This window comes from Streptomyces sp. MspMP-M5 (assembly GCF_000373585.1).
Lineage (GTDB): Bacteria > Actinomycetota > Actinomycetes > Streptomycetales > Streptomycetaceae > Streptomyces.
This window is the reverse complement of the sequence record NZ_KB891885.1, coordinates 229,769-341,576: the sequence shown is the minus strand read 5'-3', so window position 1 is coordinate 341,576 and position 111,808 is coordinate 229,769. Positions and strand designations below refer to the sequence as shown.

The window sequence follows — 111,808 nt, the reverse complement described above, 5'->3', positions numbered from 1 at the left end:
GCCCGGCTGTGGGCGCCTGGGGCTCGCGGGGGGTGGCCCGATCGCTGCCCTGAACTGCACGTTCACCCCGATGCCCCCCGTGGCCCCCCGTGCGGAACCGAGCCCGTCACCCCGCCCCGCCTCCACCCGCTTCCACGCCCGCCAAGAACTCGCCAGGGCCGCCCCGTCAAGAACTCGTCAGGGCCGGTCGACCACGCGTCAGGGCGGTGTCAACAGAAACGGAACAGTGGATTCAGCCCGGCAGGATCTTGGTTGCGGGGACGGCCGTCGCCCGGCTGCTCACGATGCGTTACGCGCCGATCGTCACGACGCGTTACGTGCCGCTCGACCACCCGGAATGTCAGAGGGGGGCATGACGGCCGTCCCCGACCAAAGACCTGCCCCGACCAAAGACCTGCCCCGGCAAAGACGTGCCCCGGTTTCGCCGAGGTCGGGCCCGCGCTCGACGGGCCGCCCGCGTCTGGCGAGGCGTCCCGCCCCACGCCGGCCCCAGACCGCGGCGCACACCGGCCCCAGGCTCCGTCCCACTTGGCTTGGGTTGGCCGGGTCGGCCGGGGCCTGGGGCCGGCGGCCGGGTCGGTCGGGTTGGCTTGGGTCGGCCGGGGCTTGGGGCCGGTGCCCGGTGCCTGGCTTCGGTGGTGCACGGTGGACAATGGCCCGGTGACCCGAGCATCCCTGGACAAGCAGCCGAACGAAGTCGCCGCGATGTTCGACGACGTGGCGGCGCGGTACGACCTCACCAACGACGTGCTCTCCCTGGGCCAGGCGCGGCTCTGGCGCAAGGCGGTGGATCGTGCGGTGGCCGCGCGGCCCGCCGAGCGGGTGCTCGACCTTGCGGCCGGGACGGGCACGTCGTCGCTGCCGTTCGCGCGGACCGGGGCGTACGTCGTGCCGTGCGACTTCTCGGTCGGGATGCTGCAGGAGGGCAAGAAGCGGCGCCCGTGGCTGCCGTTCGCGGCGGGGGACGGGATGCGGCTGCCGTTCGCGGACGGGGTGTTCGACGCCGTCACCATCTCCTTCGGGCTGCGGAACATCCAGGACACCGATGTCGCGCTGGCCGAGTTGTACCGCGTCACCAAGCCCGGTGGGCGGGTGGTGATCTGCGAGTTCAGCGAGCCGACCTGGGAGCCGTTCCGGACCGTCTACGCCGAGTACCTGATGCGGGCGCTGCCGCCGGTCGCGCGTGCGGTCAGCAGCAACCCGGAGGCGTACGTCTACCTCGCGGAGTCCATCCGCACCTGGCCCAACCAGCCTGAGCTGGCCGCCCGGCTCCAGGGCGCGGGCTGGACCGAGGTCGCCTGGCGCAACCTGTCCGGTGGGGTCGTGGCGCTGCACCGGGGCACCAAGCCGGTCGAGGGCTGATCAGGGGCTGGAGCCGGGACGGGGGGGGCAGGGGCCGGAGCCCCGGCTGTAGGTGAAGGGCCCGCCCCCGACGGCAAAAACCGTCGGGGGCGGGCCCTTCACCTGTTGCCGCTTCACCTGTTGCCGGATGCCGCAGTGGACCGATGGTGGCCCGGTGGCGGGGCCCGTTCACTGAGCCCGTTCACTGAGCCAGTTCACTGAGCCCGTTCACCGGGCGCTGGTCGTTGACGGCTTGCCCGCGTTGCTTCCTGCTTGCCCCGGTTACTTCTTGAAGGCGTAGTCCAGCAGCTTTTTGGCGTCCGCGGTGCGGTTGTCCAGGGACGAGGAGGCCAGGACCGTGCCGATGACGGTCTTGCCGCCGCGGGTGGCGGCGAAGACCAGGCAGTACTTGGCCTCCGGGCCCGAGCCGGTCTTCACGCCGATGGTGCCCTGGTAGCTGCCGAGCAGGTTGTTGGTGTTGGTCCACGACATGTAGCGGTAGCCGCCGTTCTGCGTGGTGACCTTCTGCTTGGTGGACTTCGTCCCCACCACCGTGCGGAAGGTGGAGAACTTCATCGCGTTGCTGGCGAGCTTGGTCAGGTCGCGCGGGGTCGAGTAGTTCGTACCACGCCCTATTCCGTCGAACGAGTCGAAGTGGGTGTTCTTCATGCCCAGGTTCTTGGCGGTGGCGTTCATCTGGCCGATGAACGACTTCACCCGGGCGTCGCGGGTCGAGCCGCTGCCGAAGGTGTCGGCCAGCGCGTAGGCCGCGTCGCAGCCGGACGGGAGCATCAGCCCGTAGAGCAGCTGACGGACCGTCACCTTGTCGCCGACGATCAAGTGGGCCGACGAGGCCCAGTTGTTGTTGACGATGTAGTCGCTGTACGCCTTCTGGATCGTGACCTTGGAATCCAGGTTGAGGTTCTTCTGGGCCAGCACCACCCGGGCCGTCATGATCTTGGTGGTGGAGCCGGTGGACCGGCGGGTGTCGGCGGCCTTGCCGTAGAGCGTCGCGCCGCTGCCGTTGTTCATCACGAAACCGCCGGCGGCGGTGATGCTGGGCGTCGGGAGGCCGGCGGCCTGCGCCTGGGAGCCGAACGCCCCGGCGGTCAGGACGGCGCCGGTGGTGAGGGCCACGGCGGATGCGCGCCGCATGCCCTTGATGCCCTTGATGCGCCTGATGCCTTTGATGCCAATGTTCAAGTGGATGCTCCAAATACCCCTGCAGTGCGGTCACATGCAGTTGCGGACACCTGAGAGTGCCGCTGCCCCTTGAGACATCCGGGGCGCGGCAATGGATGCGCGGGAGGCGCTCTTCTTTCGGTCAAATCCGGGGAGTGGGGGCCGGGCACCGCAGCGATCCGGTCCCAGGTGTCGAGGACGCCAAGAAGGCCGAGAACCGTGCCCAGGCCCAGGCGCCGAGAACGGTGCCCGGTCCAGGCGTCCACATCCCCCACGCCCCCACCGCCCCGCGACCCCGCCTCACAGATCCAGGCGATGGCAGTGCGCCGTCCGCCTGCCGTCCGGTGTGGGGACGGTCTCGGCCGGGCGCATGCCCAGGCGGCGGGCGACCGCGATCGAGCGTGCGTTGCGGGAGTCGATCATCGACACCACGTGCCGGACGCCGGCCGCCCGTACGGCGTGCAGCGCACGTTGCGCGGCCGTCGTGGCGTACCCCTTGCCCCAGTACGCCCGGCCCAGTCTCCACCCGATCTCGATCTCGCCGGCCGGGCCCCACTCCTGCGGCCAGGGCTGGGCGCCGGTGAAGCCGATGACCGCGCCGTCCGCCGGGTCCAGCAGGGTGTAGAGGCAGAAGCCGCGTTCGGCGTGGTGACGGCGCTGGAGTGGGGCCTCCCCTGCTCGAACGAAGCTGAGAGCTTGGGGAAAGTGAGCTCCTCGTAGACCGAGAGTTCGGCGGGGGTGCCGCCGTGGAACTCCATCACCTCGGGGTCGTCGAAGACCCGGTGCCAGTGCCATGCGTCCTCTTCGGTGGGGACCCGCAGTTCGACGGCGGGGAGGGGGCGTGCGGACCCCGGGGCGGGCACAGACGTCATGGGACAACCCTTCAGTTTCCGATCATCACGGCCCCCATAGACTGCACCTGCCCAGTGCCGGTCGGCACCCAGATATCCACAGCGGATATCCCGTTATCGACTTCCGGGAGACAATGCCGTGACCGAGTCCGCGTCCGTGACTGAGCCCGTGACCGAGCCCGCGACCGCGCCCCGATCGGAGCGCAGCGCGGATGTGATCGTCGTCGGTGCCGGACCGGCCGGCGCGACCACCGCGTACCACCTCGCCAAGTCCGGTCTGGACGTGCTGCTCCTGGAGAAGACCGCGTTCCCGCGCGAGAAGGTCTGCGGCGACGGGCTCACCCCGCGGGCCGTCAAGCAGCTGGTGGCGATGGGCATCGACATCTCCGAGGAGGCCGGCTGGCTGCGCAACAAGGGCCTGCGCATCATCGGCGGCGGCTCCCGGCTCCAGCTGGACTGGCCGGATCTCGCCTCCTTCCCGGACTACGGGCTGGTCCGCAAGCGCGACGACTTCGACGAGCAGCTGGCCCGCCAGGCGCAGAAGGCGGGCGCCCGGCTCCACGAGCGGTGCAACGTGGGCGCCCCGATCGTGAACGAGCTGACCGGGCACATCACCGGCGTGCACGCCAAGCTCGGCGACGAGAAGACGCCGGTGACCTTCCACGCCCCGGTCGTGGTGGCCGCCGACGGCAACTCCACCCGGCTGTCGCTGGCGATGGGGCTGCACCGGCGCGAGGACCGGCCGATGGGTGTCGCGGTGCGGACGTACTTCACCTCGCCGCGGCACGACGACGACTACCTGGAGTCCTGGCTGGAGTTGTGGGACCGCCGGGGCGCGCAGGACCGGCTGCTGCCGGGCTACGGCTGGATCTTCGGCATGGGCGACGGTACGAGCAACGTCGGTCTGGGGATCCTCAATTCCAGCTCCGCCTTCCGGGAGCTGGACTGGCGGGAGATCCTCAAGGCGTGGTGCGCGTCCATGCCGGAGGACTGGGGCTACACCCCGGAGAACATGACGGGTCCGATCCGCGGCGCGGCCCTGCCGATGGCGTTCAACCGCCAGCCGCACTACACCAAGGGCCTCCTCCTGGTCGGTGACGCGGGCGGGCTGGTGAACCCGTTCAACGGCGAGGGCATCGCCTATGCGATGGAGTCCGGCGCGATCGCGGCCGAGGTGATCGTCCAGGCGCACGCGCGCGCCACGTACGCCCAGCGCGAGCTGGCGCTGCACCGCTACCCGAAGGTCCTCAAGGACACCTACGGCGGCTACTACTCCCTGGGCCGGGCGTTCGTGAAGCTCATCGGCAACCCCCAGGTGATGCGGATCGCCACTCAGCGCGGGCTGACCCACCCGCTGCTGATGCGCTTCACGCTCAAGATGCTCGCCAACCTCACCGATCCGACGGGCGGCGACGCGATGGACCGGATCATCAACGGTCTGAGCAAGGTCGCGCCGAAGGCGTGAGCCTCGTCGGCGGGCCGGCCCCGGAAAACGGGGGCCGGCCCGCTGTCACATTCTCCGCGCGGGATCCGTCGGTGCAGTGACGGCGCCGAACCGAGGCGCCGGCCGGGACACCGGACGAGAGGCGAGGAGAGCAGTGATGGACGCACGAGTGACGGAAGCACGTATGCAGAACCCTGCGGTGGTCATCCCGGAGGCCATGCAGCCGCTGCTGGCCGTGGCCAAGGCGACCCGCACGGGCGGGGTGTCGGAGGAGACGCTGGAGCTGGTGCACCTGCGGGCCAGCCAGATCAACGGGTGCAGCTACTGCGTGGACGGCGGGGTCAAGAACGCCCGCAAGGCGGGGGTCGACGACCTGAAGCTGTTCGCGGTGGCGGCCTGGCGGGAGGCGCCGTACTTCAGCGACGAGGAGCGGGCCGCGCTGGCCCTCACCGAGGCCGCGACCCGGCTCGCGGACAGCTCCGACCCGGTGCCGGACGCGGTCTGGGACGCCGCCGCCGACCACTTCGACGAGAAGCAGCTGGCGGCGATCGTCCTGACGATCGGGCTGACCAACCTCTTCAACCGGCTCAACGCCACCACCCGGCAGCCGGCGGGCGCGGGCTGGTGAGCCGCCGGCCGCGGCCGGGGACCGTCCGCCCGGCCGCGGCCGGTTTCCGGCCACCGGCCACCGGCCGACGCCGACCGGCGGCCCGCCCCAACTCCCATGACCACCGAGGTAATTGAGCCACCCTTCCCGGCCCGGCATCGTGGTGCCCGTCGCGGCGAACGCAGCGAACGCGGCGCAACACGGTGAACGCAGCGAAACGCGGCGGAAAGCGCCACAACGGGAGGAAACGCCATGTTCTTCGAGGGCCACGACGGGACCCGCCTCTGGTACGAGGAGTACGGCCGGGGCGAGCCGCTGGTGTTCGTGTCGAGCGCGATGATGCCCACCGACATGTGGGAGTACCAGATCCCCTACTTCGTGGAGCGGGGCCACCGCTGCCTCACGTTCGACCGGCGCGGGCACGGCCGCTCGGACCGGCCGGCCGGCGGCTACGACACCGACTCGACCTCGGACGACCTGGCCGCCCTGCTGGACCATCTCGACCTGACCGGGGCGACCCTGGTCGGGCACTCGCTGGGCGGTGCGGAGGTCGCCCGCTATCTGGCCCGGCACGGTTCCGGGCGGGTCCGCCGGGCCGCGTTCGTCGCGGCGACCCTGCCGTTCATGAAGCAGACGGCCGACAACCCCGAGGGGCTGCCGGAGGCCGCGTTCGAGCAGTCGACGGCGCTGCTGCGGAGCGACCGGCCGCGGTGGATGGCCCAGCAGGCGCAGGTCTTCTTCGCCACCCACCTGGGCACCGACACCCACCCCCTCATGGTCGACCTCACCCTCCGGCAGGCGCTGTCGTGCGCGCCGTACGCCACGCTCCAGGTGCAGCACGCGGTCTTCCACACCGACCACCGGGCGGGGCTGCGCGGGATCGACATCCCGGCGCTGGTGGTGCACGGCACGGCCGACTTCTCGGCGCCGGTCGACGGCACCGGGCGGCGGACCGCGGAGCTGATCCCGGGCGCCGTCTACAAGGAGTACCCGGACGCCGGCCACGGCCTCTACGCCAGCCACCACGCCCGTCTCAACGAGGACCTGCTGGAGTTCCTCAAGGGCTGACGGGGCCCGACGGGGACCGGGAAATGCGGAACCGCCCCTTCCGAGCGGGGGAGGGGCGGTTCCGTCGTGCGGTCGGGGGTGCGCCGGTCGTCAGAGGACGCGCACCGCGCCGGTGGGCATGTCGTAGCTGAGGGGGCGCTCGACGATGCCGGTGCTCGGGTTCTGGGCGCCGATGAAGTTGCCGTTCCCGACGTAGACGGCGACGTGGTAGGCGCTGCCCGCGCTGCCCCAGTAGAGGATGTCGCCGACCTGGAGGTTGCCGAGGCCGACCTGGGTGCCGGCGGTCGACTGGCTCTGCGAGACGCGCGGCAGGTCGATGCCGATCTGCGAGAACGCGGCCTGGGTGAGGCCGGAGCAGTCGTACGAGGACGGGCCGCTGGAGCCGAGCACGTACGCCTTGCCGAGCTGCGCCTTGAGGAAGGAGACGAGGCCGGCGACGCTGCCGCTGCCGGTGGAGGGGGCGTCGGAGACGGCGGAGAGGGTGGTGCGGGCGTCGGAGCGGGAGGCGCGGGTCTGCGCGGCTTCCTTGGCCTGGCGGGCCTCTTCGGCGGCCTTCTTCGCCTCGGCCTCGGCCTTGGCCTTCTTCTCGGCGGCTTCCTTGGCCTTGTCCGCGGCCTGGTCGGCCTTGGCGGCCGCCGCGTCCTGGAGCGCCTGCCGCTCGTAGTTGAACGCGGCCTGCTGAGCGGCGTCGGCGCTCTTGGCGGCGCTGGTGGCCAGCGCCGTGGTGATGGTGGGCATCTCCTGGGTTTCGGAGACGGGCTTCTCGACGGCGTTGGCCGGCACGGTCGCGCCGGTCACCGCGAGGGTGAGGAAGCCACCGGTCACGCCCGCACGCAGGGCCCGCGAGGACGCGGAGCGGCGGGGCTTCCGGTGGCTGGGTATGAGTGCGTTCGGGGACATGGCACCACGGCTATCAGGAGCCGCAGGTTGCTGCCAACAAAGGTGGGGTGCGCCACACTTGACGTGTACGCGACGAATAAAACGGACTTTTCGTCTGGCGAAGGCGCCCTGACGGGATGTCCGAATTTCGCGATCATGTTCCTACGCACGGCATTTGATGGCCGGCGCGGCCTCCGGGCGCGCTTACCACTTCTTGATCCGCCACGCCAAGGCTTCCCGGGCGTCAAGGTCTCATGACTGCAAATCGCGTGGGATAGGTCACTCGTGAGTGTCCGTTATGTTCCCGTGACCGATCGTCGGCCGCCGACCGGCCGCGTGCCGCCCCGGAGTTCCGCGGCGCATCGCCCCAGAGCTTCGCCCGTCCCCCCTCCGCTCGTGAACGGGAGCACGTACCGACGATCACGGCGGGGTCACGAGCGCATCACGTCTACGGCCGTCGCGCCTATAGCAGTTGAGGTGTACCCGGCGCCAATTTGCCTGCGGCGCCTGCTTCTTGATATGGAAACAACCGCGCTGACCAGCGGTAACCCCGACGAATATCACCTCTCGTGATCACTCGCGTGCTTCGTGTGCAGAGATCACCGGTCATCCGGCTTCATGATCCTTCGTCAGGTGGTGAAGATCACAAAGTCGTTGTCCGGACCCGTGTCGCAGATCACAGACCGACGGGCATAAGATGCGGGCATCGGGCTTGTGAACTGCCTCACATGTGCACGATCGCCGTGGGGCGGCCGACGGGCCCGAGCGGACCGCCATCCAGTCATCGTCGACTGAAGGGAGCGAGGACGGTGAACGCCTATGCGCCCATCCTCGTACTGGGAGCCCTCGGGGCAGGCTTTGCGATCTTCTCCGTGGTCATGGCCACGCTCGTCGGCCCCAGGCGCTACAACCGGGCCAAGCTCGAAGCGTACGAATGCGGAATCGAGCCGACGCCACACCCGTCCGGTGGCGGTCGCTTCCCGATCAAGTACTACCTGACGGCGATGCTCTTCATCGTCTTCGACATCGAGATCGTCTTCCTCTATCCCTGGGCGGTCAGCTTCGACGCCCTGGGACTGTTCGGGCTCGTCGAGATGCTCCTCTTCGCGCTCACCGTCTTCGTCGCCTACGCCTACGTCTGGCGTCGCGGCGGCCTGGAATGGGACTAGGGGTCACCCATGGGACTGGAAGAGAAGCTGCCCAGCGGCTTTCTGCTGACCACTGTCGAGCAGGCCGCGGGCTGGGTGCGCAAGTCATCGGTCTTCCCGGCGACCTTCGGGCTGGCCTGCTGCGCCATCGAGATGATGACCACCGGCGCCGGGCGCTACGACCTGGCCCGCTTCGGCATGGAGGTCTTCCGCGGTTCCCCGCGGCAGGCCGACCTGATGATCGTGGCCGGCCGGGTCAGCCAGAAGATGGCGCCGGTGCTGCGGCAGGTCTACGACCAGATGCCGAGCCCGAAGTGGGTGATCTCCATGGGGGTTTGCGCCTCCTCGGGCGGCATGTTCAACAACTACGCGATCGTGCAGGGCGTCGACCACATCGTCCCCGTCGACATCTACCTGCCGGGCTGCCCGCCCCGCCCCGAGATGCTCATGGACGCCATCCTCAAGCTCCACCAGAAGATCCAGGGCGGCAAGCTCGGGGTCAACGCGGTGCGGGCGGCCCACGAGGAGGAGGCCGCGGCGCTCCGGGCGCTCCCGCTGATCGAGATGGACCGGTCCACCGAGAAACCCCACTTGGCAGAGAGGAAGGGGCTGTCGCGGTGAGCGAGCCGACCGACCCCAACGGCCCGGACGCCCCCGAGGAGGCCGTCCCGGCGCAGCGCGCGGACACCGGCGAGGTGATCGGCACCCGCCGCGGCATGTTCGGCGCCAACAACGGCGGCGACACCTCCGGTTACGGCGGACTGGTCCGCACCGTCCGGCTGCCCGGCGCCGGCACCCGCCCCTACGGCGGGCCCGCCGGCACCGAGGGCCCCGGCGTCTTCGACGAGATCGCCGACGAGCTGGAGGGCGCCCTCGACGAACAGGGCCTGGTGCCGGAGAACGTCATCGACAAGACCGTCGTGGACCGCGGCGAACTCACCTTCCACGTCCAGCGCGAGTACCTGCCGGTGGTCGCCCGGACGCTGCGCGACGACCCCGCGCTCCGCTTCGAGCTGTGCACCGGCGTCAGCGGCGTCCACTACCCGGGCGAGACCGGCCGCGAGCTGCACGCCGTCTACCACCTGCGGTCGATCACCCACAACCGGCTCATCCGGCTGGAGGTCGCCGTCCCCGACGCCGACCCGCACGTGCCGTCGATCGTGGACGTCTACCCGACCAACGACTGGCACGAGCGCGAGACCTACGACTTCTTCGGCCTGATCTTCGACGGGCACCCGGCGCTCACGCGGATCATGATGCCCGACGACTGGCAGGGCTTCCCCCAGCGCAAGGACTACCCCCTGGGCGGCATTCCCGTCGAGTACAAGGGCGCGCAGATCCCGGCTCCCGACCAGCGGAGGTCGTACACCTGATGAGCACTCCCAGCGAGGCGTCCCGCGCAACTCCCCGCGAGACCACCGAGGGCCCCGTCTACACCGTCACCGGTGGCGACTGGGACGAGATCGCCGCGGCCGCCGCCAAGTCCGACGACGAGCGGATCATCGTCAACATGGGGCCGCAGCACCCCTCCACGCACGGCGTGCTGCGGCTGATCCTGGAGATCGACGGCGAGACCGTCACCGAGGCCCGCTGCGGCATCGGCTACCTCCACACCGGCATCGAGAAGAACCTCGAATACCGGACGTGGACGCAGGGCACGACGTTCGTGACGCGGATGGACTACCTCACGCCGTTCTTCAACGAGACGGCGTACTGCCTGGCCGTGGAGAAGCTGCTCGGCATCACCGACGACGTCCCGGACCGCGCCACCGTCATCCGGGTGCTGCTGATGGAGCTCAACCGGCTCTCCTCGCACCTGGTGTGCATCGCCACCGGCGGCATGGAGCTGGGCGCCACCACGATCATGATCTACGGCTTCCGCGACCGCGAGCTGATCCTGGACATCTACGAGCTGATCACCGGCCTGCGGATGAACCACGCCTACATCCGCCCCGGCGGCCTGGCCCAGGACCTGCCGCCCGGCGCCGTCGACCAGATCCGCGCCTTCGTCAAGAAGATGCAGAAGAACATGGTCGAGTACGACAAGCTCGCCACCGGCAACCCGGTCTTCAAGGGGCGCATGGAGGGCATCGGCTACCTCGACCTGGCCGGCTGCATGGCCACCGGGGCCACCGGGCCGATCGTCCGCTCCGCCGGACTGCCCCACGACCTGCGCAAGGCGCAGCCGTACTGTGGATACGAGACCTACGACTTCGAGGTGCCGACGGCCGACACCTGCGACGCCTACGGCCGGTTCCTGATCCGGCTGGAGGAGATGCGCCAGTCGCTGCGGATCGTCGAGCAGTGCCTGGACCGGCTGGAGCCGGGGCCGGTGATGGTCGCCGACAAGAAGGTCGCCTGGCCCGCCCAGCTCGCCCTCGGCCCGGACGGCCTCGGCAACTCCCTCGACCACATCAAGAAGATCATGGGCACCTCGATGGAGGCCCTGATCCACCACTTCAAGCTGGTGACGGAGGGCTTCCGGGTCCCGCCGGGACAGGCGTACGCGGCTGTCGAGTCGCCCAAGGGCGAACTGGGCGTGCACGTGGTCAGCGACGGCGGCACCCGGCCCTACCGGGTGCACTTCCGCGACCCCTCCTTCACCAACCTGCAGGCCATGGCAGCGATGTGTGAAGGCGGCCAGGTCGCCGACGTCATCGTCGCCGTCGCGTCCATCGACCCCGTGATGGGAGGCGTCGACCGGTGAACGCCACTCCGGCACCCAAGGACGTCCCGCTGGGCATGCCCCGGCTACCGGCCCCCGACTACCCGGCCGACGTCAAGGCCCGGCTCGCCGCGGACGCCGAGGAGGTGATCGCCCGCTACCCCGACTCGCGTTCGGCGCTGCTGCCGCTGCTCCACCTCGTCCAGGCCGAGGAGGGCCACGTCAGCCGCACCGGCATCCGCTTCTGCGCCGAGCAGCTCGGACTGACCACCGCGGAGGTCACCGCCGTTGCGACCTTCTACTCCATGTACCGCCGGCGGGCCGGCGGGGACTACCAGGTCGGGGTGTGCACCAACACCCTGTGCGCGGTGATGGGCGGCGACGCCATCTTCGAGGACCTCAAGGAGCACCTCGGCGTCGGCAACGGCGAGACCACCGAGGACGGCGCGATCACCCTCGAACACATCGAGTGCAACGCCGCCTGCGACTTCGCCCCCGTGGTGATGGTCAACTGGGAGTTCTTCGACAACCAGACGCCCCGCTCCGCCCGGCAGCTCGTCGACGACCTGCGGGCCGGCCGGACCGTCCGGCCCACCCGCGGCGCCCCGCTCTGCTCCTTCAAGGAGACCGCGCGGATCCTCGCCGGCTTCCCCGACGGCCGGCCCGGCGCCGTCGAGGCGACCGGCGGCGCCGGTCCCGCCTCCCTGGCCGGACTGCGGCTGGCCAGGGGCGAGGCGCCCGGCGCCACCACGGACCACGTGATCGCCCCGCGGGCCGCCGCCCCCGCCGAGGAACCGCCCGGCGGCCGCCCCGGCGAGCAGGCGCCGCCGGGACACCCCAGTTCGCACGACGCCCCGCACGAGACCTCGGCCTCCGACGAAGCCTTCCCGGCCGGGCCCACCGCAGAGGAGGGGGAGTGATGACCGTGGCAGCCGAATTCGGCGGTGCCTCCCGGCCGCGCGCCGGCGGGACCAGCCCGGAGAAGGTCCTCGCCCCCGTGCTCTCCGCCTTCTGGGACGCCCCCGAGTCCTGGACGCTGGAGACCTATCTGCGCCACGACGGCTACGAAGGCGCCCGCAGAGCCCTCGCCATGGACCCGGACGACGTCATCGCCTACGTCAAGGACTCCGGGCTCCGCGGCCGCGGTGGCGCCGGCTTCCCGACCGGGATGAAGTGGCAGTTCATCCCGCAGGGCGACGGCAAACCGCACTACCTCGTCGTCAACGCCGACGAGTCGGAGCCCGGGACCTGCAAGGACATCCCGCTGCTCTTCGCCAATCCGCACTCCCTCATCGAGGGGATCGTGATCGCCTGTCACGCGATCCGCTCGCACCGCGCCTTCATCTACCTGCGCGGCGAGGTCGTGCCCGTGCTGCGCCGGCTGCACGAGGCCGTGCGGGAGGCGTACGCGGCGGGCTACCTCGGCAAGGGCGTCCTCGGCTCGGGCCTCGACCTGGACGTCACGGTGCACGCCGGCGCCGGCGCGTACATCTGCGGTGAGGAGACCGCGCTGCTGGACTCCCTGGAGGGCCGTCGCGGACAACCCCGGCTGCGTCCCCCCTTCCCGGCCGTGGCCGGCCTCTACGCCTGCCCCACTGTGGTGAACAACGTCGAATCCATCGCTTCGGTTCCCGCGATCCTGCACAAGGGCAAGGAGTGGTTCAGGTCGATGGGCAGCGAGAAGTCCCCGGGCTTCACGCTCTACTCGCTCAGCGGCCACGTCGCCAACCCCGGCCAGTACGAGGGCCCGTTGGGCATCACGCTGCGCCAACTCCTCGGCGTCAGCGGCGGGATGCGCCCCGGCCACCGGCTGAAGTTCTGGACGCCGGGCGGCTCCTCGACGCCGATGTTCACCCAGGAGCACCTCGACGTGCCGCTCGACTACGAGAACGTCGGCGCGGCCGGCTCGATGCTCGGCACCAAGGCGCTGCAGTGCTTCGACGAGACCACCTGCGTGGTGCGGGCAGTGACCCGCTGGACGGAGTTCTACGCCCACGAGTCCTGCGGCAAGTGCACCCCGTGCCGTGAAGGGACGTACTGGCTGGTGCAGTTGCTGCGCGACATCGAGGCCGGGAAGGGCCGGCCCGAGGACCTCGACAAGCTCGGCGACATCGCCGACAACATCAACGGCAAGTCCTTCTGCGCCCTCGGCGACGGCGCCGCCTCGCCGATCTTCTCCTCGCTCCAGTACTTCCGCGCGGAGTACGAGGAGCACCTCGCCGGCAGGGGCTGCCCCTTCGACCCCGCCAAGTCGACCCTCTGGGCCGACGACGACGCTCACCTGGGGGTGAACGCATGACCGTCACCACAACGGGGTCGAGCAGTGGCTCCGCTGCGGTGCCACCGGAGGACCTCGTCACCCTGACGATCGACGGCATCGAGATCTCCGTCCCCAAGGGGACGCTGGTCATCCGGGCCGCCGAACTCCTCGGCATCGAGATCCCGCGCTTCTGCGACCACCCGCTGCTGGACCCGGCGGGCGCCTGCCGGCAGTGCATCGTCGAAGTCGAGGGCCAGCGCAAGCCGATGGCCTCCTGCACCATCACCTGCACCGACGGGATGGTGGTCCGCACCCAGCTGACGTCCCCGGTGGCGGAGAAGGCGCAGCGCGGCGTGATGGAGCTGCTGCTGATCAACCACCCGCTCGACTGCCCGGTGTGCGACAAGGGCGGCGAGTGTCCGCTGCAGAACCAGGCGATGCAGGTCGGCGACCCCGACACCCGCTTCGAAGGAAAGAAGCGTACGTTCCCCAAGCCGGTGCCGATCTCCACCCAGGTGCTGCTGGACCGCGAGCGATGCGTGCTGTGCGCGCGGTGCACCCGCTTCAGCAACCAGATCGCCGGCGACCCGATGATCGAGCTGGTCGAGCGGGGCGCCCTGCAGCAGGTCGGCATCGGCGCGGGCGAGTCGTTCGCGTCGTACTTCTCCGGGAACACCATCCAGATCTGCCCGGTGGGCGCGCTCACTTCGGCCGCGTACCGCTTCCGGTCCCGCCCCTTCGACCTGGTCTCCTCGCCGTCGGTGTGCGAGCACTGCGCGGGCGGCTGCGCGACCCGCACCGACCACCGCCGGGGCAAGGTCCTGCGGCGGCTGGCGGCGGACGACCCCGAGGTCAACGAGGAGTGGATCTGCGACAAGGGGCGGTTCGCCTTCCGGTACGCGCAGGCCCGGGACCGGCTGGAGCACCCGCTGGTGCGCAACGCCGAGTCCGGTGAGCTGGAGCCGGTGAGCTGGCCGGCCGCGCTGGACGCCGCGGCCCGCGGACTGGTCGCCGCCCGGGGCCGGGCCGGTGTGCTGACCGGCGGCCGGCTGACCGTCGAGGACGCCTACGCCTACGCCAAGTTCGCCCGGGTCGCGCTGCACACCAACGACATCGACTTCCGGGCCCGGCCGCACAGCGCCGAGGAGGCCGACTTCCTGGCCGCCCAGGTCGCCGGCCGCGGCCGCGACCTGGCCGGGGACGGCGTCACGTACACCGCGCTGGAGCAGGCACCGGCGGTCCTGCTGGCCGGGATCGAGGCGGAGGAGGAGGCGCCCGGCGTCTTCCTGCGGCTGCGCAAGGCGCACCGCAAGCGCGGCCAGCGCACCTGGGGGCTGGCCAGTCACGCCACCCGCGGGCTGATCAAGGCCGGCGGGCGGCTGCTGCCGGCGGCGCCCGGCACCGAGACCGAGTGGCTGACAGCTCTCTCTCAGGCGGGGCCGGCGGGCGGGGTCGGCCTGGACGGCGAGGGGCGGGCCGCCGCGGAGGCGCTGCGCGCGGGCGGCGCGGTGATCGTCGTCGGCGAGCGGCTGGCGACGGTCCCCGGGGCGCTGACCGCGGCGCTCCGCACGGCCGCCGCGACCGGTGCTCGGCTGGTGTGGATGCCGCGCCGGGCGGGCGAGCGGGGCGCGGTGGAGGCCGGGGCGCTGCCGGGGCTGCTGCCCGGTGGCCGGCCGGCGACCGACCCGGTGGCGCGGGACGAGGTCGCCGCCGCCTGGGGCGTGGCCGCGCTGCCGCACCGGCACGGCCGGGACACCGGCCAGATGATCGAGGCCGCGGCCACCGGTGAGCTGGCCGCCCTGCTGGTGGCGGGCGTGGAGGTGGCCGATCTGCCGGATCCCGCACGGGCGTTGACCGCTCTGGACGAGGTCGGTTTCCTGGTCAGCCTGGAGCTGCGGCCGTCCGCGGTCACCGAGCGGGCGGATGTGGTCCTGCCGGTGGCGGCGGTGGTCGAGAAGGCCGGGACGTTCCTCAACTGGGAGGGCCGGGCCCGGTCGTTCGAGGCCGCGCTCAAGCCGGACCAGATGACCCGGCGGCAGCTGCTGCCGGACGCGCGGGTCCTGCAGATGCTCGCCGACGCCATGGCGGAGACCGACGGCGGTTCCGCCGTGGGGGCCCTGGACCTGCCGGACGTGCACGCCGTGCGCCGGGAGCTGGACCGGCTCGGCGGCTGGCGCGGCCCGTATGCCGGGGAGCCGCGGGAGACGGGGCGGTCGCTGCCCCGTCCGGGCGTCGGCGAGGCCGTGCTGGCCGGGCATCGGCTGCTGCTGGACCAGGGGGTGCTGCAGGAGGGCGACGACGCGCTGGCCGGCACCCGGCACGCCGCGGTGGCCCGTCTGTCGGCGACCACTGCCCGGGAGGCGGGGGTCGAGGAGGGCGGGCAGCTGGAGGTCACCGGGCCGGCCGGTTCGGTGCGGCTGCCGCTCCAGATCACGCCGATGCCCGACCGGGTGGTGTGGCTGCCGCTGAACTCCGTGGGCGGTGGCGTCGCCGCCGACACCGGGGCGCACCCCGGTGAGCTGGTGAAGGTCTCCGCCGTCCCGAGTGCGCCGGCGCCGGCCAAGGAGGTGGACGCATGATGCACCATCCCGGTTTTCCGGTGGCCGCGCTGGCCGCCCAGGAGGACCTGTCGATGTTCGGGCGGGACCCGTGGTGGCTGGTCGTCATCAAGGCGGTGTTCTGCTTCGCGTTCCTGATGCTGACGGTGCTGTTCTCCATCGTCTGGGAGCGCAAGGTCGTCGCCTGGATGCAGCTGCGGATCGGGCCCAACCGGCACGGGCCGTGGGGGATGCTCCAGTCCCTGGCCGACGGCGTGAAGCTGATGCTGAAGGAGGACCTGGTCGTCCGGCGCGCCGACAAGGCGGTGTACGTCCTCGCGCCGATCGTGGCGGCGATCCCGGCCTTCATGGCGATCGCGGTGATCCCCTTCGGCCCGGCGGGCAACGAGATCTCGATCTTCGGGCACCGCACCCCGATGCAGCTCACCGACCTCCCGATCGGCGTCCTCTACATCCTCGCCACGGCCTCGGTGGGCATCTACGGCATCGTGCTGGCGGGCTGGTCGTCCGGTTCGACGTATCCGCTGCTGGGCGGTCTGCGGTCGTGCGCGCAGATGATCTCGTACGAGATCGCGATGGGCGCGGCGTTCGCGTCGGTGTTCCTCTACTCCGGGTCGATGTCGACGTCGACCATCGTGGAGTCGCAGCAGAACAAGTGGTACGTGCTGCTGCTGCCGGTGTCGTTCCTCCTCTACATCGTGACGATGGTGGGGGAGACCAACCGTGCGCCGTTCGACATGCCGGAGTCCGAGGGCGATCTCGTCGGCGGCTTCAACACCGAGTACTCGTCGATCAAGTTCGCGATGTTCATGCTCGCCGAGTACGTCAACATGGTCACCGTCTCGTCGGTGGCGGTCACCCTCTTCCTGGGCGGCTGGCGGGCGCCCTGGCCGGTCTCGACGTTCTGGGAGGGCGCGAACCACGGCTGGTGGCCGCTGCTCTGGTTCACCGTCAAGGTGCAGCTGCTGCTGTTCTTCTTCATCTGGCTGCGCGGCACTCTTCCCCGGGTCCGCTACGACCAGTTGATGCGGCTGGGCTGGAAGGTCCTCATCCCGGTGTCGATGGTGTGGCTGCTGCTCGTCGCCACCGTCCGGGCGCTGAAGAACGAGGGCTACGACTTCTCGCAGATCGTGCTGTACGTGGGCGGCGGTGCGGTGGCGCTGCTGCTGATCTCGCTGGTCGTGGACTTCTTCCGGCGGGTGGAGCCGGAGGGCGGTGACGGCGAGGCCGCGTTCGATCCGATGGCCGGCGGGTTCCCCGTCCCGCCGCTGCCCGGGCAGACCCTGCCGCCGGTGCCGCGCCGACGTCCGCGCCGTGACGGGGAGTTGATTGTCAGTGGCCGGGTGGACACTGTGAGTGACGGAAATGAGAGCGACGGAAAGGGGGGCGACGGTGCCTGAGTTCCAGAACCCGGTGGCCGGCTTCGGCGTGACCTTCAAGGCCATGTTCAAGAAGCGGCTGACCGAGCAGTACCCCGAGGAGAAGAAGCCGACGGCGCCGCGTTTCCACGGCCGGCATCAGCTCAACCGCCATCCGGACGGGCTGGAGAAATGCGTCGGCTGCGAGCTGTGCGCCTGGGCCTGCCCGGCGGACGCGATCTATGTCGAGGGCGCCGACAACACCGACGAGGAGCGCTACTCCCCGGGCGAGCGGTACGGCGCGGTCTACCAGATCAACTACCTCCGCTGCATCCTGTGCGGCCTGTGCGTGGAGGCGTGCCCAACCCGCGCGCTCACCATGACCAACGAGTACGAACTCGCCGACCGCTCCCGCACCTCGCTCATCTACACCAAGGAAGAGCTGCTGGTGGGCCTGTCGGAGGGGATGGTCGACTCCCCGCACGCGATCCACCCGGGCATGACCGAACGGGACTACTACAACGGGCGGGTGACCCAGGCCGCGCCGGGCACGGTCCGGCAGGTCGCGCTCTCCAAGGGCGAGCGGCCGGCGGACGCCGGGGCCGCGCAGCAGGACACCCCGGGCGAGGAGGCGCACGCATGACGGGTCTCGCCGCCGCGGCCTCCTCGGGGGAGGCCGTGCAGTTCTGGCTCCTGGGCATCGTCGCCGTCGCCGGCGCGCTGTGCACGATCCTGATGAAGCGGGCCGTGCACAGCGCCCTCTCGCTCGCCGGGACCATGATCGTCCTGGCGGTCTTCTATCTGGCCAACGGTGCGTACTTCCTCGGCATCGTGCAGATCGTGGTCTACACCGGCGCGATCATGATGCTGTTCCTCTTCGTCGTGATGCTGGTCGGCGTCACCGCGGCGGACTCCCTCAAGGAGACCCTCAAGGGGCAGCGCTGGCTCGCCGCCGGTCTCGGTCTCGGCTTCGGCATCCTGCTGATCGCCGGCATCGGCAACGCCTCGCTCAAGGAGTTCAACGGCCTGGGCGACGCCAACGCCGGCGGCAACGTCCAGGGCCTGGCCGCGCTCATCTTCACCAAGTACGTCTTCGCCTTCGAGCTCACCGGCGCGCTGCTGATCACCGCGGTGGTCGGCGCGATGGTGCTCACCCACCGGGAGCGCACCGAGCGCGCCCGGACCCAGCGGGAGCGCTCTGAGGCCCGCATTCGCGAAGGCAAGCAAGTGACGCCGCTGCCCGCACCGGGTGTCTACGCCCGGCACAACGCCGTCGACATCCCCGGCCTGCTGCCGGACGGCACCGCCTCCGAGCTGACGGTCAGTCCGACATTGCGCGAGCGCGGCCAGGTGCGGGACGTCTCCGGCCAGTCGCTGGCCGAACTCAAGGCGCTGGAGCAGCAGTCCGAGGAGTGGCTGGGGCGGGCGCCCGGCCGGTCCGGGAAGAACGGGAAGAAGCGTTCCGGCCCCGCGGCGCCGAAGGAGGGGGCCCAGAAATGAATCCGGTCTACTACCTCTACCTCGCCGCCCTGCTGTTCACCATCGGCGCGGCGGGCGTGCTGATCAGGCGGAACGCCATCGTGGTGTTCATGTGCATCGAACTGATGCTGAACGCCGCCAACCTCGCCTTTGTCACCTTCTCGCGGATGCACGGGAATCTCGACGGCCAGATCATCGCCTTCTTCACGATGGTCGTCGCCGCGGCGGAGGTCGTGGTCGGCCTGGCCATCATCGTGTCGATCTTCCGCACCCGTCATTCGGCCTCGGTCGACGACGCCAGCCTGATGAAGCTGTAAGGGGTCGCCCAAAGTGGAGAACTTGATCGCGCTGCTCATCGCGCCACCGCTGGTCGGTGCGGCCCTGCTGCTGTGCGGCGGCAAACGCCTGGACCGCGCCGGCCACTGGATCGGCTCGCTGCTGGCGGTGGCCTCGTTCGCCGTCGGGGCGGTGCTCTTCGCCGACATGCTCGGCCGGAGCCCCGAGCACCGGATGCTGCACCAGCACCTGTTCAGCTGGATCCCGGTCGGCGGCTTCCGGGCCGATGTCGCCTTCCAGCTCGACCAGTTGTCGATGACCTTCGTCCTGCTGATCACGGGTGTCGGCTCACTGATCCACATCTACTCGATCGGCTACATGGCGCACGACGAGCGGCGCCGCCGCTTCTTCGGCTATCTCAACCTCTTCCTGGCGGCGATGCTGCTGCTCGTCCTCGCGGACAACTACCTCCTGCTGTACGTCGGTTGGGAGGGTGTGGGCCTGGCGTCGTACCTGCTCATCGGGTTCTGGCAGCACAAGCCCAGTGCGGCCACCGCCGCGAAGAAGGCGTTCCTGGTCAACCGCGTCGGCGACATGGGCCTGTCCATCGCGGTCATGCTGATGTTCACGACGTTCGGCACGTTCGCCTTCGGGCCGGTGCTCTCCTCGACCGGCGGCACGTCCGAGGGGAGGCTGACCGCCCTCGGGCTGCTGCTGTTGCTGGCCGCCTGCGGCAAGTCGGCGCAGGTGCCGCTCCAGTCCTGGCTGGGCGACGCCATGGAGGGCCCGACCCCGGTCTCGGCCCTGATCCACGCCGCCACCATGGTCACCGCCGGGGTGTATCTGATCACCCGCTCCGGCGCGATCTTCAACGCCGCGCCGGACGCCCAGACCGCCGTGGTCGCGGTCGGCGCGGTCACGCTCCTGTTCGGTGCGATCGTCGGTTGCGCCAAGGACGACATCAAGAAGGCGCTGGCCGGTTCGACGATGTCGCAGATCGGCTACATGGTGCTGGCCGCCGGCCTGGGCCCGATCGGCTACGCCTTCGCGATCATGCACCTGGTCACCCACGGCTTCTTCAAGGCGGGCCTCTTCCTCGGCGCCGGTTCCGTGATGCACGGGATGAACGACGAGGTGGACATGCGCCGTTACGGCGGTCTGCGCACGCACATGCCGGTCACCTTCGTCACCTTCGGGCTCGGCTATCTGGCCATCATCGGCTTCCCCGGCCTGTCCGGCTTCTTCTCCAAGGACAAGATCATCGAGGCGGCGTTCGCCCGTGGCGGCACCGAGGGCTGGATCCTCGGCGGCGCGGCCCTGCTGGGCGCCGCGATCACCGCGTTCTACATGACGCGGGTGATGCTGATGACGTTCTTCGGCGAGAAGCGCTGGGACCCACAGGAGTTCCGTCCGCACGAGTCGCCGAAGGTGATGACGATCCCGATGGTCCTGCTGGCGGTCGGCTCGGTCTTCGCGGGCGGGCTGTTCAGCGTGGGCGACGCCTTCGTCGGCTGGCTGGAGCCGGTCACCTCCTTCGCGCACGGCCACTCCCCGGTGGGCGCCGGTGTGGTCACCGCCGCCACGATGGTGGTGCTGGTCGTCGGCGTCGGCATCGCCTGGCTGATGTACGGCCGCCGGGCGGTCCCGGCCACCGCCCCGCGCGGTTCGCTGCTGACCCGGGCCGCCCGCCGCGATCTGCTCCAGGACGACTTCAACCACGTCGTCCTGGTGCGCGGCGGCGAGCACCTGACCCGCACGCTGGTCTATCTCGACCACTCCCTGGTGGACGGCGCGGTCAACGGCACGGCGGCCGCGATGGGCGGACTCTCCGGCCGGCTGCGCCGGTTGCAGACCGGCTTCGTCCGCTCGTACGCGGTCCAGATGCTGGGCGGGGCCGCCGTTCTCGTCGCCGCGACCCTGCTGATGAGGGGTGTCTGAGCCATGTCGTTTCCCCTTTTGACGGTCACCGCCGCGGTGCCGGCGGTCGGCGCGGTCGCCACCGCCGCGGTGCCCGCCGCCAGGCGCACCGCCGCCAAGTGGCTGGCGCTGCTGTTCTCGCTGGCCACCCTGGCGCTGGCGCTGCTGGTCGCGGTGCGCTTCGACCCGGGTGCCCGGGGACCGTTCCAGCTCACCGAATCCCACGACTGGATCCGGGACTTCGGCGTCCGCTACGACCTCGGCGTGGACGGCATCGCGGTCGCGCTGATCGCCCTGACCGCGCTGCTGATCCCGTTCGTCATCCTGGCGGGCTGGCACGACGCCGACCCCCCACAGGGCACGGCCGCGTCCGACGGCGGCTCCGCCGCGGGCCACCGCCGCTACAGCTGGCGCCCCACCCAGGGCTTCTTCGCGCTGATCCTGGCGGTCGAGGCGATGGTGGTGCTCTCCTTCGAGGCCACCGACGTCTTCCTCTTCTACCTCTTCTTCGAAGCCATGCTGATCCCGATGTACTTCCTCATCGGCGGCTTCGGGGACCGCGCCGGCGGCCGCGGTGCGCAGCAGGACGCCGCCCAGCGGTCGTACGCCGCGGTGAAGTTCCTGCTCTACAACCTCGTCGGCGGCCTGATCATGCTGGCCGCGGTGATCGGGCTGTACGCCGCCACCGCGCACCAGCTGGGCACCGGCACCTTCTCGCTGACGAAGATCGTCGAGGCCCGGGCGTCCGGCGCGCTGAGCCTGGACACCGGCACCGAGCGGCTGCTCTTCCTCGGCTTCTTCTTCGCCTTCGCGGTGAAGGCGCCGCTGTGGCCGCTGCACACCTGGCTGCCCAACGCCATGGGCGAGGCGACCTCCCCGGTCGCGGTGCTGATCACCGCGGTCGTCGACAAGGTCGGCACCTTCGCGATGCTGCGCTTCTGCCTCCAGCTCTTCCCGGAGGCCAGCAGCTGGGCCACCCCGGTCATCCTGGTGCTGGCGCTGATCAGCATCGTCTACGGCGCGCTGCTCGCCGTCGGCCAGCGGGACATCAAGCGGCTGATCGCCTACGCCTCGATCTCCCACTTCGGCTTCATCATCCTGGGCATCTTCGCGATGACGTCCCAGGGCCAGGGCGGCGCGACGCTCTACATGGTCAACCACGGCCTCTCCACCGCCGCGCTGATGCTGGTGGCCGGCTTCCTGATCAGCCGCCGCGGCTCGCGCCTGATCGCGGACTTCGGCGGGGTGCAGAAGGTCGCCCCGGTCCTCGCCGGCGCCTTCCTCGTCGGCGGCCTGGCCACCCTGTCGCTGCCCGGCCTGGCCCCCTTCGTCAGTGAATTCCTGGTCCTGGTCGGCACGTTCAGCCGCTATCCGGTGATCGGGATCATCGGCACCGTCGGCATCGTGCTGGCCGCGCTCTACGTCCTCGTCCTCTACCAGCGGACGATGACCGGTCCGGTCAAGGCGGAGGTCGACGGGATGCCCGACCTCAGGGCGCGGGAGCTGGTGGTGGTCGTGCCGCTGGTCGCGCTGCTGCTCTTCCTCGGGGTGTATCCCAAGCCGCTCACCGACATCGTCAACCCGGCGGTCCGGCACACCCTGTCCGTCGTGGACAAGAAGGATCCCAAGCCCACCGTGCGGGTGGACGCCGTGCCCGGCACAGACCGGCCCGGCCGGACCGCGCAGACCCAAGACGGGGAGGCCGCGAAGTGAGTTCCGTGGCAAGTGTCCACAGCCTGTGGACGGCGGCGGCCGGGACGCCGGGCAGAATCCCGGCCCCGAAGATCGAGTACGTCCAGCTGTCGCCGACGCTCATCGTCCTCGGTGCCGCGGTCCTCGGCATCGTGATCGAGGCGTTCCTGCCGCGCCGCGGCCGCTACTACGCCCAGGTGCTGCTGACGGTGGTGGCGCTGGCCGCCGCGTTCGCCGCGGTGATCGGCCTGGCGGCGGGCGGCTTCGGCTCGTCCAAGGCCCATGTGGCCGCGATGGGCGCGATCGCGGTGGACGGTCCGGCGCTGTTCCTCCAGGGCACCATCCTGCTGGTGTCGCTGATCGCGGTCTTCACCTTCGCCGAGCGCCGGCTGGACCCGGCGGCTCACGGCAGGCCGGTGGACTCCTTCGCCGCGCAGCCCGCGGCCGTCCCCGGTGGCGAGGCCGAACAGGCCGCGGTCAAGGCCGGGTTCACCACCACCGAGGTCTTCCCGTTGCTGCTCTTCGCGGTCGGCGGCATGCTGGTCTTCCCGGCCGCCGACGACCTGCTGACGCTCTTCATCGCGCTGGAGGTCTTCTCCCTCCCGCTGTACCTCCTGTGCGCGCTGGCCCGCCGCCAGCGGCTGCTCTCGCAGGAGTCCGCGGTGAAGTACTTCCTCCTCGGCGCCTTCTCCTCGGCCTTCCTGCTGTTCGGCGTGGCCCTGCTCTACGGCTACGCCGGCACCGTCAGCTACGCCGGGATCGCCGAGGTGGTCTCGGACGGCGCCCGGCAGATCGACCCGGCGCTGGCCGGCACGATGGGCAACGACGCGCTGCTGCTGATCGGCGGGGCGCTGGTGCTGATGGGCCTGCTGTTCAAGGTCGGTGCGGTGCCCTTCCACATGTGGACGCCGGACGTCTACCAGGGCGCCCCGACGCCGGTGACGGGCTTCATGGCGGCCGCCACCAAGGTCGCCGCGTTCGGCGCGCTGCTGCGGCTGCTGTACGTCGTCCTGCCGGGGATGCGCTGGGACTGGCGGCCGGTGATGTGGGGCGTGGCGATCGTGACGATGCTGGGCGGCGCGGTGCTGGCCATCACCCAGACCGACATCAAGCGGCTGCTGGCGTACTCCTCGATCGCGCACGCCGGTTTCCTCCTCGCCGGTGTCATCGCCACCAGTGAGGACGGCATCTCCTCGGTGCTCTTCTATCTGGCGGCGTACTCCTTCGTCACGCTCGGCGCGTTCGCCGTGGTGACGCTGGTCCGGGACGCCGGCGGCGAGGCCACCCACCTGTCCAAGTGGGCCGGGCTCGGGCGGCGTTCGCCCCTGGTGGCGGCGGTCTTCGCGGTGTTCCTGCTGGCCTTCGCGGGCATTCCGCTGACGTCCGGGTTCGCCGGGAAGTTCGCGGTGTTCAAGGCGGCGGCGGAGAGCGGCGCGGGCTGGCTGGTGGTGGTCGGTGTGATCGCCTCGGCGATCGCGGCGTTCTTCTACATCCGGGTGATCGTGCTGATGTTCTTCAGCGAACCGAAGGCGGACGGCCCGACGGTCGCGGTGCCCAGCGTCCTGACGTCCACCGCCATCGCCGTCGGCGTCGCGGCCACGCTGGTGCTGGGCGTGGCACCGCAGTACTTCCTCGATCTGGCCGGGCACGCGGGGATCTTCGTCCGCTGACCCGACCGCCACGTACGGCCGCCGCCCGGCGCCCCCGAGGGGGAGCCGGGCGGCGGCCGTCGTGCGTTCCGCGGCGCGCGGTCAGCTCTTGGGCAGGTCCGGCAGCTTGGGCAGATCCGGGATCTTGATGCTGCCGTCGTCGGTCCTGGTGTACTTCTCGGTCGGGCCGTTCTTCCAGTCGACGGTCAGCGTCCGGCCGTCCGCACCGGGCTTGAGGGTGCCCATGGTGCGGGTGGTGTCGCCGTCGGTGCACTTGAGGACGGCCATGGTCATGCCGGCCATCTTCTCGACCTTGCCCATGCAGGCGGATCGGTGCCCGTTGCTGAAGGCGACGGTGCCCTTGGCGACCACCAGGACCAGCGGGGCGGCCGTCGTGCCGCCCTTCCAGGCGCCCTCGACGGCGGTGGGGTTCGCGGCCTTGCCGTCGCCGCCCGCGGTGGACGGGGCGGCCTCCGGCGCCTTGCTCGGGGTGCTCGCGTCCTTGCCGCCGTCGCCGCTGCTTCCGCAGCCGCTGAGCAGCAGCGCGGCGACGGCGGCCGCCCCGGCGAACTGCACTGCCTTGCGCACGTGCGTCTCCTCCGTTGTGGGACAGGTGACGCGAGGCTAGCAGCGGGCCGCGGCGGACGGCGGGCTCGGCCGCCCGCCGCGGAACGGGTCATACCGGGGCGCCGTCGGGCAGTGCCGCGGCGGGCAGCACCCGGCCGACGACCTCGCCGAGGCCGATCCGGGCGCCGTCCGGGCCGGGCGCCCAGGCGGTGAGGGCGACCTCGTCGCCGTCCTGGAGGTAGGGGCCCTTGCCCTGGGTGAGCTCCAGGAGGCAGCCGAGCTGGTCGGGTTCGGGGCCGGAGACGGTGCCGGAGGCGTAGAGGTCGCCGGTGCGCAGCGAGGCGCCGTTGACGGTCATGTGGGCCAGCTGCTGGGCGGCCGTCCAGTACATCGCGGCGAACGGCGGGCGGGAGATCACCTCGCCGTTGAGCCGCACCTCGATCCGCAGGTCGAGGCCGCCCGGCTCGGCGGCGCTGTCGTCGAGGTACGGCAGCGGCGGCACGTCCCGGGCGGGCGGCGCCGTCCGGGCGGCGTCGAAGGCGTCCAGCGGGGTGACCCAGGCCGAGACGGAGGTCGCGAAGGACTTGCCGAGGAACGGGCCGAGCGGCAGGTACTCCCACGCCTGGATGTCGCGCGCCGACCAGTCGTTGACCAGGCAGACGCCGAAGACGTGCTCCCGGAACGCGGACAGGCCGACCGGCGCGTGCAGCGCGGAGGGGGTGCCGACGACGAAGCCGACCTCCGCCTCGATGTCCAGGCGGGTGGACGGGCCGAAGACCGGCGCGGGATCGGCCGGGGTCTTGCGCTGGCCGTGCGGCCGCACCACGGGGGTGCCGGAGACCACGACGGTGCCGGCCCGGCCGTGGTAACCGATCGGCAGGTGCTTCCAGTTGGGCGGCAGGGCGGCGCCGTCGGGGCGGAAGATCCGGCCGACGTTGGTGGCGTGGTGCTCGCTGGAGTAGAAGTCGACGTAGTCGGCGACCTCGAAGGGCAGATGCAGGGTGACGTCGTCCAGCGGGCGCAGCAGGGGGGCCACCGCGGTGCGGTGCGCGGGGTCGGTCAGCGCGCTGCGGACGGCCGCGCGGACCTGCTGCCAGACGGGGCGGCCGGCGGCCAGCAGGGGGTTGAGGGTGGTGGCGGTGAGCAGTGCGGCGTGTGGCGCGGCGGCGGGCAGGGCGTCCGGCAGGGCGGCCAGGTCGAGGACGTGGCGGCCGTAGCGGACACCGAGCCGGCGCAGGCCGGGTGCGTCGGCGGTGCTGAAGACGCCGTAGGGGAGGGTGTGCGGGCCGAAGGGGTCGCCTTCTGCCAGGTCGAACGGGCTGTGCTCGGGCATGGACACTGCTCCTCGCGTTCGTCGTCGCCGGTGGGCGGCCGGCCACGGGGGCGCCGCTGCTCGGACCGGGTGGAGAGCGGTGCGGTGCCGTGGGCCGGTGGGTCCGTCGATCAGGGTACGACCGCCGGTGATCACGCGGGGAAGGTGCCCGGCCGGGAACGGGCGGCCCCGGGCCGGGACGTCGCCGCGCGGGGCGGCGGCGTGCGGCGCACCGGCCGGTGCATACGGTAAATGCCTTGCCGTAACGCGTAATTCGGTCCCTGTGGGTGCGGCGTGCGGCGGGCGGCGCGGCCGGACGGTGCGGTGCCCGCGCGTCCACCGGAGAGAGTGAACGGTCCCGTGAACGGCACCGCCCCGTCGACGGAACCCGGCGGTCCCCGCCGGGCGCACGGCGCGCCGGTCACCTCTGTGACACCGGTGGCCTTTTGAGGTATCTCACGTCCCTGCCGTCCCACCGCTTCCACGGAAAGCCCCGCCCGGCGGCGATCGGGAACCTACCCTCGGGACGGGTTCTGTGCTGGCCGAGTGGTTCGGGGGGCGGGCGCTCGTGGTGATCCAACCGTGACCGGATACGCTGGCCAATGGTGGAGACAGCGACAGATCGACATTCGGTTTGATCGTCAGCAGACAGGAGTACCCCTCGTGACCGTCGTCGGGCCCCTTGGGCTGAGCGTGCGGGACAAGGCTCTCGAAGCCGATGTCCAGGCCGGATTGGCGGCTGTCGAGGAGGGCCTGCTGGAGGCCACCAAGAGTGACGTGCCGTTCATCACCGAGGCCGCGCAGCACCTGGTGCGCGCCGGGGGCAAGCGGTTCCGCCCGCTGCTGGTGATGCTGGCCGCCCAGTTCGGCGACCCCTACAGTCCGGGCGTGGTGCCCTCGGCCGTCGTCGTGGAGCTCACACACCTGGCGACGCTCTACCACGACGACGTGATGGACGAGGCCGGCGTGCGCCGCGGGGTGTCCAGCGCCAACGCCCGCTGGGGCAACTCCGTCGCGGTGCTGACCGGCGACTTCCTCTTCGCCCGCGCCTCGCACATCCTCGCCGACCTCGGGCCGGAGGCCGTCCGCATCCAGGCCGAGGCGTTCGAGCGCCTGGTGACCGGCCAGATCCTGGAGACCGCCGGACCGCGCGACGGCCGCGACCCCGTCGACCACTACCTCGACGTCCTCGCGGGCAAGACCGGTTCGCTGGTGGCCGTCGCCTGCCGCTTCGGCGCGATGATGTCCGGCGCCGACGAGACCACCGTCAACACCCTCACCCAGTACGGCGAGCGGCTGGGCACCGCCTTCCAGCTGGCCGACGACGTCCTGGACATCGCCAGCGACTCGCACGAGTCCGGCAAGACGCCCGGCACGGACCTGCGCGAGGGCGTCGCGACGCTGCCCGTGCTGCGGCTGCGCGCGCTCGCCGAGAGCAGCGCCGGCACCGCCGAGGACCGCGCCCTGTGCGAGCTGCTGGCCGGCGACCTCACCGACGACGCCCGGCACGCCGAGGCGCTCGCCGGGCTGCGCGCCCACCCGGCGCTGGAGCAGGCCCGCCAGGACACCGTGCGCTACGCCGAGGACGCCCGCGCGACGCTGGCGCCGCTGCCGGAGTGCATGGCGAAGACGGCTCTGGAAGAGCTGTGCGACGCGGTGGTGCACCGGGCACGCTGAGCGGGGTCCGACGGGCGGGGGCCGGCCGAGCTACGGGCCCGGGCCGGGGTTTCCCCCATGACTCCCCGACGTCCCCTAGGGATTCCCCTCGGGGCGGTGCGACCGGCGGAGTACGGGTTCCGCCACTCCGCGACGGGGTGTCATCCCTCAGCAGTACGCGGAGTTGGCCCTGCGGGTTGACGCCGGAGTCCGCGGTTTTTGGTGAGATGGAAAGCACCACGAAGCGGCGGGGCGGGCCATGATGGCCCGGCGGGTGGGCAGGTGCACGACGCAGGACCGCCGCACACGACGGAGGTAGGCCAGATGCCACGGAACGAACCGACCGAGGTCACCGAGGAATGGGACGGGGGGCGCTCCGCACGGCGCCGTAAGGCGGTGCGGTACGCCGTGCCGGTCGCGGTGGCGGGGGTGACGGCCGCGACGATCGGGCTGGTCCCGGCGTTCGCCGGCTCCGGTTCTCCCGACCTGCCGAAGATCTCCGCCCAGGACCTGATAGCGAAGATCGCCAAGTCCGACGTCCAGCAGCTGTCCGGCACGGTCCAGGTCACCACGGACCTCGGCCTGCCCGCGCTGCCGGGCGGTGCGGGCGCCGGCGCCCTCGGCGGCGGGAAGGGCGGGGACGGCGCGGGCGCCGCCGCCTCGCCGCAGAGCAAGCTGACCGAGCTGGCGTCCGGCACGCACACCCTGCGGGTCGCCGCCGACGGCCCCGACAAGCAGCGGGTGTCGATCGTCGGCAAGTCCGCCGACTACACCCTCGTCCACAACGGCGCGGACGTCTGGTCGTACGACAGCGGCAGCAACAGCGCCGTGCACCACACCGCCCCCAAGGACGCCCGCCGCGGTGCGCATCGCGGCGCGCCCGAGGGTCTTCCCGACGGCCTGCAGAACGCCACCCCGCAGGAGCTCGCCAAGGAGGTCCTGAAGGCGGCCGGGGACACCACCTCGGTGACCGTCGGCGACACCGCCAGGGTCGCCGGACGGGACGCGTACCAGCTCGTCATCAAGCCCAAGCAGGCCGCCTCCACGGTCGGCTCGATCCGGGTCGCGGTGGACGCCGCCAACGGCGTCCCGCTGAAGTTCACCCTCACCCCGAAGAGCGGCGGCCCGGCCGCGGTCGACGTCGGCTACACCCGCGTCGACTTCGCCCGCCCGGCCGCGGACACCTTCGCCTTCACCCCGCCCAAGGGCGCCAAGGTCGTCAACGGCGACCGGGCCGCCCACGGCAAGGGCGAGGGCGGCGAGGGCCTCGGCGGCTTCGGTGGTTTCGGCGGCTTCAAGGGCCACCAGGGCCCGAAGGGCGCCGGCGGGTTCGAGGTCCTCGGCAAGGGCTGGACGTCCATCGCCGCCCTCAAGGCCCCCGGCGGTCCCGGCGGTTCCGGCGGCAAGGACCAGCTCGCCAAGGGCGACGCCGGAAAGTTCCTGGACAGCCTGGGCAGCAAGGTGTCCGGCACGTTCGGCTCCGGCCACGTCTTCAGCACCCGCCTGGTCAACGCCCTGATCACCGACGACGGCAGGGTCTATGTCGGCGCCGTCGACCAGCAGGCCCTGATAGCCGCGGCCGACGCCGCGAAGAAGTAGCAGAACCAAGGGGTCACGGCCGGGGCGGTCGGGCCGCGTCGCACCTCCGCCGGGGGAGCGGCGCGGCAGGCCCGCGGTCCGCGTGCCCGGTCGTACGGCCCCGACAGGCCGGTGTACGCCATGAGTTGGGGGGAGAGCGTGTCACCACCGTCACCACCACCCGCCGCGGACGAGCGGCGCGCGGCGGCCGCCGGCGAGCACCGGGTGATCGAGACCCGGGGGCTGACCAAGGCGTACCGCGGCGGCCGCCCCGCCGTCGACGGGCTCGATCTGGCGGTGCCGCGCGGCAGCGTCTTCGGTTTCCTCGGCCCCAACGGCTCCGGCAAGACCACCACCATCCGGATGCTGATGGGTCTGATCGAGCCGACCGCCGGCACGGCGCGGGTGCTGGGCCGGCCGATGCCCGGCGGCGCCCGCCAGGTGCTCCCCAGGGTCGGCGCGCTCATCGAGGGCCCGGCGCTCTACGGCTTCCTCAGCGGGCGGGACAACCTCCGGCGGTTCGACGCCGCCGACCCGACCGCCGAGCCCCGCACCCGCACCGAGCGGGTCGGCCGGGCGCTGGAGCGGGTGGGCCTGGCCGCCGCGGCCGGCAAGAAGGCGCGCACCTACTCCCTCGGCATGAAGCAGCGGCTGGGGCTGGCCGCCGCCCTGCTGAGGCCCCGCGAGCTGCTGGTGCTGGACGAGCCGACCAACGGCCTGGACCCGCAGGGCATGCGGGAGATCCGCACCCTGGTGCGGGAGCTGGCGGCGGACGGCACCACCGTCTTCCTCTCCTCCCATCTCCTCGACGAGATCGAGCAGGTCTGCACGCACGCCGCGGTGATGGCCCGGGGCCGGCTGGTCACCCAGGGGCCGGTCGCCGGCCTCACCGCCGCGGTCCTCGGCCCGGGCGGCCACGGCCGGCTGGCGGTGACCACGCCAGATCCGGCCGACGCGGTGCGGGTCCTGAAGGAGCACGGTCTGACCGGCCTGCGGGCCGACGGCGACCGGGTCACCGGCGAGCTGCCCGCGGACTCGCCGGACGGCCCGCCGCCGGACCCGGCGGAGCTGAACGCCGCACTGGTCCGCGCCGGCGTCCGGGTCCGGGCCCTGGGCACCGAACGGCCGTCGCTGGAGGACGTCTTCGTCCGGCTCACCGGGGAGGGATTCGATGTCGCGGGCTGAGCGCCGGCCGCCGGCCGAAGCGGCACCCGAGGACCCCCGGGCACCCCAGGCACCTCAGGCGCCCGAGGCGCCCCCTCGGGTCCGCGCGTCCCGTTCCTGGGTGTCGCGGTGGTCGCCGGGCCTGCTGCGCAGCGAGATCGTCACGACCTTCCGGCGCTGGCGCACCCTGGTGCTGCTGGCCGTGCTCGCGGGCGTCCCGGTGCTGGTCGGTGTCGCCGTCCGGATCCAGACCGGGCAGCACGGCGGCGCGGACGGCGACGGCCGCGGCCCGGCGTTCCTCGCCGGGATCGCGGGCAACGGCCTCTTCCTGGTCTTCACCGCCCTCGCGGTGACGCTGCCGGTGTTCCTGCCGATGGCCGTCGGGGTGATCGCCGGCGACGCCCTCGCCGGCGAGGCGCACACCGGGACGCTGCGCTACCTCCTTGTCGCCCCCGCCGGCCGGGCCCGCCTGCTGCGCGCCAAGTTCGCCACGGTCGTGGTGTTCTGCCTGGCGGGCACGCTCGTCGTGGCGCTCTCCGCGCTGGTCACCGGCGCGCTGCTGTTCCCGCTGGGCAGGGTGACGCTGCTGTCGGGGACGTCCATATCCTTCGGCGAGGGGCTGCTGCGGGCGCTGGCCGTGGCGGGCGTGGTGGCGTTCTCCCTGCTCGGGGTGGCGGCCCTCGGCCTGTTCGTCTCCACGCTCACCGACAGCGGTGTCGCCGCGATGGCCGGCACCGTCGGGCTGGTGCTGACCGCCCAGATCCTGGACGGCATACCGCAGCTCCAGGCCGTCCAGCCGTATCTCTTCCCGCACTACTGGCTGTCCTTCGCGGACCTGCTCCGCGACCCCGTCTACGTCGACGGGATCCTGCGGAACCTCGGCCTCCAGGCGCTCTATGCGGCGGTGTTCGGGTCGGCGGCCTGGGCGCGGTTCACCACCCGGGACATCACGGCCTGACGGGCCCCCGGGTGGTCTCGGGGCCCGCCTGCGGGGCGGCCCCCTCGGCCCTGTCCGCGGCTGCCGCCGCTGCCGCCCCGGCCGCTGCCGCCTCGCCGGCCCGCGCCCCCGCGGCGGCCAGCTCATGCGCCGCCCGCCGGGCGGTCCGCAGCGCGTCCCAGGTCAGCACGGCCAGCGCCGCCCACACCAGCGCGAAGCCCGCCCAGCGCTCCGGCGGCATCGTCTCGTGGAAGGCGGTCAGGCCCAGCAGGAACTGGAAGGTCGGCGCCAGGTACTGCAGCATCCCGAGGGTGGTCAGCGGCAGTCGTACCGCCGAGGCGCCGAAGCAGATCAGCGGCACCGCGGTCGCGATGCCGCAGGCCGCGAGCAGCAGCGCCTGCCCCGTCCCTCCGCTGACGAAGGCGGACCGCCCGTGCAGCCCGAGGTAGACGAGAAAGCCGAGCGCCGGCAGCGCCTGCAGCGCGGTCTCGGCGCTGAAGCCCTCGATGCCGTCGAGCCTGATGCCCTTCTTCACCAGCCCGTAGGTGGCGAACGACAGGGCCAGTCCGAGGGCGATCCAGGGCATCCGGCCGTAGGCGACGGTCATCACGACGACGGCCAGGGTGCCGATGCCCACCGCGGCCCACTGCAGCGGCCGCAGCCGCTCGCGCAGCACCAGCACCCCGAAGGCGATGCTCACCAGGGGGTTGATGAAGTAGCCGAGCGAGGCTTCGAGGACGTGCCCGGCGTTGACCGCCCAGATGTAGAGGAACCAGTTCAGCGAGATCACCACGGCACAGACCAGGACCAGCCCGAGCCTCCTGGGCTGCCGCAGCAGCGGGGGTATCCAGGACCAGCGGCGCAGCGCGGCCAGGATGACCAGGGCGACCGGCAGCGACCACAGCATGCGGTGGGCCAGGATCTCGGACGGTGCGGCGGCGTCGAGCAGATGCCAGTACAGCGGCAGCAGGCCCCACATGGTGTAGGCGGCGACGCCGTACGCGAGGCCGGCGCGCTGGTCGGTTCGAGACGGCAAGGGGCCCTCCTGGTCGCGCGTGGTCGGTGCTGTTGCAAGGTAGCGCCGTCCACCCCGGCTGTCATGTCCGTTCCGCATGACGGTCATGACACCGGGGTGAAGAACGGCGCCCGGCCCGGCGCAGAAGCGGGGGTGGAGCGCCCTTCGCCCACTTCCCGGCTTCCGGACCCCATGCAAACGCGCGGGTGCCCGCGGAGAGCACCGTGCGGCGCTCCCGCGGGCACCCGCGGAGGATTTCCGGCCGGCCGGCTAGCCGACGACCGTCCAGGTGTCGTTGCCGGTCAGCAGGGCGGCGAGGTCGCCCTTGCCCTTCTGCTCGACGGCGGTGTCCAGTTGCTCGGACATCAGGGTGTCGTAGACGGGCCGTTCGACGTCGCGCAGCACGCCGATCGGGGTGCGGTGCAGGGTGTCGGGGTCGGCGAGGCGGGAGAGGGCGAACGCCGTGGTGGGGGAGGGGGTGTGGGCGTCGTGCACCAGCACGCCGTCGGTGCCCTCCTCGGTGACGTCGACGACCTTGAGGTCGCCGGTGGCGGCGTCGCGGACCACGCCCTTGGAGCCGAGGCCGTCCGGTGCCGGGGCGCCGAACCGGATCGGCTGCCCGTGCTCCAGCCGGATCACCGCCTCCTGGGCCTGGTCCTTGTCCTTGAGGACCTCGAAGGCGCCGTCGTTGAAGATGTTGCAGTTCTGGTAGATCTCCACCAGCGCCGCGCCGGGGTGGGCGGCGGCCGCGCGCAGCACCGAGGTGAGGTGCTTGCGGTCGGAGTCGACGGTGCGGGCCACGAAGGTCGCCTCGGCACCCAGCGCCAGCGAGACCGGGTTGAACGGCGCGTCCAGCGATCCCATCGGCGTCGACTTGGTGATCTTGCCGACCTCGGAGGTGGGGCTGTACTGGCCCTTGGTCAGCCCGTAGATCCGGTTGTTGAACAGCAGGATCTTGAGGTTGACGTTGCGGCGCAGGGCGTGGATGAGGTGGTTGCCGCCGATGGAGAGGGCGTCGCCGTCGCCGGTGACGACCCAGACCGACAGGTCGCGGCGGGAGGAGGCCAGGCCGGTGGCGATGGCCGGGGCGCGGCCGTGGATGGAGTGCATCCCGTAGGTGTTCATGTAGTACGGGAAGCGGGAGGAGCAGCCGATGCCGGAGACGAAGACGATGTTCTCCTTCGCCAGGCCCAGCTCCGGCATGAAGCCCTGGACGGCGGCGAGGACGGCGTAGTCACCGCAGCCGGGGCACCAGCGCACCTCCTGGTCGGACTTGAAGTCCTTCATGGACTGCTTCGCCGTGGCCTTGGGCACCAGGGAGAGCGCCTCGACCTGCGGGGGCTGCTCCGAGACCGTGTCAGTCATTGATGGCCTCCTTAAGGACCTCCGCGAGCTGCTCGGCCTTGAACGGCATCCCGCTGACCTGAGTGTGCGAGCGCGCGTCGACGAGGTATCTCGCGCGCAGCAGAGTGGCGAGCTGACCGAGGTTCATCTCCGGCACGACCACCTTGTCGTAACGCGCCAGGACCTCGCCCAGATTCCCGGGGAAGGGGTTGAGGTGGCGCAGATGCGCCTGGGCGATGCGCTGCCCCGCGCCCCGCACCCGCCGGACCGCCGCGGTGATCGGCCCGTACGTCGAGCCCCAGCCCAGCACGAGGGTGTCCGCGCCGCGGCCGCTCTCGTCCGCCGGGTCGTCGACCTCGACGTCCGGGACGTCGATGCCGTCCACCTTGGCCTGGCGGGTGCGGACCATGAAGTCGTGGTTGGCCGGGTCGTAGGAGATGTTGCCGGTGCCGTCCTGCTTCTCGATGCCGCCGATGCGGTGCTCCAGGCCGGGCGTGCCGGGGACGGCCCACGGGCGGGCCAGGGTCTCGGGGTCGCGCTTGTAGGGCCAGAACACCTCGGTGCCGTCCGCCAGCCGGTGGTTGGGGCCGCCGGCGAACTGCACGCGCAGATCGGGCAGTTCGTCGATCTCGGGAATCCGCCAGGGCTCCGAGCCGTTGGCCAGATAGCCGTCGGAGAGCAGGAAGACCGGGGTGCGGTAGGTGAGCGCGATCCGGGCCGCGTCCAGCGCCGCGTCGAAGCAGTCGGCGGGCGTCCTCGGGGCCACGATCGGCACCGGTGCCTCGCCGTTGCGGCCGTACATCGCCTGCAGCAGGTCGGCCTGCTCGGTCTTGGTGGGCAGACCGGTCGAGGGGCCGCCGCGCTGGATGTCCACGACCAGCAGCGGGAGTTCGAGGCTGACGGCCAGGCCGATGGTCTCGGACTTCAGCGCCACACCGGGGCCGGAGGTCGTCGTCACCGCCAGTGAGCCGCCGAACGCCGCGCCCAGCGCCGCGCCGATGCCCGCGATCTCGTCCTCCGCCTGGAACGTGCGCACGCCGAAGTTCTTGTGCCGGGACAGCTCGTGCAGGATGTCCGAGGCCGGCGTGATCGGGTACGAGCCGAGGTAGAGCGGCAGATCGGCCTGACGGGAGGCGGCGATCAGGCCGTAGGCCAGCGCGAGGTTGCCGGAGATGTTGCGGTAGGTGCCCGTCGGGAAGGCCGTGGTGGCCGGCGCGACCTCGTAGGAGGTGGCGAAGTCCTCGGTGGTCTCACCGAAGTTCCAACCCGCCCGGAAGGCCGTGACGTTGGCCTCCGCGATGTCCGGCTTCTTGGCGAACTTCGCCCGCAGGAACTTCTCCGTCCCCTCGGTCGGCCGGTGGTACATCCACGACAGCAGGCCCAGCGCGAACATGTTCTTGCTGCGCTCGGCCTCCTTCCGGGAGAGCCCGAAGTCCTTGAGCGCCTCGATGGTCAGCGTCGTCAGCGGCACCGGGTGGACGTTGTACGCCGACAGCGAGCCGTCCTCCAGCGGATTGCTGTCGTAGCCGACCTTGGCCATCGGGCGCTTGGTGAACTCGTCGGTGTTGACGATGATCTCCGCGCCGCGCGGCACGTCGCCGATGTTGGCCTTCAGGGCGGCCGGGTTCATCGCGACCAGGACGTTCGGCGCGTCGCCGGGCGTGAGGATGTCGTGGTCGGCGAAGTGCAGCTGGAAGCTGGAGACGCCCGGGAGGGTCCCGGCGGGGGCCCGGATCTCGGCCGGGAAGTTCGGCAGCGTCGACAGGTCGTTGCCGAACGACGCCGTCTCGGAGGTGAAACGGTCACCGGTGAGCTGCATACCGTCACCGGAGTCGCCGGCGAACCGGATGATCACCCGGTCCAGGCGCCGGACTTCCTTGCCCGGGCCGCCGTCGCCGGACGTGCGCTGTTCCCCGACTAGCGCTCCGTCGGCCTGCTCGGCTGTGCTACTGACCTGGCTGGTCACTGCTTCGGACCTCCCTCAAGGGGTGCGGCGTCCCCGCCGGACGCAGGGCGTGGGACGGGTCGTACCGACCGGTTGTCCCATAACCATCGTACTTGGGTAAGGGTGCCCTTCCCTGGTCCGGTCACATGCTGGACGCCAGGATGAGACACCGTTCTGTCATGGTTTGTCATCGAATCACTGCCCCCGTCACCCCTGTCTCATGACGCACCGGCCTCGTCCATTGGTGCTAGGGCCATCGTTCTACGACCCGCCCCGGGCCGCCGGTGAATCCGGGTATCGCCCACAACTGACGGGGTGTCAGTTAGTCAGGATCCGAGGTAGGTGAGGACCGCGAGCACCCTGCGGTGATCCCCGTCACTCGGCGTCAGCCCCAGCTTCAGGAAGATGTTGCTGACGTGCTTCTCCACCGCGCCGTCGCTGACCACCAGCCGCCGGGCGATCGCCGCGTTGGTCCGCCCCTCGGCCATCAGCCCCAGCACCTCGCGCTCGCGCGGTGTCAGGTGCGCCAGGGTGTCCTGCTTGCGGCTGCGGCCCAGCAGCTGCGCCACCACCTCCGGGTCCAGCGCGGTGCCGCCGCGGGCCACCCGGACCACCGCGTCCACGAACTCCCGCACCTCGGCGACCCGGTCCTTCAGCAGATAGCCGATGCCCCGGCTCGATCCGGCCAGCAGCTCGGTCGCGTACTGCTCCTCGACGTACTGCGACAGCACCAGCACGGCGACCCCGGGGTGGTCCCGGCGCAGCCGCAGCGCGGCCCGGATGCCCTCGTCGGTGTGGGTGGGCGGCATCCGTACGTCCGCCACCACCACGTCCGGTGGGGTGCCCGCGCCGGCCAGCTCGGCGACGGTCCGCACCAGCGCCTCGCCGTCGCCCACGCCCGCCACGACCTCGTGGCCGCGGTCGGTCAGCAAGCGGGTCAGCCCCTCCCGCAGCAGCACCGAGTCCTCGGCGATGACCACCCGCACGCTGTCCTCCGCGTTCACCGCGTCCGTCGCGTTCACCGCGTCCGCCGATTCATCGCCTTCACCGCGTTCACCATGTCGCCCACGATGCGCTTCCCCCTGCTCCTACGGTCCGGTCTGCCGGTTCCCAGCATTCCAGCATCCGGACCGGGGCGGGCGGCGGGGACAACGGGACGGGGCCCGGGGGTGAACGGGAGCGGCCGGGGCGGAGGCCGGCGCGGTCCCGGCCTGCGCGGTCAGCCGCGCCAGGGCAGCTCGGCGGTCACGGTGGTGGGGCCGCCGGCCGGGGAGTCCACGACGAGCAGGCCGTCGACGGAGTCCAGCCGCTCGGCGAGCCCGGCCAGCCCGCCGCCGGCCGCGGTGCTCGCGCCGCCCCGGCCGTCGTCCGACACCGTCAGCAGCAGGGTCTCCGCGGTGCGCCAGACGTCCACCGTCGCGCGGTCCGCCCCGCTGTGCCTGGCGACGTTCTGCAGCAGCTCGGAGACGGTGAAGTAGGCGATGCCCTCGATGGCCGGGGCCGGGCGGCGGTCCAGGTCCACCTCGACCGCGACCGGCACCGGGCAGCGGCCGGCCAGCGCGGAGAGCGCCGGGCCCAGGCCGCGGTCGGTGAGGATCGCCGGGTGGATGCCGCGGGCCAGGTCCCGCAGCTCCTGGAGCGCGATCTTCACCTCGCCGTGCGCCTCGTCGATCATCCGCGCCACGGTCTCGTCGGCCCGGCCCTCCGCCAGCCGCTCCTTCGCCATCCCCAGGTCCATCGCCAGCGCCACCAGCCGGGCCTGTGCGCCGTCGTGCAGATCCCGCTCGATCCGCCGCAGATCGGCGGCGGCGGTGTCGGCCACCACCCCGCGGTCCGACTCCAGCTCGCTGACCCGGGTCGCCAGCGGCGACGGCCCCAGCAGCCCCCGCACCAGCAGTCCGTCCACCACCGCCAGCCCGCGGATCACCCACGGCCCGGACAGCACCATCAGCAGCCCGAGCACGCCGGTCGCGCCGGCCGCCACCGCCGGGCTCACGTAGAGGACGGCGCCTCCGTCGCCCCACAGCTGGAGCCGGGGCACCGCGGCGTACTGGGGCAGCAGCCAGTAGCAGAACGGGAGGGCCAGCAGCGCCCAGCCGACCGTCCAGAACGTCACCGACAGGACGAACGCGAACAGCGCCCAGGGGAAGTGCAGGAACCCGTAGAGCAGATGCCGCCAGGACGCCCCGCTCCTGAGCACCGCCGCGACCCACGGCATCAGGCCCGGCTTCGCGGGGCGCAGCGGCTCCGGGGCGGCCACGTCCAGCCCCAGCAGTGCCCGCGCCCGGGCCCGCTCCACGGCGCCCAGCCCGCGCGCCCCGGCCAGCCCCCCGGCCAGCAGCGGGATGCCCAGGAACGTGATCAGCAGCCCGGCGCTCACCGAGACCACGGTGACCGCGTAGGCGAACGTCGCACACGCCACCGGGAGGCCCAGGCACAGGTGCAGGAACTCCCGCCAGGTGCGCGCCGAGAAGGGGGCGCGCAGCCCCGCGGGCACCCGGTGGCGGCGGGGCCGCGGGGGGTGGGCGGGGTGCGCGGAGTACGCGGTGTCCATGTCTCGTCGTCCGTCCGTTCTGCGTGGCGGTGCCGTTCTGCGTGGCGCTGCCGGTCTGCGTGGTGTCCGGTGCCGGCGCCCGCCGGCCAGTCCAGGGTCGGTGACCGGCGCGGCCGGTGCCATGAGGCTGCTCGCAGTCTTCCGCCGGGGGTTTTCCCCACCTCCGGCGGCGGGCCGGCGGCCCGTTACCCTGGGCGGCCCGCCCCCGGCTCCGGCCGTGGCCGCCACGGGACCTCCGCCGTCACCCGGGTCGGCCCGCCCGCCGGCGAGTCCAGCACGAACAGCCCGTCCACCGCGCCCAGCCGGTCCGCGAGCCCGGCCATCCCGCTGCCGCCGTCGAGCCGCGCCCCGCCCCGCCCGTCGTCCAGTACCTGCAGCAGCAGCCTGTCCCGGGACCGCCACACCTCCACCGACGCCTGCCGCGCCCCGCTGTGCTTGGCGACGTTCTGCAGCAGCTCGGAGACGGTGAAGTAGACGATCCCCTCGATGGCCGGTGCGGGCCGCTCGGTCAGGTCCACGGACGTGGTGACCGGCACCGTGCAGCGGCCGGCCAGCGACGCCAGCGCCGGCCCCAGCCCGCGGTCGGTGAGGATCGCCGGATGGATGCCGCGGGCCAGGTCCCGCAGCTCCTGGAGGGCCAGCTTCACCTCGCCGTGCGCCTCGTCGACCATCCGCGCCACGGTCTCGTCGGCCCGGCCCTCCGCCAGCTTCTCCTTCGCCAGGCCGAGCCCCATGGCGAGCGCCACCAGCCGGGCCTGCGCCCCGTCGTGCAGATCCCGCTCGATCCGCCGCAGATCGGCGGCCGCGGTGTCGGTGACCGCCCGCCGGTCCGACTCCAGCTCGGCGATCCGCCGCTCCAGCTCGTCGGAGGGCGACAGCAGCCCCCGCACCAGCGCCCGGTCCACGTCGGCCAGCCAGCGCGCCACCCACGGCAGCACCGGCCAGCCCACGAACAGCGAGACCAGGACAATCGCGAAGGTGAGGACGCCCCACGGCAGCCGGACCACCGCGAACAGCGCGTGCCGCCACGCCACCGGGTCCTTCAGCCGCGGCCACAGCCACCCGAGGAACCCGCCCTCGGGGCTGTGCAGCGGGCTCGGCTCGGCCACCGCCACCCCGAGCCAGGCCCGCGCCCGGGCCCGTTCCAGCCGCCCGTAGAGCCGACAGACCGTCAGACCCGCGGCCAGCAGCGGCAGTCCGACGACCGTGACGGAGAGCCCCAGACCCAGCGTCAGCCACACCACCAGCACCGCGAACGCCGCCACGGTCATCGGGAGGTTGGCCAGCAGATAGCCGATCTCCCGCCATGTCCAGGCGTCGAGCGGCGCCCGGGGCGGCGGCAGCGGCACTCCGTCGTCGGCGTCGGCATCTGCGGTGAGCTGGGAACTTTCCGTCATACGCCCCAGCTTGCCGGGGTCCGCGGCACTCTGCCATGGGGTTCGTCGGGTGGCGGGCCGGGGGTTTCCCCCACCTCCCGTCCACCGGGCCCGGATTGCCGCGGGACACCGTGGACAGGGGGCGGCGCCGGGACCGTATGGTGTTGCGGTGCAGAACGGCCGCGTGGACATGACGAGTGCGACACCGGACGCGGCTGCGGCCGTCCCGGCAGGGGCTCCCGGACAGCGCGGCGGCCGGCCCCCGGCCCCGGCGCGGCCCGCCGCGGCGCCGACCGGACCGGCCGAACTCCCGGCCGCCGGCGACCGCTGGGACGACCGCAGCCGCACCCGGACCGCGGCCGCCGCGAGCGTGCTGCTCGCCGCCGTCGCCGGGATCGCCGCCACCACCTGGTACGCGGCCGGCGCCGCCCCGTGGCTGGGCGGCGCGGCCGTGCTGGCCGCGGGCGGCGGCGCGGCGCTCACCGCCACGCCCGCCCGGCGCGCCGCCGGCACCGCCCTGCTGCTCACCGGCACCACCCTCGGAATCCTCGCCGCCTGGCACGCGGCCGGTGGCGGCGCCGCCCGGCTCGCCGCCGCCGGACTCACCGCGGCGGCCGCGCTGGCCCTGCTCGGCCTGCGCACCGGCCTGGGCCGCGGCGGCCTCACCGGCGCGGCCGCGGTCGCGCTCGCGGTCGGCGCCTGGGAACTCCTGCTGGCCCTCACCGACCCCGTCCGCACCGGCGTCGCCCTCGGCTTCCTCTCCGTACTGGCCCTCGGGACGCTGCCCCGCCTGGCCCTGCGCGCGGCCGGACTGACCGGGCTCGACGACCGGCACACCGGCGGCAGCCCGGCCGGCCACCACCGGGCGGCCGCCGCGCTGGCCGCCGCCCACCGGGGGCTGGCCCCGGCCACCGTCGCGACCGCCGCCTCGGCCGGCGCGGCCGGTGTCCTCGCGGCGGGCCGGCCCGGTTTCTGGACGGTGCTGACGGCGCTGCTGCTCGCCGTCGTCCTGTTCTCCCGGGCCCGCGCCTATCCGCTGACCGCCGAGGTGGCCGCCCTGCTCGCCGCCGGAACGGCCGTCTGCGTACGGCTGGTTGTGCTCTGCGCGACGGACGGCGGGGGCCCGGCGCTCGCCCTCGCCGCGCTGGGTCTGCTGGCCGCCCTGCCGGTGGCCGCGCTCGCCGTCCGGCCGCCGGCACCGCTCCGCGACCGGCTGCGGCGCTGGCTCGACCTGGTGGAGTCGGTGAGCGTGGTGGCGCTGATCCCCGTGGGCCTCGGCGCGTTCGGCCTCTACGGGCTGCTGCTGGGAGGCGGCTCCTGAGGGGAGAACCGGTGAAGAATCGCGTACGGACCGGTCGGCGCCGGAACGTTCCGGCCGGGCCGGGGAGTTCCGGGACATGGGGCACAGGGAGGAGGTGAGGGCCAGGTGACGACGGAGAGCACGGAAGGCGTGGGCGGTGCGGCCGTGGACGCGGTGAGTGTGAGTGGGGCCGTTTCTGGCGGGTCCTACAGGGCGGACGGGTCCTACGGGTCGGACGGGCCGGGCGGTTCAGGCCGTCCGGACGGTTCGAGTGGGCCGGGCGGTTCGAGTGGGCCGGGTGGTGCGGCGGTGGACGGTGGTGTGCCGGGGGCGCTGCCGGCTGCCGTTCCGATGCCGCCGGTTGCGCCGATGCCGTCTTCGGCCCCGGCACCGGCCCCGGCACCGGCCCCGGTCGCGTCCATGTCTGCCGCGCCCGAAGCGTCCCCGTTCGACCCGGTGCCTACGTACACACCGGCGCCGGCGCCGGCGCCGGCGCCTGCTCCTGCTCCTGCTCCCGCATCGGCCCCTGCTCCCGCATCGGCTCCTCAGGCACCACCCACACCAGCCCCACCCACCACTCCACCCGCCACCCCACCCACCCCTCCAGCCCCTGAGGCTGCCCAGCCCGCGCCCCCGCCCGCCCCCGGCCGTTACGGGCGTCCCGGGCTGCCGGCCCGTACGCCCGTCTCCGTACCGCTGCTGCCGCCCGAGCTGGCCGACGGGCAGCCCCGGCCACGTCGCGGCGACCCGTTGGCCCGGCGGGCGGGACGGGCGCTGCGCCGGGCGTTCGCGTCCTCGCCGGCCGCCGAGACCGCCGCCCTCACCCAGGCCGCGCACGCCATCCAGCAGCCGGTCTCCAGCGGCCGGCAGATCGCGGTGTCCAGCATCCGCGGCGGCGCGGGCAAGTCCACCGTCGCCGCCCTGCTCGCGCTGACCTTCGCGCACTACCGCCCCGACCCGGTGCTCGCCGTCGAGGCCGACCCGGCGCTGGGCACGCTCCCGCACCGGCTCGGTGCCCGCGCGGTCCGCTGGTCGGGCAGCGACCTGGCGCAGATCCTCGACCCGTCGATGCTGATCACGGACCTGACGGGCTATCTGCTGCCGTTCGCCGGCGGCGGCTGGCTGCTGCCTGGCAGCCAGGGCGCCATCGGCACCCGCCTCGACCTGGAGACCTACCGCGTGGTGATGACCTCGCTGCGCCGCCACTTCGCCGCCACGGTCGTGGACTGCGAGTCGCTGCCCGCCGAGGTGGCGCGCACCGCGCTGGTGACGACCCAGGCCCGCGTCCTGGTCACCCCGGCGACCCCGGAGGGGGTGGCCGCCACCCGTTCCGTACTGGACTGGGTCGGCGGTCTGCACCCCGGACTGCTGCCCACGACGGTCGTGGTGCTCACCCACCCGTCGCCGGACAGCGGCGTCGACGTCCGCAGGGCCGCCGCGCATCTGGGCGCCGGCGGCGCGGCGGTGCTGCCGCTGCCCTACGACCGCCACCTGGCGGCGGGCGGCGCCATCCGCGCCGAGCTGCTGGGCGCCCGGACGCGGGAGGCGGCGGCCCGGATCGCGGCCGAGACGATGGACCGCGCGGTCTCCCGCGACCGGTCCCGCCGCCGGCCCCCACCCCACCCGGCTCCCGCCCACCAGCCGCAGCCCCAGCCGCAGCCCCAGCCCCGGCCTCAGCCTTCGGCCGCACCGCCGCCCCCGCCCCCGGTGCACCCCCAGACACCCCTCCACCCCCAGGTACCCCTCCATCCCCCGGTGCACCCGCAGACACCCCTCCACCCCCAGGCGCCACCGCCCCCCACCGACCCCCGGACCCCGTTCAACGCCGGCCCCCCGCGCTGACGAACCCCCGGCACGCCCTGCGGTCGCCCTGCAGCCGTCCGGCACCCGCCCCGGTCCCCGCCCCAGCTCGCGCCCGTCCCGCCAGACGGACGATTTCCGTCCGCCTCATGAGACGCCCGGTGAGGTAAACGCGCCGTCCGTCTACGCTGCCGGCCACCCAGGTAGGGCGAAGTACGGACAGAAGCACGGACGACCCCGCCTCCCGCGCTCACGCGGCTGCCCTGGTGGCCGGGGCAGGGCCTAGACTCCCGTCCGTACAGATCGTGTAAAAGTCGTTTCAAGAAGCGCAGGCAGGGAGCGAGGGCGGACGTGCCGGACGCGACCGTACGCACCACCGTCGCCGCGGACTATTTCCAGGGCTATTCGGCCGTCGGGATCATCGCCGTGGTCGGGGTGCTGTTCGTCGCCGCGGCCTTCGGGGCCGGGCGGCTGCTGCGGCCTGTCGTGCCCACGCCCGAGAAGCTGCTGACGTACGAGTGCGGTGTGGACCCGGTCGGTGAGGGCTGGGCGCACACCCAGGTCCGCTACTACGTCTACGCCTTCCTCTACGTCGTCTTCGCCGTCGACTCGATCTTCCTGTTCCCCTGGGCGACGGTCTTCGCCGCGCCCGGTTTCGGCGGTGTGACGCTGGTGGAGATGTTCGTCTTCCTCGGCTTCCTCGCCGTCGGCCTGCTCTACGCGTACAAGAAGGGCGTCCTGGAATGGACGTGACCCCTGCCCCCGCCGGCTCCGCGGCCGCGCCCCGGAGCGCCGGCCCCGAGTTCCTGCCGGAGCCGCGGCGCCTCGGCGCGCTGGCCCGGCTCGCGCCGGAACCGATGAAGGTGGTCCTCAACTGGGGCCGCCGCTACAGCCTGTGGGTCTTCAACTTCGGACTCGCCTGCTGCGCCATCGAGTTCATCGCCGCGTCCATGGCCCGGCACGACTTCATCCGGCTCGGTGTGATCCCGTTCGCGCCCGGCCCGCGCCAGGCCGACCTGATGGTCGTCTCCGGCACGGTGACGGACAAGATGGCCCCGGCCGTCAAGCGGCTCTACGAGCAGATGCCGGAGCCCAAGTACGTCATCTCCTTCGGCGCCTGCTCCAACTGCGGCGGCCCCTACTGGGACTCGTACGCGGTGACCAAGGGCGTCGACCAGATCATCCCGGTGGACGTCTACGTCCCCGGCTGCCCGCCCCGTCCGGAGGCGCTGCTCCAGGGCATCCTCAAGCTCCAGGAGAAGATCGCCCGCGAGTCGCTCGGCGAGCGCTACCAGCACGCCGCCCGGCCGTCCGCCGCGGCCCTGCGCAGCGGCCTGGTGCCGCCGCCGGCCGCCCCGGCGCCGGACGCGTCCGGAACGACGGGGGAGGACCCCCGATGACCGAGCAGCCAGACCAGCCAGAGCAGCCAGACCAGTCCGAGAAGCCCGACCAGTCCGAGAAGCCCGACCAGTCCGAGCAGCCCGGCCGGCAGGACACCGCGGCGGCCGCCGAGCCGATCGCCGAGCCGGCCGTCGGCTGGCTGCCGGGCCCGGCCACCGAGCTCTTCGGCGCCGGCGCCACCGCCGAGCTGGCGTACGACGTGCTGACCGTCGACGTCCCGGCGGACGCCTGGATCGCCGCGCTGACCACCGCCCGCGACACCCTCGGCTGCACCTACTTCGACTGGCTGAGCGCCGTCGACGAGCCCGGCACCGGCTTCCGGGTCTGCGCCCACCTCGCCGCCGTGGCGCGCCCCGGCGCCGTCCGCCGGCTGGTCGTGCGGACCACCGTGCCGCACGACGCGCCCGTACTGCCCACCGCCGTGGGCGTGTTCGCGGGCGCCGGCTGGCACGAGCGGGAGACCCACGAGATGTTCGGCGTGGACTTCACCGGCCACCCGCACCTCGTGCCGCTGCTGCTGCCGGACGCGTTCGAGGGCCATCCGCTGCGCAAGGACTTCGTGCTGGCGGCCCGGGTCGCCAAGGCGTGGCCCGGCGCCAAGGAGCCGGGCGAGTCCGAGCATGGCGGCCCCAAGCGGCGGCAGATGCTGCCCCCGGGCGTCCCCGACCCCAACGAGTGGGGCCCGCTCAAGGGCCAGTTGCCGCCCGCCCCGGCGCGGCCGGCCCGCGGTGCGCGGGCGGCGGCGGCCGGTGGCGAGCGTCCGCCGCGCCGCACCCGCAGCGCGAGCGCCGGCTCGGCGAGCCAGCAGGCGCCGGCCGCCGAGGCAACGGGGGCACCGGCCGCCGAGGCACCGGCGACCGGGGCACCGGCCGGCATCCCGGCCGAACGCCCGGCCCGCGCCGCGCGCCCGGACCGCCCGCCCCGTCGCAACCGGTCGGTGAGCGAGGGCTCGGCCAGCCAGCAGCCGGCAGCCGACCGGCCGGCGGCGCCCGAGCCCACCGCGCCCCAGGACACCGAGGGCGCCCCGGCCGCCGCGCGGCGCCCGGCCGGGCCCCCGCGCTCCGCCGACGCGCCCTGGCACCACGCCGGCCCGGCCTTCGACGAAGGCGAAGCGGAAGCCGCCGGGAAACCCGCGCCGGCCCCCGAGCCCGCGCCGGCCGACGCACCGGAGCCGACGTCCCCGCCGCAACCCGCCGAAGACGCCCGACGGCCCGAAGACGAAGGAGGCGACACCCCGTGAGCGACACCCTCGCCCTGGCGCTGCGCCTGCTCGCCGTCTTCGTCGTCTTCCTGGTCTTCCCGCTGGTGATCGGCCAGACCGAGCACAAGGTCATGGCCCACATGCAGGGCCGCCTCGGCCCCATGTACGCCGGCGGGTTCCACGGCTGGGCGCAGCTGGTCGCCGACGGCGTGAAGTTCGCGCAGAAGGAGGACGTCGTCCCGGCCGGCGCCGACCGGCGGATCTTCCAGCTCGCGCCCGCGGTCGCGCTGCTGCCGTACCTCCTGGTCCTGGTCGCCATCCCGATCGGGCCGGGCAACGCCGTCGGGCAGGCCCTGGACGCCGGGATCTTCTTCGTGCTCGCCGTGATGGGCGTCGGCGTGCTCGGCTCCCTGATGGCGGGCTGGGCGTCGGCGAACAAGTTCTCCCTGCTCGGCGGTCTGCGGACGGCCGCGCAGCTGCTCGCCTACGAACTGCCGATGCTGCTGGCCGCCGCGTCCGTTGCAATGGCCGCCGGCACCCTCTCGCTGCCCGGCATCCTCGGCGCCTTCCACTGGTGGTGGGTGCCGTGGCAGATCGTCGGCGGGGTGGTGTTCTTCACCGCCGGCCTCGCCGAGCTCCAGCGGCCGCCGTTCGACATGCCGGTCGCCGACTCGGAGATCATCTTCGGCGCGTACACCGAGTACACCGGACTGCGCTTCGCGCTCTTCCTGCTCGCCGAGTACGCCGGCATCGTCGTGCTCAGCGCGCTGACCGCGGTCCTCTTCCTGGGCGGCTGGCACGGCCCGTTCGGCGCCGATGGCCTGGGCTGGCTGTGGACGCTGGTCAAGACCGTGGGCTTGAGCTTCGTCGTCATCTGGCTGCGGGTCACCTACCCGCGGCTGCGCGAGGACCAGCTGCAGAAGCTCGCCTGGACGGTCCTGATCCCGCTCGCCCTCGCCCAGATCGCCCTCACCGGCGTCGTCAAGGTGGTGATCTCCTGATGGCCCCCGAGAAGAAAAAAGGCTGGCCCGGCAGCGGCCTCGCCAAGGGCCTGGCCGTCACGCTCCGGACGATGACGCGGAAGTCCGTCACCGCGCAGTACCCGGACGTCCAGCCCGACCTCGCGCCGCGCACCCGCGGCGTCATCGGGCTGTTCGAGGAGAACTGCACGGTCTGCATGCTGTGCGCCCGCGAGTGCCCCGACTGGTGCATCTACATCGACTCCCACAAGGAGACGGTGCCGCCGGCCGCCCCCGGGGGCCGGGAGCGCAGCCGCAACGTCCTGGACCGCTTCGCGATCGACTTCGCGCTGTGCATGTACTGCGGGATCTGCATCGAGGTCTGCCCCTTCGACGCGCTGTTCTGGTCGCCGGAGTTCGAGTACGCCGAGACCGACATCCGCGAGCTGACCCACGAACGCGACAAGCTGCGCGAGTGGATGTGGACGGTGCCCGAGCCGCCCGCGCCGGACCCGGCGGCCGAGGAGCCCAAGGAGATCGCCGCCGCCCGCAAGACCGCGGACAAGCTCGCCGCCCAAGAGGCCGCCGCCGCACAGGAACAGCAGACCGCCGACACCGACAAGGGGGAGGGAACGTGACGCTCGCCGCCGCAAGCCACGGCTTCCTCTCGCCCACCGGCGTCGAGATCGCCTTCGTCCTCGTCGGCATCGCCACCCTCGGCGCGGCACTGATGACCGTCGGCTCCCGCCAGCTGGTGCACGCCGCCCTCTGGCTGGTGGTCGCCCTCGGCGGGATCGCCGTGGAGTACCTCCTGCTCACCGCCGAGTTCATCGCCTGGGTGCAGGTGCTGATCTACGTCGGATCGGTGGTCGTGCTGCTGCTCTTCGGGCTGATGCTGACCAAGGCGCCCATCGGGCCGTCCCCGGACGCCGACTCGGGCAACCGCTGGGCCGCGCTGACGGTGGCCGGCGCCTCGGCCGCGGCCCTGGTCTGGGTCGTCGTCGACGCCTTCCGCGCCACCTGGATCGACCTCGACGGGGCCGCCCAGGGCTCCGCCGCGGCCTCCGGCAACAGCCTCTTCCGCTACTGGGTGCTGCCCTTCGAGGCGCTCTCCGTCCTGCTGCTCGCCGCGCTCGTCGGCGCGATCGTGCTCTCCCGGCGGGGCGGCGGCGCGAAGGGCGCCGCCGAGACCACGCCCCCGGCCGCGGGGGAGGGGCGGCACTGATGCATCTCGCGTACCCGGCGGTCCTCGCCGTCCTCCTCTTCTGCACCGGCCTGTACGGCGTGCTCGCGCGCCGCAACGCGATCCTGGTGCTGATGTCCGTCGAGCTGATGCTCAACGCCGTCAACCTCAACCTCGTCGCCTTCGACGCCTGGCTGCGCGACACCCTGCACGCCGGCCAGGCACTCACCCTCTTCACCATCGCCGTCGCCGCCGCCGAGATCGGCATCGGCCTGGCGATCGTGCTGCTCGTCTACCGCAACCGCGGCAGCTCCGACATCGACCGGCTCCGCGACCTCGCCGAGCAGCCGGCCGGACCGTCCGGTCCGGGAAGCCCGGCCGGTGCGGCCGGGGCGCGGCAGCCGCAGCCGGACACCGGGGCGGAGGCCACCGCGTGACGCTCACGACCACCGCCGTACTCGTCCCCCTGCTGCCCTTCCTCGGGGCCGTCGCCGGCCTCCTCCTGGGGCGCCGCTCGCCCGGCTTCGTCCGGCCGTTGGCGGTACTGCCGACGCTCGCCGCGGCCGTGCTGACCGTCGCCGTCGCCGTCGGCCAGGGCGGCGGACCGGCCACCGACGTCGCCACCCGGCTCACCCCGACCGGCTCCCTCCCGATCGACCTGGCGCTGCACATCGACGGCTTCGCCGCGCTGATCGGCGTCCTCGTCGGCGTCGTGGCGACCTGTGTGCAGATCTACTCCACGGCGTATCTGCGCGACGATCCGCGCTACCCGTCCTACGCCGCGCTGGTCTCGCTCTTCACCTCCGCGATGCTGCTGGTCGTCTACACCGGCGACCTGATGGTGCTGCTGGTCGGCTGGGAAGTGATGGGCATCTGCTCGTACTTCCTCGTCGGCCACTACTGGGAGACCGAGGTCGCCCGCGTCGCGTCCCTCAAGGCGTTCCTCGTCACCAAGCTCGGCGACGTCCCCTTCCTCTTCGGCATCTTCGCGCTGGCCGCCGACACCGGGACCTTCCGGATCACCGGCATCCTGGGCCATGTCGCCCGCGACGGGCTGCACCACCCGACACTGATCGCACTGCTGCTGCTGGCCGGCGTCGCCGGCAAGTCGGCGCAGTTCCCGCTGCACACCTGGCTCCCGGACGCGATGGCCGGCCCGACGCCGGTCTCCGCGCTGATCCACGCCGCGACGATGGTCGCCGCCGGTGTGTACGTCGTCGCCCGCCTCCTCCCGGTCTTCGCCGCCTCCGCCGCGGCGCTGGTCGTGCTCGCCGTCGTGGCCGCGGTGACCATGGTCGGCTCCGCCCTGGCCGCGCTGGCCCAGGACGACATCAAACGGGTGCTGGCCTACTCGACCGTCGGCCAGCTCGGCTACATGACCGGCGCGCTGGCCGTCGGCGACCGCGGTGCCGCCGTCTTCCACCTCCTGGCGCACGGCGCGTTCAAGGCTCTCCTCTTCCTCGGCGCGGGCGTGGTCATCCACGCCGCGGGCACCAACTCGCTGGCCGCCATGTCCCGTATGAGCGGGCTGGCCCGGCGCGTCCCGGACGCCGCCTGGACGCTGGCCGTCGCCCTGCTCGCGCTCGCCGCGATCCCGCCGTTCGCCGGCTTCTTCTCCAAGGAAGCCGTCCTGGGCGCCGCCGAGCACGCCGCCACCGGCCACGCGGCCGGCGTCCCCGGCGTCGCCGGCTGGACCGTCCTGGTCTCCGGCCTGCTCACCGCCCTCCTCACCGCCGCCTACGCCACCCGGCTGTGGCTGCTGGCCTTCCGCGGCACCGGGCCGGAGATCCCGGATCACGGTCGCCAGCCGCTCGCCATGACCGCCACCCTGTGGGTGCTCTTCGTCCCCACCGTCGGCTTCGGCCTGACCGCCCCCCTGCTGCCCGCGTGGTTCGACGGGCGCTCGCTCGAACCGACCGCCACCACCTCCGTGCTCGGCACCGGTGCCGCCCTCGTCGGCGGCCTGATCACCTACGCCGCCTGGCGCCACACCAGCGCCCGCGCCGCCCGCGCCCCGATCGGTGCCGTCGCCGTCGTCGAGGACGCCGCCCCCGCGCTCGCCGAGGAACTCGCCATCGCCACCCACCCCCCGGCCTACGGCGACGCCGCCGGCGCCACGGACCCGGCCGACCCCGGCCGGCTCCTGCTCGGCCCGCTGCACCGCCACGCGGCCGTCGGCTTCCACCTTGACGCGGTCTACTCCGCGCTGTTCGTCCGGCCCACCCGCGCGGCCGCGGCCCTCGTCCGCTTCCTGGACCGGGCGGTCGTCGACACCTACGTCAGCGGCGCGGGCGCCGCCCCCCGCTGGCTGGGCGCCGCCGTCCGCCGCGCCCAGACCGGGAACGTGCAGACCTACCTCGGGGCGCTGCTGGGCGGCGCGCTCGTACTGGCCGTCACCGCCGTCCTCGTCGCCACGGGTACGGGAGCCTGACCGTGCCGCGATCCTCCGCGGGCCGACCCCCGCACCCCCAGCCGACAGTCCTCGTGGCCTGCCTCGCCGGAGCCGAAACCCTGAGGAGGGCCTGACCCGTGAACCACACCGCCCTGCAGCTCCTCCTCGCGGGCGCCGTCGTCCTCCCGCTCCTCGGCGCCCTCGCCGCGCTGCTGCCTGCCCCGCCCGGCCTGAAGGGGAAGAACCCCGACCAGGCCGTGCTGCGCCACGGCGTGACCGTCACCGGCGTGGTGCTCGCCGCCACGATCGCGCTGGCCGCCGGCTTCGACCACGCTCACCCGGCGCGTATGCAGGCCACCACCGACCTCAGCTGGATTCCGGCCCTCGGCATCCGCGTCCACCTCGGTGTCGACGGCATCTCGCTCCCCCTCCTCGTCCTGACCGCGCTGCTGACCTTCCTCTGCGCCGTCTACAGCTACTTCAACATGCCAACGGGCCCGTCCCCCAAGGCATTCGTGGCGCTGATCCTCGTCCTGGAATCCGGCACGCTGGCGACCTTCGCCGTCCTGGACCTGATGCTCTTCTTCCTCGCCTTCGAGATGGTCCTCATCCCGATGTACTTCCTCATCGCCCGCTGGGGCGGCGCCGGAAGGCAGGCGGCGGCCTGGAAGTTCATCCTCTACACGCTGCTCGGCTCGGTCGTCATGCTGCTCGGCCTCCTCCTCATCGGGCTGAAATCCGGCACCTTCGACATGGTCGCACTGGCCACTGACAACGGCCCGAAAGCCCAGCTCAGCCACACCGTCCAGCTCGTCGCGGTGCTCGCCGTCGGCATCGGACTGGCCGTCAAGTCCCCGATGTGGCCGCTGCACAGCTGGCTGCCGGACGCGCACACCGCCGCCCCCACCGCCGGCTCCGTGCTGCTGGCCGGCGTCCTGCTGAAGATGGGCACCTACGGCTTCGTCCGGATCGCGCTGCCGATCACCCCCGACGGCCTGCACACCCTCGCGCCCTACCTCGGCGCCCTGGCCGCCGTCGGCATCGTCTACGGCTCGCTGGCCTGCCTCGCCCTCGTCCGCACCGGCGCCAGGGGAGACCTCAAGCGCCTGATCGCCTACAGCTCCGTCGGCCACATGGGCTTCGTCCTGCTCGGCATCGCGAGCATGACCCCCACCGGCGTCAACGGCGCGCTGTTCGCCAACATCGCCCACGGCCTGATCACCGGCCTGCTCTTCTTCCTCGTCGGCGGCCTCAAGGACCGCCTGGGCAGCACCGACCTGGACACCCTCTCCGGCACCACCGGCGCCGCCCTCTACGGCCGGGCCCCCCGCTTCGGCGGACTCCTCGCCTTCGCCGCCGTCGCCTCCCTGGGCCTGCCCGGACTGGCCGGCTTCTGGGGCGAGATGCTGGCGATGTTCGGCGCCTTCCACCCCGCCGCCGGCCTCAGCCGCCCCGCGTTCCTGACGTTCATGGCCCTGGCCGGCCTCGGCACCCTGCTGACCGCCGCATACCTCCTGCTGGTCGTCCGCCGGGTCTGCATGGGCGGCACCTTGAAGGCCGCAGCTGCCCCGACCGGTCCCACCGGCCCGGCTGCCCCGACCGGCCCTGACGACACCGGCGGGCCGGCCCCCGCCCTCCCCGACCTCGCGCGCTACGAATACGCGGCCTGGAGCCCCCTGGCCGTCCTGACCGTCCTCGCCGGACTGTGGCCCGCGGCCCTCCTCGGCCTCACCGACCCGGCCGTCCAGCAGCTCCTCGGAGGCGGCAAGTGATGACCCAGGCCCTCTCGCTGGTCCAGTCCGTCGACTGGCTCGCCATCGCCCCGCCCACCCTCGCCGCGGCCGTCGCCCTGGTCGTGCTGGTCGCCGACCTCTTCCTGCCCGCCGCCCGCAAGCCCCTGCTGGGCTGGTTCGCGACCGCCGGCCTGGCCGCCGCCGCACTCCTGCTGCTGCCCCTCCTGGACGGCCGGCGCCGCACCTTCTGCCTGACGGGCACCCCCGCCGCGTGCAGCTACGTGGCCGACCACTTCACCCTGGTCATCCAGTTCCTGGTGCTCGCAGGCGCGCTCCTGACGGCCCTGCTGTCCATCGACACCATCAAGGACCACGACCTGCCCGCGGGCGAGTACTGGTTCCTGCTGCTGTCCTCGGCGGCCGGCGCCGCCCTGCTGCCCGCCTCCCGCGACCTGGCCACCCTGGTCATCGCCCTGGAGGTCGCCTCGCTGCCCGCCTTCGCCCTGGTCGGGCTGCGCCGCGGCGACCGGCTCTCCTCCGAGGCGGCCCTGAAGTTCTTCCTCTCCTCGGTGGCCGCCACCGCCGTGATGCTCCTCGGCGTCAGCTTCGTCTACGCCGCCACCGGCAGTCTCCACCTCTCCCGGGTGGCGCACGCCCTGACGGCCCTCCCGGATCCCCGCCTGGCCACCCTGGCCGGCACCGGTGTCGCCCTCACCCTCGTCGGCTTCGCCTTCAAGACCGCCGCCGCCCCCTTCCACTTCTGGGTGCCCGACACCTACGTCGGCGCGCCGCTGCCGATCGCCGCGTACCTCTCCGTGGTCGGCAAGGCCGTCGGCTTCTCCGGCCTGATCCTCGTCACCGTCCAGGGCTTCCCCGCGTACGCGGACGTCTGGGGTCCGGCGCTGGCCGTGCTCGCCGCGCTCACCATGACCGTCGGCAACGCCGCCGCGCTCCGCCAGGACCCGGCCCGCACCCACAGCGCCGTCCGCCTGCTCGCCTGGTCCTCCGTCGGCCAGGCCGGCTACCTGCTGGTCCCGATCGCCGCGGCCGGCTACGCCCACGACCCCGCGCACGCCATCGGCGCAACCGTCGCCTACGCCCTGATGTACGCCGCGGTGAACCTCGGCGCCTTCGCCGTCGCCGCCCTGGTGGCCCGCACCAGCCCCGCCAACCGCCTCGCCGACTACCGGGGCCTCTACCACCGCCGCCCCCTGGTGGCGCTCGCCCTCGGCTTCTTCCTGCTGTGCCTGGCGGGCCTGCCGCCGGGCATCATCGGGCTGTTCGCCAAGGTGACGGTCTTCTCGGCGGCGGTCGACGCCGGCCTGGGCTGGCTCGCGGTCCTCATGGCCGTCAACGTCGTGATCGCGCTCTACTACTACCTCCAGTGGACCGCGCTCCTCTTCCGGCCCGCCGAGGCCCCGGCCGGCGAGCCCGCCGAGCAGCCCCGCGCCCCGATCCCGGCGGCCCTGTCCACCGCCCTGGCCCTCGCCACCGTGCTGGGCGTCGCCCTCTCCGGCGCCCCCCAGCTCGTCCTCCGCTTCGCCGCCGGCGCCCTCCTCTAGGGCCCGGCCCCGCCCGCCCCCCTCCGGCCCCGCCGGCCACGCGCCGGGGAACCACCCCCGCCGCTCTCGCGTTGACCAGTTGAGCAAGGGTCCACTGGAGAGTGGAGAAACGAAGCAAAGGGTTCCCCTGCCGCACCACTTGGAGGGCGTACCGTGCACCGCCGGCACAACGGGCTCAGGACCGCCGTACTCCTCGGGGGACTGTCCGCACTCATCATCGTCATCGGCAGCCTCTTCGGCCGGACGGGCCTGATCATCGCCGTCCTCGTAGCACTGGCCACCAACGCCTACGCCTACTGGAACAGCGACAAGCTCGCCCTGCGCGCGATGCGGGCCCGCCCGGTCAGCGAGTTCGAGGCCCCGCAGCTCTACCGCATGGTCCGCGAGCTCTCGACCGCCGCCCGCCGGCCCATGCCCCGGCTCTACATCTCCCCGACCCAGGCGCCCAACGCCTTCGCCACCGGCCGCAACCCCCGCAACGCCGCCGTCTGCTGCACCGACGGCATCCTTAAGATCCTCGACGAACGCGAACTGCGCGGCGTCATCGGCCATGAGCTCAGCCACGTCTACAACCGCGACATCCTCATCTCCTCCGTGGCCGGCGCACTGGCCTCGGTCGTGATGTTCCTGGTCAACTTCGCCTGGCTGATCCCCGTCGGCCGCTCCGACGACGACGAGGGCCCCGGCATCGTCGGCATGCTGCTGATCATGATCCTCGGCCCGGTCGCGGCCTCGCTGATCCAGCTCGCCGTCAGCCGCTCCCGCGAGTACCAGGCCGACGCCTCCGGCGCCCGGCTCACCGGCGACCCGCTCGCCCTGGCCTCCGCGCTCCGCAAACTGGAGATCGGCACCCGGCAGCTCCCGCTGCCCCCCGAGCCCCGCCTGGAGACCGCCGGCCACATGATGATCGCCAACCCGTTCCGCCCCGGCGAGGGCCTCTCCCGCCTCTTCTCCACCCACCCTCCGATGCGCGAACGCATCGCCCGCCTGGAGCAGATGGCCGGCCACCACCGCCCCTCCTGAGCACGGCCGGCCCGCGGCAGACTGAAAGAAGGCCGATTGCGGCACTCCGGCCGCAACGGTTGGCGACGGTGGACGCGTCTACCAGGTCAGAACCGTTCGCCGATGTGCCCTGGAAGGCTGCCGATCATGAAGTTCCTCCTCAACGTCATCTGGCTGATCCTCAGCGGCCTCTGGATGGCGATCGGCTACGTCGTCGCCGGGATCATCTGCTGCGTCTTGATCATCACCATTCCGTTTGGCGTTGCCAGCTTTCGTATCGCCGGCTACGCCCTGTGGCCGTTCGGCCGGACGACCGTGGAGCGCCACGACGCCGGCGCCGGTTCGGCGATCGGCAACGTGATCTGGATCGTCTTCGCCGGCTGGTGGCTGGCCCTGGGCCACATCGTCACCGGCGTCGCCCAGTGCGTGACGATCATCGGCATCCCGCTCGGCATCGCCAACTTCAAGATGATCCCGCTCTCCCTGCTCCCCCTCGGCCGCGAGATCGTCCCCACCGACCAGCCCTTCGCCACCCGCTGACCCGGCGGCCCCGCCGGCCCGATTCGAACCGACCCGTCCCGGGAAATTCCAGAAACCCGAACCCGGGCAAATCGGGACGACCCAAGAAGTCCATTCCCGGGATTTCCGCTATTCCCGCGTTTCACTCGACTGGCCGCCTCCGAGGCGAAATCTACCGCGGACGTGTGCATGGTGGTTCCATGAACACAACGCGAATGCATCGCCAGCAGAAATCCGTTTCTCGAATATTCGCGGTCGGTGCCGCCCTGGGCATCGCGCTCGCGGCGGCGTCGCCGACGGCCGCCCTCGCCGCCGGGAAGCCCGACCCGAACGGCGGCAGGGGCACCGGCAGTCACCACTCCACGTCCGCCAACCCGGATCCGTCCAACGGGCACGGTGCCGACAAGGGCGGTTCCAAGCACGGTGCCGACAAGGATGGTTCCAAGCACGGTGCCGGCAAGGGCGGTTCCCGAAAGGAGGGCGACAGCGACTGGGGCTTCCTTGAGCGGGGCCACCTGGGCGGCCACGGAAATCGCGGCGGCCACGACGGCGAAGGCGACGAAGACTGTCACGGACTCATCGTCCTTCTCTGCGCGTGACCGAAATTCCGCAGAATCGGGCCGAGGCGGAGGAGGAGCCGCGCGAATATTCCACCCTCCTCTCCCGCCTCGCCCCCGGCTCATAGCCGATACGCAATGACGCCAGAATTTCGACCGGAATTCCACCGGAACTTATCGCCGCGCCTTTGCGTCTTTGCGCTTTCACTTTCCCGCCGCAAATGACGCCGCGCCCCCGGAGCGCATTGCTCCGGGGGCGCGGAGCCTGGGTCAGCGGCCGCCTCTCCGACCGCTCAGCACGCTGCTGTTGGCGTTGCCGCCGGCGCGCTGGTCGACCTTGGTGATCCGCTTGTGGTTGTCGATGTAGAGGTCCGTACGGCAACCCTCCGGGGGCGGGAAGAGGAGGTTGAGGCTGAACGACGGCGTGCACCGCACGTTCTCGAAGAAGCCCTCACCCCCGCCCCTGGCGCTAGCCGTCCCCGCCACCGACAGCAGCAACGCACCGGCGCCAAGGGCGCCCGCGACCACACGCAATGCCTTTCCCACGACGGAATGTCCTTCCTGTCCTGGACCCGGACCGTTGCCGGGATCATTGCGATAACGAAGCGGCAAACTAATGATCACGAAGCGTTGCTCCGTCGCGGTGACGCCCTCGGGCAGCGCACCGTGCGGCCCGTTCCGGACATGCCGACGGGGCGGCGCGCTCCCGTGTCGCGCCGCCCCGTCGGCCCGCTGCGTAAGACCCCCGCCGGGGACGCTCAGCGGTAGTTGACGAACTGGACCGCGAAGTCCAGGTCCTTGCCGCGCAGCAGCTGCTGGACGGCCTGCAGGTCGTCCCGGCTCTTGGAGCTGACGCGCAGCTCGTCGCCCTGCACCTGCGCCTTGACGCCCTTCGGCCCCTCATCGCGGATGATCTTGGCGACCTTCTTCGCGTTCTCCTGCGAGATGCCTTCCTGCATCGACGCGGAGATCCGGTACTCCTTGCCCGACGCCTGCGGCTCGCCGGCGTCCAGCGCCTTCAGTGAGATACCTCGCTTGACCAGCTTGGACTGGAAGATGTCCAGGACGGCCTTCACCCGCTCCTCGGCGTTGGCCCGCATCTCGATCTTCTCGCCCGACCACTGGATCGACGCGTCCACGCCCTTGAAGTCGTAGCGCTGCGAGATCTCCTTGGCGGCCTGGTTGAGGGCGTTGTCGACCTCCTGCCGCTCGACCTTCGAGACGATGTCGAAACTGGAGTCGGCCATCGTGAGTTGGCTCCTCGTACGTAGATCCATCAGAGATGCGGTCCTTCCCGGACCGCCCGCCCAGCCTAGCCACCCGGCCAAGATCCATCTCTTCGGAAGCGAGTGGCGGAGCACCCCCCGCCATCGGGTATGGTTTACGTCGTTGCCAGCGAGCACCGCCCCACAGCGGGACTCCTGAAGACACAACCCGGCGGTGTGCCCGAGCGGCCAAAGGGAGCAGACTGTAAATCTGCCGGCTTCGCCTTCCCAGGTTCGAATCCTGGCGCCGCCACAGCCAAGAAAACCCCTGGATCGTAGGAATACGGTCCAGGGGTTTTCGCTGTGCCTTCTTTCGTGTGGGGTTGCAGGCCGGGGGATTCCTCCGGCCACCGGCGTGTCGCGCCGCCGGCCGGGCCCTACGGCGTCCCGGGCGCGGCCCCGGCGGCCGGCGGCGCGGCGTCGAGCAGCCCGGTGACCAGCGCCCGCAGCGTCCCGGCCACGTGATCGGTCTCACCGCGCTCCAGCAGCCGCAGCACGCGCTCGTTCTGGAGGGCCCCGATGAGGAAGTGGGCCAGCAGCCCGGCGTCCAGATCGGGGCGCTGGGCGGCGAGCAGCGCGCTGACGTGACCGTGCCAGAAGGCGTGGAACGGGTGCTCGCCGCCCGGCTCGTCGTCGGCGGGGCGCTGGGCGGTGGTGGTGCTGGCGTGGCAGAGCGCCGCCAGCAGGCCCTTGTTGCGGGCGACGAGGGCGACGATGGCGTCCAGGAAGGCGAGCAGCCGCTCCCGCGAGGCGGCGCCCGGCCCCAGTGGCGGCGGGCCGTCGGTGACCGCCTCCCGCAGCGCCACGGCCCGCTCCTCCATCAGGGCCAGCATCAGGCCCATCCGGCTGCCGAAGCGGTGGAAGACCGTGCCCTTGCCGACCCCGGCGGCGGCGGCGACCTGCTCCATCGAGATCTTCTCCGGCGGATGGTGCGCCAGCAGTTCCTCGGTCGCCGCCAGGATGGCGCGCCGGTTCCGTACCGCGTCGGCGCGTTCGCGGCGGCCCTCTGCCATCGGTCCTCACCCACTCCGTCCTGCTGTCCCGCTGCCGGGCCCGGCGCACGCCGGGGGAGCCATCATTTCGCAGAATTAACTGGACTGATGGTCCAGTTAGGGCTAGGTTCGGGCGCAACCTGACCGGCGGTCCAGTTAGTGCAGGGAAACCGCCGGTGAGGGCTGACCCACTGCTGTGTTCTTCAACTCACCGAGGAGAGCCGGAATGCGACGCGTGCGCTACTACGAGTACGGCGGCCCGGACGTCCTGACCATCGAGGAGGCCGAGGTCCCCGTGCCGGGACCCGGCGAGGTGCTGCTGCGGACCGAGGCGATCGGGGCCAACTTCGTCGACACCAGGATGCGGCGCGGACCCGCCGCCGGACCGCTGTTCCGGCGCGCGCTGCCCGGCTCGCTCACCGGCGACGTGGTCGGCACCGTCGAGACCACCGGCCCCGGCGTCGACCAGGGGCTGATCGGCCGGCGGGTCGCGGCGCTGAGCGAGGACGCCTTCGCCGAGCACGTCGTCACCGACGCCCGGTGGCTCGCCCCGGTACCCGACGAGGTGGACCTCGGCATGGCCAGCATGCTCCCGATGGGCGCCCCGGTCGCCCTCCGGGCGCTGCGCACCGGCCGACTGGCCGAGGGCGAGACCGTGCTGGTCCACTCCGCGGCCGGCGGCATCGGCCACCTCGCGCTGCAGCTGGCCCGGCTCCTCGGGGCCGGGAAGGTGATCGCCGCGGTCGGCTCCCCGGCCAAGTTCGACTTCGTCCGCTCCCACGGCGCCGACGCCGTCGTCGACTACGCGGCCGACGACTGGCCGGAGCGGGTCCGCGAGGCCGCGCCCGGGGGCGTCGACCTCGTCCTGGACTCCGTGGGCGGCCAGATCCTGCGGCAGAGCCTGGACCTGCTGGCGCCGTTCGGCCGCGCCGTGGTCTACGGCGTCGCCGGCGCCGAGCTGCTCGACGTCCCCGTGACCAGCCTCTTCGCCCTGAAGTCGGTCGCCGGGTTCTCGCTGCTGGCCTGGCGCGCGGCGGCCCCGGAGCAGGCCCGTGCGGAGATGACCGAACTGGCCGGCCACGCCGCGGCCGGCCGGCTCCGCACCGCCGTGCACGCGCGCCTCCCGCTGGCCGACCCGCCCGCCGTCCACCGGCTCATCGAGGAGCGCACGCACCTCGGCCGGATCCTCGTCCTGCCGTAGGGCCGGTCGTCGAACTCCCGCCTGCCTCCGGGCGAACCAAGGGAGTTCATGACAGGCCCTGGACGAGTGAGTCCGAAGTCCCGCCTGCCCCGCGGCGTCTGGCACGGCGCCGCGCCTCAGTGCGACGCCACGTTCCGCACCGCGTCCGCCACCGGCACGTCCCCGCCGATCAGTTCCAGCGTCCGCCCGATCGTGCCCGGCTCGTCCAGGAGCGCCGCCAGGACGGCCGCCACGTCGTCCCGCGGGACCGCGCCGCGCCCGGTCGCGTCGGCCAGCGTCACCTGGCCGGTGCCGGGATCGTCGGTGAGCCGCCCGGGCCGCAGGATCGTCCAGTCCAGCCCGGCCCGGGCCCGTACGTCGGCGTCCGCGGCGCCCTTGGCCCGCAGATAGGCCGCGAAGACCGGATCGGTGCCCTCCGAGGGCTCCCGGTCCGCGCCCATCGCCGAGACGACCACGAAGCGCCGCACCCCGGCCGCCTCGGCGGCGTCCGCGAACAGCGTCGCCGCGCCGCGGTCCACCGTGTCCTTGCGCGCGGCGCCGCTGCCCGGCCCGGCGCCCGCCGCGAAGACGGCCGCGTCCGCGCCCTCCACATGCCGGGCGACATCGGCCACCGACGCCGACTCCAGGTCGCAGACCACCGGTTCGGCACCCGCGGCCAGCAGGTCGCCGGCCTGTTCCGGCCGGCGGACGATCCCGGCCACCTCGTCCCCGCGCGCATGCAGCAACCGCTCCAGCCGCAGCGCGATCTGACCATGTCCACCTGCGATGACAATGCGCATGCTGCCGACCGTACGCCCAACCGCCCCGACACACCGGGGGACAGGTCCCGGACCGGCCGTCAAACCCCCGCCTGCCGCCCGCCGTCGGCCTCCCCCCGGGCGCACGACGGCCCCGGGGACACGCCCTAACGCTGCGACTGCCGCGGCAACTCCAGTGCCACGTCCACCGAGTCGCAGTACTCGCGCACCGCGCTGGTGCGCGCCACCACCCGCCCCCGGTGCACCACGATCCGGCTGTATGCCAGCGACAGCACCCCGGCGATCCGCTCCCCGCGCACCGCCAGCAACTCCGCCGGGAAGCCCGCCTCGACGCGCACCTCCGGCAGCCCCAGCGTCGCCCGCGCCGCCGAACTCACCGTCTCGTACGCCGCCTCCGGCGTCGCCTCGCCCAAGGACGCCAGCAGGTACGCGGCCTCCAACGGGTCGCCGCGCCCGACCGGGTTCGCCGCGTCCCGCAGCGCCCCGCTGCCCGCCGCAACCCGCACCCCGGCCGCCCGCAGCAGCCGCACCGGCGCCGGCCGCGACACCCGGTTGCCGTTCCGCTCCAGCCCCGTGCAGTCGCCCTGCGGCAGGCAGACGACCGCCACGTCGGCCGCCGCCAACTGCTCCGCGACCCGCGCCGCCACGCTCCGCGGCATCCGCGCCATCCCGGCGCACGGCCCGATCGCCACCCCCGGCCGCAGCCCGCCGCACATCGTCGCGACCCGCGCCAGCCGCGCCGGATCGTCGCCGTCGGTGTGCAGGTCCACCGGGCAGCTGTGCTCGCCGGCCATCTCCAGGACGGTCTCCACGTACCCGGTCGGGTCGGGGTCCAGGTCCGGGCAGCCGCCGATCACCGTGGCGCCCATCTTGACCGCGTCCCGCAGCATCGCCAGCCCGTTCGCGCCGGCCACCCCGGTCAGCACCCGCGGCACCGCCACCGCCGCCAGGTCCGCCAGCCCGCGCAGCGCCCGCCGCGCCTGGAGCACCGACTCCAGCGCCCGCAGCCCCTGGACGCCGCCGATCCGCACATGGCTCCGGGAGGCGGTGGCCCCGTGCCCGAGCTGGAGCAGCGCCGCCTCGGTCGTACGGCGCTGGACGTCCTCGGCGGAGTCGGAGGCGGGCCCGTCGGCGTCCGCGGTCAGGGCGGTGTCGCAGTGCGCGTGCGGTTCGGCGGGGGCCGGGAGCAGCAGATAGCCGGCGAGGTCCACCCGGGCGCCCTGCGGTGCGAGGCTGCCCGCCGTGCCGACCGCCTCGATGCGCCCGCCGCCGAGCCGGACGTCCACGGTGCGGCCGTCGGCGAGCCGGGCGCCGCACAGGACCAGCGCGCCGGAATCCGGCCGGGTGTACCGGCCGGCACCCCCCGGCTTCCCCGGCTGCGGCGAACTGTTGTCGGACATCGCGCTCCTCGAAGCCACGGCGTGCAAGATCACGCGGTGTGGGTCCGAGCCTAGGGCGCGGCCCGGAGAGCTTCGCGCAGGCGCGAAATAGTCGTACCGGTGTGGTGCGGGGGGCTGCTGGGGCGCGACGCGGATACGGATTTCACGTTTGGCGGCGGGCCGTGTAATGTCTTCATCGCTCGCCCCAATAGCTCAGTCGGCAGAGCGTCTCCATGGTAAGGAGAAGGTCAACGGTTCGATTCCGTTTTGGGGCTCTGATGTGTGGGGGACCCCGTCCTCGGACGGGTAACTCTCACATCGCAGCGGTGTAGCTCAGTCGGTAGAGCAAGCGGCTCATAATCGCTGTGTCACCGGTTCAAGTCCGGTCACCGCTACTGACAGTAGCCGATTGTGGGGTCGGTCCTCCGGTCGGCTACTCTTCTATGCGTTCGTATCGACTATCCGTCCGTCAAGGAGCACTCACGTGGCTGCCACCGACGTCCGCCCGAAGATCACGCTGGCCTGCGTGGAGTGCAAGGAGCGGAACTACATCACCAAGAAGAACCGGCGCAACAACCCGGACCGCCTTGAGATGAAGAAGCACTGCCCCCGCTGTAACTCGCACACCGCGCACCGCGAGACGCGATAACTCAGGCTCGTCCATGAGGCCGTCCCCATTTCCTGGGGGCGGCCTCACGGCTTTGGCACCATCAGTTCAGGGAGGTTGCGAGCCCATGGCGCTCGACCAGTCATTCGTCGGACGCACTTACCCGCCCACCGATCCGTACGAGGTCGGCCGGGAAAAGATCCGCGAATTCGCCGAGGCGATCGGTGACCCGAACCCCGCCTACACCGACACCGAAGCCGCCAAGGCCCTCGGTCACCCCGATGTGATCGCGCCGCCGACTTTTGTGTTCGCCATCACGTTCAAGGCCGCCGGACAGGTCGTCGCCGACCCGCAACTCGGTCTGGACTACAGCCGCGTGGTCCACGGCGACCAGAAGTTCGCCTACCGCCGGCCGGTGCGTGCCGGCGACCGCCTGACCGTGACCTCCACCATCGAAGCGATCCGGTCCATGGCCGGCAACGAGGTCATCGACATCCGCGGCGAGGTGCACGACGAGGCCGGCGAGCACGTCGTGACCGCCCTCACCAAGCTCGTCGCCCGGCCCGCTGAGGAGTCCTGAGATGCCCGCGAAGATCGCCTACGACGACGTCGAGGTCGGCACCGAACTCCCCGCGCAGACCTTCCCCGTGACCCGCGCCACGCTCGTCCAGTACGCCGGCGCCTCCGGGGACTTCAACCCGATCCACTGGAACGAGAAGTTCGCCAAGGAGGTCGGACTGCCGGACGTCATCGCGCACGGCATGTTCACCATGGCCTCGGCGGTCCGGGTGGTCACCGACTGGGTCGGCGACCCGGGCGCGGTGGCCGAGTACGGCGTGCGCTTCACCAAGCCCGTCGTCGTCCCCAACGACGGGACCGGCGCGCTGATCGAGGTCAGCGGCACGGTCGCGGCCAAGCTCGACGACGCGGAGCGGACGGTCCGGATCGACCTCACCGCCAAGAGCGCCGGCCAGAAGGTGCTGGGCATGGCCCGCGCCGTGGCCCGGCTCGCCTGACGCCGCCGCGCGGGGCGGCCGGCCCGGCCCGCCGGACCGCCCCCGTACCCTTGGGCGCGTGCAGGAACGCCACGTAACAGAGAACGCCCCCCTCGCCCCGCTGACCACCTTCCGTCTCGGCGGCCCCGCGAGCCGGCTCGTCACGGCCACCACCGACGACGAGGTGATCGCGGCCGTCCGCGAAGCCGACGAGGCCGGCACCCCGCTGCTGATCATCGGCGGCGGCAGCAACCTCGTCATCGGTGACAAGGGCTTCGACGGCACCGCCCTGCGCATCGCCACCCGGGGCGTCGCCCTCGACGGCACGGCCCTGGAGCTCGCCGCGGGCGAGAACTGGTCGGACGCCGTCGCCCACACCGTCGAGGCCGGACTGGCCGGCGTCGAGTGCCTGGCCGGCATCCCCGGCTCGGCCGGCGCCACCCCGATCCAGAACGTCGGCGCCTACGGCCAGGACGTCTCCGAGACCCTCACCGAGGTCGTCGCCTACGACCGGGGCACCGGCGAGACGGTCACCCTCGCCAACGAGGAGTGCGGCTTCTCGTACCGCCACAGCCGCTTCAAGCAGCACCCCGAGCGGTTCGTGGTGCTGCGCGTCCGCTTCGCCCTGGAGGACGCGGACGGCCTCTCCGCGCCCCTGAGGTACGAGCAGACGGCCCGCGCCCTCGGCGTCGGCACGGGGGAGCGGGTGCCGCTCACCGTCGCCCGCAAGACCGTCCTGGGGCTCCGGGCGAGCAAGGGCATGGTGCTGGACCCGGAGGACCACGACACCTGGTCGGCCGGCTCCTTCTTCACCAACCCCGTCCTCACCGAGGCCGAGCACGCCGAGCTCGTCCGCCGGGTCCGCGACCGGCTCGGGCCCGACACCGCGCCGCCCGCCTTCCCGGACGGCGACGGCCGGGTGAAGACCTCCGCCGCCTGGCTCATCGACCGGGCCGGTTTCACCAAGGGCTACGGCAGCGGTCCGGCCCGGATCTCCACCAAGCACACCCTCGCCCTGACCAACCGCGGCCGGGCCACCACCGAGGACCTGCTCGCCCTGGCCCGCGAGGTCCGCGACGGGGTCCGGGACGCCTTCGGGGTCACCCTCGTCAACGAACCGGTGACGGTCGGCGTCAGCCTGTAGGGCGCGTCCGGCCCGGGGCGGCCAGCCAGGCGTCGATGTCCGCCAGCGCCGTCCGCCGCAGCTCCTCGGGCGCCCGGGAGGCGCGCACGGACTGCCGGGCCAGCTCGGCCAGTTCGGCGTCGGTGAAGCCGTGCGCGCCGCGGGCGATCTCGTACTGGGCGGCCAGCCGCGAACCGAACAGCAGCGGGTCGTCGGCGCCCAGCGCCATCGGGACGCCCGCCTCGTAGAGCGTCCGCAGCGGTACGTCCTCCGGTTTCCCGTAGACGCCCAGCGCCACATTCGACGCCGGGCACACCTCGCAGGTCACTCCGTGGGCCGCCAGCCGGCGCAGCAGCTCCGGGTCCTCCGCGGCCCGCACCCCGTGCCCGATCCGGCCGGCGTGCAGATCGTCCAGGCAGTCCCGGACGCTGGCCGGCCCGGACAGCTCGCCGCCGTGCGGCGCCGACAGCAGGCCGCCGTCCCGGGCGATGGCGAAGGCCCGGTCGAAGTCCCGGGCCAGGCCCCGCCGTTCGTCGTTGGAGAGCCCGAAGCCGACCACCCCGCGGTCGGCGTGGCGCACCGCCAGCCGGGCCAGCGTGCGGGCGTCCAGCGGGTGCTTCATGCGGTTCGCGGCGACCAGTACCCGGATGCCCAGCCCGGTGTCTCGGGAGGCCCGCTCCACCGCGTCCAGGATGATCTCCATGGCCGGGATCAGCCCGCCCAGCCGCGGTGCGTACGAGGTCGGGTCGACCTGGATCTCCAGCCACCGCGAGCCGTCCCGGACGTCCTCCTCGGCGGCCTCCCGCACCAGCCGCTGGATGTCCTCGGGCGACCGCAGGCAGGACCGGGCGATGTCGTAGAGCCGCTGGAAGCGGAACCAGCCGCGCTCGTCGGTGGCGCTCAGCCGGGGCGGTGTGCCGCTGGTGAGCGCGTCCGGGAGGTGGACGCCGTACTTGTCGGCGAGGTCCAGCAGGGTCGCCGGCCGCATCGAGCCGGTGAAGTGCAGGTGCAGATGGGCCTTCGGCAGTTGACGCAGATCACGAACACGCTCCATCCCGAGATACTGCCGCACCCGCGCGCCACGGCATAGGCCCCGCCCCGAACGAAGGGACCCCCGCAAAAGCGTGCGGGGCCGGACGAACCGCCCGGCCCCGCACGCCCAGTGGCTTCAGATGCCCGCTACTTGGCGTCCGCCAGCAGCTTCTGGATCCGGGAGACGCCCTCGACCAGGTCCTCGTCGCCCAGCGCGTACGAAAGCCGCAGGTAGCCGGGGGTGCCGAACGCCTCACCCGGGACGACGGCGACCTCCGCCTCCTCCAGGATCAGCTCGGCCAGCTCGACGCTGGACTGCGGCCGCCTGCCGCGGATCTCCCTGCCCAGCAGCCCCTTGACCGACGGGTAGGCGTAGAACGCGCCCTCCGGCTCCGGGCACAGCACACCGTCGATCTCGTTGAGCATCCGCACGATGGTCTTCCGGCGCCGGTCGAAGGCCACCTTCATCTCCTCGACGGCCGTCAGGTCGCCGCTGACCGCCGCGACGGCCGCGGCCTGCGCCACGTTGGAGACGTTGGAGGTGGCGTGCGACTGGAGGTTGGTGGCCGCCTTGACGACGTCCTTGGGGCCGATCGCCCAGCCCACCCGCCAGCCGGTCATCGCGTACGTCTTCGCCACACCGTTGACGACGATGCACTTGTCGCGCAGCTCCGGCACCACGACCGGCAGCGAGCAGAACTCGGCGTCCCCGTAGACCAGGTGCTCGTAGATCTCGTCGGTCAGCACCCACAGGCCGTGCTCGGCGGCCCAGCGGCCGACCGCCTCGACCTGCTCGCGCGGGTAGACCGCGCCGGTCGGGTTCGACGGCGAGACGAACAGCAGCACCTTGGTGCGCTCGGTGCGGGCCGCCTCCAACTGCTCGACGGTCACCCGGTAGCCGGTGGTCTCGTCGGCGACGACCTCGACCGGCACACCGCCCGCGAGCCGGATCGACTCGGGGTAGGTGGTCCAGTACGGCGCCGGCACGATGACCTCGTCACCCGGGTCCAGGACGGCGGCGAACGCCTCGTAGATGGCCTGCTTGCCACCGTTGGTGACGAGGACGTTCGCGGCCTCGATCTCGTAGCCGGAGTCGCGCAGGGTCTTCGCGACGATCGCGGCCTTCAGCTCGGGGAGCCCGCCGGCGGGCGTGTAGCGGTGGAACTTCGGGTTCCGGCACGCCTCGACCGCCGCCTCGACGATGTAGCCGGGCGTGGGGAAGTCGGGCTCGCCGGCGCCGAAGCCGATCACCGGGCGCCCGGCGGCCTTGAGGGCCTTGGCCTTGGCGTCGACGGCGAGGGTGGCGGACTCGGAGATCGCACCGACGCGGGCGGAGACCCGGCGGTCGGCGGGGGACGATGCGGAGGGAGTGGCAGCGCTCATAGGGGCATCGTCGCAGACCGCCGACGGCCCCGACACACGGGTTTGCGGGGCGGTAGGGGAGGTTCCTGTTCGACGCCCGGCCCCGAAGCACGTACACTCGCTGACCGTTGGCTCCCATCGGGTCACCGCGGCGTACGGCGCACGACATAGTGCAGTCGCCCGGATGCGGTAGGTTGGGGGAACCACAAAGGGTCGTAGCTCAATTGGTAGAGCACTGGTCTCCAAAACCAGCGGTTGGGGGTTCAAGTCCCTCCGGCCCTGCTACACGCACCGATTCACCGAGTGCGTGCACGCGTACGTACGAAATGCACCGCCGTGCGGCCGGGCCGGGCGCGGCACGGCCACGACCCGGATTCAGGTGAGGACGAGTGACGGACGCCCTGGGCTCCATCGACATGCCTGAGCGCGGTCGTTCCGAGGACGAGACCACGGAATCCCAGAAGAAGCCCCGCCGCGGCGGCAAGCGCGGCAAGAAGGGGCCCTTCGCGCGCCTCGCGCTCTTCTACCGCCAGATCATCGCGGAGCTCCGCAAGGTCGTCTGGCCCACGCGCAGCCAGCTGTCGTCGTACACCACCGTGGTGATCGTCTTCGTGGCCATCATCATTGGCCTCGTAACCGTGATTGACTTGGGAATCAACCGAGTCGTCGGGTACGTCTTCGGCTGATCCCGCGGAGGCCGCCTCCGTGGGCGGCCTTTCGCACGTTCAACCCCTTGAAGCAAGGAAGAAGCAGCCACGTGTCTGACCCGAACCTGAACGACGCCACCGAGCCCGTCGCGGCTGCAGAGGCCGAGGTCGACGAGGCCGTCCCGGCCGAGGTCGAGGGGGACGCGGCGGCCATCGCTGACGAGGAAGCCGCCGCGGAGATCGTCGCGGACGCCGAGGACGTCGACGAGCTGGACGCCGAGGACGCCGCCGCCGGCGAGTCCGCCGAGTCGGCCGCCGTGCACGCCGAGTCCGCCGACGAGGCGGAGGCCGCCGAGGCTTCCGAGGACGCCGAGGAGCAGGAGCCGGTCGACCCGGTGGCCGCCCTCCGCGACGAGCTGCGCGGACTCCCCGGCGAGTGGTACGTCATCCACACCTACGCGGGCTACGAGAACCGCGTGAAGACCAACCTCGAACAGCGCGCCGTCTCGCTGAACGTCGAGGACTACATCTTCCAGGCCGAGGTGCCGCAGGAAGAGGTCGTGCAGATCAAGAACGGCGACCGCCGCACCGTCCGCCAGAACAAGCTTCCGGGCTACGTCCTGGTGCGCATGGACCTGACGAACGAGTCCTGGGGCGTCGTCCGCAACACCCCGGGTGTCACCGGCTTCGTCGGCAACGCCTACGACCCCTACCCGCTGACCCTGGACGAGATCGTCAAGATGCTCGCCCCGGAGGCCGAGGAGAAGGCCGCCAAGGAGGCCGCCGCGGCTGAGGGCAAGCCGGCGCCGTCCCGCAAGGTCGAGGTCCAGGTCCTGGACTTCGAGGTGGGCGACTCCGTCACCGTCACCGACGGCCCGTTCGCGACGCTCCAGGCCACGATCAACGAGATCAACGCCGACTCGAAGAAGGTCAAGGGCCTCGTCGAGATCTTCGGCCGCGAGACCCCGGTCGAGCTGAGCTTCGACCAGATCCAGAAGAACTGACGTCTTCCGGACCTTCGACCACCGACCAGGTCAGACCGGCACAGAGCCGGTCTGACCTGCGCGGTTTTTAGCCCCGCGGCGATACCCGTTATCGTTGTGCGGTATGCCTCCATCCGGATGATCCGGATCGTGGGGCGAACCACCTCTCACTAGGACCCGGAGAGAGCATGCCTCCCAAGAAGAAGAAGGTCACGGGGCTGATCAAGCTCCAGATCCAGGCCGGTGCCGCCAACCCGGCCCCGCCGGTCGGCCCCGCGCTGGGTCAGCACGGCGTCAACATCATGGAGTTCTGCAAGGCCTACAACGCCGCGACCGAGTCGCAGCGTGGCATGGTCGTGCCGGTGGAGATCACGGTCTACGAGGACCGTTCCTTCACCTTCGTCACCAAGACCCCGCCGGCCGCGAAGCTCATCCTGAAGGCCGCGGGCGTGGAGAAGGGCTCCGGCGAGCCGCACAAGACCAAGGTCGCCAAGATCACCGAGGCGCAGGTCCGCGAGATCGCCACCACCAAGATGCCCGACCTGAACGCCAACGACCTGGACGCCGCGTCGAAGATCATCGCCGGCACCGCCCGTTCCATGGGCATCACGGTCGAGGGCTGAGCCCCAGCCCTACAAGGCACCACGTGGCAGGGCCAGGCGCTGGTCCGTACCACGACTCCACCCCACTGCATCAGGAGCAGAAGTGAAGCGCAGCAAGACTCTTCGCAACGCGGACGCGAAGATCGACCGGGAGCGGCTCTACGCCCCGCTCGAGGCCGTCCGTCTCGCCAAGGACACCGCGTCCGCCAAGTTCGACGCGACCGTCGAGGTCGCCATGCGTCTGGGTGTCGACCCGCGCAAGGCCGACCAGATGGTCCGTGGCACCGTGAACCTCCCGCACGGCACCGGTAAGACCGCCCGGGTCCTGGTCTTCGCGACCGGTGACCGTGCTGCGGCCGCGGAGGCCGCCGGCGCCGACATCGTCGGCTCGGACGAACTGATCGACGAGGTCTCCAAGGGCCGCCTGGACTTCGACGCCGTCGTCGCCACCCCGGACCTCATGGGCAAGGTCGGCCGCCTCGGCCGCGTGCTCGGTCCCCGTGGTCTGATGCCGAACCCGAAGACCGGCACCGTCACCCCGGACGTCGCCAAGGCTGTCACCGACATCAAGGGCGGCAAGATCGAGTTCCGCGTCGACAAGCACGCGAACCTCCACTTCATCATCGGCAAGGCGTCCTTCGACGACACCAAGCTGGTGGAGAACTACGCCGCGGCGCTGGAGGAGATCACCCGTCTGAAGCCGTCCGCCGCCAAGGGCCGCTACATCAAGAAGACGACGATCACCACCACCATGGGCCCCGGCATCCCGGTGGACAGCAACCGCACCCGCAACCTCCTCGTCGAGGACGAGGCCGTCTGATCGTTCCGATCGATGCCTCATAGCGCGTGACGCGTGATGTCGGGCCCCGCTTTCCGTACGGAGGGCGGGGCCCGTCGCGTTCCCGGACGACGGGCCTGACGCGTTCATAACAGGGCCTGCCGCGTGCGCTGTCGGTTGCCTGCACTACAGTCCCCTGCGAGGTCCATCGAGGAAATCAAGGGGGAGCCTCAGTGCGCACCACGCGTATAGCCGCCGCCGTCGCGGCGGGAGTTGTCATGATGGCCGGTCTGACCGCCTGCAACAGCGGCGGCGGCAAGAGCAACGGCACCGGCGGTGGCAGCGCCGGCGGCAGCAGCAACGACGCCTCGGGATCGAAGTCCCCGCTGGAGGCCGCGCTGGCCTCGCTGAAGACGGCCTCGCAGCAGACGAGCGACAAGAAGTCCGCCCAGATCGACGGCACCCAGAAGATGGGCCCGACCACGCGCACGATGAAGGGCGCGATGGACTGGTCGAACGGCATCAACATGACGCTCGATATCACCAACACCGGCGGCCCGATGGCGTCCGGCAAGCCCATGAAGGCGCTGTACACGCCCCAGGCGATGTACATGAACATGGGCATGCCGATGGGCGGCAAGAGCTGGCTCAAGTACGACTACGACGCCCTGGCCAAGAAGGGCGGTCCGGCCGGCGCCCTGATGAAGGACTCCATGCAGAACAACGACCCGGTCAAGTCGGTGAACCTGCTGATCGCTTCCGGCAAGGTGAAGGAGGCCGGCAAGGAGGACGTCCGCGGCGTCCAGGCGACCCACTACACCGGCACGGTCGACGTGGCCGAGATGGCCAAGATGCAGTCCAAGAGCCTCAGCGAGGCCGACCTGAAGGCGCTGGAGCAGCAGCTCAAGAAGATCGGTGCCACGACGGAGACCATCGACCTGTGGATCGGCCCGGACAACCTGCTCGTCAAGAAGCGTGAGCAGATGGACGGCCAGCAGGCGACGGACTCCACCGTCTTCTACTCGAACTACGGCACCAAGGTCACGGTGACCCCGCCGCCGGCCGGCGACACCATGGCGGCCCCCGGCATGTGAGCGGTGCGGCCGCGGCGGAGTGTCGCAGACGCCCCGCCGTGGCCGCCGAGCAGCCGATTTGCCTGCGCGTGGGCCGTTCCCGTACGGTGTCCCGGAAGCCAAAGACCGCTGGTTGTCTCTGCGTGTCCGGACCCGGATGCGTGGTGGCCGAAGGATCCGCTAGCTGCGGACGGCCTGCGCAGGTTGTGTGGAGAGACTCCCGGACAGTTCTCTGTTCGGTCGAGTAACGCCCCGTGCCCTGCGCCGGGGCGTTTGTGTTGCCCAGCCCCTTCTGCGCGGTCCTCATCACCCGGAAGGAGGCCGAGGCTCATGGCGAGGCCCGACAAGGTCGCAGCCGTCGACGAGATTGCCGACAAGTTCCGCAACTCGAACGCCGCTGTTGTGACCGCGTACACCGGTCTTACCGTTGCGCAGATCAAGAATCTGCGTCGTTCGCTCGGTGACAACGCTCAGTACCGTGTGGTGAAGAACACGCTGACCAAGATCGCGGCCAAGGAGGCCGGGATCTCCGCGCTGGACGAGCACCTCAGTGGCTCGACGGCCGTCGCCTTCGTTACCGGTGACCCGGTCGAGGCGGCGAAGGGTCTTCGTGACTTCGCCAAGGAGAACCAGAACCTCGTCATCAAGGGCGGTGTCCTTGACGGCAAGGCGCTCTCCGCCGACGAGATCAAGAAGCTTGCGGACCTCGAGTCCCGCGAGGTTCTGCTCAGCAAGCTGGCCGGTGCCTTCAAGGCGAAGCAGTCCCAGGCTGCCTCCGTCTTCCAGGCGCTGCCGTCGAAGCTCGTCCGCACCGTGGACGCGCTGCGCGCCAAGCAGGCCGAGCAGGGCGGTGCCGAGTAATTCGGCTCGCGTCATGATCCGCGCCGTCCCGGCGCGGGTTGCAGCGGGCCGCACGCCCGCCGAAATGTACATCCGGCACCAGCCGATTTAGTGGAAGGACCGCCACCATGGCGAAGCTCACCCAGGACGAGCTCCTTGAGCAGTTCGAAGGCATGACCCTCATCGAGCTCTCCGAGTTCGTGAAGGCCTTCGAGGAGAAGTTCGACGTCACCGCCGCCGCCGCTGCCCCGGTCGTCGTCGCCGGCGGTGCCGCCGGTGGCGCCGCTGCCGAGGCCGAGGAGGAGAAGGACGAGTTCGACGTCATCCTCACCGGCGCCGGCGACAAGAAGATCCAGGTCATCAAGGTCGTGCGCGAGCTGACCTCCCTCGGCCTGAAGGAGGCCAAGGACCTGGTCGACGGCACCCCGAAGCCGGTTCTGGAGAAGGTCGCCAAGGACGCCGCCGAGAAGGCCGCCGAGGCCCTCAAGGGCGCCGGCGCCTCCGTCGAGGTCAAGTGACCTCGCTGAGTCTCCGACTCCCGTCCCGACGCGCCTGAGGGCGTAACGCGGACACCGCGAAGGGCGATCACCCATACGGGTGGTCGCCCTTCCGCGTCCCCGCCCCGGCTGCACCGTCCCGCGCCGGAGTGCGAGTATGGTGATCTTCGTTGTCCGGACGCACCTCCATGTGACGATCTCCCAGAGGCGGGGGGCCTTGACGAACCGGACGCGGCGCGCAATTCTCGGGACGCGACACGGAAGCGGTCCAGGGTCCGAGGCATGGATCGCCGACGAAGAGGGAAGCATCGGTGTGCGCCACTGGCGCAAGGGCTTTCGGCAGGCGCAGGGCATTGGGCGAAGTGAAGAACAACGAGGGGCTCCTCCGTCACGGAGGGGATGACCTCCCGGAGGGAGAAGATCGGGACGCGGTGCGGTACCGGTCTCCGGAAACTCGCTCTGGACATCAGTGGGCCATGTGGCTACACTGACCCTTTGCGCTGCCTGTTAGCTGCTCCCTGCCCGTCACCAGGGGCATGCCCGAGCCCGAGTGAAGCCGAATGAACCGCCCTGACCTGGGCTTCTCGACCGCTTTGCTCGATTCGGGACCGGTACGCGCGTAGTGAGTCCGAGCCCTCGGAAGGACCCCCTCTTGGCCGCCTCGCGCAACGCCTCGACTGCCAATACGAACAACGGCGACAGCACCGCCCCGCTGCGCATCTCCTTTGCGAAGATCAAGGAGCCCCTCGGGGTTCCGAACCTCCTTGCGCTGCAGACCGAAAGCTTCGACTGGCTGCTCGGCAATGCCGCATGGAAGGGTCGCGTCGAGGCTGCGCTGGAGAGTGGGCAGGAAGTCCCCACCAAGTCCGGTCTGGAAGAGATCTTCGAAGAGATCTCCCCGATCGAGGACTTCTCCGGGTCGATGTCGCTGACGTTCCGCGACCACCGCTTCGAGCCTCCGAAGAACTCCATCGACGAGTGCAAGGAGCGTGACTTCACGTACGCCGCTCCGCTGTTCGTCACCGCGGAGTTCACCAACAACGAGACCGGCGAGATCAAGTCCCAGACGGTCTTCATGGGCGACTTCCCGCTCATGACCAACAAGGGCACCTTCGTCATCAACGGCACCGAGCGTGTCGTGGTGTCGCAGCTCGTCCGCTCGCCGGGTGTGTACTTCGACAGCTCGATCGACAAGACGTCCGACAAGGACATCTTCTCCGCCAAGATCATCCCGTCCCGGGGTGCCTGGCTGGAGATGGAGATCGACAAGCGCGACATGGTCGGTGTCCGCATCGACCGCAAGCGCAAGCAGTCCGTCACCGTCCTGCTCAAGGCGCTCGGCTGGACCACCGAGCAGATCCTCGAGGAGTTCGGCGAGTACGAGTCGATGCGCGCCACCCTGGAGAAGGACCACACCCAGGGCCAGGACGACGCGCTGCTCGACATCTACCGCAAGCTGCGCCCGGGCGAGCCCCCGACGCGTGAGGCCGCGCAGACGCTGCTGGAGAACCTCTACTTCAACCCCAAGCGCTACGACCTCGCCAAGGTCGGCCGCTACAAGGTCAACAAGAAGCTCGGCGGCGACGAGCCGCTGGACGCCGGCGTGCTCACCGTCGACGACGTCATCGCCACCATCAAGTACCTGGTCAAGCTGCACGCCGGCGAGACCGAGACGACCGGCGAGAACGGCAACACCATCGTTGTCGAGACCGACGACATCGACCACTTCGGCAACCGCCGCCTGCGCAACGTCGGCGAGCTGATCCAGAACCAGGTCCGTACGGGTCTCGCCCGTATGGAGCGCGTCGTGCGTGAGCGCATGACCACCCAGGACGTCGAGGCGATCACGCCGCAGACCCTGATCAACATCCGGCCGGTCGTCGCCTCCATCAAGGAGTTCTTCGGCACCAGTCAGCTGTCCCAGTTCATGGACCAGACCAACCCGCTGTCGGGTCTGACCCACAAGCGCCGTCTGTCGGCGCTGGGCCCGGGTGGTCTCTCCCGTGAGCGGGCCGGTCTGGACGTCCGTGACGTGCACCCGTCGCACTACGGCCGCATGTGCCCGATCGAGACGCCCGAAGGCCCGAACATCGGTCTGATCGGCTCGCTCGCGTCCTACGGCCGGGTCAACGTCTTCGGCTTCATCGAGACCCCGTACCGCAAGGTCGTCGACGGTCAGGTCACCGACCAGGTGGACTACCTCACCGCCGATGAGGAAGACCGCTACCTGATCGCCCAGGCGAACGCCAAGCTCACCGAGGACCTGCGGTTCGCCGAGGGCCGTGTGCTGGTCCGCCGGCGTGGCGGCGAGGTCGACCTCGTCCCCGCCGACGAGGTGCACTACATGGACGTCTCGCCGCGCCAGATGGTGTCGGCCGCGACCGCCATGATCCCCTTCCTCGAGCACGACGACGCCAACCGCGCGCTCATGGGATCGAACATGATGCGCCAGGCCGTTCCGCTGATCAAGGCGGAGTCGCCGCTGGTCGGCACCGGCATGGAGTACCGCTGCGCGGTCGACGCCGGCGACGTCATCAAGGCCGAGAAGAACGGTGTGGTCCAGGAGGTCTCCGCGGACTACATCACCGTCGCCAACGACGACGGCACGTACACCACGTACCGCGTCGCCAAGTTCACCCGCTCCAACCAGGGCACCTCCTTCAACCAGAAGGTCGTCGTGGACGAGGGCGCGCGGGTCATCGAGGGCCAGGTCCTCGCCGACGGTCCGTCCACGGACGAGGGCGAGATGGCGCTCGGCAAGAACCTCCTCGTGGCGTTCATGCCGTGGGAGGGCCACAACTACGAGGACGCGATCATCCTGTCGCAGCGCCTCGTGCAGGACGACGTCCTCTCCTCGATCCACATCGAGGAGCACGAGGTCGACGCCCGTGACACCAAGCTCGGCCCCGAGGAGATCACCCGGGACATCCCGAACGTCTCCGAGGAGGTCCTCTCCGACCTCGACGAGCGCGGCATCATCCGCATCGGTGCCGAGGTCGTCGCCGGCGACATCCTCGTCGGCAAGGTCACGCCCAAGGGCGAGACCGAGCTGACCCCCGAGGAGCGCCTGCTCCGCGCGATCTTCGGTGAGAAGGCGCGCGAGGTGCGCGACACCTCGCTGAAGGTGCCGCACGGCGAGATCGGCAAGGTCATCGGCGTCCGCGTCTTCGACCGCGAGGAGGGCGACGAGCTGCCCCCGGGCGTGAACCAGCTGGTCCGCGTCTACGTCGCACAGAAGCGCAAGATCACCGACGGTGACAAGCTCGCCGGCCGCCACGGCAACAAGGGCGTCATCTCGAAGATCCTGCCGGTCGAGGACATGCCGTTCATGGAGGACGGCACCCCGGTCGACATCATCCTCAACCCGCTGGGTGTCCCGTCCCGAATGAACCCGGGACAGGTCCTGGAGATCCACCTCGGCTGGCTCGCCAGCCAGGGCTGGGACGTCTCCAGCCTCGGTGACGAGTGGGCCCAGCGTCTGCAGGTCATCGGCGCCGACCAGGTCGAGCCGCGCACCAACGTCGCGACCCCGGTCTTCGACGGTGCCCGCGAGGACGAGCTGGCCGGTCTGCTGGAGAACACCCGCCCGAACCGCGACGGCGACCGCATGGTCCTCCCGTCCGGCAAGGCGCGGCTGTTCGACGGCCGCTCCGGTGAGCCGTTCCCGGACCCGATCTCGGTCGGGTACATGTACATCCTCAAGCTGCACCACCTGGTCGACGACAAGCTGCACGCCCGCTCGACCGGTCCGTACTCGATGATCACCCAGCAGCCGCTGGGTGGTAAGGCTCAGTTCGGTGGCCAGCGCTTCGGTGAGATGGAGGTGTGGGCGCTGGAGGCTTACGGCGCCGCGTACGCCCTCCAGGAGCTGCTGACGATCAAGTCCGACGACGTCACCGGCCGCGTGAAGGTCTACGAGGCCATCGTCAAGGGCGAGAACATTCCCGAGCCCGGCATCCCCGAGTCCTTCAAGGTGCTCATCAAGGAGATGCAGTCCCTGTGCCTCAACGTGGAGGTGCTGTCCTCGGACGGCATGTCCATCGAGATGCGCGACACCGACGAGGACGTCTTCCGCGCTGCGGAGGAGCTCGGCATCGACCTGTCCCGGCGCGAGCCGAGCAGCGTCGAAGAGGTCTGACGGGAGTTCGGCCGGGGAGCCCGTGAGGGTTCCCCGGCCGGCCCCAAGACCCCCGTTTCAGACCCCAAGACTTACAACCCTGAGAGGGATTGACGCATAGTGCTCGACGTCAACTTCTTCGATGAGCTCCGGATCGGTCTGGCTACCGCTGACGACATCCGTCAGTGGAGCCACGGCGAGGTCAAGAAGCCCGAGACCATCAACTACCGCACCCTCAAGCCCGAGAAGGACGGCCTCTTCTGCGAGAAGATCTTCGGCCCCACCCGGGACTGGGAGTGCTACTGCGGTAAGTACAAGCGCGTCCGCTTCAAGGGCATCATCTGCGAGCGCTGCGGCGTCGAGGTCACTCGCGCCAAGGTGCGCCGTGAGCGGATGGGCCACATCGAGCTGGCCGCGCCCGTCACCCACATCTGGTACTTCAAGGGCGTGCCGAGCCGGCTGGGCTACCTGCTGGACCTCGCGCCCAAGGACCTCGAGAAGGTCATCTACTTCGCCGCGTACATGATCACGTACGTGGACGAGGAGCGCCGCACCCGCGACCTGCCCTCGCTGGAGGCGCACGTCTCCGTCGAGCGCCAGCAGATCGAGAACCGCCGCGACTCCGACCTGGAGGCCCGCGCCAAGAAGCTCGAGACCGACCTGGCCGAGCTGGAGGCCGAGGGCGCCAAGGCGGACGCCCGCCGCAAGGTGCGCGAGGGCGCCGAGCGCGAGATGAAGCAGCTGCGCGACCGCGCGCAGCGCGAGATCGACCGCCTCGACGAGGTCTGGAACCGCTTCAAGAACCTCAAGGTCCAGGACCTGGAGGGCGACGAGCTGCTCTACCGCGAGCTGCGGGACCGCTTCGGCACGTACTTCGACGGTTCGATGGGTGCCGCTGCCCTGCAGAAGCGCCTGGAGACCTTCGACCTGGAGGAGGAGGCCGAGCGCCTCCGCGAGATCATCCGGACCGGCAAGGGCCAGAAGAAGACCCGTGCGCTCAAGCGCCTGAAGGTCGTCTCCGCCTTCCTGCAGACCCGCAACAGCCCCAAGGGCATGGTGCTGGACTGCATCCCGGTGATCCCGCCGGACCTGCGTCCGATGGTGCAGCTGGACGGTGGCCGCTTCGCGACCTCCGACCTGAACGACCTGTACCGCCGCGTGATCAACCGCAACAACCGCCTGAAGCGGCTTCTCGACCTCGGCGCGCCCGAGATCATCGTGAACAACGAGAAGCGCATGCTCCAGGAGGCCGTCGACGCGCTCTTCGACAACGGCCGTCGTGGCCGCCCGGTCACGGGCCCCGGCAACCGTCCGCTGAAGTCGCTGTCCGACATGCTCAAGGGCAAGCAGGGCCGCTTCCGTCAGAACCTGCTCGGTAAGCGCGTCGACTACTCGGCCCGTTCCGTCATCGTCGTCGGCCCGCAGCTCAAGCTGCACCAGTGCGGTCTGCCCAAGGCCATGGCGCTGGAGCTGTTCAAGCCGTTCGTGATGAAGCGCCTGGTGGACCTGAACCACGCGCAGAACATCAAGTCGGCCAAGCGCATGGTCGAGCGCGGCCGCACCGTCGTGTACGACGTCCTCGAAGAGGTCATCGCCGAGCACCCGGTGCTGCTGAACCGTGCGCCCACCCTGCACCGCCTCGGCATCCAGGCGTTCGAGCCGCAGCTGGTCGAGGGCAAGGCCATCCAGATCCACCCGCTCGTCTGCACCGCGTTCAACGCGGACTTCGACGGTGACCAGATGGCCGTGCACCTGCCGCTGTCCGCGGAGGCGCAGGCCGAGGCCCGCATCCTGATGCTGTCCTCGAACAACATCCTCAAGCCGGCCGACGGCCGTCCGGTCACCATGCCGACCCAGGACATGGTGCTGGGCCTCTTCTTCCTCACCACGGACGAAGAGGAGCGCGAGGTCAAGGGCGAGGGCCGCTCGTTCGCCTCGGTCTCCGAAGCGATCATGGCTTTCGACGCCCGCGAGCTCTCGCTGCAGGCGAAGGTCGACATCCGCTTCCCGATCGGCACCGTGCCGCCGCGCGGCTGGACCCCGCCGGCCCCCGTCGAGGGCGAGCCGGAGTGGCAGCAGGGCGACAGCTTCCGGCTGCGGACGACCCTGGGCCGCGCGCTCTTCAACGAGCTGCTGCCCGAGGACTACCCGTTCGTCGACTACTCGGTGGGCAAGAAGCAGCTCTCCGCGATCGTCAACGACCTGGCCGAGCGCTACCCGAAGGTCATCGTGGCGGCGACGCTCGACAACCTGAAGGCGGCCGGCTTCTACTGGGCCACCCGCTCCGGCGTCACCGTCGCCGTCTCCGACATCGTCGTGCCGGAGGCCAAGAAGGCGATCGTCTCCGGCTACGAGGCCCAGGACGAGAAGGTCCAGAAGCAGTACGAGCGTGGCCTGATCACCAAGGACGAGCGCACGCAGGAACTCATCAACATCTGGACCAAGGCGACCAACGAGGTTGCCGAGGCGATGAATGAGAACTTCCCGAAGACCAACCCCATCTTCATGATGGTGGACTCGGGTGCGCGCGGAAACATGATGCAGATGCGTCAGATCGCCGGTATGCGTGGTCTGGTGTCGAACGCCAAGAACGAGACCATCCCGCGTCCGATCAAGGCGTCCTTCCGCGAGGGCCTGTCCGTGCTGGAGTACTTCATCTCCACCCACGGTGCCCGTAAGGGTCTGGCGGACACCGCCCTGCGTACCGCCGACTCCGGCTACCTCACCCGTCGTCTGGTCGACGTCTCCCAGGACGTCATCATTCGCGAGGAGGACTGTGGCACCGAGCGCGGCCTCAAGCTGCGGATCGGTTCGAAGGGCGCGGACGGCATCCTGCGCAAGGCGGACGACGTCGAGTCCTCCGTGTACGCGCGGATGCTCGCCGAGGACGTCGTGGTGGACGGCAAGGTCGTCGCACCGGCCAACGTCGACCTCGGTGACGTGCTGATCGACCAGCTGATCGCGCACGGCGTGGAGGAGGTCAAGACCCGCTCGGTCCTGACCTGTGAGTCCGCGGTCGGTACCTGTGCGTACTGCTACGGCCGTTCGCTGGCCACCGGCAAGCTGGTCGACATCGGTGAGGCGGTCGGCATCATCGCCGCCCAGTCCATCGGTGAGCCCGGCACCCAGCTGACGATGCGTACCTTCCACACCGGTGGTGTGGCCGGTGACGACATCACCCTGGGTCTGCCGCGTGTCGTCGAGCTCTTCGAGGCCCGTACGCCCAAGGGTGTCGCCCCGATCTCGGAGGCGGCCGGCCGCGTCCGCATCGAGGAGACCGAGAAGACCAAGAAGGTCATCGTCACGCCGGACGACGGCAGCGACGAGACGGCCTACCCCGTCTCCAAGCGCGCCCGCATGCTGGTGTCCGAGGGTGACCACGTCGAGGTCGGCCAGCCGCTGACCGTCGGTGCGATCAACCCGCACGACGTGCTGCGGATCCTCGGCCAGCGTGCCGTCCAGGTCCACCTGGTCGGCGAGGTCCAGAAGGTCTACAACAGCCAGGGCGTGGCGATCCACGACAAGCACATCGAGATCATCATCCGGCAGATGCTGCGCCGCGTGACGATCATCGAGTCCGGCGACGCGGAGCTGCTGCCGGGCGAGCTGGTGGAGCGCTCGAAGTTCGAGGGCGAGAACCGTCGCGTGGTGGCGGAAGGCGGCCACCCGGCCTCCGGCCGTCCGCAGCTGATGGGTATCACCAAGGCTTCGCTGGCGACGGAATCCTGGCTGTCGGCCGCCTCCTTCCAGGAGACGACCCGAGTCCTGACGGACGCGGCGATCAACGCCAAGTCCGACAGCCTCATCGGCCTCAAGGAGAACGTCATCATCGGTAAGCTCATCCCGGCCGGTACGGGCCTGTCCCGCTACCGCAACATCCGGGTCGAGCCCACCGAGGAGGCCAAGGCAGCGATGTACTCGGCCGTCGGTTACGACGACATCGACTACTCGCCCTTCGGCACCGGCTCCGGCCAGGCGGTCCCGCTGGAGGACTACGACTACGGTCCGTACAACCAGTAAGCCGGGTACGGCTGGTAAGGCCGTACGCGCCTGAACAGGGCGGTCACCCCACCGGGGTGGCCGCCCTGCGGCGTTCGGCGGGCCGCGGGAACTTGTTCTCCCATTGCCGCGTCTGTGATGAGAGGATGGGGACAACTGTTGAGCGGGGGGAGGTTCGCGACATGGCATTCCAGCCGTGGCAGGGTGGGCAGCCCGCGCAGAACCCGTATCAGGTGCCTGCCATGCGGGCCTCGCACGCCGATCGCGAGCGCGCGGTCGACGTGTTGAAGGCGGGCTTCGCCGAGGGGCGCCTCGCACAGGCCGAGTACGAGCAGCGGATGGGCCGGGCCTATCAGGCACAGACCCACGCCGAGCTCCAGATGCTGGTCGCCGATCTTCCGCAGGGCCCGGTGCCGCAGGCGCAGTTCACGCCGCGACCGGCGGTGCCCGCTACGTTTCTCCCGCAGATGCCGATGCCGCAGCCCACCAACGGCTCCGCCACGGGCGCCCTGGTCTGCGGGCTGATAGCCCCGTTCACCTGGGGACTGACGTCGATCCCCGCGGTGATCCTGGGGCACAAGGCGCGGGCCGAGATCCGGCGGACGGGGGAGCGGGGCGACGGCCAGGCCGTCGCCGGGCTGGTGCTCGGCTGGCTCGGGATCGGTGCCTGGGCCCTGTTCTTCCTGGTGATGGCGTTGCTGGCGGTGACCCGCGCCTGACGGGTGTGTGCCTTCTTCCGTAGGACCGTGGTTCCCACTACGGTGGCCGCATCGCCGGCCGAGTCCGGCGTGTCCTTCGCGTGTGCATTTGTTTTGACCGCAGCCCATGCGCTAGGTACGCTCTGACCTTGTGCCTGGGGTGTCCCTGGGCTGCCGTGCGCGCCTTCTCCCACCATTCCGGCCGGAGAGTCCCGGCAGCGCGGAAGCCGGGTATTGACACCGCAATCTGCCGCCCCCTCGTTCCAGCGAGGCCGGTCTGCAGTATTCGACACACCCGACCGCGTGGGTCGGGAAATGTTCCAGGTTAGCTTTACCGAGACTGGCACACAGAAACCGGAGAAGTAGTGCCTACGATCCAGCAGCTGGTCCGCAAGGGCCGGCAGGACAAGGTCGAGAAGAACAAGACGCCCGCACTCGAGGGTTCGCCCCAGCGCCGCGGCGTCTGCACGCGTGTGTTCACGACCACCCCGAAGAAGCCGAACTCGGCCCTGCGTAAGGTCGCGCGTGTGCGTCTGACCAGTGGGATCGAGGTCACCGCTTACATTCCGGGTGAGGGCCACAACCTCCAGGAGCACTCGATCGTGCTCGTGCGTGGCGGCCGTGTGAAGGACCTGCCGGGTGTTCGGTACAAGATCATCCGCGGCTCCCTCGACACGCAGGGCGTCAAGAACCGCAAGCAGGCTCGCAGCCGCTACGGCGCCAAGAAGGAGAAGTAAGAATGCCTCGTAAGGGCCCCGCCCCGAAGCGCCCGGTCATCATCGACCCGGTTTACGGCTCCCCCCTGGTGACCTCCCTCATCAACAAGGTGCTGCTGAACGGCAAGCGCTCCACCGCCGAGCGCATCGTCTACGGCGCCATGGAGGGTCTGCGTGAGAAGACGGGCACCGACCCGGTCATCACGCTGAAGCGCGCGCTGGAGAACATCAAGCCGACCCTCGAGGTCAAGTCCCGCCGTGTCGGTGGTGCGACCTACCAGGTCCCGGTCGAGGTCAAGCCCGGCCGCGCCGCCACCCTCTCGCTCCGCTGGCTCGTGGGTTACTCCCGCGCCCGCCGCGAGAAGACCATGACCGAGCGCCTCATGAACGAACTGCTCGACGCCTCCAACGGCCTCGGCGCTTCGGTCAAGAAGCGTGAGGACACGCACAAGATGGCCGAGTCCAACAAGGCCTTCGCGCACTACCGCTGGTAGTCGCAACCCACATCGAGACCGAGAGAAGACTGAGCCACTATGGCTACCACTTCGCTTGACCTGGCCAAGGTCCGCAACATCGGGATCATGGCCCACATCGACGCGGGCAAGACGACCACCACCGAGCGGATCCTGTTCTACACCGGTGTTTCGTACAAGATCGGTGAAGTCCACGACGGCGCTGCCACGATGGACTGGATGGAGCAGGAGCAGGAGCGCGGCATCACGATCACATCTGCCGCGACGACCTGCCACTGGCCGCTGGACAACGTCGACAACACCATCAACATCATCGACACCCCGGGCCACGTCGACTTCACCGTCGAGGTGGAGCGTTCGCTGCGCGTGCTCGACGGTGCGGTGACGGTGTTCGACGGCGTTGCCGGTGTCGAGCCCCAGTCCGAGACCGTTTGGCGTCAGGCGGACCGCTACGGCGTGCCGCGCATCTGCTTCGTCAACAAGCTCGACCGCACGGGTGCCGAGTTCCACCGCTGCGTCGACATGATCACGGATCGCCTGGGCGCGACCCCGATCGTGATGCAGCTCCCGATCGGCACCGAGGCCGACTTCAAGGGCGTCGTGGACCTGGTCCGCATGAAGGCCCTGGTCTGGTCCGCCGAGGCCGCCAAGGGCGAGATGTACGACACCGTCGACATCCCGGACACCCACATCGAGGCCGCCGACGAATGGCGCGGCAAGCTCCTCGAGACCGTGGCCGAGAACGACGAAGAGATCATGGAGCTGTACCTGGAGGGCCAGGAGCCCACCGTGGACCAGCTCTACGCCGCGATCCGTCGTATCACCATCGCCTCCGGCAAGGCCGACGTCACCACCGTCACCCCGGTGTTCTGCGGTACCGCGTTCAAGAACAAGGGCGTGCAGCCCCTGCTCGACGCGGTCGTGCGCTACCTCCCCTCCCCGCTGGACGTCGAGGCCATCGAGGGCCACGCGGTCGGCAACCCGGACGAGGTCGTCAAGCGCAAGCCGTCCGAGGACGAGCCGCTGTCCGCCCTGGCGTTCAAGATTGCGAGCGACCCCCACCTGGGCAAGCTCACCTTCATCCGCGTCTACTCGGGTCGCCTTGAGGCCGGCTCGCAGGTGCAGAACTCGGTGAAGGGCAAGAAGGAGCGCATCGGCAAGATCTACCGGATGCACGCGAACAAGCGTGAGGAGATCGACTCGGTGGGTGCCGGCGACATCGTCGCCGTCATGGGTCTGAAGCAGACCACCACCGGTGAGACCCTCTGCGACGCGGGCGCCCCGGTGATCCTGGAGTCGATGGAGTTCCCGGCCCCGGTCATCCAGGTCGCCATCGAGCCCAAGTCCAAGGGCGACCAGGAGAAGCTGGGTGTCGCCATCCAGCGCCTGGCCGAAGAGGACCCCTCGTTCCAGGTGCACACCGACGAGGAGACCGGCCAGACCATCATCGCGGGTATGGGCGAGCTGCACCTCGACGTGCTGGTCGACCGTATGAAGCGTGAGTTCCGGGTCGAGGCCAACGTCGGCAAGCCGCAGGTCGCGTACCGCGAGACCCTGCGCAAGCCGGTCGAGCGTCTCGACTACACGCACAAGAAGCAGACTGGTGGTTCCGGCCAGTTCGCGAAGGTGCAGATCGCGCTCGAGCCGCTCGAGGGCGACGGGTACGAGTTCGAGAACAAGGTCACCGGTGGCCGCATCCCGCGGGAGTACATCCCGTCCGTGGACGCGGGCTGCCAGGAGGCCATGGAGTTCGGTGTGCTCGCCGGTTACCCGCTGACCGGTGTCAAGGTCACGCTCCTCGACGGCGCCTTCCACGAGGTCGACTCGTCGGAAATGGCGTTCAAGATCGCCGGCTCGATGGCCTTCAAGGAGGCCGCCCGCAAGGCCAGCCCGGCCCTGCTCGAGCCGATGATGAAGGTCGAGGTCACCACGCCCGAGGACTACATGGGCGACGTGATCGGCGACATCAACTCCCGCCGTGGACAGATCCAGTCCATGGAGGACCGCGCCGGCGCCAAGCTCGTCACGGGCCTGGTTCCGCTCTCGGAGATGTTCGGCTACGTCGGAGACCTCCGCAGCAAGACGTCGGGTCGCGCGAGCTACTCGATGCAGTTCGACTCCTACGCCGAGGTTCCCCGGAACGTCGCCGAGGAGATCATCGCGAAGGCCAAGGGCGAGTAACTCACCCGTCGAGTTCACGCTCTAGGCTTGACTCCGGTGCCTGTCGGGGCGTTCCACCGCAAACCGTGGCGGAACGCCCCCGGGCCCGGGCTATCCAGCAAAGATCACCTGGCGCCGATGAGTAAGGCGTACAGAACCACTCCACAGGAGGACCCCAGTGGCGAAGGCGAAGTTCGAGCGGACTAAGCCGCACGTCAACATCGGCACCATCGGTCACATCGACCACGGTAAGACGACCCTCACGGCCGCCATTACCAAGGTGCTGCACGACGCGTACCCGGACCTGAACGAGGCCTCGGCCTTCGACCAGATCGACAAGGCTCCTGAGGAGCGCCAGCGCGGTATCACCATCTCCATCGCGCACGTCGAGTACCAGACCGAGACGCGTCACTACGCCCACGTCGACTGCCCCGGTCACGCGGACTACATCAAGAACATGATCACCGGTGCCGCCCAGATGGACGGCGCGATCCTGGTGGTCGCCGCCACCGACGGCCCGATGCCGCAGACCAAGGAGCACGTGCTCCTGGCCCGCCAGGTCGGCGTTCCGTACATCGTCGTCGCCCTGAACAAGGCCGACATGGTGGACGACGAGGAGATCCTGGAGCTCGTCGAGCTCGAGGTCCGTGAGCTCCTCAACGAGTACGAGTTCCCCGGCGACGAGGTTCCGGTCGTCAAGGTCTCCGCTCTGAAGGCCCTCGAGGGCGACAAGGAGTGGGGCAACTCCGTCCTCGAGCTGATGAAGGCCGTCGACGAGTCGATCCCGCAGCCGGAGCGCGACGTCGACAAGCCGTTCCTGATGCCGATCGAGGACGTCTTCACGATCACCGGTCGTGGCACCGTCGTCACCGGCCGCATCGAGCGTGGTGTCCTGAAGGTCAACGAGACCGTCGACATCATCGGCATCAAGAACGAGAAGACCTCGACCACCGTCACCGGTATCGAGATGTTCCGCAAGCTGCTCGACGAGGGCCAGGCCGGTGAGAACGTCGGTCTGCTGCTCCGCGGCATCAAGCGCGAGGACGTCGAGCGCGGCCAGGTCATCATCAAGCCGGGCTCGGTCACCCCGCACACCGAGTTCGAGGCGCAGGCCTACATCCTGTCCAAGGACGAGGGTGGCCGCCACACGCCGTTCTTCAACAACTACCGTCCGCAGTTCTACTTCCGTACGACTGACGTGACCGGTGTTGTGACCCTCCCCGAGGGCACCGAGATGGTCATGCCGGGCGACAACACCGAGATGTCCGTCCAGCTGATCCAGCCGGTCGCCATGGAGGAGGGCCTGAAGTTCGCCATCCGTGAGGGTGGCCGGACCGTCGGCGCCGGCCAGGTCACCAAGATCAACAAGTAATTGCTGATCCGGTCGACCCGGTAGCTCCCCGGAGCATCTGAGAGGCCCCGCTCACCGCCAGGTGGGCGGGGCTTCTTGACAGCTGGGGCCCGATTGGCCTTACGCATCCCGGGTATGGCACACTGTCCAGGTTGCTCGGTTGAGTGCCGATGCTGCGCGCCTCCCGCCGGGGGGACCGGAAGCGAGTCCCAGGTATTCGTCGCCTCTTCTCAGGGGCGGAAGTACGGGAATCTTCCGGGAAGTGTCAGCGGGGTGCCTCGGCCAGGCGCCCGGTGGGTGGTCTTCCCCCACGTTCTCCTCCTCGAGGGATCTCTCCTGCGGAGATTTACGAGAAGGAGCGCGACACGCCCGACCGCGTGGGTCGGAGAAGAGCAGTGGCCTCACCGGGTCCCAGAGCGTTACGAGAGACAGGACTACGAAGTAGCCATGGCGGGACAGAAGATCCGCATCCGGCTCAAGGCCTACGACCACGAGGTCATCGACTCCTCGGCGAAGAAGATCGTCGAGACGGTGACCCGTACTGGTGCGTCGGTCGCGGGCCCGGTGCCGCTGCCCACTGAGAAGAACGTGTACTGCGTCATCAAGTCGCCGCACAAGTACAAGGACTCGCGCGAGCACTTCGAGATGCGCACGCACAAGCGCCTGATCGACATTCTCGACCCGACGCCGAAGACCGTTGACTCCCTGATGCGACTCGACCTCCCGGCCGGTGTCGACATCGAGATCAAGCTCTGAGGGCCGGTGATCTGAGAATGGCTAAGCAGATCAAGGGGCTCCTGGGCGAGAAGCTCGGCATGACGCAGGTGTGGGACGAGAACAACCGTGTTGTTCCGGTCACCGTCGTCAAGGCCGGGCCCTGCGTCGTGACCCAGGTGCGCACCAATGACCAGGACGGCTACGACTCCGTCCAGATCGCCTTCGGCGAGATCGACCCGCGCAAGGTGAACAAGCCCCTCAAGGGCCACTTCGCGAAGGCCGACGTCACCCCCCGTCGCCACCTCGTCGAGGTCCGTACCGCCGACGCGAGCGAGTACACCCTCGGCCAGGAGCTGAGCGCCGACGTCTTCGAGGCGGGCGTGAAGGTGGACGTGACCGGCAAGAGCAAGGGCAAGGGCTTCGCCGGTGTCATGAAGCGTCACGGCTTCGGCGGTGGCAAGGCTTCGCACGGTGCCCACCGCGTGCACCGCAAGCCGGGCTCCATCGGTGGCTGCGCCACCCCGGGCCGCGTGTTCAAGGGCATGCGGATGGCCGGCCGTATGGGCAATGAGCGGGTCACCACCCAGAACCTGACCGTCCACGCCGTTGACGCGGAGAAGGGTCTGCTGCTCATCAAGGGCGCAGTTCCTGGTCCGAACGGCGGCCTCGTCCTGGTCCGTACCGCGGCCAAGGGGGCCTGAGGTAACCGATGAGCACCATTGACATCCTTTCGCCGGCTGGCGACAAGGCCGGGTCCGTCGAGCTCCCCGCGGAGATCTTCGACGCGAAGGTCAGCGTTCCGCTGATCCACCAGGTCGTCGTCGCGCAGCTGGCCGCTGCCCGTCAGGGCACGCACAAGACCAAGACCCGCGGCGAGGTCCGCGGCGGTGGCAAGAAGCCTTACCGCCAGAAGGGCACCGGCCGCGCGCGCCAGGGTTCGACCCGTGCGCCGCAGTTCGCCGGCGGTGGCGTCGTCCACGGCCCCGTGCCGCGTGACTACAGCCAGCGGACCCCGAAGAAGATGAAGGCCGCCGCGCTGCGCGGTGCCCTCACCGACCGGGCCCGCCACAGCCGTATCCACGTCGTCTCCGGCGTGGTCGACGGCGCGGTGTCCACCAAGGCCGCCAAGGGCCTGCTCGGCAAGATCAGCGACCGTAAGAACGTCCTGCTGGTCGCCGAGCGCTCCGACGAGGCCGCGTGGCTGTCCGCCCGTAACCTGCCCCAGGTGCACATCCTGGAGCCGGGCCAGCTGAACACGTACGACGTGCTCGTCTCCGACGACGTGGTCTTCACCAAGGCCGCCTTCGAGTCCTTCGTGTCTGGCCCCAAGGCCGTTGAGACCGAAGGGAGCGACGCCTGATGACTGAGGCCGTCGTCACCAGCAAGACCTTCACGGACCCGCGTGACGTCCTCGTCAAGCCGGTTGTTTCCGAGAAGAGCTACGCGCTGCTGGACGAGAACAAGTACACGTTCATCGTCGCGCCCGGCGCGAACAAGACCCAGATCAAGCAGGCCGTCGAGGCGGTCTTCTCGGTCAAGGTCACCGGGGTCAACACGATCAACCGGCAGGGCAAGCGCAAGCGCACCCGCACCGGTTTCGGTAAGCGCGCCAACACCAAGCGTGCCATCGTGACCCTCGCCGAGGGCGACCGTATCGACATCTTCGGCGGTCCGACCGCCTGACGGCGGTCCGGATCGTCCGAAATCGGACGAGGACTGAGAAATGGGTATCCGCAAGTACAAGCCGACGACCCCGGGCCGTCGTGGCTCCAGCGTCGCCGACTTTGTCGAGATCACGCGGTCCACGCCGGAGAAGTCGCTGGTCCGCCCGCTGCACAGCAAGGGCGGCCGTAACAACGCCGGTCGTGTGACCGTTCGCCACCAGGGCGGTGGCCACAAGCGCGCCTACCGAGTGATCGACTTCCGTCGTCACGACAAGGACGGCGTGCCGGCCAAGGTCGCGCACATCGAGTACGACCCCAACCGCACCGCGCGCATCGCGCTCCTGCACTACGCGGACGGCGAGAAGCGCTACATCATCGCCCCGCGCGGCCTGAAGCAGGGTGACCGGATCGAGAACGGCGCTGGCGCCGACATCAAGCCGGGCAACAACCTGCCGCTGCGCAACATCCCGGTCGGTACGACCATCCACGCCATCGAGCTGCGGCCCGGCGGCGGCGCGAAGTTCGCCCGCTCCGCGGGTGCCTCCGTGCAGCTGCTGGCGCGGGAGGGCTCCATGGCCCACCTGCGTATGCCGTCCGGCGAGATCCGCCTGGTCGACGTCCGCTGCCGCGCCACTGTCGGCGAGGTCGGCAACGCCGAGCAGTCGAACATCAACTGGGGCAAGGCCGGCCGCATGCGCTGGAAGGGCGTCCGCCCGACCGTGCGTGGTGTCGTGATGAACCCGGTCGACCACCCGCACGGTGGTGGTGAGGGCAAGACCTCCGGTGGTCGCCACCCGGTCTCGCCCTGGGGCAAGAAGGAGGGTCGTACTCGCTCGCCGAAGAAGGCCAGCAACAAGTACATCGTCCGCCGCCGCAAGACGAACAAGAAGCGCTAGGAGCGGGTTTAGATGCCGCGCAGTCTCAAGAAGGGGCCCTTCGTCGACGACCACCTCGCCAAGAAGGTGGATGTCCAGAACGAAGCCGGCACCAAGAACGTCATCAAGACCTGGTCCCGCCGCTCGATGATCGTCCCGGCCATGCTCGGCCACACGATCGCGGTGCACGACGGCCGCAAGCACGTCCCGGTGTTCGTCACCGAGTCGATGGTCGGCCACAAGCTCGGCGAGTTTGCGCCGACCCGCACCTTCCGTGGCCACGAGAAGGACGACCGCAAGTCGCGTCGTCGCTGATCGACCGGAGTGCGAAGACTATGACTGACACCGAAGGGACAACCATGGAAGCCAGGGCCCAGGCGCGGTACATCCGCGTCACGCCCATGAAGGCCCGCCGCGTGGTGGACCTTATCCGTGGCATGGATGCCACGGAGGCTCAGGCGGTCCTGCGTTTCGCCCCGCAGGCCGCGAGCGTGCCGGTGGGCAAGGTGCTGGACAGCGCCATTGCCAACGCCGCGCACAACTACGACCACACGGACTCCTCCACGCTGTTCGTCAGCGAGGCGTACGTGGACGAGGGCCCGACCCTGAAGCGGTTCCGTCCGCGCGCCCAGGGCCGTGCCTACCGGATCCGCAAGCGGACCAGCCACATCACCGTGGTCGTCAGCAGCAAGGAAGGAACCCGGTAATGGGCCAGAAGGTAAACCCGCACGGGTTCCGGCTCGGTGTGACCACGGACTTCAAGTCCCGCTGGTACGCCGACAAGCTGTACAAGGACTACGTCAAGGAAGACGTCGCCATTCGTCGCATGATGACGAAGGGCATGGAGCGCGCCGGTATCTCCAAGGTGGAGATCGAGCGCACCCGTGAGCGCGTCCGCGTTGACATCCACACCGCTCGCCCGGGCATCGTCATCGGCCGCCGCGGCGCCGAGGCCGACCGCATCCGCGGTGAGCTGGAGAAGCTGACCGGCAAGCAGGTCCAGCTGAACATCCTCGAGGTCAAGAACCCCGAGACCGATGCTCAGCTCGTGGCCCAGGCCGTCGCCGAGCAGCTGTCCTCCCGCGTCTCCTTCCGTCGCGCCATGCGCAAGAGCATGCAGTCGACGATGAAGGCCGGCGCCAAGGGCATCAAGATCCAGTGTGGTGGCCGTCTCGGCGGCGCCGAGATGTCCCGCTCGGAGTTCTACCGCGAGGGCCGTGTGCCCCTGCACACGCTCCGCGCGAACGTCGACTACGGCTTCTTCGAGGCCAAGACCACCTTCGGCCGGATCGGCGTGAAGGTCTGGATCTACAAGGGCGACGTGAAGAACATCGCCGAGGTGCGTGCCGAGAACGCCGCCGCCCGTGCGGGTAACCGCCCGGCCCGCGGTGGTGGCGCCGAGCGCCCGCGCCGCGGTGGCGAGCGTGGCGGTCGCGGCCGCAAGCCGCAGCAGCAGGCTCCCGCCGCCGAGGCCCCCAAGGCCGAGGCCGCTGCCGCTGCTCCGGCGGAGAACCCTGGAACGGAGGGCTGACCGACATGCTGATCCCTCGCAGGGTCAAGCACCGCAAGCAGCACCACCCGAAGCGGAACGGTATGGCCAAGGGCGGTACCGAGCTGGCCTTCGGTGAGTACGGCATTCAGGCCGTGACCGCGGCCTACGTGACGAACCGGCAGATCGAGTCCGCTCGTATCGCCATGACCCGTCACATCAAGCGTGGCGGCAAGGTGTGGATCAACATCTACCCGGACCGTCCGCTGACGAAGAAGCCGGCCGAGACCCGCATGGGTTCCGGTAAGGGTTCGCCGGAGTGGTGGATCGCGAACGTCAAGCCCGGTCGGGTGATGTTCGAGCTGTCTTTCCCGAACGAAAAGGTTGCCAAGGAGGCGCTGACCCGCGCCGCCCACAAGCTTCCGATGAAGTGCCGCATCGTGCGGCGCGAGGCAGGTGAGTCGTGATGGCGGCCGGTACCAAGGCGACCGAGCTGCGCGAGCTGAACAACGAGGACCTCGTTGCCAAGCTTCGTGAGGCCAAGGAGGAGCTGTTCAACCTCCGCTTCCAGGCGGCGACCGGACAGCTCGAGAACCACGGCCGGCTGAAGGCCGTCCGGAAGGACATCGCCCGGATCTACACCCTGATGCGGGAGCGCGAGCTCGGCATCGAGACGGTGGAGAGCGCCTGATGAGCGAGAAGAATGTGACTGAGACGAACGAGCGCGGTTTCCGCAAGACCCGTGAGGGTCTGGTCGTCAGCGACAAGATGGACAAGACCGTCGTCGTCGCCGTCGAGGACCGCGTCAAGCACGCGCTGTACGGCAAGGTCATCCGCCGTACCAACAAGCTCAAGGCGCACGACGAGCAGAACGCTGCCGGTGTCGGCGACCGCGTCCTCCTGATGGAGACCCGGCCGCTGTCCGCCACCAAGCGCTGGCGCATCGTCGAGATCCTCGAGAAGGCCAAGTAAATCCCTCCTGGGGGGACCCCCCAGGAACAGTTCCGCCAGGCTCGGCAGGGGCTGACGTCCCGTAAGGGACGCGAGGCCCCTGCCGGGAACCGGCAGACATTCAGGAGATAGACGTGATCCAGCAGGAGTCGCGACTGCGGGTCGCCGACAACACTGGTGCGAAGGAGATCCTTTGCATCCGTGTTCTCGGTGGTTCCGGTCGCCGCTACGCGGGCATCGGTGACGTCATCGTCGCCACCGTCAAGGACGCGATCCCCGGTGGCAACGTGAAGAAGGGTGACGTCGTCAAGGCCGTCATCGTTCGCACCGTCAAGGAGCGCCGCCGTCCGGACGGCTCGTACATCCGCTTCGACGAGAACGCGGCCGTCATCCTCAAGAACGATGGCGACCCCCGCGGCACCCGTATCTTCGGCCCCGTGGGCCGTGAGCTGCGCGAGAAGAAGTTCATGAAGATCATCTCGCTCGCGCCGGAGGTGCTGTAACCGATGAAGATCAAGAAGGGCGACCTGGTCCAGGTCATCACCGGTAAGGACAAGGGCAAGCAGGGCAAGGTCATCGCGGCCTACCCCCGCGAGGACCGCGTCCTGGTCGAGGGTGTCAACCGGGTCAAGAAGCACACCAAGGCCGGACAGACCGCTCGTGGAGCGCAGACCGGCGGCATCGTGACGACCGAGGCCCCCATCCACGTCAGCAACGTTCAGCTGGTCGTGGAGAAGGACGGCAAGAAGGTCGTCACCCGCGTCGGGTACCGCTTCGACGACGAGGGCAACAAGATCCGCGTTGCCAAGCGGACCGGTGAGGACATCTGATGACTGCCACCACCAACGCGCCGCGTCTGAAGACGCGCTACCGCGAAGAGATCGCCGGCAAGCTGAAGGACGAGTTCTCGTACGAGAACGTCATGCAGATCCCCGGCCTCGTCAAGATCGTGGTCAACATGGGTGTGGGCGACGCCGCCCGCGACTCCAAGCTGATCGAGGGCGCCGTGCGCGACCTCACCACGATCACCGGTCAGAAGCCGGCCGTCACCAAGGCCCGTAAGTCCATCGCGCAGTTCAAGCTGCGTGAGGGCCAGCCGATCGGTGCCCACGTCACCCTCCGCGGTGACCGCATGTGGGAGTTCCTGGACCGCCTGCTGTCGCTCGCGCTCCCGCGCATCCGCGACTTCCGTGGTCTGTCCCCGAAGCAGTTCGACGGTCGGGGCAACTACACCTTCGGTCTCACCGAGCAGGTCATGTTCCACGAGATCGACCAGGACAAGATCGACCGTACCCGGGGTATGGACATCACCGTGGTGACCACGGCGACCAACGACGACGAGGGCCGCGCCCTGCTTCGTCACCTCGGCTTCCCGTTCAAGGAGGCGTGAGCGAGATGGCGAAGAAGGCTCTGATTGCCAAGGCTGCTCGCAAGCCGAAGTTCGGTGTGCGCGCGTACACCCGCTGCCAGCGCTGCGGCCGCCCGCACTCCGTGTACCGCAAGTTCGGCCTCTGCCGCGTGTGCCTTCGTGAGATGGCTCACCGTGGCGAGCTGCCGGGCGTGACCAAGAGCTCCTGGTAATCCCCTAGTTGGGTATTACCGGAGGCTCTCGGTAAGCATTCGGCCGGCAGGCGCCCGGACCCACTTCCCGTACGCTGGAAGGGTTTGGGCGCCCCGCCGCCCGAGACCGACCGCGGGTACCACCCGCATAACGTCGCTTACTACGCCGTAGGTCCCCGCGCCGCACCCGTCCCGACCGAGATCGGGGAGAGGGATGGCGCAGATAGGAAACCCCGGCGAGAGAGGCCGAAGGCCAATTCATGACCATGACTGATCCCATCGCAGACATGCTGACCCGTCTGCGGAACGCGAACTCGGCGTACCACGACACCGTGACGATGCCGCACAGCAAGATCAAGTCGCACATCGCGGAGATCCTCCAGCAGGAGGGTTACATCACCGGCTGGCGCGTCGAGGACGCCGAGGTCGGCAAGAACCTCGTCCTCGAGCTGAAGTTCGGGCCGAACCGCGAGCGCTCGATCGCCGGCATCAAGCGGATCTCGAAGCCGGGTCTGCGGGTCTACGCAAAGTCCACCAACCTGCCGAAGGTCCTCGGCGGCCTGGGCGTGGCGATCATCTCCACGTCCCACGGTCTCCTGACCGGCCAGCAGGCCAGCAAGAAGGGCGTGGGTGGGGAAGTCCTCGCCTACGTCTGGTAATCGGGAACGGAGGAATAGCTAATGTCGCGCATTGGCAAGCTGCCCATCCAGGTTCCCGCTGGTGTGGACGTCACCATCGAGGGCCGCACGGTCAACGTGAAGGGCCCCAAGGGTTCCCTTTCGCACACCGTCGCGGCGCCCATCGAGGTCGCCAAGGGTGAGGACGGCGTCATCGCCGTCTCCCGTCCGAACGACGAGCGTCAGAACAAGGCCCTGCACGGCCTGTCCCGCACGCTGGTGGCGAACATGATCACCGGCGTGACCCAGGGCTACGTGAAGAAGCTCGAGATCAGCGGTGTTGGTTACCGCGTCCAGGCCAAGGGTTCCAACCTGGAGTTCTCCCTGGGCTACAGCCACCCGATCCTGATCGAGGCCCCCGAGGGCATCTCGTTCAAGGTCGAGTCGCCGACGAAGTTCAGCGTCGAGGGCATCGACAAGCAGAAGGTCGGCGAGGTCGCCGCGAACATCCGCAAGCTGCGGAAGCCCGACCCGTACAAGGCCAAGGGCGTCAAGTACGAGGGCGAAGTCATCCGCCGCAAGGTCGGAAAGGCGGGTAAGTAAGCCATGGCATACGGTGTGAAGATCGCTAAGGGCAACGCCTACAAGCGCGCTGCCGCCAAGCGTCGCCACATCCGCATCCGCAAGCGGATTTCGGGTACTTCGGAGCGTCCGCGTCTGGTCGTGACGCGGTCCAACCGCGGCATCTTCGCCCAGGTCATCGACGACGTCCAGGGTCACACCCTGGCCTCGGCGTCGACCCTGGACGCGTCGATCCGTGGTGGCGAGGGCGACAAGAGCGCCCAGGCTCAGAAGGTTGGCGCCCTGGTCGCCGAGCGTGCCAAGGCCGCCGGTGTCGAGGCCGTCGTGTTCGACCGCGGTGGCAAGCAGTACGCCGGGCGGATTGCCGCTCTGGCCGACGCCGCCCGCGAAGCCGGGCTGAAGTTCTAAGCCCCGGTTCCGGAGCTAGCGGACGTAACAGAGAGAGGTAAATCCAATGGCTGGACCCCAGCGCCGCGGAAGCGGTGCCGGTGGCGGCGAGCGGCGGGACCGGAAGGGTCGCGACGGTGGCGCTGCCGCCGAGAAGACCGCGTACGTTGAGCGCGTTGTCGCGATCAACCGCGTCGCCAAGGTTGTCAAGGGTGGTCGTCGCTTCAGCTTCACCGCGCTCGTCGTGGTGGGCGACGGTGACGGCACCGTAGGTGTCGGTTACGGCAAGGCCAAGGAAGTTCCGGCTGCCATCGCCAAGGGCGTGGAAGAGGCCAAGAAGAACTTCTTCAAGGTCCCCCGTATCGCCGGTACCGTCCCGCACCCGATCCAGGGCGAGAAGGCTGCGGGCGTCGTCCTGCTCAAGCCGGCTTCCCCCGGTACCGGTGTGATCGCCGGTGGCCCGGTGCGCGCCGTCCTGGAGTGCGCGGGCATCCACGACGTGCTGAGCAAGTCGCTCGGCTCGTCCAACCCGATCAACATCGTGCACGCCACGGTGGAGGCGCTCAAGGGCCTGCAGCGGCCCGAGGAGATCGCCGCCCGTCGTGGCCTGCCGCTGGAGGACGTGGCCCCCGCCGCTCTGCTGCGGGCCCGTGCAGGGGTGAGTGCGTAATGGCTCGCCTCGAAATCACGCAGGTCAAGTCCCTGATCGGCAGCAAGCAGAACCACCGCGACACGCTGCGCTCGCTTGGTCTCAAGCGGATCAACGACGTGGTTGTCAAGGACGACCGCCCCGAGTACCGCGGCATGGTGCACACCGTCCGCCACCTCGTGTCGGTCAAGGAGGTCGACTGACATGGCGGAGAGCAACCCGCTGAAGGTCCACAACCTCCGGCCCGCCCCGGGCGCCAAGACCGCCAAGACCCGTGTCGGTCGTGGTGAGGCGTCCAAGGGTAAGACCGCTGGTCGTGGTACCAAGGGCACCAAGGCCCGTTACCAGGTTCCGGAGCGCTTCGAGGGTGGGCAGATGCCCCTCCACATGCGCCTCCCGAAGCTGAAGGGCTTCAAGAACCCCGCCCACAAGCAGTTCCAGGTCGTGAACCTGGAGAAGCTGGCCGCGCTCTACCCGCAGGGTGGCGAGGTCACGGTGGCCGACCTGGTCGCCAAGGGCGCGGTGCGCAAGAACGAGCTCGTCAAGGTCCTGGGCCAGGGCGAGATCTCCGTGGCGGTGCAGGTTTCGGTTGACGCCGTTTCCGCCTCCGCCAAGGAGAAGATCGCCGCCGCCGGCGGCACGGTCACCGAGCTCATCTGAGTTCGTTGGTTCAACTGACCGGGGATGCCCATCGTTTGGGGCATCCCCGGTTGGTCGTTCCACGGGGGTACGGTCGCCGGTAAGGTGGCCTGCACTGTTTGATTTGTCCGGGGTCCGCCCCGGCACCCGCCGCGTGGGGGAGCTCCGCGCGGTACAGCCGCTACGTATTCGTCGATCCTCAAGACCGTCACCTCTCGGCCCCCAAGGGCGGGAGGCGCAGGAGGCACCGTGCTCACCGCGTTCGCCCGAGCGTTCAAGACGCCCGACCTGCGCAAGAAGCTGCTGTTCACGTTGGGCATCATCGTGCTCTACCGGATCGGAGCGCACATCCCGGTCCCAGGGGTGAACTACGCGAACGTCGAGACCTGCATGAAGCAGGCCGGCGGCAACAGCGGGTTGTTCGCCCTGGTGAACATGTTCAGCGGTGGAGCGCTGCTGCAGATCACGATCTTCGCGCTGGGGATCATGCCGTACATCACGGCGAGCATCATCCTCCAGCTGCTGACCGTGGTGATTCCCCGGCTGGAGGCCCTCAAGAAGGAGGGGCAGTCCGGCCAGGCGAAGATCACCCAGTACACCCGCTATCTGACCGTGGCACTGGCCGTGCTGCAGGGCACCGGCCTGGTGGCCACCGCCCGCAGCGGCGCGCTCTTCCAGAGCTGCCCGGTCGCCAGCCAGATCGTGCCCAACGACTCGATCTTCACCACCATCACGATGGTGATCACGATGACCGCCGGCACCTGCCTCATCATGTGGCTGGGCGAGCTGGTCACCGACCGCGGCATCGGCAACGGCATGTCGATCCTGATGTTCATCTCGATCGCCGCCGGCTTCCCGGGCGCGCTGTGGCAGATCAAGCTGACCGGCAAGCTCGCCGACGGCTGGATCGAGTTCTTCTCGGTGATCGCGGTGGGCCTGGCGATGGTGGCCCTGGTGGTCTTCGTCGAGCAGGCGCAGCGGCGCATCCCGGTGCAGTACGCGAAGCGGATGATCGGGCGCCGGTCCTACGGCGGTACGTCCACGTACATCCCGCTCAAGGTGAACCAGGCAGGTGTGATTCCTGTCATCTTCGCGTCGTCGCTGCTCTACATCCCGGCGCTGATCGCTCAGTTCAGCGGGTCGAAGGCGGCCTGGGCGACCTGGATCGCCACCAACTTCACCAAGGGAAACCACCCCGTTTACATCGTTACGTACTTCTTGTTGATCGTCTTCTTCGCCTTCTTCTACGTGGCCATCAGCTTCAACCCCGAAGAAGTTGCCGACAACATGAAGAAGTATGGTGGCTTCATCCCGGGCATCCGGGCTGGTCGCCCGACGGCCGAGTACCTCAGCTACGTGCTCAACCGGATCACGTGGCCGGGCTCGCTGTACCTGGGGCTGATCGCGCTCGTACCAACAGTGGCGTTGGTGCTGTTCAACGCGAACCAGAACTTCCCGTTCGGCGGGACGAGCATCCTGATCATCGTGGGTGTGGGTCTGGAGACCGTGAAGCAGATCGAGAGCCAGCTTCAGCAGCGCAACTACGAAGGGTTCCTCCGCTGATGCGAATCGTCCTCGTCGGACCCCCGGGGGCCGGTAAGGGTACGCAGGCCGCGTACCTGGCCAAGAACCTCGCGATCCCGCACATCTCCACGGGGGACCTGTTCCGGGCCAACATCTCCCAGGGCACGCCCCTGGGCGTCGAGGCGAAGTCCTACATGGATGCCGGCAATCTCGTGCCCGACTCGGTCACCATCGGGATGGCCGAGGACCGGATGGACCAGGCCGACGCGGCCGAGGGCTTTCTGCTCGACGGCTTCCCCCGCAACCTCGGCCAGGCCGAGGCGCTGGACGCCTACCTCCAGGGCAAGGGTCTGAAGCTGGACGCCGTCCTGGACCTGGAGGTCCCGGAGGACGAGGTGGTCAAGCGGATCGCCGGCCGCCGGATCTGCCGCAAGGACTCCAGCCACGTCTTCCACGTCGAGTACAACCAGCCGAAGGCCGAGGGCGTCTGCGACGTCTGCGGCGGCGAGCTGTACCAGCGCGAGGACGACCACGAGGACACCGTGCGGAAGCGGCTGGAGGTCTACCACTCGGAGACCGAGCCGATCATCGACTACTACAAGGCCCAGGACCTGGTCGTGACGATCCCGGCCCTCGGCAAGGTCCCGGAGGTCACCCAGCGGGCGATGAACGCCCTGGGGCGCGGCGAGTAGATTCACGGCTCGGTATGGCCGCGGTGCCCGGCACGGGCGCCGCGGCCCTTTGCTGTCGACCGGTTACGGTTAAGGCAGCAACCAATAATTGAGCAACCACAGCAGAGCGCAACCGCCTCCGCGAGGGCGATGGGGGTCCCCCCGCGCCTTAAGCGTGGGGGAGGTTCAGCCGCAAAGAAGGGCGCAGGCACCGGCATGCTGGAGATCAAGAACCCCGCGCAGATCGCGAAGATGCGCGAGGCGGGGCTGGTGGTCGCCGCCATTCACGCGGCGACCCGGGAGACCGCGGTGCCCGGCGCCACCACCAAGGACCTGGACGAGGCGGCGCGCAAGGTCCTCGCCGAGCACGGCGCCAAGTCCAACTTCCTCGGCTACGGCGGCTTCCCGGCCACGATCTGCACCTCCGTGAACGACGTCGTCGTCCACGGCATCCCGTCCGCCGACACCGTGCTCCAGGACGGCGACATCATCTCCATCGACTGCGGCGCGATCATCGACGGCTGGCACGGCGACGCCGCGTACACCGCGTTCGTCGGCTCCGGTCACGCCGCGGAGTTGGTCGAGCTCAGCCGGGTGACCGAGGAGTCGATGTGGGCGGGGATCGCCGCGGTCGCCAAGGGCAACCGGCTGGTGGACATCTCCAAGGCGATCGAGGGCTACATCCGCCGCCAGCCCCGGCCGTCCAGCGGCAAGTACGGCATCGTCGAGGACTACGGCGGCCACGGCATCGGCTCGCAGATGCACATGGACCCGCATCTGCTGAACTACGTCGACCGCAAGCGCGGCCGCGGCCCGAAGCTGGTGCCCGGCTTCTGCATCGCCATCGAGCCGATGGTCAACCTCGGCACCGCCAAGACCCACGTCCTCGACGACGAGTGGACGGTCAAGACCAACGACGGCAGCTGGTCCTCGCACTGGGAGCACTCGGTCGCCCTGACCGAGGACGGCCCGCTGGTGCTCACGGCTCCCGACGGCGGCAAGGCCAAGCTCGCGAGCCTCGGTATCACCGCGGCGCCGGACCCCCTGGCGTAGCCGCCGGCCCGCCGACGCCGTCCTCGTCCCCGTGCGTAACGATCTCCGCGGTTGGGCAATACTCCTGGATTCGTCTTTTCTCAGGCACTGACGTAGACTGACGCGTCGGCTCTCGTGCACCCGTGTGCCTGGAGATAGGTGACATTGTTGAAATGCCACCTACACATCTTTCGGCCGACGAGCACATGAGTCGATCAAGGTAGCCGATCCGAAAGGCGAAGCGTGGCCAAGAAGCAAGGTGCCATCGAGATCGAGGGCACCGTGATCGAGTCTCTGCCGAACGCAATGTTCAAGGTGGAGCTCCAGAACGGTCACAAGGTCCTCGCGCACATCAGCGGCAAGATGCGGATGCACTACATCCGTATCCTCCCGGATGACCGGGTCGTCGTGGAGCTCTCTCCCTACGACCTGACGCGTGGCCGTATCGTCTACCGCTACAAGTAGATCTTGCCGCCGCCCCGCTCCCGTGGGGCACTGGCACTGACCCGGAGAACCTCACATCCCATGAAGGTCAAGCCGAGCGTCAAGAAGATCTGCGACAAGTGCAAGGTGATCCGCCGCCACGGCCGGGTCATGGTCATCTGCGACAACCTGCGCCACAAGCAGCGCCAGGGCTGACGCACGCCGACCACCTGCAACTTCGCAGTTCGCGCGACGCAAGCAACACACGTACATATGCAGTCACCCGACCCCCGCGCCGTGCGCGAGGGACGACACCCCCGGCTCGGAGGCCGGGGACCCGGCTCGTAATGCCGCAGAGTCTTACGGGAACGGTGCTGCGGAAGACCTCCGAATAGCCATCAGGAGCCACATCAATGGCACGCCTCGCAGGCGTTGACCTCCCGCGCGACAAGCGTGTGGTGGTCGGCCTCACCTACGTTTTCGGCATTGGGCGGACGCTCTCCGAGCAGACCCTCGCCGCGACCGGTGTGAACCCGGACACCCGGGTCCGCGACCTCACCGAGGAAGACCTCGTCAAGATCCGCGAATACGTGGACAACAACCTCAAGACCGAGGGTGACCTCCGTCGCGAGATCCAGGCCGACATCCGCCGCAAGGTCGAGATCGGCTGCTACCAGGGTCTGCGTCACCGTCGCGGCCTGCCGGTGCACGGTCAGCGCACCAGCACGAACGCCCGTACCCGCAAGGGTCCGCGTCGCGCGATCGCCGGCAAGAAGAAGCCGGGCAAGAAGTAGTCCTCAGCAGGACCCTGCCAGCGGTCTTCGCTGTAGGACCGACCACCTCCACGGGAGAATTTGAATGCCTCCGAAGGGCCGTACGGCCGGCGCCAAGAAGGTGCGCCGCAAGGAGAAGAAGAACGTCGCCCACGGGCACGCTCACATCAAGAGCACGTTCAACAACACGATCGTCTCGATCACCGACCCGACCGGGAACGTGATCTCCTGGGCCTCCGCCGGCCACGTCGGCTTCAAGGGCTCGCGCAAGTCCACCCCCTTCGCCGCGCAGATGGCCGCCGAGTCGGCCGCCCGTCGCGCGCAGGAGCACGGCATGCGCAAGGTCGACGTCTTCGTCAAGGGTCCCGGCTCCGGCCGTGAGACCGCGATCCGCTCCCTCCAGGCCACCGGCCTCGAGGTCGGCTCGATCCAGGACGTCACCCCCACCCCGCACAACGGATGCCGCCCGCCCAAGCGTCGCCGCGTCTGACCCACTGAAGTAGGAGACAACTAGACAATGGCGCGTTACACCGGGGCCGACTGCAAGCGTTGCCGTCGGGAGAAGCAGAAGCTCTTCCTCAAGGGGAGCAAGTGCGAGAGCGCGAAGTGCCCGATCGAGATCCGTCCTTACCCCCCGGGTGAGCACGGTCGCGGGCGCACCAAGGACAGCGAGTACCTGCTGCAGCTGCGCGAGAAGCAGAAGTGCAGCCGCATCTACGGCGTCCTTGAGAAGCAGTTCGTGAACTACTACAAGGAAGCGAACCAGAAGTCCGGCAAGACCGGTGAGAACCTTCTGCGCATCCTTGAGACCCGCCTCGACAACGTGGTCTACCGGGCCGGCTTCGCCAAGTCCCGCGACCACGCCCGTCAGCTGGTCCGTCACGGACACATCCAGGTCAACGGCCGCAAGACCGACATCCCGTCGGCGCGCGTGGCCGTGCACGACGTCATCGAGGTCCGCGAGGGCTCCCGCAACATGACCCCCTTCGAGGTGGCCAAGGCGGAGGCCGGCGAGAAGACCGTCCCGGCGTGGCTGGAGGCGATCCCCTCGCAGCTGCGGATCCTCGTGCACAGCCTGCCCGAGCGCCAGGTGATCGACACCCAGGTGCAGGAGCAGCTGATCGTCGAGCTCTACTCGAAGTAGCGCTCGGAGCAAAGAGCTGACCGGTGGGGGCGGTACGGAGCCGATGGCGCCGTACCGCCCGTACCCTTGTCAGTACAGCGGACGTCAAATAGCGGGCGTCCACGACTGAAGGACACACACCATGCTGATCGCTCAGCGTCCCTCGTTGACCGAAGAGGTCGTCGACGAGTACCGCTCCCGGTTCGTGATCGAGCCGCTGGAGCCGGGCTTCGGCTACACCCTCGGCAACTCCCTCCGCCGGACCCTCCTCTCCTCGATCCCGGGTGCGGCGGTCACGTCCATCCGCATCGACGGCGTGCTGCACGAGTTCACCACCGTGCCGGGCGTCAAGGAGGACGTCACCGACCTGATCCTGAACATCAAGCAGCTGGTCGTCTCCTCGGAGCACGACGAGCCGGTCGTGATGTACCTGCGCAAGCAGGGCCCGGGTCTGGTCACCGCCGCCGACATCGCNCNGCCGGCCGNNGTCGANGTGCACAACCCCGACCTNGTCCTNGCCACGCTNAACGGCAAGGGCAAGCTGGAGATGGAGCTGACCGTCGAGCGCGGTCGCGGCTACGTCTCCGCCGTGCAGAACAAGCAGGCCGGCCAGGAGATCGGCCGGATCCCGGTCGACTCGATCTACTCGCCGGTGCTCAAGGTCACCTACAAGGTCGAGGCGACCCGTGTCGAGCAGCGCACCGACTTCGACAAGCTGATCGTCGACGTCGAGACCAAGCAGGCCATGCGGCCGCGCGACGCCATGGCGTCCGCCGGCAAGACCCTGGTCGAGCTGTTCGGTCTCGCGCGTGAGCTGAACATCGACGCCGAGGGCATCGACATGGGCCCGTCCCCGACGGACGCCGCCCTCGCCGCCGACCTGGCGCTGCCGATCGAGGAGCTGGAGCTCACGGTCCGCTCCTACAACTGCCTCAAGCGTGAGGGCATCCACTCCGTGGGTGAGCTCGTGGCGCGCTCCGAGGCGGACCTGCTCGACATCCGCAACTTCGGTGCGAAGTCGATCGACGAGGTCAAGGCGAAGCTGGCCGGTATGGGCCTGGCGCTGAAGGACTCGCCTCCCGGGTTCGACCCGACGGCTGCGGCGGACGCCTTCGGTGCCGACGACGACGCGGATGCCGGGTTCGTCGAGACCGAGCAGTACTGACGTCTCGGGGGCTCTGCCCCCGGACCCCCGCTCCTCAAACGCCGGAGGGGCTGGGTATTGCCGGTGAGCGCTCGCTCATCGGGTCCTGACACCGGTACCTGATACGGCCGGTGCAGCAATGAAGGAGATACACCATGCCGAAGCCCACCAAGGGCGCCCGTCTGGGCGGCAGCGCTGCGCACGAGAAGGCGCTCCTGCGCAACCTGGCGACCAACCTCTTCGAGCACGGCCGCATCCGGACGACCGAGGCCAAGGCCCGTCGTCTGCGTCCGTTCGCGGAGCGTCTGGTGACCAAGGCGAAGAAGGGCGACCTTCACAACCGCCGCCAGGTCATGGAGCTGATCACGGACAAGAGCGTCGTGCACACGCTCTTCACCGAGATCGCGCCGCGGTTCGCGGAGCGTCCGGGTGGCTACACCCGTATCACCAAGATCGGCAACCGCCGCGGTGACAACGCTCCGATGGCCGTCATCGAGCTGGTCGAGGGCGAGATCGCCAAGAAGGCGACCGTCGCCGAGGCCGAGGCCGCGACCAAGCGCGCGGTGAAGGAGTCCGAGGCCGCCGCTGAGGCTCCGGCCGAGGAAGCAGCCGACAAGGACGCCTGAGTCCGTCGCTGAGTGAGCGGGTCCGCCCTTCGGGGCGGGCCCGCTTTCGCGTGCGGCGGGCCTGAGAGGATTGCGGTGTGAGTGACGAAGTGGAGCCCGGGTTCGTCCGGGTGCGGCTGGACCTGTCGTACGACGGCGCGGAGTTCTCCGGCTGGGCCAAACAGCGCGAACGGCGCACGGTCCAGGGCGAGTTGGAGGACGCGATCCGGACCGTGACGCGGTCCGGCGAGACCTGCGAGCTCACCGTCGCGGGGCGGACCGACGCCGGGGTGCACGCGCGGGGCCAGGTCGCCCATGTCGATCTGCCCGAACAGGTGTGGCGCGAGCACCACGAGAAGCTGCTCAAGCGGCTCGCCGGGCGGCTGCCCAAGGACGTACGGGTGTGGGCCCTGAGGGAGGCGCCGCACGGCTTCAACGCGCGGTTCTCGGCGATCTGGCGGCGCTACGCCTACCGCGTCACCGACAACCCGGGCGGGGTGGACCCGCTGCTGCGGGGCCACGTCCTGTGGCACGACTGGCCGCTCGACGTGGACGCCATGAACGAGGCCGCCCGGCGGCTCCTCGGGGAGCACGACTTCGCCGCGTACTGCAAGAAGCGTGAGGGCGCGACCACGATCCGTACGCTCCAGGAGCTGAGCCTGGTCAGGGGCGCGGACGGGATCATCACCGCGACGGTGCGGGCGGACGCGTTCTGCCACAACATGGTGCGCTCGCTGATCGGCGCGCTGCTCTTCGTCGGCGACGGCCACCGGGGGCCGGAGTGGCCCGGGAAGGTGCTGGCCGCCGGGGTGCGGGACTCCGCGGTGCATGTCGTCCGGCCGCACGGGCTGACGCTGGAGGAGGTCGGGTACCCGGCCGACGAGCTGCTGATGGCCCGGAACAGGGAGGCGCGCAACAAGCGGTCCCTGCCGTCGGGCGGCGGCTGCTGCTGAGCCGGTGCCCGCCCCGGGTCGCCGAGGGGCGCGGGGCGGGCACCGGCGGGGCCGTCAGGAGGTCCGGCCGGCCTTCCGCTGGGCCTCCTTGAGCTGCTGTGCGGCGGCCTTGGCGGCCTGGTCCTTGCCGCGCTGGGCGATCTGCGCGAAGGCGTAGGCGCCGCCGTCGCGGGCGATCTGCTGGGACGCGGTCTCGCCGGCGGTGACGTCCTTGCCGTTGGTGTAGCCGGCGATGGTGAAGTAGGCGTAGCGGCCGGTGGCGTTGGTGGTCATCCGGCACTTGCTGCCCTGGCAGAAGTCCGCGGGCACGCCGTTGCCGGCCAGCGGCATGAGGTTGGGCTTGCTCTCGTTCATGACCGCGGCGGCCTTGGCGGGCGAGTCGAAGAGCGCGACGCCGATGGTGACCGCGACCCCGCCCTTGGCGTAGGTGGCCCGCAGCAGCTGCTTGCAGCCGTTGTGGGTGAGCGAGGACACCAGGGGACCCTGGGCGCCGGCGGTGCAGTCGGTGGTGCCGGCGGTGGCGGTCTGCGGGTAGCTGTGCTCGCCGACGACCATCGCCTTCTGTCCGAAGAGGGTGGCCGGGGTGAGCGGCGCGGTGTCCTTCTTGGGGTCGGAGATGTAGTCCTGCGGGTTGGGCGGGGGCGGGACCGAGACGTCGGGGAAGGACGGCTTGTCGTCCGGCACTGCGGTCCGGCCGGAGGGGGAGGCGTGGGCCGAGGGTTTGTCGTCGGACGGGCCGCTGCTGGTGATCACGGCGGCGGCCACGATGCCGGCCACCGCGACCGCGGCGACCGCGCCGCCGCCGATCAGCAGCCAGCGCTTGCGGCGGGAGCGCGCCTCGCTCTCCTCGGCCAGCGCCGCCCAGTCCGGAGTGGAACCCCCCGGGCCGTCGAACGGCCCCCCTTGCCCAAAACTCATGCCGCGCATCCTAGTGCGCGGGCCTGCGGCTGTGGCGGGCGGAGCGGAACCCGTGCGGCAGCGCGGGCGGATCCGCTGGGGAACGGGGTGCGGGGGGACCGGTCCGCACGCCTGTCCGGGGCGCGTTTTGACCCGTACGGGGTCGGGTCAGTATCCTGCTAGTTCGTTATGCGTATGGGCTTGCTCTATCTCACGTGAGGGGCCTTACGCCGGCTAGCCGGTCAGCTGACCAGCGGTGGACGATCGGGTTGCGTCGCCCGTAGTGCCACATGCTGTGTGAGCAGTCGCGGTGCCAGTACAGGACCCTTTCCCACGGTTCTCCGGGACCGAGGGGATACCCAACTCACGAAGCGAAGGCTAAGACGTGCGTACGTACAGCCCCAAGCCCGGCGACGTTCAGCGCCAGTGGCACATCATCGACGCGCAGGACGTCGTCCTGGGCCGTCTGGCCAGCCAGGCCGCGTCCCTCCTGCGGGGTAAGCACAAGCCGGTTTACGCCCCTCACGTTGACACCGGTGACTTCGTCATCATCGTCAACGCCGACAAGGTGCACCTCTCCGGCAACAAGCGCACCCAGAAGATGGCCTACCGCCACTCCGGCTTCCCGGGTGGTCTGCGCTCCGTCCGTTACGACGAGCTGCTCGACAAGAACCCCGAGAAGGCCGTCGAGAAGGCCATCAAGGGCATGCTCCCCAAGAACACCCTCGGCCGTCAGATGCTCTCGAAGCTGAAGGTCTACGCGGGCGCCGAGCACCCGCACGCTGCGCAGCAGCCGGTCCCGTTCGAGATCACCCAGGTCGCGCAGTAAGTCCGGCCACCCCAAGACGACAGAGAATCTGAGGAAGCATCGTGGCTGAGACCACCCCCGAGACCCCGCTGGACGAGGTCGAGGTCGAGCAGTACACCACCGAGACCGAGGTTCCGCTGGAGGGCGAGTACACCTCCGAGTCCCTCGCGTCGCGCTTCGGCGAGCCGCAGCCGGCCGCCGGCCTGGGCCGCCGCAAGAACGCCATCGCCCGCGTGCGGATCGTCCCCGGCTCCGGCAAGTGGAAGATCAACGGCCGCACCCTTGAGGAGTACTTCCCCAACAAGGTGCACCAGCAGGAAGTCAACGAGCCCTTCAAGGTGCTCGAGCTGGACAACCGCTACGACGTCATCGCCCGCATCGCCGGCGGCGGCATCTCCGGCCAGGCCGGTGCGCTGCGCCTGGGCGTGGCCCGTGCGCTGAACGAGGCGGACGTGGACGCCAACCGTCCCGCCCTGAAGAAGGCCGGGTTCCTCAAGCGTGACGACCGTGCGGTCGAGCGCAAGAAGGCCGGTCTCAAGAAGGCCCGCAAGGCGCCGCAGTACAGCAAGCGCTGATCACGCGCTGCGCGCAGGCAGCTCTTGGCGAACGCCCCGGTGGCACTTCCGTGCTGCCGGGGCGTTCGGCTTTCCGACGGACCGCGGCGTATACCTGGATGCCACGCCCCGGTCACAGCTCATCTACTTCGGAGGACACCAGTGGCACGACTCTTCGGCACGGACGGTGTGCGCGGCGTCGCCAACGCGGACCTGACGGCGGAGCTGGCGCTCGGCCTGTCGGTCGCGGCGGCCCACGTGCTGGCCGAGGCGGGTACGTTCGAAGGCCATCGGCCGGTGGCGGTGGTCGGGCGCGATCCGCGCGCGTCGGGGGAGTTCCTGGAGGCCGCGGTGGTCGCCGGCCTGGCGAGCGCCGGGGTGGACGTGCTGCGGGTGGGCGTGCTGCCGACCCCGGCGGTCGCCCATCTGACCGGGGTGCTCGGCGCGGACCTGGGCGTGATGCTGTCCGCCAGCCACAACCCGATGCCCGACAACGGCATCAAGTTCTTCGCCCGCGGCGGCCACAAGCTCGCCGACGAGCTGGAGGACCGCATCGAGGAGACGTACCGCGCGCACAGCTCCGGTGAGCCGTGGGAGCGGCCGACCGGTTCCGGGGTGGGCCGGGTCTCCGACTACGACGAGGGCTTCGACAAGTACGTCGCGCACCTGGTGGGTGTGCTGCCCAACCGCCTGGACGGGCTGAAGATCGTCATCGACGGGGCGCACGGTGCCGCGGCCCGGGTCTCGCCGGAGGCGTTCGCGCGGGCCGGCGCCGAGGTCGTCACCATCGGCACCGAGCCGGACGGGCTGAACATCAACGACGGCTGCGGCTCCACCCACCTCGACAAGCTGCGGGCCGCGGTCGTGGAGCACGGCGCCGACCTGGGTGTCGCGCACGACGGCGACGCCGACCGCTGCCTGGCGGTGGACCACGCCGGCGAGGAGGTCGACGGCGACCAGATCCTCTCCGTGCTGGCGCTCGGCATGCGCGAGGCCGGCACACTGCGCAAGAACACCGTCGTCGCGACCGTCATGTCCAACCTGGGCTTCAAGCTGGCCATGGAGGGCGCGGGCATCGAGCTGGTGCAGACCGCGGTCGGCGACCGGTACGTCCTGGAGGAGATGAAGGCCCACGGTTACGCGCTGGGCGGCGAGCAGTCCGGGCACGTCATCGTGCTGGACCACGCCACCACCGGCGACGGCACGCTGACCGGCCTGATGCTGGCGGCGCGGGTCGCGGCGACCGGTCGGCCGCTGGCCGAGCTGGCCGCCGCGATGGAGCGGCTGCCGCAGGTGCTGATCAACGTCCGCGACGTCGACAAGTCGCGGGTGGCCAGCTCCGCCGAGCTGGCCGCGGCGGTCGCCGAGGCGGAGCGGGAGCTGGGCGCCACCGGGCGGGTGCTGCTGCGGCCGTCGGGCACCGAGCCGCTGGTCCGGGTGATGGTCGAGGCGGCCGACGCCGAGCAGGCGCGGGCGGTGGCCCAGCGCCTCGCCGACGCGGTCAAGTCCGCGCTGGGGTAAGGCGGTCGGCGGTCTCCGGGTGGGGCCGTCGGTGGTCCGGCAGTCATGCTGCCGCACCGCCGACGGCCCCACTCTGCGTCTGCTACAGCTTCCGCAGGGACAGCCGCTGCACCTTGTGGTCCGGGCCCTTGCGCAGCACGAGGCTGGCGCGACCGCGGGTGGGGGCCACGTTCTGCTCCAGGTTGGGCCGGTTGATGGTGCGCCACATCATGCGGGCGTAGTCCAGGGCCTCTTCCTCGGAGACCTGGGTGTACTTGCGGAAGTACGAGGACGGCTTCTGGAAGGCGGTCGCGCGCAGTTTGCGGAAGCGGCCGAGGTACCACTGCTCGATGTCCTCGGTGCGGGCGTCCACGTAGACGGAGAAGTCGAAGAAGTCGGCGAGGCCCAGCCGGGTGCGGCCGTCCTTGCCGGGCAGGGCCGGCTGGAGGACGTTGAGGCCCTCGACGATGAGGATGTCGGGCCGGTGCACGGTGAGCCGCTCGCCGGGCACGATGTCGTAGATCAGGTGCGAGTAGACGGGCGCGGTGACCTCCGCCTTGCCGGACTTCACGTCGGCGACGAAGCGGGTCAGCGCCCGGCGGTCGAAGGATTCCGGGAAGCCCTTGCGGGACATCAGCCCGCGCCGGTGCAGTTCTGCGTTGGGGTGGAGGAAGCCGTCGGTGGTGACCAGCTCGACGCGCGGGTGCTCGGGCCAGCGGGCCAGCAGCGCCTGGAGCAGCCGGGCGGTGGTGGACTTGCCGACCGCGACGCTGCCGGCGACCCCTATGACGAACGGGGTGCCGGGCTGCGAGCCGTGGCCGTTGCCGGTGTCGTCCAGGAAGGTGTTGAGCGCGCCGCGCAGGTTGCTGGTGGCGCCGACGTAGAGGTTGAGCAGCCGGGAGAGCGGGAGGTAGACGTCGCGGACCTCGTCGAGGTCGATGACGTCGCCGAGGCCGCGGAGCCGTTCGACCTCCTCGGCGGTCAGCGGCAGCGGTGTCTTCTCCCGCAGGGCGCTCCATTCGGCGCGCGTCAGGTCGACGTACGGCGAACTGTCGGAGCGGCGTCGTTGCTGCGGATCCGTCGTCAGAGGCACGGGGCCCATTCTCCGCGGCGGGCCCGGGCGTTTCGCGGCGGGGTGGTGCCGGCGCCGCCCGGTGCGGCCGGACCTGCACGTCTGTACCCGGTGGGCGGGCGCCGGTACGGTCGGTGGCCGGGGGCGGCGCCAGGGGGCGCGCCGGGGAGAACACAGGGGGTGGCGTGCGGGTGCGCCTGAGGGAACTGCTGCGCGAACGGGCCCGGGAGCGCCGGCTGCGGGCCGCGGGCGCGCGGGCCGCGGCGGACGGCTACGCGGCGCGGGTGCACGCCGAACTGGCCGAGGAGTTCCCGGACGAGGACCTCGGCGAGGACCTGGCGGACTTCCTGGAGCACCACGAGCCGGGCCCCGACCCGGAGGCCGACGAGGAACTCCTCGAACGGGTCCGGGAGGCACGGGAGCGGATGGCCCGCGGGTAGGGGGAAAGGCCCGACGGCAGGCTCTAGGCTGCCCCCATGTGCGGAATCGTGGGATACGTGGGTGGGCAGAGTGCCCTCGAGGTGGTGCTGGCCGGGCTGCGGCGGCTGGAGTACCGGGGCTACGACTCGGCCGGGGTGGCGGTGCTGGCCGACGGCGGCCTGGCCGCGGCCAGGAAGGCCGGCAAGCTGGCCAATCTGGAGAAGGAGTTGGCCGACCGGCCACTGCCCTCGGGCACGGTGGGCATCGGCCACACCCGGTGGGCGACGCACGGCGGGCCGACGGACGCCAACGCCCACCCGCACCTCGACAACGCCGGCCGGGTGTCCGTCGTCCACAACGGCATCATCGAGAACTTCGCCGCGCTGCGCGCCGAACTCACCGACCGCGGGCACGCGTTGACGTCCGAGACCGACACCGAGGTGGTCGCGCACCTGCTGGCCGAGGCGTACTCGTCGTGCGGCGAACTGGCCGAGTCGATGCGGCAGGTGTGCCGGCGGCTCGAGGGCGCGTTCACCCTCGTCGCGGTGCACGCCGACGCGCCGGACGTGGTCGTCGGGGCGCGCCGCAACTCCCCGCTGGTGGTGGGCCTCGGCGAGGACGAGGCGTTCCTGGCCTCGGACGTGGCGGCGTTCATCGCGTACACCCGGGAGGCGGTCGAGCTCGGCCAGGACCAGGTCGTGGAGCTGCGCCGGGACGGGGTGACGGTGACCGGCTTCGACGGGGCGCCCGCGGAGGTCCGCGCGTACCACGTCGACTGGGACGCCTCGGCCGCCGAGAAGGGCGGCTACGACTACTTCATGCTCAAGGAGATCGCCGAGCAGCCGAAGGCGGTCGCGGACACCCTGCTGGGCCGGGTCGACGCGGCCGGGGTGCTCTCGCTGGACGAGGTGCGGATCCCGCCGGCGGTGCTGCGGGAGGTCACCAAGGTCGTCATCGTGGCGTGCGGCACCGCCTACCACGCCGGGATGATCGCCAAGTACGCCATCGAGCACTGGACGCGGATCCCCTGCGAGACCGAGCTGGCCAGCGAGTTCCGCTACCGCGACCCGATCCTGGACGACCGTACGCTGGTGATCGCCATCAGCCAGTCCGGCGAGACCATGGACACCCTGATGGCGCTGCGGCACGCCCGCGAGCAGGGGGCGCGGGTGCTGGCCATCTGCAACACCAACGGCTCGACGATCCCCCGCGAGTCCGACGCGGTGCTCTACACCCACGCCGGGCCGGAGGTCGCGGTGGCCTCCACCAAGGCGTTCCTGACGCAGCTGGTCGCGGTCTATCTCGTCGCGCTGTACCTCGGGCAGGTGCGCGGCACCAAGTGGGGCGACGAGATCCGGGACGTGGTGCGCGAACTGGCCGCCATCGGCACGCAGGTGCAGCAGGTCCTCGGCACCATGGAGCCGGTTCGCGAGCTGGCCCGTTCACTGGCGGACAAGAACACCGTGCTGTTCCTGGGGCGGCACGTCGGCTACCCGGTGGCGCTGGAGGGCGCGCTCAAGCTCAAGGAGCTGGCGTACATGCACGCCGAGGGCTTCGCCGCCGGTGAGCTCAAGCACGGCCCGATCGCGCTCATCGAGGAGGACCTGCCGGTCGTCGTGGTGGTCCCCTCGCCGCGCGGCCGGTCCGTCCTGCACGACAAGATCGTCTCGAACATCCAGGAGATCCGGGCCCGCGGCGCCCGCACCATCGTCATCGCCGAGGAGGGCGACGAGGCCGTGGTCCCGTACGCCGACCACCTCGTCCGCATCCCGCGGACGCCGGTGCTGCTCCAGCCGCTGGTGTCCTCCGTGCCGCTGCAGGTGTTCGCGTGCGAACTGGCCACCGCCCGCGGCAACGAGGTCGACCAGCCGCGCAACCTCGCCAAGTCCGTGACGGTGGAGTGAGCGGGTGATCATCGGAGTGGGGATCGACGTCGCGGAGATCGACCGGTTCGACGCGGCGCTGCGGCGGACGCCGGAGCTGGCGCACCGGCTGTTCATCGGGACGGAGTTGACGCTGCCGAGCGGCGAGCGGCGCGGTATCGCCTCGCTGGCCGCCCGGTTCGCCGCCAAGGAGGCGGTGGCCAAGGCGCTGGGCGCGCCGGGCGGGCTGCACTGGACGGATGCCGAGGTGTACGTGGAGGACAGCGGCCGGCCGCGGCTGCGGGTGCGCGGCACGGTCGCGGCCCGCGCCGAGGAACTGGGCGTGCGGTCCTGGCATGTGTCGCTCAGTCACGACGCGGGGGTGGCCTCGGCGGTGGTGATCGCCGAGGGGTAGGGCGCTTCTGACGGAGATCCGTCAGAAGCGCCCTGGGCGGCCGGTGGCCTGTGCTGCTCCGCCCGGCCGTGCTCCGGTGTGAGACTGGCCGCATGAGGACTGCCTACAGCGTTCAGACCGTGCGGGCCGCCGAGCAGGAGCTGATGGCCCGTTTGCCCGAGGGGGCCCTGATGCAGCGGGCCGCGGCCGGACTGGCCGTCGCCTGCGCCGAGTTGCTGGGCCGGGTGTACGGCTCCCGGGTGGTGCTGCTGGTGGGCAGCGGCGACAACGGCGGGGACGCGCTGTACGCCGGCGCCCGGCTGGCCCGCCGCGGCGCCGGGGTGGCCGCCGTGCTGCTCGCGCCCGAACGGGCCCACGCCGGCGGGCTGGCGGCCCTGCGCGCGGCCGGCGGCCGGGTGTCGGCCGACCCGCCGCGCGACCTTAGCCGGGCCGATCTGGTGGTGGACGGCATCGTCGGCATCGGCGGCCGCGGCGGGCTGCGCCCGGAGGCCGCCCGGCTCGCCCGCGCGGCCCGGGAGGCGGCGACCGTGGTGGCGGTGGACCTGCCGAGCGGCGTGGACGCCGACACCGGCGAGGTGGCCGGGGACGCCGTCCGGGCGGACGCCACCGTCACGTTCGGCGCGTACAAGCCGGGCCTGCTGATCGACCCGGCGCGGGAACGGGCCGGCGCGCTGCGGCTGGTGGACATCGGCCTGCGCCCGCCGGCCGCCGCCGACGTGGAGGCCCTCCAGCACGCGGACGTGGCGGAGCTGCTGCCGCGGCCGGCCGCGGAGAGCGACAAGTACCGGCGGGGCGTGGTCGGGGTGGTCGCCGGGTCGGCGCG

At 70.7% G+C, this 111,808-nt stretch carries 115 protein-coding genes, 4 tRNA genes and 1 pseudogene (1 of these 120 only partly in view); 99 read left to right on the top strand and 21 right to left on the bottom strand.

From position 1 onward, the window contains the following. The first annotated feature begins 660 nt into the window (after positions 1 to 660). Positions 661 to 1,362, top strand: coding sequence for a demethylmenaquinone methyltransferase (locus B073_RS0114610; protein ID WP_018538831.1), 702 nt, complete (start codon positions 661 to 663; stop codon positions 1,360 to 1,362). Between the two features lie 261 nt (positions 1,363 to 1,623). Here B073_RS0114610 and B073_RS0114605 read toward each other — a convergent pair whose 3' ends face one another. Further along, positions 1,624 to 2,496: a D-alanyl-D-alanine carboxypeptidase family protein gene (locus B073_RS0114605; RefSeq protein WP_037811707.1), complete on the bottom strand. Its 873-nt coding sequence runs from the start codon at positions 2,494 to 2,496 to the stop codon at positions 1,624 to 1,626. A gap of 327 nt (positions 2,497 to 2,823) precedes the next feature. Continuing rightward, positions 2,824 to 3,395: pseudogene (locus B073_RS43965) on the bottom strand (GNAT family N-acetyltransferase). A gap of 118 nt (positions 3,396 to 3,513) precedes the next feature. Here B073_RS43965 and B073_RS0114595 point away from each other — a divergent pair. From B073_RS0114595 to B073_RS0114585, 3 genes are all read left to right on the top strand, one after another. After that, positions 3,514 to 4,839 carry a geranylgeranyl reductase family protein gene (locus tag B073_RS0114595; protein ID WP_018538828.1) on the top strand — a complete coding sequence of 442 codons (1,326 nt, stop codon included), beginning with the start codon at positions 3,514 to 3,516 and terminating at the stop codon, positions 4,837 to 4,839. A gap of 136 nt (positions 4,840 to 4,975) precedes the next feature. Further along, entirely contained in the window at positions 4,976 to 5,446 is a 471-nt protein-coding gene (locus B073_RS0114590) for a carboxymuconolactone decarboxylase family protein (protein WP_037811637.1), read from the top strand. 231 nt (positions 5,447 to 5,677) lie between these two features. Beyond that, complete coding sequence (locus B073_RS0114585) at positions 5,678 to 6,493, top strand: alpha/beta fold hydrolase (protein WP_018538826.1); 816 nt, start codon at positions 5,678 to 5,680, stop codon at positions 6,491 to 6,493. Between the two features lie 90 nt (positions 6,494 to 6,583). Here B073_RS0114585 and B073_RS0114580 read toward each other — a convergent pair whose 3' ends face one another. Next, complete coding sequence (locus B073_RS0114580; protein WP_018538825.1) at positions 6,584 to 7,393, bottom strand: C40 family peptidase; 810 nt, start codon at positions 7,391 to 7,393, stop codon at positions 6,584 to 6,586. A 788-nt stretch (positions 7,394 to 8,181) separates the two neighbouring features. Between B073_RS0114580 and B073_RS0114575 the strand changes: the two genes are divergently transcribed. From B073_RS0114575 to nuoN, 14 genes are read left to right on the top strand one after another with little or no spacing between them, the layout of a single operon-like run. After that, the gene (locus B073_RS0114575; protein ID WP_018538824.1) at positions 8,182 to 8,541 is read left to right on the top strand and encodes an NADH-quinone oxidoreductase subunit A; all 360 of its coding nucleotides are present in this window, start codon (positions 8,182 to 8,184) and stop codon (positions 8,539 to 8,541) included. 9 nt (positions 8,542 to 8,550) lie between these two features. Then, positions 8,551 to 9,141: a NuoB/complex I 20 kDa subunit family protein gene (locus B073_RS0114570; protein ID WP_018538823.1), complete on the top strand. Its 591-nt coding sequence runs from the start codon at positions 8,551 to 8,553 to the stop codon at positions 9,139 to 9,141. Further along, the gene (locus B073_RS0114565) at positions 9,138 to 9,893 is read left to right on the top strand and encodes an NADH-quinone oxidoreductase subunit C (RefSeq protein ID WP_018538822.1); all 756 of its coding nucleotides are present in this window, start codon (positions 9,138 to 9,140) and stop codon (positions 9,891 to 9,893) included. Before B073_RS0114570 ends, B073_RS0114565 begins: the two co-directional genes overlap by 4 nt. Beyond that, positions 9,893 to 11,227: an NADH-quinone oxidoreductase subunit D gene (locus tag B073_RS0114560; protein WP_018538821.1), complete on the top strand. Its 1,335-nt coding sequence runs from the start codon at positions 9,893 to 9,895 to the stop codon at positions 11,225 to 11,227. The genes B073_RS0114565 and B073_RS0114560 overlap by 1 nt, the downstream gene beginning before the upstream one ends. A 35-nt stretch (positions 11,228 to 11,262) precedes the next feature. Beyond that, complete coding sequence (gene nuoE, locus B073_RS0114555; protein WP_037811703.1) at positions 11,263 to 12,105, top strand: NADH-quinone oxidoreductase subunit NuoE; 843 nt, start codon at positions 11,263 to 11,265, stop codon at positions 12,103 to 12,105. Continuing rightward, the gene (gene nuoF, locus B073_RS0114550; RefSeq protein ID WP_018538819.1) at positions 12,105 to 13,484 is read left to right on the top strand and encodes an NADH-quinone oxidoreductase subunit NuoF; all 1,380 of its coding nucleotides are present in this window, start codon (positions 12,105 to 12,107) and stop codon (positions 13,482 to 13,484) included. Before nuoE ends, nuoF begins: the two co-directional genes overlap by 1 nt. Next, complete coding sequence (locus B073_RS0114545; protein ID WP_026247370.1) at positions 13,481 to 16,024, top strand: NADH-quinone oxidoreductase subunit G; 2,544 nt, start codon at positions 13,481 to 13,483, stop codon at positions 16,022 to 16,024. Before nuoF ends, B073_RS0114545 begins: the two co-directional genes overlap by 4 nt. Beyond that, positions 16,021 to 17,403: an NADH-quinone oxidoreductase subunit NuoH gene (gene nuoH, locus B073_RS0114540; RefSeq protein WP_018538817.1), complete on the top strand. Its 1,383-nt coding sequence runs from the start codon at positions 16,021 to 16,023 to the stop codon at positions 17,401 to 17,403. Before B073_RS0114545 ends, nuoH begins: the two co-directional genes overlap by 4 nt. Continuing rightward, positions 17,396 to 18,004 carry an NADH-quinone oxidoreductase subunit NuoI gene (gene nuoI, locus B073_RS0114535; RefSeq protein ID WP_018538816.1) on the top strand — a complete coding sequence of 203 codons (609 nt, stop codon included), beginning with the start codon at positions 17,396 to 17,398 and terminating at the stop codon, positions 18,002 to 18,004. The genes nuoH and nuoI overlap by 8 nt, the downstream gene beginning before the upstream one ends. Beyond that, positions 18,001 to 18,861, top strand: coding sequence for an NADH-quinone oxidoreductase subunit J (locus B073_RS0114530; protein ID WP_018538815.1), 861 nt, complete (start codon positions 18,001 to 18,003; stop codon positions 18,859 to 18,861). The genes nuoI and B073_RS0114530 overlap by 4 nt, the downstream gene beginning before the upstream one ends. Then, positions 18,858 to 19,157, top strand: coding sequence for an NADH-quinone oxidoreductase subunit NuoK (nuoK, locus tag B073_RS0114525; RefSeq protein WP_018538814.1), 300 nt, complete (start codon positions 18,858 to 18,860; stop codon positions 19,155 to 19,157). The genes B073_RS0114530 and nuoK (B073_RS0114525) overlap by 4 nt, the downstream gene beginning before the upstream one ends. A gap of 13 nt (positions 19,158 to 19,170) precedes the next feature. Next, the gene (nuoL, locus tag B073_RS0114520) at positions 19,171 to 21,054 is read left to right on the top strand and encodes an NADH-quinone oxidoreductase subunit L (protein WP_018538813.1); all 1,884 of its coding nucleotides are present in this window, start codon (positions 19,171 to 19,173) and stop codon (positions 21,052 to 21,054) included. Between the two features lie 3 nt (positions 21,055 to 21,057). Then, the gene (locus B073_RS0114515; protein WP_026247368.1) at positions 21,058 to 22,746 is read left to right on the top strand and encodes an NADH-quinone oxidoreductase subunit M; all 1,689 of its coding nucleotides are present in this window, start codon (positions 21,058 to 21,060) and stop codon (positions 22,744 to 22,746) included. Further along, entirely contained in the window at positions 22,743 to 24,395 is a 1,653-nt protein-coding gene (nuoN, locus tag B073_RS0114510) for an NADH-quinone oxidoreductase subunit NuoN (RefSeq protein WP_018538811.1), read from the top strand. The genes B073_RS0114515 and nuoN overlap by 4 nt, the downstream gene beginning before the upstream one ends. Before the next feature lie 81 nt (positions 24,396 to 24,476). On the opposite strand, the gene B073_RS0114505 is transcribed toward nuoN, so the two are convergent. Then, complete coding sequence (locus tag B073_RS0114505) at positions 24,477 to 24,962, bottom strand: hypothetical protein (RefSeq protein ID WP_018538810.1); 486 nt, start codon at positions 24,960 to 24,962, stop codon at positions 24,477 to 24,479. A gap of 88 nt (positions 24,963 to 25,050) precedes the next feature. Next, entirely contained in the window at positions 25,051 to 26,274 is a 1,224-nt protein-coding gene (gene fahA / locus B073_RS0114500; RefSeq protein WP_018538809.1) for a fumarylacetoacetase, read from the bottom strand. Positions 26,275 to 26,916: 642 nt separating this feature from the next. On the opposite strand from fahA, the gene B073_RS0114490 reads away from it, so the two are divergent. From B073_RS0114490 to B073_RS0114475, 4 genes are all read left to right on the top strand, one after another. Continuing rightward, the gene (locus B073_RS0114490) at positions 26,917 to 27,930 is read left to right on the top strand and encodes a polyprenyl synthetase family protein (RefSeq protein WP_018538807.1); all 1,014 of its coding nucleotides are present in this window, start codon (positions 26,917 to 26,919) and stop codon (positions 27,928 to 27,930) included. A gap of 303 nt (positions 27,931 to 28,233) precedes the next feature. Then, positions 28,234 to 29,508, top strand: a complete 1,275-nt coding sequence (locus tag B073_RS0114485; RefSeq protein ID WP_018538806.1) for a LolA family protein — start codon at positions 28,234 to 28,236, stop codon at positions 29,506 to 29,508. A gap of 120 nt (positions 29,509 to 29,628) precedes the next feature. Further along, positions 29,629 to 30,672, top strand: coding sequence for an ABC transporter ATP-binding protein (locus B073_RS0114480; RefSeq protein WP_234025077.1), 1,044 nt, complete (start codon positions 29,629 to 29,631; stop codon positions 30,670 to 30,672). Beyond that, positions 30,659 to 31,609 (top strand): ABC transporter permease, encoded by a 951-nt coding sequence (locus tag B073_RS0114475; protein ID WP_078508014.1) that lies wholly within the window; start codon positions 30,659 to 30,661, stop codon positions 31,607 to 31,609. The genes B073_RS0114480 and B073_RS0114475 overlap by 14 nt, the downstream gene beginning before the upstream one ends. Here B073_RS0114475 and rarD read toward each other — a convergent pair. The 6 genes from rarD to B073_RS0114445 form a co-directional block, all read right to left on the bottom strand. Continuing rightward, positions 31,599 to 32,624, bottom strand: coding sequence for an EamA family transporter RarD (gene rarD, locus B073_RS0114470; RefSeq protein ID WP_018538803.1), 1,026 nt, complete (start codon positions 32,622 to 32,624; stop codon positions 31,599 to 31,601). The two genes, B073_RS0114475 and rarD, sit on opposite strands and share 11 nt — an antisense overlap. 249 nt (positions 32,625 to 32,873) lie before the next feature. Further along, positions 32,874 to 33,968, bottom strand: a complete 1,095-nt coding sequence (locus B073_RS0114465; protein ID WP_018538802.1) for a 2-oxoacid:ferredoxin oxidoreductase subunit beta — start codon at positions 33,966 to 33,968, stop codon at positions 32,874 to 32,876. Continuing rightward, on the bottom strand, positions 33,961 to 35,913 hold the full coding sequence (locus tag B073_RS0114460; RefSeq protein ID WP_018538801.1) for a 2-oxoacid:acceptor oxidoreductase subunit alpha: 1,953 nt from the start codon (positions 35,911 to 35,913) through the stop codon (positions 33,961 to 33,963). The genes B073_RS0114465 and B073_RS0114460 overlap by 8 nt, the downstream gene beginning before the upstream one ends. Before the next feature lie 305 nt (positions 35,914 to 36,218). After that, positions 36,219 to 36,878: a response regulator transcription factor gene (locus B073_RS0114455; protein ID WP_026247367.1), complete on the bottom strand. Its 660-nt coding sequence runs from the start codon at positions 36,876 to 36,878 to the stop codon at positions 36,219 to 36,221. A 233-nt stretch (positions 36,879 to 37,111) separates the two neighbouring features. Further along, positions 37,112 to 38,446, bottom strand: coding sequence for a sensor histidine kinase (locus B073_RS0114450; protein WP_018538799.1), 1,335 nt, complete (start codon positions 38,444 to 38,446; stop codon positions 37,112 to 37,114). A 185-nt stretch (positions 38,447 to 38,631) separates the two neighbouring features. Further along, complete coding sequence (locus B073_RS0114445; RefSeq protein WP_018538798.1) at positions 38,632 to 39,843, bottom strand: sensor histidine kinase; 1,212 nt, start codon at positions 39,841 to 39,843, stop codon at positions 38,632 to 38,634. A gap of 148 nt (positions 39,844 to 39,991) precedes the next feature. Here B073_RS0114445 and B073_RS0114440 point away from each other — a divergent pair, with 148 nt between their 5' ends. Beyond that, on the top strand, positions 39,992 to 41,143 hold the full coding sequence (locus B073_RS0114440; RefSeq protein WP_018538797.1) for a hypothetical protein: 1,152 nt from the start codon (positions 39,992 to 39,994) through the stop codon (positions 41,141 to 41,143). Between the two features lie 439 nt (positions 41,144 to 41,582). Here the strand turns inward: B073_RS0114440 and B073_RS48760 are convergent, their stop codons facing one another. Further along, a complete protein-coding gene (locus B073_RS48760; RefSeq protein WP_018538796.1) occupies positions 41,583 to 41,717 on the bottom strand; it encodes a hypothetical protein in 135 nt (44 codons plus the stop codon). A gap of 155 nt (positions 41,718 to 41,872) precedes the next feature. On the opposite strand from B073_RS48760, the gene B073_RS46360 reads away from it, so the two are divergent. The 14 genes from B073_RS46360 (at position 41,873) to B073_RS0114365 (ending at position 55,473) form a co-directional block, all read left to right on the top strand. Continuing rightward, positions 41,873 to 42,964, top strand: coding sequence for a hypothetical protein (locus tag B073_RS46360; protein WP_018538795.1), 1,092 nt, complete (start codon positions 41,873 to 41,875; stop codon positions 42,962 to 42,964). A 309-nt stretch (positions 42,965 to 43,273) separates the two neighbouring features. Beyond that, positions 43,274 to 43,675: an NADH-quinone oxidoreductase subunit A gene (locus tag B073_RS0114425; protein WP_018538794.1), complete on the top strand. Its 402-nt coding sequence runs from the start codon at positions 43,274 to 43,276 to the stop codon at positions 43,673 to 43,675. Further along, positions 43,666 to 44,322, top strand: a complete 657-nt coding sequence (locus B073_RS0114420; protein ID WP_018538793.1) for an NADH-quinone oxidoreductase subunit B — start codon at positions 43,666 to 43,668, stop codon at positions 44,320 to 44,322. Before B073_RS0114425 ends, B073_RS0114420 begins: the two co-directional genes overlap by 10 nt. Further along, positions 44,319 to 45,563, top strand: coding sequence for an NADH-quinone oxidoreductase subunit C (locus B073_RS0114415; RefSeq protein WP_018538792.1), 1,245 nt, complete (start codon positions 44,319 to 44,321; stop codon positions 45,561 to 45,563). The genes B073_RS0114420 and B073_RS0114415 overlap by 4 nt, the downstream gene beginning before the upstream one ends. Then, positions 45,560 to 46,525 (top strand): complex I subunit 1/NuoH family protein, encoded by a 966-nt coding sequence (locus tag B073_RS0114410; protein ID WP_018538791.1) that lies wholly within the window; start codon positions 45,560 to 45,562, stop codon positions 46,523 to 46,525. The genes B073_RS0114415 and B073_RS0114410 overlap by 4 nt, the downstream gene beginning before the upstream one ends. After that, positions 46,525 to 47,121 (top strand): NuoI/complex I 23 kDa subunit family protein, encoded by a 597-nt coding sequence (locus B073_RS0114405; RefSeq protein WP_018538790.1) that lies wholly within the window; start codon positions 46,525 to 46,527, stop codon positions 47,119 to 47,121. The genes B073_RS0114410 and B073_RS0114405 overlap by 1 nt, the downstream gene beginning before the upstream one ends. Continuing rightward, positions 47,118 to 47,708, top strand: coding sequence for an NADH-quinone oxidoreductase subunit J (locus B073_RS0114400; RefSeq protein ID WP_018538789.1), 591 nt, complete (start codon positions 47,118 to 47,120; stop codon positions 47,706 to 47,708). Before B073_RS0114405 ends, B073_RS0114400 begins: the two co-directional genes overlap by 4 nt. Further along, on the top strand, positions 47,708 to 48,103 hold the full coding sequence (nuoK, locus tag B073_RS0114395) for an NADH-quinone oxidoreductase subunit NuoK (protein ID WP_018538788.1): 396 nt from the start codon (positions 47,708 to 47,710) through the stop codon (positions 48,101 to 48,103). The genes B073_RS0114400 and nuoK (B073_RS0114395) overlap by 1 nt, the downstream gene beginning before the upstream one ends. Beyond that, positions 48,100 to 50,097 (top strand): NADH-quinone oxidoreductase subunit L, encoded by a 1,998-nt coding sequence (locus B073_RS0114390; RefSeq protein WP_018538787.1) that lies wholly within the window; start codon positions 48,100 to 48,102, stop codon positions 50,095 to 50,097. The genes nuoK (B073_RS0114395) and B073_RS0114390 overlap by 4 nt, the downstream gene beginning before the upstream one ends. Positions 50,098 to 50,210: 113 nt before the next feature. Then, the gene (locus B073_RS0114385; RefSeq protein ID WP_026247365.1) at positions 50,211 to 51,830 is read left to right on the top strand and encodes a complex I subunit 4 family protein; all 1,620 of its coding nucleotides are present in this window, start codon (positions 50,211 to 50,213) and stop codon (positions 51,828 to 51,830) included. Then, positions 51,830 to 53,353, top strand: a complete 1,524-nt coding sequence (locus B073_RS0114380) for an NADH-quinone oxidoreductase subunit N (RefSeq protein WP_018538785.1) — start codon at positions 51,830 to 51,832, stop codon at positions 53,351 to 53,353. Before B073_RS0114385 ends, B073_RS0114380 begins: the two co-directional genes overlap by 1 nt. Positions 53,354 to 53,506: 153 nt before the next feature. Beyond that, the gene (htpX, locus tag B073_RS0114375) at positions 53,507 to 54,376 is read left to right on the top strand and encodes a zinc metalloprotease HtpX (protein WP_018538784.1); all 870 of its coding nucleotides are present in this window, start codon (positions 53,507 to 53,509) and stop codon (positions 54,374 to 54,376) included. 126 nt (positions 54,377 to 54,502) lie between these two features. Further along, the gene (locus B073_RS0114370) at positions 54,503 to 54,895 is read left to right on the top strand and encodes a YccF domain-containing protein (RefSeq protein WP_018538783.1); all 393 of its coding nucleotides are present in this window, start codon (positions 54,503 to 54,505) and stop codon (positions 54,893 to 54,895) included. Positions 54,896 to 55,074: 179 nt separating this feature from the next. Further along, complete coding sequence (locus B073_RS0114365; RefSeq protein ID WP_158690126.1) at positions 55,075 to 55,473, top strand: hypothetical protein; 399 nt, start codon at positions 55,075 to 55,077, stop codon at positions 55,471 to 55,473. Positions 55,474 to 55,701: 228 nt separating this feature from the next. Here the strand turns inward: B073_RS0114365 and B073_RS0114360 are convergent, their stop codons facing one another. Together B073_RS0114360 and B073_RS0114355 are read right to left on the bottom strand one after the other, a co-directional pair. Beyond that, positions 55,702 to 55,977, bottom strand: coding sequence for a hypothetical protein (locus tag B073_RS0114360; RefSeq protein ID WP_106731845.1), 276 nt, complete (start codon positions 55,975 to 55,977; stop codon positions 55,702 to 55,704). Between the two features lie 212 nt (positions 55,978 to 56,189). Next, positions 56,190 to 56,678: a YajQ family cyclic di-GMP-binding protein gene (locus B073_RS0114355; protein WP_018538780.1), complete on the bottom strand. Its 489-nt coding sequence runs from the start codon at positions 56,676 to 56,678 to the stop codon at positions 56,190 to 56,192. Between the two features lie 189 nt (positions 56,679 to 56,867). Here B073_RS0114355 and B073_RS0114350 point away from each other — a divergent pair. Further along, a tRNA-Tyr gene (locus B073_RS0114350) sits at positions 56,868 to 56,949 on the top strand. A gap of 124 nt (positions 56,950 to 57,073) precedes the next feature. On the opposite strand, the gene B073_RS0114345 is transcribed toward B073_RS0114350, so the two are convergent. Further along, complete coding sequence (locus B073_RS0114345) at positions 57,074 to 57,709, bottom strand: TetR/AcrR family transcriptional regulator (RefSeq protein WP_018538779.1); 636 nt, start codon at positions 57,707 to 57,709, stop codon at positions 57,074 to 57,076. Between the two features lie 205 nt (positions 57,710 to 57,914). On the opposite strand from B073_RS0114345, the gene B073_RS0114340 reads away from it, so the two are divergent. Further along, positions 57,915 to 58,889 carry a quinone oxidoreductase family protein gene (locus B073_RS0114340; protein WP_018538778.1) on the top strand — a complete coding sequence of 325 codons (975 nt, stop codon included), beginning with the start codon at positions 57,915 to 57,917 and terminating at the stop codon, positions 58,887 to 58,889. A gap of 116 nt (positions 58,890 to 59,005) precedes the next feature. On the opposite strand, the gene B073_RS0114335 is transcribed toward B073_RS0114340, so the two are convergent. Together B073_RS0114335 and B073_RS0114330 are read right to left on the bottom strand one after the other, a co-directional pair. Beyond that, positions 59,006 to 59,668: an NAD(P)H-binding protein gene (locus tag B073_RS0114335; RefSeq protein ID WP_026247364.1), complete on the bottom strand. Its 663-nt coding sequence runs from the start codon at positions 59,666 to 59,668 to the stop codon at positions 59,006 to 59,008. A gap of 125 nt (positions 59,669 to 59,793) precedes the next feature. Continuing rightward, complete coding sequence (locus tag B073_RS0114330; RefSeq protein ID WP_018538776.1) at positions 59,794 to 61,047, bottom strand: amidohydrolase family protein; 1,254 nt, start codon at positions 61,045 to 61,047, stop codon at positions 59,794 to 59,796. A gap of 181 nt (positions 61,048 to 61,228) precedes the next feature. Between B073_RS0114330 and B073_RS0114325 the strand changes: the two genes are divergently transcribed. From B073_RS0114325 to B073_RS0114300, 6 genes are all read left to right on the top strand, one after another. Beyond that, positions 61,229 to 61,301: transfer RNA gene (locus B073_RS0114325), tRNA-Thr, on the top strand. 47 nt (positions 61,302 to 61,348) lie between these two features. Next, positions 61,349 to 61,421 (top strand) — tRNA-Met (locus tag B073_RS0114320). 89 nt (positions 61,422 to 61,510) lie between these two features. After that, complete coding sequence (gene rpmG, locus B073_RS0114315; protein WP_003956487.1) at positions 61,511 to 61,675, top strand: 50S ribosomal protein L33; 165 nt, start codon at positions 61,511 to 61,513, stop codon at positions 61,673 to 61,675. A gap of 85 nt (positions 61,676 to 61,760) precedes the next feature. Continuing rightward, on the top strand, positions 61,761 to 62,213 hold the full coding sequence (locus B073_RS0114310) for a MaoC family dehydratase N-terminal domain-containing protein (RefSeq protein WP_018538775.1): 453 nt from the start codon (positions 61,761 to 61,763) through the stop codon (positions 62,211 to 62,213). A gap of 1 nt (position 62,214) precedes the next feature. After that, the gene (locus tag B073_RS0114305; RefSeq protein ID WP_018538774.1) at positions 62,215 to 62,649 is read left to right on the top strand and encodes a MaoC family dehydratase; all 435 of its coding nucleotides are present in this window, start codon (positions 62,215 to 62,217) and stop codon (positions 62,647 to 62,649) included. 58 nt (positions 62,650 to 62,707) lie between these two features. Next, positions 62,708 to 63,772, top strand: coding sequence for a UDP-N-acetylmuramate dehydrogenase (locus B073_RS0114300; RefSeq protein ID WP_018538773.1), 1,065 nt, complete (start codon positions 62,708 to 62,710; stop codon positions 63,770 to 63,772). On the opposite strand, the gene B073_RS0114295 is transcribed toward B073_RS0114300, so the two are convergent. Together B073_RS0114295 and B073_RS0114290 are read right to left on the bottom strand one after the other, a co-directional pair. Next, positions 63,762 to 64,805, bottom strand: coding sequence for an adenosine deaminase (locus B073_RS0114295; protein WP_018538772.1), 1,044 nt, complete (start codon positions 64,803 to 64,805; stop codon positions 63,762 to 63,764). The two genes, B073_RS0114300 and B073_RS0114295, sit on opposite strands and share 11 nt — an antisense overlap. 125 nt (positions 64,806 to 64,930) lie before the next feature. Beyond that, the gene (locus B073_RS0114290) at positions 64,931 to 66,166 is read right to left on the bottom strand and encodes a pyridoxal phosphate-dependent aminotransferase (RefSeq protein ID WP_018538771.1); all 1,236 of its coding nucleotides are present in this window, start codon (positions 66,164 to 66,166) and stop codon (positions 64,931 to 64,933) included. A gap of 188 nt (positions 66,167 to 66,354) precedes the next feature. On the opposite strand from B073_RS0114290, the gene B073_RS0114285 reads away from it, so the two are divergent. The 47 genes from B073_RS0114285 (at position 66,355) to truA (ending at position 103,457) form a co-directional block, all read left to right on the top strand. Further along, positions 66,355 to 66,427: transfer RNA gene (locus B073_RS0114285), tRNA-Trp, on the top strand. A gap of 107 nt (positions 66,428 to 66,534) precedes the next feature. Then, entirely contained in the window at positions 66,535 to 66,831 is a 297-nt protein-coding gene (gene secE / locus B073_RS0114280; RefSeq protein WP_018538770.1) for a preprotein translocase subunit SecE, read from the top strand. A gap of 71 nt (positions 66,832 to 66,902) precedes the next feature. Beyond that, positions 66,903 to 67,796, top strand: a complete 894-nt coding sequence (nusG, locus tag B073_RS0114275; protein ID WP_018538769.1) for a transcription termination/antitermination protein NusG — start codon at positions 66,903 to 66,905, stop codon at positions 67,794 to 67,796. Between the two features lie 167 nt (positions 67,797 to 67,963). Continuing rightward, positions 67,964 to 68,398, top strand: a complete 435-nt coding sequence (rplK, locus tag B073_RS0114270) for a 50S ribosomal protein L11 (RefSeq protein ID WP_016571043.1) — start codon at positions 67,964 to 67,966, stop codon at positions 68,396 to 68,398. A gap of 82 nt (positions 68,399 to 68,480) precedes the next feature. Next, positions 68,481 to 69,197, top strand: a complete 717-nt coding sequence (gene rplA / locus B073_RS0114265; RefSeq protein ID WP_018538768.1) for a 50S ribosomal protein L1 — start codon at positions 68,481 to 68,483, stop codon at positions 69,195 to 69,197. A gap of 236 nt (positions 69,198 to 69,433) precedes the next feature. Then, a complete protein-coding gene (locus B073_RS0114260) occupies positions 69,434 to 70,249 on the top strand; it encodes a hypothetical protein (RefSeq protein ID WP_018538767.1) in 816 nt (271 codons plus the stop codon). A 309-nt stretch (positions 70,250 to 70,558) separates the two neighbouring features. Further along, positions 70,559 to 71,089 carry a 50S ribosomal protein L10 gene (gene rplJ, locus B073_RS0114255; protein WP_018538766.1) on the top strand — a complete coding sequence of 177 codons (531 nt, stop codon included), beginning with the start codon at positions 70,559 to 70,561 and terminating at the stop codon, positions 71,087 to 71,089. Positions 71,090 to 71,196: 107 nt separating this feature from the next. Beyond that, on the top strand, positions 71,197 to 71,586 hold the full coding sequence (gene rplL / locus B073_RS0114250) for a 50S ribosomal protein L7/L12 (RefSeq protein ID WP_018538765.1): 390 nt from the start codon (positions 71,197 to 71,199) through the stop codon (positions 71,584 to 71,586). A gap of 631 nt (positions 71,587 to 72,217) precedes the next feature. Then, a complete protein-coding gene (gene rpoB, locus B073_RS0114245; protein WP_018538764.1) occupies positions 72,218 to 75,703 on the top strand; it encodes a DNA-directed RNA polymerase subunit beta in 3,486 nt (1,161 codons plus the stop codon). 99 nt (positions 75,704 to 75,802) lie between these two features. Beyond that, positions 75,803 to 79,702, top strand: coding sequence for a DNA-directed RNA polymerase subunit beta' (locus tag B073_RS0114240; protein WP_018538763.1), 3,900 nt, complete (start codon positions 75,803 to 75,805; stop codon positions 79,700 to 79,702). 221 nt (positions 79,703 to 79,923) lie between these two features. Continuing rightward, positions 79,924 to 80,400 (top strand): DUF4190 domain-containing protein, encoded by a 477-nt coding sequence (locus B073_RS0114235; protein WP_018538762.1) that lies wholly within the window; start codon positions 79,924 to 79,926, stop codon positions 80,398 to 80,400. A 344-nt stretch (positions 80,401 to 80,744) separates the two neighbouring features. Then, positions 80,745 to 81,116, top strand: coding sequence for a 30S ribosomal protein S12 (rpsL, locus tag B073_RS0114230; RefSeq protein ID WP_003948652.1), 372 nt, complete (start codon positions 80,745 to 80,747; stop codon positions 81,114 to 81,116). Positions 81,117 to 81,118: 2 nt separating this feature from the next. Further along, the gene (gene rpsG / locus B073_RS0114225; protein ID WP_018538761.1) at positions 81,119 to 81,589 is read left to right on the top strand and encodes a 30S ribosomal protein S7; all 471 of its coding nucleotides are present in this window, start codon (positions 81,119 to 81,121) and stop codon (positions 81,587 to 81,589) included. Positions 81,590 to 81,628: 39 nt separating this feature from the next. Further along, complete coding sequence (gene fusA, locus B073_RS0114220; protein ID WP_018538760.1) at positions 81,629 to 83,749, top strand: elongation factor G; 2,121 nt, start codon at positions 81,629 to 81,631, stop codon at positions 83,747 to 83,749. A 157-nt stretch (positions 83,750 to 83,906) separates the two neighbouring features. Next, complete coding sequence (gene tuf / locus B073_RS0114215) at positions 83,907 to 85,100, top strand: elongation factor Tu (RefSeq protein WP_018538759.1); 1,194 nt, start codon at positions 83,907 to 83,909, stop codon at positions 85,098 to 85,100. A 426-nt stretch (positions 85,101 to 85,526) separates the two neighbouring features. After that, positions 85,527 to 85,835 carry a 30S ribosomal protein S10 gene (gene rpsJ, locus B073_RS0114210; protein ID WP_003948644.1) on the top strand — a complete coding sequence of 103 codons (309 nt, stop codon included), beginning with the start codon at positions 85,527 to 85,529 and terminating at the stop codon, positions 85,833 to 85,835. A 17-nt stretch (positions 85,836 to 85,852) separates the two neighbouring features. Then, positions 85,853 to 86,497: a 50S ribosomal protein L3 gene (gene rplC / locus B073_RS0114205; protein WP_018538758.1), complete on the top strand. Its 645-nt coding sequence runs from the start codon at positions 85,853 to 85,855 to the stop codon at positions 86,495 to 86,497. A gap of 8 nt (positions 86,498 to 86,505) precedes the next feature. Continuing rightward, positions 86,506 to 87,156 carry a 50S ribosomal protein L4 gene (gene rplD / locus B073_RS0114200; protein ID WP_018538757.1) on the top strand — a complete coding sequence of 217 codons (651 nt, stop codon included), beginning with the start codon at positions 86,506 to 86,508 and terminating at the stop codon, positions 87,154 to 87,156. Continuing rightward, entirely contained in the window at positions 87,156 to 87,479 is a 324-nt protein-coding gene (gene rplW, locus B073_RS0114195) for a 50S ribosomal protein L23 (RefSeq protein ID WP_018538756.1), read from the top strand. Before rplD ends, rplW begins: the two co-directional genes overlap by 1 nt. A gap of 40 nt (positions 87,480 to 87,519) precedes the next feature. Further along, a complete protein-coding gene (gene rplB, locus B073_RS0114190; RefSeq protein ID WP_018538755.1) occupies positions 87,520 to 88,356 on the top strand; it encodes a 50S ribosomal protein L2 in 837 nt (278 codons plus the stop codon). Between the two features lie 12 nt (positions 88,357 to 88,368). Further along, positions 88,369 to 88,650 carry a 30S ribosomal protein S19 gene (rpsS, locus tag B073_RS0114185; protein ID WP_004571826.1) on the top strand — a complete coding sequence of 94 codons (282 nt, stop codon included), beginning with the start codon at positions 88,369 to 88,371 and terminating at the stop codon, positions 88,648 to 88,650. Positions 88,651 to 88,694: 44 nt separating this feature from the next. Further along, positions 88,695 to 89,042 carry a 50S ribosomal protein L22 gene (gene rplV, locus B073_RS0114180; RefSeq protein ID WP_018538754.1) on the top strand — a complete coding sequence of 116 codons (348 nt, stop codon included), beginning with the start codon at positions 88,695 to 88,697 and terminating at the stop codon, positions 89,040 to 89,042. Next, complete coding sequence (gene rpsC / locus B073_RS0114175) at positions 89,042 to 89,866, top strand: 30S ribosomal protein S3 (protein WP_018538753.1); 825 nt, start codon at positions 89,042 to 89,044, stop codon at positions 89,864 to 89,866. Before rplV ends, rpsC begins: the two co-directional genes overlap by 1 nt. A gap of 5 nt (positions 89,867 to 89,871) precedes the next feature. Further along, the gene (gene rplP, locus B073_RS0114170) at positions 89,872 to 90,291 is read left to right on the top strand and encodes a 50S ribosomal protein L16 (protein ID WP_016571059.1); all 420 of its coding nucleotides are present in this window, start codon (positions 89,872 to 89,874) and stop codon (positions 90,289 to 90,291) included. After that, complete coding sequence (rpmC, locus tag B073_RS0114165; RefSeq protein ID WP_004950453.1) at positions 90,291 to 90,515, top strand: 50S ribosomal protein L29; 225 nt, start codon at positions 90,291 to 90,293, stop codon at positions 90,513 to 90,515. Before rplP ends, rpmC begins: the two co-directional genes overlap by 1 nt. Continuing rightward, complete coding sequence (gene rpsQ, locus B073_RS0114160; protein ID WP_006604882.1) at positions 90,515 to 90,796, top strand: 30S ribosomal protein S17; 282 nt, start codon at positions 90,515 to 90,517, stop codon at positions 90,794 to 90,796. Before rpmC ends, rpsQ begins: the two co-directional genes overlap by 1 nt. 113 nt (positions 90,797 to 90,909) lie before the next feature. Next, a complete protein-coding gene (gene rplN, locus B073_RS0114155) occupies positions 90,910 to 91,278 on the top strand; it encodes a 50S ribosomal protein L14 (RefSeq protein WP_003998823.1) in 369 nt (122 codons plus the stop codon). A 3-nt stretch (positions 91,279 to 91,281) separates the two neighbouring features. Then, positions 91,282 to 91,605, top strand: a complete 324-nt coding sequence (rplX, locus tag B073_RS0114150) for a 50S ribosomal protein L24 (protein WP_018538752.1) — start codon at positions 91,282 to 91,284, stop codon at positions 91,603 to 91,605. Then, a complete protein-coding gene (gene rplE, locus B073_RS0114145; RefSeq protein ID WP_018538751.1) occupies positions 91,605 to 92,165 on the top strand; it encodes a 50S ribosomal protein L5 in 561 nt (186 codons plus the stop codon). The genes rplX and rplE overlap by 1 nt, the downstream gene beginning before the upstream one ends. A 5-nt stretch (positions 92,166 to 92,170) precedes the next feature. Then, positions 92,171 to 92,356, top strand: a complete 186-nt coding sequence (locus B073_RS0114140) for a type Z 30S ribosomal protein S14 (protein ID WP_003956452.1) — start codon at positions 92,171 to 92,173, stop codon at positions 92,354 to 92,356. A gap of 239 nt (positions 92,357 to 92,595) precedes the next feature. Next, the gene (rpsH, locus tag B073_RS0114135; protein ID WP_018538750.1) at positions 92,596 to 92,994 is read left to right on the top strand and encodes a 30S ribosomal protein S8; all 399 of its coding nucleotides are present in this window, start codon (positions 92,596 to 92,598) and stop codon (positions 92,992 to 92,994) included. A gap of 21 nt (positions 92,995 to 93,015) precedes the next feature. Further along, positions 93,016 to 93,555 (top strand): 50S ribosomal protein L6, encoded by a 540-nt coding sequence (gene rplF, locus B073_RS0114130; protein WP_018538749.1) that lies wholly within the window; start codon positions 93,016 to 93,018, stop codon positions 93,553 to 93,555. A gap of 3 nt (positions 93,556 to 93,558) precedes the next feature. After that, positions 93,559 to 93,942, top strand: a complete 384-nt coding sequence (rplR, locus tag B073_RS0114125) for a 50S ribosomal protein L18 (RefSeq protein ID WP_018538748.1) — start codon at positions 93,559 to 93,561, stop codon at positions 93,940 to 93,942. Between the two features lie 46 nt (positions 93,943 to 93,988). Continuing rightward, complete coding sequence (rpsE, locus tag B073_RS0114120) at positions 93,989 to 94,591, top strand: 30S ribosomal protein S5 (RefSeq protein WP_018538747.1); 603 nt, start codon at positions 93,989 to 93,991, stop codon at positions 94,589 to 94,591. Further along, positions 94,591 to 94,773 carry a 50S ribosomal protein L30 gene (gene rpmD, locus B073_RS0114115; RefSeq protein ID WP_018538746.1) on the top strand — a complete coding sequence of 61 codons (183 nt, stop codon included), beginning with the start codon at positions 94,591 to 94,593 and terminating at the stop codon, positions 94,771 to 94,773. Before rpsE ends, rpmD begins: the two co-directional genes overlap by 1 nt. A gap of 1 nt (position 94,774) precedes the next feature. Further along, positions 94,775 to 95,230, top strand: a complete 456-nt coding sequence (rplO, locus tag B073_RS0114110; protein ID WP_018538745.1) for a 50S ribosomal protein L15 — start codon at positions 94,775 to 94,777, stop codon at positions 95,228 to 95,230. A 228-nt stretch (positions 95,231 to 95,458) separates the two neighbouring features. After that, positions 95,459 to 96,772 carry a preprotein translocase subunit SecY gene (gene secY / locus B073_RS0114105; protein ID WP_018538744.1) on the top strand — a complete coding sequence of 438 codons (1,314 nt, stop codon included), beginning with the start codon at positions 95,459 to 95,461 and terminating at the stop codon, positions 96,770 to 96,772. Beyond that, positions 96,772 to 97,425, top strand: coding sequence for an adenylate kinase (locus B073_RS0114100; protein WP_018538743.1), 654 nt, complete (start codon positions 96,772 to 96,774; stop codon positions 97,423 to 97,425). Before secY ends, B073_RS0114100 begins: the two co-directional genes overlap by 1 nt. A gap of 195 nt (positions 97,426 to 97,620) precedes the next feature. Beyond that, a complete protein-coding gene (gene map / locus B073_RS0114095; RefSeq protein ID WP_018538742.1) occupies positions 97,621 to 98,457 on the top strand; it encodes a type I methionyl aminopeptidase in 837 nt (278 codons plus the stop codon). A gap of 222 nt (positions 98,458 to 98,679) precedes the next feature. Continuing rightward, on the top strand, positions 98,680 to 98,901 hold the full coding sequence (infA, locus tag B073_RS0114090; protein ID WP_003956442.1) for a translation initiation factor IF-1: 222 nt from the start codon (positions 98,680 to 98,682) through the stop codon (positions 98,899 to 98,901). A gap of 60 nt (positions 98,902 to 98,961) precedes the next feature. After that, positions 98,962 to 99,075: a 50S ribosomal protein L36 gene (gene rpmJ, locus B073_RS0114085; RefSeq protein ID WP_003956441.1), complete on the top strand. Its 114-nt coding sequence runs from the start codon at positions 98,962 to 98,964 to the stop codon at positions 99,073 to 99,075. Positions 99,076 to 99,272: 197 nt separating this feature from the next. Next, on the top strand, positions 99,273 to 99,653 hold the full coding sequence (gene rpsM / locus B073_RS0114080; protein WP_018538741.1) for a 30S ribosomal protein S13: 381 nt from the start codon (positions 99,273 to 99,275) through the stop codon (positions 99,651 to 99,653). Between the two features lie 64 nt (positions 99,654 to 99,717). Continuing rightward, complete coding sequence (rpsK, locus tag B073_RS0114075) at positions 99,718 to 100,122, top strand: 30S ribosomal protein S11 (RefSeq protein WP_004571845.1); 405 nt, start codon at positions 99,718 to 99,720, stop codon at positions 100,120 to 100,122. A 27-nt stretch (positions 100,123 to 100,149) separates the two neighbouring features. Next, positions 100,150 to 100,776: a 30S ribosomal protein S4 gene (gene rpsD, locus B073_RS0114070; RefSeq protein ID WP_018538740.1), complete on the top strand. Its 627-nt coding sequence runs from the start codon at positions 100,150 to 100,152 to the stop codon at positions 100,774 to 100,776. A gap of 121 nt (positions 100,777 to 100,897) precedes the next feature. After that, complete coding sequence (locus tag B073_RS0114065; protein ID WP_018538739.1) at positions 100,898 to 101,920, top strand: DNA-directed RNA polymerase subunit alpha; 1,023 nt, start codon at positions 100,898 to 100,900, stop codon at positions 101,918 to 101,920. Positions 101,921 to 102,054: 134 nt separating this feature from the next. Then, positions 102,055 to 102,525 carry a 50S ribosomal protein L17 gene (gene rplQ, locus B073_RS0114060; RefSeq protein WP_018538738.1) on the top strand — a complete coding sequence of 157 codons (471 nt, stop codon included), beginning with the start codon at positions 102,055 to 102,057 and terminating at the stop codon, positions 102,523 to 102,525. 77 nt (positions 102,526 to 102,602) lie between these two features. Next, on the top strand, positions 102,603 to 103,457 hold the full coding sequence (truA, locus tag B073_RS0114055; protein WP_018538737.1) for a tRNA pseudouridine(38-40) synthase TruA: 855 nt from the start codon (positions 102,603 to 102,605) through the stop codon (positions 103,455 to 103,457). Between the two features lie 54 nt (positions 103,458 to 103,511). Here the strand turns inward: truA and B073_RS0114050 are convergent, their stop codons facing one another. Continuing rightward, positions 103,512 to 104,375 (bottom strand): hypothetical protein, encoded by an 864-nt coding sequence (locus B073_RS0114050; protein WP_018538736.1) that lies wholly within the window; start codon positions 104,373 to 104,375, stop codon positions 103,512 to 103,514. Between the two features lie 364 nt (positions 104,376 to 104,739). On the opposite strand from B073_RS0114050, the gene rplM reads away from it, so the two are divergent. The 3 genes from rplM (at position 104,740) to glmM (ending at position 107,237) form a co-directional block, all read left to right on the top strand. After that, positions 104,740 to 105,183 (top strand): 50S ribosomal protein L13, encoded by a 444-nt coding sequence (gene rplM, locus B073_RS0114045; RefSeq protein WP_018538735.1) that lies wholly within the window; start codon positions 104,740 to 104,742, stop codon positions 105,181 to 105,183. 41 nt (positions 105,184 to 105,224) lie between these two features. Continuing rightward, the gene (rpsI, locus tag B073_RS0114040) at positions 105,225 to 105,737 is read left to right on the top strand and encodes a 30S ribosomal protein S9 (protein ID WP_018538734.1); all 513 of its coding nucleotides are present in this window, start codon (positions 105,225 to 105,227) and stop codon (positions 105,735 to 105,737) included. A gap of 141 nt (positions 105,738 to 105,878) precedes the next feature. Beyond that, positions 105,879 to 107,237, top strand: coding sequence for a phosphoglucosamine mutase (gene glmM / locus B073_RS0114035; protein WP_018538733.1), 1,359 nt, complete (start codon positions 105,879 to 105,881; stop codon positions 107,235 to 107,237). Between the two features lie 82 nt (positions 107,238 to 107,319). Here the strand turns inward: glmM and coaA are convergent, their stop codons facing one another. Continuing rightward, on the bottom strand, positions 107,320 to 108,309 hold the full coding sequence (coaA, locus tag B073_RS0114030; RefSeq protein WP_018538732.1) for a type I pantothenate kinase: 990 nt from the start codon (positions 108,307 to 108,309) through the stop codon (positions 107,320 to 107,322). Between the two features lie 164 nt (positions 108,310 to 108,473). Between coaA and B073_RS0114025 the strand changes: the two genes are divergently transcribed. From B073_RS0114025 to B073_RS0114010, 4 genes are all read left to right on the top strand, one after another. Then, positions 108,474 to 108,728, top strand: a complete 255-nt coding sequence (locus B073_RS0114025; RefSeq protein WP_018538731.1) for a hypothetical protein — start codon at positions 108,474 to 108,476, stop codon at positions 108,726 to 108,728. A gap of 36 nt (positions 108,729 to 108,764) precedes the next feature. Beyond that, positions 108,765 to 110,612: a glutamine--fructose-6-phosphate transaminase (isomerizing) gene (gene glmS / locus B073_RS0114020; protein WP_026247363.1), complete on the top strand. Its 1,848-nt coding sequence runs from the start codon at positions 108,765 to 108,767 to the stop codon at positions 110,610 to 110,612. A 4-nt stretch (positions 110,613 to 110,616) separates the two neighbouring features. Next, complete coding sequence (locus B073_RS0114015; protein WP_018538729.1) at positions 110,617 to 110,985, top strand: holo-ACP synthase; 369 nt, start codon at positions 110,617 to 110,619, stop codon at positions 110,983 to 110,985. Positions 110,986 to 111,077: 92 nt separating this feature from the next. Further along, positions 111,078 to 111,808, top strand: the 5' portion of a protein-coding gene (locus tag B073_RS0114010; protein WP_026247362.1) for a bifunctional ADP-dependent NAD(P)H-hydrate dehydratase/NAD(P)H-hydrate epimerase. It continues 700 nt past the right edge of the window; only the first 731 of its 1,431 coding nucleotides appear in the window; its start codon is at positions 111,078 to 111,080; its stop codon lies beyond the right edge, outside the window.

Excerpts from the sequence above, each read along its gene's own strand:
- B073_RS0114420 (WP_018538793.1), top strand. The coding sequence starts at position 43,666 with ATGGACGTGACCCCTGCCCCCGCCGGCTCCGCGGCCGCGCCCCGGAGC.
- fusA (WP_018538760.1), top strand. The coding sequence starts at position 81,629 with ATGGCTACCACTTCGCTTGACCTGGCCAAGGTCCGCAACATCGGGATC.
- B073_RS0114305 (WP_018538774.1), top strand. The coding sequence starts at position 62,215 with ATGCCCGCGAAGATCGCCTACGACGACGTCGAGGTCGGCACCGAACTC.
- rplF (WP_018538749.1), top strand. The coding sequence starts at position 93,016 with ATGTCGCGCATTGGCAAGCTGCCCATCCAGGTTCCCGCTGGTGTGGAC.
- rpmJ (WP_003956441.1), top strand. The coding sequence starts at position 98,962 with ATGAAGGTCAAGCCGAGCGTCAAGAAGATCTGCGACAAGTGCAAGGTG.
- rplV (WP_018538754.1), top strand. The coding sequence starts at position 88,695 with ATGGAAGCCAGGGCCCAGGCGCGGTACATCCGCGTCACGCCCATGAAG.
- rplQ (WP_018538738.1), top strand. The coding sequence starts at position 102,055 with ATGCCGAAGCCCACCAAGGGCGCCCGTCTGGGCGGCAGCGCTGCGCAC.
- B073_RS0114465 (WP_018538802.1), bottom strand. The coding sequence starts at position 33,968 with ATGACTGACACGGTCTCGGAGCAGCCCCCGCAGGTCGAGGCGCTCTCC.
- glmS (WP_026247363.1), top strand. The coding sequence starts at position 108,765 with ATGTGCGGAATCGTGGGATACGTGGGTGGGCAGAGTGCCCTCGAGGTG.
- fahA (WP_018538809.1), bottom strand. The coding sequence starts at position 26,274 with ATGCCCGAGCACAGCCCGTTCGACCTGGCAGAAGGCGACCCCTTCGGC.
- B073_RS0114445 (WP_018538798.1), bottom strand. The coding sequence starts at position 39,843 with ATGACGGAAAGTTCCCAGCTCACCGCAGATGCCGACGCCGACGACGGA.
- B073_RS0114050 (WP_018538736.1), bottom strand. The coding sequence starts at position 104,375 with ATGAGTTTTGGGCAAGGGGGGCCGTTCGACGGCCCGGGGGGTTCCACT.
- nuoK (WP_018538788.1), top strand. The coding sequence starts at position 47,708 with ATGCATCTCGCGTACCCGGCGGTCCTCGCCGTCCTCCTCTTCTGCACC.
- B073_RS0114405 (WP_018538790.1), top strand. The coding sequence starts at position 46,525 with ATGGCCCCCGAGAAGAAAAAAGGCTGGCCCGGCAGCGGCCTCGCCAAG.
- rpsQ (WP_006604882.1), top strand. The coding sequence starts at position 90,515 with ATGAGCGAGAAGAATGTGACTGAGACGAACGAGCGCGGTTTCCGCAAG.
- rpsS (WP_004571826.1), top strand. The coding sequence starts at position 88,369 with ATGCCGCGCAGTCTCAAGAAGGGGCCCTTCGTCGACGACCACCTCGCC.
- B073_RS0114310 (WP_018538775.1), top strand. The coding sequence starts at position 61,761 with ATGGCGCTCGACCAGTCATTCGTCGGACGCACTTACCCGCCCACCGAT.
- B073_RS0114260 (WP_018538767.1), top strand. The coding sequence starts at position 69,434 with ATGATGGCCGGTCTGACCGCCTGCAACAGCGGCGGCGGCAAGAGCAAC.
- rplD (WP_018538757.1), top strand. The coding sequence starts at position 86,506 with ATGAGCACCATTGACATCCTTTCGCCGGCTGGCGACAAGGCCGGGTCC.
- rplX (WP_018538752.1), top strand. The coding sequence starts at position 91,282 with ATGAAGATCAAGAAGGGCGACCTGGTCCAGGTCATCACCGGTAAGGAC.
- rpmC (WP_004950453.1), top strand. The coding sequence starts at position 90,291 with ATGGCGGCCGGTACCAAGGCGACCGAGCTGCGCGAGCTGAACAACGAG.
- B073_RS0114475 (WP_078508014.1), top strand. The coding sequence starts at position 30,659 with ATGTCGCGGGCTGAGCGCCGGCCGCCGGCCGAAGCGGCACCCGAGGAC.
- rpsD (WP_018538740.1), top strand. The coding sequence starts at position 100,150 with ATGGCGCGTTACACCGGGGCCGACTGCAAGCGTTGCCGTCGGGAGAAG.
- B073_RS0114480 (WP_234025077.1), top strand. The coding sequence starts at position 29,629 with ATGAGTTGGGGGGAGAGCGTGTCACCACCGTCACCACCACCCGCCGCG.
- map (WP_018538742.1), top strand. The coding sequence starts at position 97,621 with ATGCTGGAGATCAAGAACCCCGCGCAGATCGCGAAGATGCGCGAGGCG.
- B073_RS0114100 (WP_018538743.1), top strand. The coding sequence starts at position 96,772 with ATGCGAATCGTCCTCGTCGGACCCCCGGGGGCCGGTAAGGGTACGCAG.
- B073_RS0114545 (WP_026247370.1), top strand. The coding sequence starts at position 13,481 with ATGACCGTCACCACAACGGGGTCGAGCAGTGGCTCCGCTGCGGTGCCA.
- B073_RS0114515 (WP_026247368.1), top strand. The coding sequence starts at position 21,058 with ATGTCGTTTCCCCTTTTGACGGTCACCGCCGCGGTGCCGGCGGTCGGC.
- rpsC (WP_018538753.1), top strand. The coding sequence starts at position 89,042 with ATGGGCCAGAAGGTAAACCCGCACGGGTTCCGGCTCGGTGTGACCACG.
- rplC (WP_018538758.1), top strand. The coding sequence starts at position 85,853 with ATGGCTAAGCAGATCAAGGGGCTCCTGGGCGAGAAGCTCGGCATGACG.
- rplE (WP_018538751.1), top strand. The coding sequence starts at position 91,605 with ATGACTGCCACCACCAACGCGCCGCGTCTGAAGACGCGCTACCGCGAA.
- rpsJ (WP_003948644.1), top strand. The coding sequence starts at position 85,527 with ATGGCGGGACAGAAGATCCGCATCCGGCTCAAGGCCTACGACCACGAG.
- rpsH (WP_018538750.1), top strand. The coding sequence starts at position 92,596 with ATGACCATGACTGATCCCATCGCAGACATGCTGACCCGTCTGCGGAAC.
- rplL (WP_018538765.1), top strand. The coding sequence starts at position 71,197 with ATGGCGAAGCTCACCCAGGACGAGCTCCTTGAGCAGTTCGAAGGCATG.
- rplR (WP_018538748.1), top strand. The coding sequence starts at position 93,559 with ATGGCATACGGTGTGAAGATCGCTAAGGGCAACGCCTACAAGCGCGCT.
- B073_RS0114485 (WP_018538806.1), top strand. The coding sequence starts at position 28,234 with ATGCCACGGAACGAACCGACCGAGGTCACCGAGGAATGGGACGGGGGG.
- B073_RS0114590 (WP_037811637.1), top strand. The coding sequence starts at position 4,976 with ATGGACGCACGAGTGACGGAAGCACGTATGCAGAACCCTGCGGTGGTC.
- B073_RS0114345 (WP_018538779.1), bottom strand. The coding sequence starts at position 57,709 with ATGGCAGAGGGCCGCCGCGAACGCGCCGACGCGGTACGGAACCGGCGC.
- rplP (WP_016571059.1), top strand. The coding sequence starts at position 89,872 with ATGCTGATCCCTCGCAGGGTCAAGCACCGCAAGCAGCACCACCCGAAG.
- nuoH (WP_018538817.1), top strand. The coding sequence starts at position 16,021 with ATGATGCACCATCCCGGTTTTCCGGTGGCCGCGCTGGCCGCCCAGGAG.
- B073_RS0114340 (WP_018538778.1), top strand. The coding sequence starts at position 57,915 with ATGCGACGCGTGCGCTACTACGAGTACGGCGGCCCGGACGTCCTGACC.
- rpsG (WP_018538761.1), top strand. The coding sequence starts at position 81,119 with ATGCCTCGTAAGGGCCCCGCCCCGAAGCGCCCGGTCATCATCGACCCG.
- B073_RS0114140 (WP_003956452.1), top strand. The coding sequence starts at position 92,171 with ATGGCGAAGAAGGCTCTGATTGCCAAGGCTGCTCGCAAGCCGAAGTTC.
- B073_RS0114530 (WP_018538815.1), top strand. The coding sequence starts at position 18,001 with ATGACGGGTCTCGCCGCCGCGGCCTCCTCGGGGGAGGCCGTGCAGTTC.
- B073_RS0114330 (WP_018538776.1), bottom strand. The coding sequence starts at position 61,047 with ATGTCCGACAACAGTTCGCCGCAGCCGGGGAAGCCGGGGGGTGCCGGC.
- B073_RS0114450 (WP_018538799.1), bottom strand. The coding sequence starts at position 38,446 with ATGGACACCGCGTACTCCGCGCACCCCGCCCACCCCCCGCGGCCCCGC.
- rpsM (WP_018538741.1), top strand. The coding sequence starts at position 99,273 with ATGGCACGCCTCGCAGGCGTTGACCTCCCGCGCGACAAGCGTGTGGTG.
- rplB (WP_018538755.1), top strand. The coding sequence starts at position 87,520 with ATGGGTATCCGCAAGTACAAGCCGACGACCCCGGGCCGTCGTGGCTCC.
- nuoK (WP_018538814.1), top strand. The coding sequence starts at position 18,858 with ATGAATCCGGTCTACTACCTCTACCTCGCCGCCCTGCTGTTCACCATC.
- B073_RS0114235 (WP_018538762.1), top strand. The coding sequence starts at position 79,924 with ATGCGGGCCTCGCACGCCGATCGCGAGCGCGCGGTCGACGTGTTGAAG.
- rplK (WP_016571043.1), top strand. The coding sequence starts at position 67,964 with ATGCCTCCCAAGAAGAAGAAGGTCACGGGGCTGATCAAGCTCCAGATC.
- B073_RS0114355 (WP_018538780.1), bottom strand. The coding sequence starts at position 56,678 with ATGGCCGACTCCAGTTTCGACATCGTCTCGAAGGTCGAGCGGCAGGAG.
- B073_RS0114560 (WP_018538821.1), top strand. The coding sequence starts at position 9,893 with ATGAGCACTCCCAGCGAGGCGTCCCGCGCAACTCCCCGCGAGACCACC.
- rplW (WP_018538756.1), top strand. The coding sequence starts at position 87,156 with ATGACTGAGGCCGTCGTCACCAGCAAGACCTTCACGGACCCGCGTGAC.
- rpsE (WP_018538747.1), top strand. The coding sequence starts at position 93,989 with ATGGCTGGACCCCAGCGCCGCGGAAGCGGTGCCGGTGGCGGCGAGCGG.
- B073_RS0114295 (WP_018538772.1), bottom strand. The coding sequence starts at position 64,805 with ATGGAGCGTGTTCGTGATCTGCGTCAACTGCCGAAGGCCCATCTGCAC.
- B073_RS0114365 (WP_158690126.1), top strand. The coding sequence starts at position 55,075 with ATGAACACAACGCGAATGCATCGCCAGCAGAAATCCGTTTCTCGAATA.
- rplJ (WP_018538766.1), top strand. The coding sequence starts at position 70,559 with ATGGCGAGGCCCGACAAGGTCGCAGCCGTCGACGAGATTGCCGACAAG.
- B073_RS0114380 (WP_018538785.1), top strand. The coding sequence starts at position 51,830 with ATGACCCAGGCCCTCTCGCTGGTCCAGTCCGTCGACTGGCTCGCCATC.
- rpsK (WP_004571845.1), top strand. The coding sequence starts at position 99,718 with ATGCCTCCGAAGGGCCGTACGGCCGGCGCCAAGAAGGTGCGCCGCAAG.
- B073_RS0114570 (WP_018538823.1), top strand. The coding sequence starts at position 8,551 with ATGGGACTGGAAGAGAAGCTGCCCAGCGGCTTTCTGCTGACCACTGTC.
- nuoE (WP_037811703.1), top strand. The coding sequence starts at position 11,263 with ATGCCCCGGCTACCGGCCCCCGACTACCCGGCCGACGTCAAGGCCCGG.
- B073_RS0114580 (WP_018538825.1), bottom strand. The coding sequence starts at position 7,393 with ATGTCCCCGAACGCACTCATACCCAGCCACCGGAAGCCCCGCCGCTCC.
- B073_RS0114335 (WP_026247364.1), bottom strand. The coding sequence starts at position 59,668 with ATGCGCATTGTCATCGCAGGTGGACATGGTCAGATCGCGCTGCGGCTG.
- B073_RS0114605 (WP_037811707.1), bottom strand. The coding sequence starts at position 2,496 with ATGCGGCGCGCATCCGCCGTGGCCCTCACCACCGGCGCCGTCCTGACC.
- B073_RS0114290 (WP_018538771.1), bottom strand. The coding sequence starts at position 66,166 with ATGAGCGCTGCCACTCCCTCCGCATCGTCCCCCGCCGACCGCCGGGTC.
- B073_RS0114370 (WP_018538783.1), top strand. The coding sequence starts at position 54,503 with ATGAAGTTCCTCCTCAACGTCATCTGGCTGATCCTCAGCGGCCTCTGG.
- rplO (WP_018538745.1), top strand. The coding sequence starts at position 94,775 with ATGGCGGAGAGCAACCCGCTGAAGGTCCACAACCTCCGGCCCGCCCCG.
- B073_RS0114585 (WP_018538826.1), top strand. The coding sequence starts at position 5,678 with ATGTTCTTCGAGGGCCACGACGGGACCCGCCTCTGGTACGAGGAGTAC.
- B073_RS0114415 (WP_018538792.1), top strand. The coding sequence starts at position 44,319 with ATGACCGAGCAGCCAGACCAGCCAGAGCAGCCAGACCAGTCCGAGAAG.
- rpmD (WP_018538746.1), top strand. The coding sequence starts at position 94,591 with ATGGCTCGCCTCGAAATCACGCAGGTCAAGTCCCTGATCGGCAGCAAG.
- nuoF (WP_018538819.1), top strand. The coding sequence starts at position 12,105 with ATGACCGTGGCAGCCGAATTCGGCGGTGCCTCCCGGCCGCGCGCCGGC.